Here is a 115,343-nt window from a genome sequence, read left to right as displayed (position 1 = left end):
GGCCTGGCGTTGCGCAACCTGCTGCGGCGGACCAAGACGACGGCCATCATCGGCGCCGTGCACGGCGTGAGTCGCCCCGAGAACGTCCGGATGGCCCACCTGCTCGACATCCAGGTCGAGAAGGTCACGGCCGAGCAGTTCGCCAGCTTCGACCGCGTGGCCACGGTGGACGTGCAACCGCACTACTTCGGTGGGCACCTCCCCCACGTGGACCTGGTGGTGGATCACCACCCCGAGCAACCCGGGTACTCGGCGGTCTTCAAGGACATCCGCGCCGACTACGGCTCGACCAGCACCATCCTCACCGAACACCTCCGGGCCGTCGACATGAACGTGTCCGAGCGCGTCGCCACCGCGATGCTCTACGCGATCAAGTCCGACACGCTGTTCTTCGCGCGCCACACCAACCGGCAGGACCTCGACGCCTTCACGTACCTCTACCCGCTGGCCGATGCGGCGCTGATCCGCAAGATGGAAGGCGCCGACATCACGCTCGAGCGCCTGCAGACGGTGGTCAAGGGCCTGTCGGACAGCGAGCTGCGGGGCGACCTGTTCTTCGCCAGCCTCGGCGCCGTCCCGCGCGAGGACTTCATCACCTACACCGCGGACTTCTTCCTGCAGCTCGAGGAGACCAAGTGGACCTTCGTCACCGGCGTCGTCAACGACGCCCTGGTGCTGTCGGTCCGCAACCTGGGCTACTCACGCAACGCCGGGGAGTTCGTGCGCAAGTACTTCGGCGAGCTGGGCAGCGCCGGCGGCCACCGGGCGATGGCCAAGGCCGTGGTGCCGCTCGAGGCCTTCGCGGCGCGCCACGGCGCACGCACGCCGAAGGAGATCAACCGCGTGATTGCCGGGATGGCCGATCAGTTCATCCACGACACGGCGGCGGCGAAGAAGGACGAGAAGACCAGCACGGCGCTCGTGCCGACCCACTGACCGCAATTTGAAATTCGAAATTTGAAATTCTCGGCGGCTTGGCCTCCGGCCTTCGCCGCGCACGGCGCAGCCGGCGCTCCAGAATTTGGAATTTCAAATTTCAGATTGCCAGGGCCTGATCGACGTCGGCAATCAGGTCGTCGAGCGACTCCAGCCCCACCGACAGCCGCACCATCCCCCGCGTCACGTCGGCGCGCGCCAGCTGCTCGTCGCTCCAGCCGTACTGCGAGGTGAGCACGGGCAGCCCGCACAGGCTCTCCACGCCGCCGAGGCTGGTGGCGCGCTTGAACACCTGCACGCGATCGAAGAACCGCGCCGCCGCCTCGAACCCGCCCGCCAGGTCGATCGTCACCATGCCGCCGAAGCCACGCATCTGCCTGACCGCAACCGCGTGATCGGGATGATCGGGCAGGCCCGGGTAGATGACGCGCGCGATCCCCGGATGCCCCGAGAGCGCCCGCGCCAGGCCCAGCGCGTTCTCGTTGTGTCGCGCCATGCGCACGTCGAGCGTCTTGAGCCCGCGCGCCACGAGGGAGGCCGCTCCCGGATCGAGCATCGCGCCGATCAGCCGGCGCGACGGCACGAGGCGCTCAACCAGTGCCTGCGATCCGATGATCGCGCCGGCCGTCACGTCGGAGTGCCCGTTGAGGTACTTGGTCACGCTGTGCATCACAAGGTCGACGCCGAGCGTCAGCGGCTGCTGGTTGTATGGCGTCCCGAACGTGTTGTCCATCACCGACACGAGCCCCGCCGTGCGACAGGCGGCGGCGACGCGGGCGATGTCCACGCAGCGCAGCGTCGGGTTGATGGGAGACTCGAACCACAGCAGCTTCGTCTTCGGCCCCATCACCGAGGCGGGGTCCTGCAACTGCTCCATGGCGACGAACCGCGCCGTCACGCCGAACCGGGGCAGGAACGAGTTGAGCAGGTGGAACGTGCCGCCGTAGACGGCTGCGCTGCAGATCACCTCGTCGCCCGCCGACAGCAGCCCGAGCAGCGTGCTCGCCACCGCGCCCATCCCCGAGCCGAACACCATCGCGGCCTCGCCCTGCTCCGCCGCGGCGAGCTTGGCTTCGAGAGCGACCAGCGACGGGTTCTCGTAGCGGGAATAGAAGTACTTGCCCGTGCCGCCCTCGATGTAGGCCTGCAGGTCGGCGGTCGAATCGACGATGAAGGTGGTCGTCTCGTAGGTGGGCGTCGTGAGCGGCGCCGCGAGCGGCTGCGCGCCCTCGGCGGTATGGATCAAGCGGGTCGCCAGGCCCTGGCGCGGCGTGGTCATGGTCAGGAGCTCCGGAACTTTAGAATTTCAGAATTTCAGAATTGGAGAATTGCATCACCTTCAGTAGAGCGTCGAGGCCTGAAGTGGTTCTGGCAATTCTGAAATTCCTGAACTTCTGCAATTGACTATGTGAGCGGCAGGTCGTCCACGATGGGAGCGGGCGCCGGCGGCGTCTCGATGGCCTCGGCGCTGCCGCCGACGATCGGCACGATGAACTGCGCGTACGCATCGTCGTAGCCGCGCCGCACCAGTTCCGACAGGGCGGCGCGTCGATCCGAGCGCGCGTCGTGCGCGCCGGCGAGGTCGAAGGGGCCGAGCGGATTGTGCGCCGGCTGCACGTGGTACACGCTCGTGAAGCGATCGAAGAACGCGGTGGCCGCGTCGCGCACGCTCGCGCTCTCGTGGCCCGCGATGGCCTGCCCCAACCAGGCGCGGGGATCGGCACGGCGCGCCGACAGCGCATGCGGCCCCGGCAGGGGCGAGGCCGCGCTCACGAGGATGACCTGCTCGGCACCGGCGGCCGACACTTCCTCGAGCAGGCGAACCAGCGACTCCGGCCGATCGGCCACCAGGTGGGTCTCGCCACGCCAGGCGCCGTCGATCGGAAAGGTCAACGCGTGCGGTTCGGCCGCCAGCGGCACGGCCAGGGCGGCGCGCAGGCCGTCCATCGCGAGGTCGCGACCGGCGCCCAGCAGGTCGATCACCTCGGTCGCGCGCACGCCAGCGGTGTCCTCGGCGAAGAAGCGCCGGCGCCACGAATCCTGCAGCGCGGCGAACACGAGGTCGCGCCGCGTGTCGAGGTCGTGCACGACCAGCAGCAGTTCAGCCGAGCCCGGCTGCCCGAGGCCCTCGCCGATCATCTCGACGTAGCGTCGGCTCAGCGCCCGGGCATCGCGCGCCTGCGCACCGCCGGCGGCCGGGCCCGTCCAGAGCGCCTGCGCGAAGTGGGTGAAGGCCTGCTGGCCGTCGAGCGGCGCCCCGAGGGCCACCCACCATGGCCGCCCCTCGACGCGCCGACGGCCGCGGCTGCGGACTCGGAGCACATATTCGCCCACCAGGAACAACCCGGCAAACAGCAGCGACAGGACGGCCACGCGCGGGATGACGCTGGCAAACAGGGTGTGATCGAAGGTGGCCGCGATGGCGCCGACGAACACGGCGGCGATCCGCCCGTCCCGGTCGAGGCCGCTCAGTTGCACGGCGTACGCCAGCGGGTACAGCAGCGCGGCGACCACCTGCACCAGCACCGGGACTGCCAGCACCAGGAAGCAGAGGGCCAGCGCCCAGCCGACGACGCGCCACGACAGCCGCCACGGATACAACCGCGCGGCGCGCCCCCCACTCCAGGCGCCGGACGGTTGCCACAACCGGGCACCGCCGTCCAGGGCGGCCAGCATGGCGCTGGCGGCGCCCATGCCACGCCCCGCCACCAGGTCGACCTTGACGCCGGCCTCGGCGAGCGCCTGCATGACGCCGGCGTGGTAGGCCCCGGCCGAGCCGGTGCCGGTGAACACCAGTGCAGTACGCAGCCGCGGCGCGTAGGGCGATCCCGGCGCGGAGGCGGCGCCGGGCTCGCTAGTCGTGAATGGTGGCGAGCTTGACGAGCTCGAAGACACGCTGGCCATTGGGGGTGGGCACGGTGACCTCGTCGCCCTCTTGCTTGCCGAGCAGGGCGCGGCCGATCGGCGAGGCCGTCGAGATGAGCCCCTTGGCCCCATCCGCGTCCTCGGGCATGACGAGCTGGTAGGTGATCGTGCCGCCGCCCTCTTCGCGCAGCGTGACCGTCGACCCGAACGCCACCTTCCCGTGCGGGAGACGGTCGAGGTTCATCAACGAGATGTCGGCCATGCGCTTCTTCAGCATGCCGATGCGTGCCTGCAGGAAGGACTGCCGCTCCTTGGCCGCCTGGTACTCGGCGTTCTCCCGAAGGTCGCCGAGCTCGCGCGCACGCTGGATCTCCTTGGGGAGCTCGGTCTTGAGCTCGCGGTCAAGGGCAGAGATCTCGTCCTCGAACTTCCTCAGCAGTTGCGCTTTGACTTCCAGGGCCACGGGCGTTCCAGCGCTGGCACGACGCGGTCCGACGCGAGCACCCGATTGTGCCGGCGTGACCGCGTGTATTGGGCCAACGACCGGGAAATCTTACCATAGGGGTTCTGCGCGGCCGTCCCGCGCGACCATGCCCGATTCCACGATCACCAGCCGTCGCCATCCGCTCGTCGCTCGCTGCCGCGACGCCGCCGACGGCCACGGCGACGACGTCCTGCTCGACGGTCCCCATCTGGTCGGCGAAGCCCTCGCTGGCGGGCTTGCCGTGTCGCTGGTCCTGGTCGCCGAGGGCGCCGAGGCTCGCTCCGAGATCGCGGCCCTGACGCGGCAGGCTGCCGCGCGCGGCGTCGGCGTGCAGCCGGTGACCCCGGCCGTGCTCGACGCGGCGAGTCCCACGCGCACGCCGGCCGGCGTCCTCGCGCTCGCTTCCCTCGTCCTGCGGTCGCCCGGCGAACTCCTCGCCCCGTCGCCGGCACTGGTCACCATGGCAATCGACGTCCAGGATCCGGGCAACCTCGGCGCGCTCGTGCGCAGCAGCGAGGCGGCTGGCGCCACCGGCGTGCTCGCCGCCGGCAGCAGCGCGCACCCGCTCGGATGGAAGGCGTTGCGCGGCTCGATGGGCAGCGCCCTGCGCCTGCCGGTGGCACGCGAGGCCTCGGTGCGGCACGCGGCCGACGCCCTGCGCGCCGCCGGCCTGCGCCTGGTGGCCCTCGACGCGCGCGCCACGCAGGACCTGTACGCCGCCGACCTCACCGGCCCCCTGGCGGTGTGCGCCGGCTCGGAAGGCGCGGGGCTTCCTGCCGATCTGCTCCGCGAGGCCGACCTGCGTCTGCGCATCCCGATGCGCGCCCCCGTCGAGTCGCTCAACGTCGCCGTCGCCACGAGCCTCGTGCTGTTCGAGGTGGCGCGACAACGTCGGGAGTCGGCACTCGGGAATCGGGAATCGCGGATCGGCGCGGGGCAGGCATGAGCGAGCCGTCGCTGTTCGGTCCACCGCCCTCCGACGCCGACGGTGGCACGGCGCCCCGCCCCTCCGGGCACGTCCCGCTGGCCGACCGCATGCGGCCCCGCACGATCGACGAGATCGTCGGCCAGCAATCCCTGCTCGCGCCGGGCCGACCGCTGCGCGAGGCCATCGATCGCGACGTGCTGCAGTCGGTGATCCTCTGGGGCCCGCCGGGCACCGGCAAGACGACGCTCGCACGGGCCATCGCCCAGGCCACCGCGGCGCGCTACGTGGCCTTCAGCGCCGTGCTCTCGGGCGTCAAGGACGTCAAGCAGGTGATGGTCGATGCCGCCGCCGCGCGGCAACGCGACGGCGCCCGCACCGTCGTCTTCATCGACGAGATCCACCGCTTCAACCGCGCCCAGCAGGACGCGTTCCTGCCGCACGTCGAGGCCGGCGACATCGTGCTGATCGGCGCGACAACGGAGAACCCGTCGTTCGAGGTCAACGCCGCGTTGCTGTCGCGGTCCAAGGTGTTCGTCCTGCAGTCGCTCACCCCGGAGGCGGTCGTCACGATTCTCGAGCGGGCCCTGCGCGACACCGATCGCGGCCTCGGCGCCAGCGGCGTCGACGTCGAGGAGGGCGTGCTGCAGGCGATCGCCGTGCACGCCAACGGCGACGCGCGCAGCGCGCTCAACCTGCTCGAGCTCGCCGTCAGCGTCGTCCCCGAGGCGGAGCCACGCGTGCTCACGCGCGAGCACCTGCAGCCGCTCGTCTCACGGCGCACGCTGCGCTACGACAAGTCCGGCGAGGAGCACTTCAACCTCATCTCGGCGTTCCACAAGTCGCTGCGCAACAGCGATCCCGATGCCGCCGTGTACTGGCTGGCGCGGATGCTGGAGTCGGGCGAGGACCTGATGTACGTCGCGCGGCGGCTCGTGCGCTTCGCCTCGGAGGACGTCGGCAACGCCGACCCGCAGGCACTGGTCGTCTCGATCGCCGCGCAACAGGCCGCGCACCTGCTGGGCATGCCCGAGGCCAACACGGCGCTGGCGCAGGCGGCCGTCTACCTGGCGACGGCGCCCAAGAGCAACGCCGTCTACGCCGCGTACAACGAGGCCGCCGAGGCGGCCCGCCGCGACGAAGCCGAGCCGGTCCCGCTGCACCTGCGCAACGCCCCGACGCGCCTGATGAAGCAGCTCGACTACGGCAAGGGGTACCAGTACGCGCACGACGCCGCCGACGCGGTGACGGGCATGGACTGCCTGCCACCGGCCCTCCAGGGGCGGCAGTTCTACAGGCCGACCGATCGCGGCTTCGAGAAGGAGCTCACCCGCCGCCTCGAAGGATGGCGGGAGATCAAGAAGAAGCGCCGCACGCCAGGTGCGTGAGCGTCCCCGGGTAGGGCGCGAGTATGAAGTGGCTGGCCGGGTCAAGGGCAGATCAGTCCCGTCGCGGGGGCGCAGGCCCCCGCGCGGGGGGATACATCGGTCCTGCCTCGGGGGATCGGGCTGCTCCAGTCGAGTATTCGCGCTCAGGGGCGCACTAGGTTGCTGCGGGGCGGGGTCGCACATCGGTTCCTCGTGGTCGCCCGAAGGCGCCAGAACCGCCCTACTCGCGATCACCCGCGCGTGGCAGCCGACCCCAGCAGGGCGGTGCCGCCGTGGCGCGGTTACCCGGCCAGCGGCGCGGCGTTGGTCCGGTGCGGGTCGAAGCGGGTGCCATCCCGCCAGATCGCATACAGGATGCCGGTCAACTTGCGCGCCAAGGCCACGACGGCGACCTGGCGCCCGCGCCGGTGCTGCACGGCGTCGACCCAGTCGCGGAGCGGCCCCGGCTTCAGCGTCCGTTTCGCGCAGTGCGCGGCCTGGACGAGGCACCAGCGCAGGCTGCGGCTCCCCGCTTTGGTAATCCCCAGGTGACGCGTCCGCGCGCCACTCGAGTCCTGGCCGGGCACCAGCCCGACATACGCCTCCACCGCGTGCGCGCCGTCGAAGCGCGTGTGGTCGTCGAGCGCCGCCACAAACCGCACGGCGGTCACCGGGCCGACTCCGGGGACCGTCAGCAAGCGGCGCGCGACCGGGTCGCCCGTGGCCCAGGCCGTCACCTCGCGGTCGGCGTCCGCGATGGCGGCATGCAGGTGCTCCAGCAGCTGCAGCTGCCGGGCCACGTAGCTCGGGAGGGGCTCGCCTACCGCGGCGCGGACGCGCGCCCCGAAGGTGTGCACGCTGCCACTCGCCAGCCGGCGGCCCTGCGTCCGCAGCCAGCCGCGCACGGTATTGAGCAGGAGCGTGCGACTGCGCACCAGCCCGTCGCGCATGCCGCAGAGCGTCTTGGCCGCCCGCGCCTCGGCGCTCGGGATATGCACCGACGGCAGGTCGATGCGGCAGGACACCTCGCTGAGCACCTGCGCATCACGCCGGTCCGTCTTCATCCGGCGCGCCCCCACGCCCAGGGTCGGCGCCAGGGTCGCCGGCACCACCCGCACCTCATGCCCGGCCGCCCGTGCCGCGTCGGCCACCCAGAAGGCCTCACTGCACGTCTCGACAATCACTCGGCTGCCGGGCCGCTCGCCCAGGTACCGCGGCACCTCGTGCGTCCGCAGCCGCCGCTCCTCGACGACGGTCCCGTCGGGCCGCCGCACGCAAATCTGGGATTCCCTTCCGCCGAGATCGATTGCAACATGGTCCATGGCTGGCTCCTCTCACTGTGTGCCTCGAGCACGTGTCAGTGTGAGCGACGGGCCTCCCGTCAGCTCGCGGGGGCCAGCCACTTCATCCAATCTGTGTCCCACCGCGCCGGCGGCCAACGGCGGGGTGAGGACACCCCCGCCCTACCTCCCGGTTCCCGATTCCCGACTCCCGACTCCCGGGCTCTATATCCGCTGGAAGTTCTTCTCGATCTCGCGCCGCGTGAGGCGCAGCAGCACCGGGCGCCCGTGCGGGCACACCGTCGAGTAGGCGGTCGCGTGCAGTTCGTCGAGGATGAACTGCATCTTCTCGAGCGGCAGCGGGTCGTTGGCCTTGACGGCCGCATGGCACGCCATCGTCGCGGCGATGTGCTTGAGCACGTCGTCGACCCGGCCGGCCTTGTCGAAGCCTTCGAGGTCCTGCCCGAGCGCGCGCAGCGTCGGCTCGACGTCGCCCAGGCCGATCAACGCGGGCATCGCGCACACGCGAACCGACTTGCCGCCGAACGGCTCCACCTCGAAGCCGAGGCGCTCGAGGTCGCCCATGTGCGCCTCGATGCCGGCCACCTGCGACGCGTCCATCTCGAAGACCAGCGGCGTGAGCAACCGCTGGCTCTGGAGCGCCCCGCGCGTCAGTCGCTCGTGGATGCGCTCGTACAGCACGCGCTCGTGCGCCACGTGCTGGTCGACGATCGCGATGCCGTCCTGGTCGACCGCGAGGATGTACGTGTGCCGGAACTGGCCGAGCGGCTTCATCGGCCGGATGTCGTCGCCCGCGACCGGCTCGGCGCGGCCGACCGCCGCCGTCGCGCCCTCCAGGCCGGTGATTGCCGCGGTGAACGCGTCGTCGACCCGCCCGTCGGCGCGCGCCGGGACGCCTTGCGGATCGCCGGCGGGCCGCAGCGCGGTGTGTTCCCACGCCGCGAGCGGGTCGGGACGCGTCGCGAGCGCTGGCCCGGTCGTCTCGTCGGTCGCACCATGGCCCGAGGCCCCCTGGCCGGTCGCGACGACCCGCCAGGGGTCCTGGCGGAAGGTCGGGTCCGGGCGCAGGACGCCGGGCAGCATCGGCATCGCCGGCAACTGCGCGGGCGCAATCGGCGTCTGCAGGCGCAACTCCGGCACGGGCCCCGCGCCGAGCGCATCGCCGAGTGCCCGACGGAGCACCTCGTGCACCAGGCCCTGTTCGAGGAAGCGCACCTCGGCCTTGGTCGGATGCACGTTCACGTCGACCCGCTCGGGCGGGATCTCGATGAACAGGTGCACCTCGGGGCTGCGCTCCTTGACCGTCGCGACCGCGTAAGCCGCCTGGATCGCATGCGCGATCGTCTTGTCGCGGACGATGCGGCCGTTGACGTAGATGTTCTGTGGCCCACGCCGTGGCCCCTGCTCGGCGAGCGGCGCGATGTAGCCGTGCACGCGCATGCCGCCGCCCTCGCGGCGGACTTCCACGAGGTCGGGGCGCGCCTGGTAGATCTGGTAGAAGCGCTCGGCCACCTCGCTGGCCGGCGGACAGTCGAGCAGGGTGCGGCCGCCGCTCGTGAGCTGGAAGCCGATGGTCGGCGCGCCGAGCGCGAGTTGCGTCATCAGGCGCGAGACCTGGGCGGCCTCGGCCGATTCCGCCTTCAGGAACTTGCGGCGCGCGGGCAGGTTGTAGAACAGGTCGCGCACCTCGATCGTCGTGCCCTCCGGCGCGCCGATGTCGTGGATGCCGCGCAGATCGCCGCCGTCGATGCGGACCTCCACGCCGGTGAGCGCGCCGCGCGCCCGCGTGCGCAGCGCGAAGTGCGACACCGACGCGATGCTGGGCAGCGCCTCGCCGCGGAAGCCCAGCGTCCGGATGCCGTCGAGGTCGGCCGCCACCCTGATCTTGCTGGTGGCGTGGCGCTGCACGGCGAGCGCCGCGTCTTCCGGCGACATCCCCTCGCCGTCGTCCTCGACGCGGATCAGCGCGCGGCCACCCTGCTCGATGGCGACCGCGACGCGTCGCGCCCCGGCATCGAGCGCGTTCTCGACGAGTTCCTTGACGACCGAGGCCGGGCGCTCGACCACCTCGCCGGCGGCGATCTGGTTGGCCAGCGCGGGCGGCAGGACCGCAATCTTCACGTCAGACCCAGCCCCGGCGCTTGAAATACCAGATCATCCCGCCGCTCATCAGGAACATCACCACGACGACGTCCCAGAACTGGGCCTGCTCGCCGCCGGGCATCATCGGGATGTGCACGTTCATGCCGTACAGGCTGGTGAGCACCGTGAGCGGCATGAAGATCGTCGCGATGAGGGTCAGGACCTTCATCACCTCGTTCATGCGGTTGGACACGAACGAGAGGTGCGCGTCGAGCACGCCGGTGACCCGGTCGTGGAACGTGTTGGCCTCGTCGGCCAGGCGCACCAGGTGGTCGTGCACGTCGCGGAACCGGTAGCTGAGGGGCTCGTCGACGACGGGGAACTCGCGCCGGGCGAGCCGCGCGATGACGTCGCGTTGCGGCAGCACCACGCGGCGCAGCGCGCCGACGTCGCGCTTGATGGCCAGGATCTGGCGGACGATCTCCTGGTTGGTGGCCTCGAACACCGCCTCCTCGACCTCGTCGAGCCGTTCCTCCAGCGCACTGACCTCCGGCCGGTAGTTGTCCACCATCGTGTCGACGATGCGGTGCACGAGGGCCATGGTGCCCTGCGACATGACGAACCCGTGCCGCGGGCAGAGTCCCTGCACCGACGCAATCGACCGCGAGGTGCCGTCGTGGACGGTGACGAGGAAGTTGGGGCCGATGAAGAAGTCGATGTCGTGCGTCGAGAAGCCGCCCTGCTGCGTGGCGTTCCAGTCGATGCCGTGCAGGATGAGGTACAGGTAGCCGTCGTAGGGCTCGACCTTGGGATGATGCGACTCGCCCACCGCGTCCTCCACCGACAGTTCGTGGAAGTGGAAGACGTCGGCCAACAGCCGCCGCGTCACGGCCGAGTCGGCGTTGCCGAGATCGGCCCAGACGATCACCCCCGAATTCGGGGACAGCCACGTCGGGTCGATGGTGTCGGCGGCGCGCGTCTGGCCGTCGGCGTGCACGAAGACCGTGAGCGCGTCGGCGGGGGGCGAGACGATCGGCCCGCCGGCCGGCGCCTCGTCGGTCCTGATGGGAGGGGCTGCAGTCTCCATGGCCATCCTCAGCAGAACAGGGAGGGGCCGGGACAGGCAACAAAAAAAGGCTCAGGCCCAGGGCTCACGGCTCAGAGAGCATTCAGTGACAAGCACCCCAAAGGTCGCTCGCGGGATTCGCGGCGACCGGGACCAGCTCTGAATGGTTTCTGAGTCCTGAGCCTTGAGCCCTGAGCCTTCAGCGGGCCCCGAGTGCGTGCACCCGGGGCCCGTCGGGGCTGCTACTTCTTGCTCGCCGCGATGGCCGCCTGCGCCGCCGCGAGCCGCGCCACCGGGACGCGGAACGGCGAGCAGCTGACGTAGTCGAGGCCGAGGCTGTCGCAGAACTTGACCGAGTCGGGCTCGCCGCCGTGCTCACCGCAGATCCCGAGCTTGATGCCGGGGCGGCTGCTGCGGCCCTTCTCGACGGCGATGCGCATCAGCGCGCCGACGCCGGACTGGTCGATGGTCGCAAACGGGTTCTTCTTGACGATCTCCTCCTCCTCGTAGTGCGGGAGGAAGGAGCCCGAGTCGTCGCGCGACATGCCGAGGGTCGTCTGCGTGAGGTCGTTGGTGCCGAAGGAGAAGAACTCCGCCGTCTGCGCGATCTCGTCGGCGGTGACCGCACCGCGCGGCACCTCGATCATGGTGCCGACGCTGTACTTGATCGTCGTCTTGCGCTCCTTCTGCACCTGCGCGGCCACCTCGTGGACGATCGCCACCTGCAGGTCGAGCTCCTTCTTGAAGCCGACCAGCGGGATCATGATCTCGGGGTGGGCCTTGTAGCCCTTCTTGTTGGCGTCGGCAGCCGCCTCGAACACCGCGCGGGCCTGCATCGCGGTGATCTCGGGGTAGCTGATGCCGAGGCGGCAACCACGGAAGCCGAGCATCGGGTTGAACTCGTGCAGTTCATGCACCCGCTGCTGGATCTTCTCGACCGAGATGCCGAGCTTCTTCGCGAGATCCTTCTGCTGGTCCTCGGTGTTCGGGAGGAACTCGTGCAGCGGCGGATCGAGGAAGCGGATCGTCGCCGGGTACCCCTTCAGCTCCTTGAAGATGCCGAAGAAGTCCTCGCGCTGGTACGGGAGCAGCTTGTCGAGCGCCGCCTTCCGCGCCTCGAGCGTGTCGGCGAGGATCATCTCGCGCATCGCGTCGATGCGGTCGCCCTCGAAGAACATGTGCTCGGTGCGCGTCAGGCCGATGCCGACGGCGCCGAACGCCAGCGCGTTGCGGACCTGCTCCGGCGTGTCGGCGTTGGTGCGCACCGACATGCGCGTCGCCTCGCCGCACCACTTCATCAGCTGCACGAAGTTCTTGTACGTGCGGCCCTTCTTCGCCTCGGCGTCACCGGCCACCAGGCCCGCGATCACCTCGGAGGCGCCGGTCTCGATGTGGCCGGCGTACACCTCGCCCGCCGTGCCGTCGATCGACAGCCAGTCACCCTCGGCGTACGTCGTGCCGCCCACGGTCAGCGTGCGCTTGTCGTAGTCGACCTGCAGCGCCGCGGCGCCGCACACGCACACCTTGCCCATCTGGCGGGCCACCAGCGCGGCGTGCGACGACACGCCACCGCGCGCCGTGAGGATGCCCTCGGCGGCGATCATGCCGCGCAGGTCCTCGGGCGACGTCTCGATGCGGACCAGCAGGACCTTCTTGCCCTTCGCCGCCGCTTCCACGGCGCGATCGGCGTTGAAGTACACCTCGCCGGACGCCGCGCCGGGACCGGCCGGCAGGCCCTTGGCGATCACCGTCGACTTCTTCACCGCGGCACGGTCGAAGATCGGCGCCAGCACCTGGTCGAGCTGGTCGGCCGGCACGCGCATGACGGCGGTCTTCCAGTCGATGAGGCCTTCCTTCACCATCTCGGTCGCGATGCGGACCGCGGCCACGCCGGTGCGCTTGCCGTTGCGCGTCTGCAGCATGTAGACGACGCCGTCCTGGATCGTGAACTCGAAGTCCTGCATGTCCTTGAAGTGCGACTCCAGGACCTTGCGGATGCGCTCGAGCTCCTTGTAGGCCTTCGGCATCTGCTTGGCGAGCTCGGCCACCGGCTCCGGCGTGCGCACGCCGGCCACCACGTCCTCGCCCTGCGCGTTGAGCAGGAACTCGCCGTAGAACACCTTCTCGCCCGTCGCGGGGTCGCGCGTGAACGCCACGCCCGAGCCCGACGCGTCGCCGGTGTTGCCGAACACCATCGCCTGCACGTTGACGGCGGTGCCCCACTCGGCCGGGATGTTGTACTTGCGGCGGTAGACGATGGCGCGGTCGTTCATCCACGAGCCGAACACGGCGCCGACCGCCCCGTGCAGCTGCTGCCACGGATCGGCCGGGAACGCCTTGCCCGTGCGCTCCTTCACCAGCTTCTTGAAGCGGACGATGATCTCCTTGAGGTCGTCGGCCGACAGCTTGGTGTCCTCGAGGTGGCCGTTGCCGTACACCTCGTGCTTGTAGCCCTCGAGCACGGTCTCGAACGGCTCGTGGTCCTCGCCGGCGCGCTTCTGCACGCCGAGCACCACGTCGCCGTACATCTGGATGAAGCGGCGGTAGCAGTCCCACGCGAAGCGCGGGTTGCCGGTGGCGCGCTCGAGCGCGATCACCGTCTCGTCGTTCAGGCCGAGGTTGAGGATCGTGTCCATCATCCCCGGCATCGAGTCACGCGCGCCGGAGCGCACGGCGACCAGCAGCGGGAACTTGCTGGCGTCGCCGAACTTGTAGCCCATGACCTTCTCGATCTTCGCGATCCCGTTGCGGATCTGCGCGTCGAGGGCGGCCGGGTACGTGCGCTTGTTCGCGTAGTAGTACGTGCAGACCTCGGTGGTGATGGTGAAGCCGGCCGGCACGGGCAGGCCGATGCGCGCCATCTCGGCGAGGTTGGCGCCCTTGCCGCCGAGCAGCGGCTTCATCGAGCCGTTGCCGTCGGCCTTGCCGGCGCCCCAGCTGTACACGTACTTGTCGGCCTTCGCGGAAGCGGCCGGGGCGGCCTTGCGGCTCGCGGCCTTGCGGGGAGCGGCCTTGCGGGCGGGGGCGGACTTCCGGGTGGCGGGACGCGCGGCCTTGCCCGAGGGCTTGCTGGCGCGTGCGGCTTTCTTGGCCATGAACGCTATGACTCCTGTTGTGCGTGGGTGAAGGCGGGGCGCATCAGGCCTGGGGCCCCGCGATGGAGGACAGGTCCGCGATGGCCCGCACCGTGTCGCGCAGGACCGCCAGCAACCCCAGGCGGGCCTGCCGCAACGCGGCGTCGTCGGCCATCACGAAGACATCGGTGAAGAACTTGTCCACGGCCGGCCGCAGCGCGGCGACCTCCTGCAGGGCACGCACGTAATCGGCCTGCCCCACTGCCGCCGCGATGCTCGCCCGGCGCGACTCCAGCGCGTCGACGAGGGCCTGCTCGGCGGGTTCCTGCAGCGCCGCCCGGATGCCCGACAGGTCACGCTGCGGGTCGGCCGGCGGCACGTCCTTGACGATGTTGCTGGCGCGCTTGAAGAGGATGGCCAACGGCTCGAAGTCGGCCGACGGCCGCACGGCACGCAGCGCATCGAGCCGCTGCTTGGCCGAGAGGGGCGACAGGCCGGCGAGGCCCTGCCCCTCGGGCAGCACCGCCGCAATCTCGTCGGGCTTGTAGCCGCGCTTCTCGAACAGGAAGCGCAGGCGATCGACGACGAACGCCCCGAGCGCGTCGGCCTTCGCCGTCGGGTCCTTGACGACGCCCTGCGCCGCGTAGCCGGCCTGCGCCTGCGCGACCAGCGCGTCCAGCGCCACCGGGCGCGTCACGCCCCCGACCTCGGGCAGATCGACCAACACCTTGACGAGCCCCTGCGCCGCACGACGGAGCGCGAACGGATCACGCGTGCCGGTGGGCACCTCGCCCGCGGCGAAGAGGCCCACGAGCGTGTCCAGCCGATCGGCCACGGTCACGGCGGCCCAGGTGATCGCGGCCTCGCCGAGGTGCGCGGCGGTCGGCGGCTGCGCCGCCTCGACCCCGAGCGGCTGGTACTGGTGGTAGATCGCCTTCCAGACGGCCTCGCCCAGGCCGTCCTCGCGGGCGTAGATGCCGCCCATCTGGCCCTGCAGCTCGGTGAACTCGCGGACCATGTCGGTGGTCAGGTCCGCCTTGGCGAGCCGCCCCGCGGTGGCCGCCGCGTCGGCCTGCGCCGCCGTGCCGCCGAAGGCCTCGGTGACGATCCAGCGCGCGAGTTGCTCGAGACGCTGCGCCTTGGCGGCGTAGCTGCCGAGCGCCTTGTGGAACAGGAGGGTGTCGAGGCGCGCGAGCTTGGCCTCGAGCGGCGCACGACGGTCGGCATCCCAGAAGAAGCGGGCGTCACGCAGGCGGGCCGTCAGCACGCGCTCGGCGTTGATCGCGATCTTCTGCGGCTGCTCCACCTCGATGTTGGTCACCGCCAGGAAGGCGGGCAACAGCTTCTGCTGCTCGTCCAGCACCGGGAAGTAGTGCTGGTGGTGAATCATCGTCGTCGAGAGCACCTCGTCGGGGAGCGCGAGGAACTCGGGGGGGAACACGCCCGCGACCACCGACGGGTACTCGACCAGGTCGGCGACTTCGTGCAGCAGGGCCGGCTGCGACGCGACACGGCCGCCGAGGCGCCGCGCGTGCGCGTCGAGCTCGCGCACGAGGCGATCGTGCCGCTCGGAGTGCTCGAGCAGGACGAAGTGCTCGCCGAGCCGCTGCTTGTAGTCGCTGACGCTGCGCACCTTGACCGACCGTCCGGGGCGACCGCTCAGGGCCAGGAACCGGTGCCCGTAGGTGAGCGGCCCGGTCCGGATGTCCTGCACCAGGTTGGACTGGGCGCCCGGGTTGCGGCGGATGACGAACGGCACCACGCGGCCCCCGAACAGGAACAGCAGCCAGCGCACCGGGCGGCCGAACGTGAACTCGCCCTTGCCGTCGTCGAGCCAGGCGTCCCAGCGCATCTGCTTGGGGAAGGCCAGGTCGCGCAGCGTCGCCGCCAGGACGTCGGGCAGCACGTCGACGGTCGCCTTGCCCCGCTCGCGTCGCACCACCGAGAGGTACTCGCCCTTCGGGGTGGTGACGCGCTGCAGTTCGCCGACCTCCACGCCGTGCTTGCGCGCGAAGCCGACGGCGGCCGGCGTCGGCGCGCCGTCCGGACCGAAGGCCGCCGAGACGGCCGGGCCGCTGACGTTCTCCTCCAGGTCGCTCTGTCGCTCCGACAGGCGCGTGACATGCGCCGTGAGGCGGCGCGGCGTCGCGCTGCTCTCGACGGGGCCGTCGGTGGTGAGGCGGAAGTCCTTCAGCCGCTGCCCGAGCCGCTGCGCCAGTTGCTCGGTGAGGCCCGGCAGCCACGACGCGGGGAGTTCCTCGCAGCCGATCTCGAGCAGAAGTTCGCGATCCATCCGGTGGTCGAGTCCTCTCGGCTAGGCGCCGGCGACGGGAGCCTCGGCGTCGGCCCCCGCATATGCGCGGGCGATCGCCACGGCCAGTTGGCGGACGCGCAGGATGTAGGCCGTGCGCTCGGTGACCCCAATGCCGCCACTGGCATCGAGCGTGTTGAACAGGTGCGAGCACTTCAGGCAGTGCTCGAGGGCCGGCAGCACCAGGCCGTCGCCGATGAGCCCCTGCGACATCGCGTAGTGCTTGTCGAACAGGTCGCGGTTGAACGCGGCGAACGCCTCGCCGCCCATCCCGACCTGCCCGAACGCGTACTTGCTTTGCTCGACCTCGTCGCGGTGGCGTACGTCGCCGTACTTCACGCCCGGCGCCCACTCGAGGTCGTACACGTTGGTCACCTTCTGCAGGACCATCGCGAGGCGCTCGAGCCCATAGGTCAGCTCAGCGGAGATGGGCGACAACTCGAGGCCACCGGCCTGCTGGAAGTAGGTGAACTGCGTGATCTCCAGGCCGTCGAACAGGACCTGCCAGCCGATGCCCCACGCGCCGAGCGTCGGCGACTCCCAGTTGTCCTCCTCGAACCGGACGTCGTGGGCCCGCGTATCGATGCCGCAGGCCTCGAGGCTCTGGAGGTACAGGTACTGCACCTCGTCGGGCGCCGGCTTCAGGATCACCTGGAACTGGTGGTGCTTGTAGAGGCGATTGGGGTTCTCGCCGAAGCGGCCGTCGGCCGGCCGGCGCGAGGGCTGCACGTAGGCGACGTTCCAGTGCTGCGGCCCGAGCACCCGCAGGAACGTCTCGGGCGACATCGTGCCGGCGCCGACCTCGAGATCGAGGGGCTGCTGGAGCAGGCACCCCTGCGCGGCCCAGTACTGCGAGAGCTTGAAGATGAGGTCCTGAAAGGTCACGGGTTGATCTCACGCAGCACACGAGCCGCGCGCGGCTCGCGATCGAGGTGCCACACCAGCAACAGGCGATGCGCCGCCGCCAGTGGCCCGAGCGCCTCGCCCGGGATGGTCAGGTCGCCGAGCCGACCGGGCGCGACGTGCGCCGCCTCGGCCAGGAACTCCAGCGCCGCGGCCGGCATCGACACGCCCTGGGCATGCGAGGCGCATTGCCGGCACAGGAACCAGTGCGACCGGGGCTCGAGCACCGCCCCGCCGCGCAACGGCGCCCCGCACTGCGGGCACGCCTGAATCGAGGGGTACACCCCCTGCAGCCGCAACAGCCAGTACTCGAAGTACCGCGCCGTCCGGTCGGCCGCCACGCCCGACTCGAGCGCCTCGAGCACCGCCACCCCGAGGCGGTACAACCGCTCCTCCGGGTGATTGTCGGGCGCCCACTCGTCCAGCAACTCCGCGAAGTAGCTCGCGTAGGTGCAGGCCTCGCCGCCAATCGTCATCGGCGACCCGAGCACGTCGGCGTAGTCCAGCCGCACCAGCTCGCGTTGCTCGTGCTCCTGGTAGGCCACCCGCACGTGGGTGAACGGCTCCAGGGCCCCGCCGAACCGCCGGCGCGATCGGACGCCGCCCTTGGCCACCCCGCGCTTCTTCCCACGGTCCCGCGTGAGCAGCACCACGAGCCGGTCGCTCTCCCCGAGCCGGTACGTTCGCAGGACGAGCGCCTCGCCGGTGTGCAGCGGCATGCGGCCAGTCCGGTATTCTACCCCGCCCCGCCGAGATACTTGAGGAAAACGTGCCCCAGGCCGAGGAAGGCGAAGAACCCGAACACGTCGGTGAGGGTCGTGATGAACACCGAGGAGGCCAGCGCCGGGTCGATCTTGAGCGCCCGCAGGCCGAGTGGCACCAGCGTGCCCGCTGTCGCCGCCACGAACATGTTGATGATCATGGCCAGCGCCAGGATCATCCCCAGCCACCCGTCCCCCTGCACCAGCCACGCCGCCCCGGCCGCGACCACGCCGATGCCGACGCCGTTGCCGAGCCCGACCAGCGCTTCCTTGAACAGCGCCTTCTTCGAGTTGACGAACGTCAGCTCGCCGAGCGCGATGCCCCGGACGATGACGGTGAGCGTCTGCGTGCCGGCGTTGCCGCCCATGCCCGCCACGACCGGCATGAACACGGCCAGCGCCGTCGCCTGGCTGATCGTCGCCTCGAACATCTTGACGACCGCCGCCGCCAGGAACGCCGTCGCCAGGTTCACGTACAGCCACGGGAGCCGCTTGCGCAACGAGCTCAGGGCCGGCGAGAAGACGCTGTCGTCCGACGACACGCCCGCCAGGCGGTAGATGTCCTCGGTGGCCTCGTCCTTGATGACGTCGATCACGTCGTCGACCGTGATCACGCCGACAAGCTTGTTCTCGAGGTCGACGACCGGGATGGCCAGCAGGTTGTACGAGGCCACCTGCCGCGCCACTTCTTCCTGATCGGTGTCGACCCGCACGCTCAGGACTTCCCCGCCGGCGATGCGCTTGAGGGGGGTCTCGGGCGCCACCAGGAGCAGGCGCCGCAGGGAGGTGACGCCCACCAGGTGGTTCCGCTCGTCGGTGGTGTACAGGTAGAACACCATCTCGACGTCGCGCGCCGACTGCAGTTCGGTGATCGCCTCGCCCACCGTCAACTCCTCGGAGAGGGCGAAGACGTTGGGGTTCATGATGCGCCCGGCGGTGTACTCCGGGTACTCGAGGAGCTCCTCGACCTCGGTGTCCTGCTTGCCGCGCATCAGGTCGAGCACGCTGCGCGAGAGTTCCTCGGGCAGCGCCTCGATGATGGCCGCCGCGTCGTCGGACTCGAGTTCCTGGACGTACCGGGCGATCTCCTCGGCCGAGCGCCCTTCGAGCAGATGCGCGCCGATCTCGGGCCCGAGCTCGCTCAGGGCCTCCATGGCGTGCCGCGGGCTGCGGTCGAGGAGGACGTCGAAGGCGGTCTGCCGATCGCGGTCGGGCAGCTCGCCGAGCACGCCGGCCAGGTCGGCCGGGTGCTGTTTCTGCAGCAGGTTCAGCAGGTTGGCGCTCGCCCCGACGCGGATCAGCCTCTTGACGGAGGCGAGCACGACGTCGATCTTGCGCTGCGGCATGGAGGGGAGGGCGCGCGCGCCACGGGGCGTCACCACGACGCCCGGGCCCACACTGATCGGGTCAAGGTATCACGGGGGAGGACAACTGACGGCAGTGGGCAGTCGGCAGTCGGCAGTCGGGAAGGCAGTCGGCGGCACATCGTCGGCCCTCGCGTCTGCGCAACGGAGCCACCTCAGCCAACCGCGAGAACGCGTCAGGGCCTCGACGTGACCGTCGTCGGTGCGTTCGTGATGACGACGTTGTCGAGCGCGCCCTCGTCGGGACCGGTGTGATATTCGCCGCGGATTTCGAGGCTGGTCGCACTGGTCAGCACGCTGCGGATCTGCGCCTGAGTGGCCGGTGCGTTCCAGTTCCAGCGCCAGCCGCTGCCGGCCGTGAAGGAGACCGTGAACGTTCGCCAGTCCGTGCCCGGCGACTCCGGGAACCGGTACGAGATCCGGCCCGCCGGTCCGACCACCACCACGTCGTCCTCGAAGTTGCCGACGATGTCGGCCGACTGCTTCAGGTCGTAGCGAAGCGCGCCGTGTTCGGCCGACGCGAGCACCCGCAGGACGTTCTCGGGGGCGCTGAAGTACCACGTCTCCCCCAGCGCTTCATCCACGTGGGAGATGTAGCCGTCGGGGTGGCCGCCCGCCGCGTGCAGTTGCGGTTGGACAGCGCCGGTATCGCCAGACACGGACCAGCCGTGCGTGGTGCCGTCGAACCCATGGGCGACGAGGGTGCTTGCCTGCGAGTGCAGGTGTCCGGCACCGGCGATCACACCGGCGAGGATGCCGGCGAGCAGGCCGGCAACCGGGACAGTCGTTCGAATGGAAGGCATGCGACGGTGCACAAACGAGAAATCCTGAACCGACCCGTGGATCGGTCCAGGATTGATGCCGAAGGCCGAAGGCCGAACGCGGACGGCCGCCGACCTGCCTACGTCCAGCTGAAGCCCTGCGCCTCGAGCGGCAGCGACCGGATGCGCACGCCCGTCGCCGCAAAGATGGCGTTGGTGATCGCGGGAACCGCGGGTGGCATCGTCGGTTCGCCCAAGCCCGTCGGATCGAAGTCGGTCTCGAGGAACTTGACCTCGATGCTGGCCGGGGCGTGCGGCATGCGCGCCGGCTGGTACTCGTCAAGGTTCTTCTGCACCACGCGCCCCTTGTCGATGGTGATCGTCCACGACATCAGGTGGCTCATGCCCTCGATGAACCCGCCGTGCACGAGGTTCTCGGAGTGACTGGGGTTGACGATCTGGCGCCCCACGTCCACCGCGCACCACACGCGATTGACCTTGATGGCCTTCTTCGCGTCGACCGACACCTCGACCACATACGCGACGTAGCCGGCGTGGGCGTACTGGAACGCCACGCCCTTGCCGGTGCCCTTCGGCAGCGAGCCTCGACGGTCCCAGTCCGACATCGCCCGCACGGCTTCGAGCACGCCGCGCGCACGCACCGGGTTGAACCCGCCCGTCGCCCCGGGCCCGACCGGGTTGTTCAGCAGGTCGATGCGGTACTGCAGGGGATCCTTGCCGGCCGCGACGGCGACCTCGTCGATGAAGCCCTGCTTCACGAACGAGATGCCGTTGGTGGGTGGGGCGCGGAGGGCGCCGACGGGAATGCCGAACGGCACCACGTTCTCGGACGTGATCAACACGTTCTCGACGAAGCCGCGCGGGAACTCGTTGGCCGGCACCACGGAGTTCGTGCTGGCCACGAAGTCGCGATAGGCGATCAGCTTGCCGTTGGCATCGAGGCCCGCCTTGAAGAAGTGGTACCCCGTCGGACGGTACTGGTCGTGCGCCATGTCGTCCTCGCGCGACCAGAGCAGCTTGACCGGGACCGTCGGCAGCCCGGCGGCCACCCGCTCCTCGGACACCGTACGGGCGATCCGGGCGACTTCGACGTCGTAGTCGCTGACGAGCCGTCGGCCGAAACCTCCACCCGCACGCACGAGGTGGTACGTGATGTTCTCGGGCGGAATGCCGGCGCCAAGCGCCGGGTTCTGCTTGGACGGAATCTGGCTCGGCGACCAGATCTCGAGCTTCCCGTCGTGGTAGTGCGCCGTGGCGTTCTGCGGCTCGAGCGGCGCGTGCGACAAGAGCGGGAAGAAGTACTCGGCCTCGATGGTCTTGGCCGCGGTGCTGAAGGCCGCGTTGACGTCGCCGATCACGGCGCGCGGCGGGCCGGTCGGACGCTCGCCGGGGGCCGGCGGTGCCACCGGCGCCGGCAGAGGCGCAGTGGCCGCCTTGGCCGCCAGGGCGCGCGCCTGCGCCAGGTAGCCGGCGCTGCTCTGCGTCGCCACCGCGCCTTCGTCCCACACCACCTTCAGCGACGAGCGCGCGTCGTTGGCCAGCCACCAGTGGTCGGCGACGATCGCCACGCCCGAGGCCAGCGAGTTGTTGCCCTGCCCGGCAGGCTCGACGATGAAGGCGTGCCGGATGCCGGGCAGCTTCTTGATCTCGTCGAGATTGGCGCTGACGGCCTTCCCGCCGAAGACGTCGCACTTCACGAACACGGCGTGCAGCATGCCCGGGAACGCGACGTCGATGCTGAACACCGGACGCCCGGTCACGATGTCGAGGTTGTCGTAGCCGGGGATCCGCTTGCCGACGATGGTGAAGTCGCGCGGGTTCTTGAGGGCGGCCTCGATGGAGGCCTTCTCGGGGACGGGCAGCGTGGCCACCACGGACGCCAGCGACGCGTACGTCGCCGTCCGCTTGCTCGCCGCATGCGTCACCACGCCGGCCTTCGCCGTCAGTTCGGCCTGGGGCACGTTCCACTGCTGCGCGGCCGCGGCGAGCATCATCAGGCGGCCGCCGGCCCCCACCAGGCGCATGTTCTGGTAATTGGACGGAATCGCCCGGCTACCGCCCTCGAACTGTGCGCCGTACTTCGGGTCGAGATCGGCCTGCTTCAGCGTCACCTGCGCCCACTCGACGCCGAACTCGTCGGCGATGATCTGCGGCAGTGCGGTCCGGATGCCCTGTCCGGTCTCGGGGTTCTTCGAGATGATCGTGAACGTGTTGTTCGGGTTGACGGTGATGTAGGTGTTCGGCGCGAGTGACTCCGCCGACGCGCCCGGACCGCCCTGGCGTCCCTGCGCGGCGACGCCCGCGCCCGACAGGCCGATCAGAAGGCCGCCGCCGGCCAGCGCCGACACCTGCAGGAACGCACGCCTGTCGAGAGCCTTCGGTGATGGCACCATTACTCCGCCCTCCTGCCAGCCGCGGCCGCCGCCTTGATGGCCTGCTTGATCCGGATGTAGGTGCCGCAGCGACAGAAGTTGCCCTCCATGGCCGCATCGATCTGCGCATCGGTCGGGTTCGGCGTCTCCTTGAGCAGCGCCGAGGCCGCCATGAGCTGGCCGGCCTGGCAGTAGCCGCACTGCGGGACGTCGAGTTCCATCCAGGCGCGCTGGAGCGGATGCGACCCGTCGCGCGGCAGGCTCTCGATGGTCGTCACCGCGGCCGTGCCGACCGAGGAGATGTCCACGATGCACGAACGCATGGGCTGACCGTCGATCAGCACCGTGCAGGCGCCGCACTGGGCCACCCCGCAGCCGAACTTCGTGCCCTTCAGGTCCAGGACATCCCGGAGCACCCACAAGAGCGGCATGCGCTCGGGAACATCGACCGCGCGCGGCTCGCCATTCACGACGAGGGAATACTTCATCAGCGACACTCCTGCATTCGAATACGGGGCTCCACCCGGGCTGCTGGGAACTGCGGATATCTTAGCCCGTCGAGGTGCGGTCCGGACCTCCGACGGGTCGCGCCCCCCCCCTCGCGCTGCATTTCTGCCGGCCAGTTTCCGGATTTCGTGGGTGTCGCGGTTCAGCGGCCACGCGTCAGGCGTCGAGCGTCACTTCTTCCGCTTGGTCTGCGGCAACCCGAGTTCGTCGAGGGTCCTGTCGCTCTCGCGCCAGTCCTCCTTGACCTTCACGTGCAGGTCCAGGTAGACGCGCCGCTCGAAGAACGCCTCGATCTGCTTGCGGGCCGCGGTGCCGATGGCCTTGATCATCTCGCCGCCCTTGCCGACGATGATCGGCTTCTGCGACGGTTCCTCGACGAGGATGCTGCAGTAGATGGCCAGCGGCGCCTCCTCGTCCTCCTCGTCTTCTTCCCAGCGGTCCACGACGACCGCGGTGGTGAACGGGAGTTCGGCGCGCGTGTGCTGCAGCACCTGCTCGCGCACCATCTCGGCCGCCAGCGACCGCGCCGACTGGTCGGTGAGGTAGTCCTCCGGGTACAGCGGCGGCCCCTCGGGCAGGTGCGACAACAGCACGCGTTCGAGCGCCTCGACGTTGTCGCCGGTCGCGGCCGACACCGGCACGACGTCGGCAAACGCGTGCTTGCCGCTGAACCACTCGATCACCGGCAGCAGCTTGTGCTTCTTCAGCCGGTCGATCTTGTTCAGCACCAGCACCACCGGCTGCGCGATCTGCGGCAGCAGCCCGAGCAGGAACTCCGTGCCCCGGCCCACGTCCTCGGAGGCATCCACCACCAGCGCCACGACGTCGGCCTCGCGCGCCGCGCCAATCGCCGCGTCCACCATCCGGACGTTCATGCGGTGCATCGGCCGGTGCACGCCGGGCGTGTCCAGGAACAGGATCTGGCCGTCCGGCAGGTTCTTCGCCCCGAGGATGCGGGTGCGGGTCGTCTGCGGCTTGTCCGAGACGATGGCCAGGTGCGCGCCGACCATCCGGTTCAGCAGCGTCGACTTGCCCGCATTGGGGCGTCCGAGCAACGACACGAATCCGGACCGCATGGCTACGCCTCCCCTTCCGCCGGCAGGCGCCGGACTCGCACCTTCAGCACCCGACGCCGCTCCGCCTCGAGCACCTCGATGTCGAGGCCGTCCTCCACGACGTGCTCGCCGGCCAGCGGCACCCGGCCGAGGCGACTCAGCAGGTACCCGCCGATCGTCTCGAATCCCTCGCGCTCGATGTCGACGCCGAGCCGTTCGGTGAGTTCGTCGATGTCCACCTTGGCGCTGAACACCCAGGTGTCGTCGGGCTCCTCGACGATGGGATCCGCCTCGACGTCGTACTCGTCGCGGATCTCGCCGACCAGCTCCTCGACGAGGTCCTCCACGGTCACCAGCCCCGCCGTCCCGCCGTACTCGTCCACCACCAGCGCGGTCTGCGTGCGCGCCCGCTGCAGGTCCTTCAGGACGTCGTTGGCCCGGCGCGTCTCCGGCACCGCGTGCGCCGGACGCACCAGCGCCTCGAAGGACGCCTCGTCGGCCTGCTCGGCGCCCTTGAGGAAGACGTCCTTCAAGTGCACGAACCCGACCACGTCATCGAGGCTCTCGCGATACACGAGCAGCCGCGAGTACTCCGACTCGCGCAGCCGCGCCCGCAGGTCGCCGAGCGTCGCGTCGGCACGGATGCCGACGATGTCGGGGCGCGGGGTCATGACCTCCCGCACGAGACGGTCCTGGAAACCCACCATCGACCGGAACAGCTCGCGCGCGTCCTCTTCCTCCTCGGCGGCTTCCGGCGCGTCCTCGCCCGGCGTGGCCGCCTGCACCTCCTCGGCCGGCGGCTCGTCACCGTCGGCGCGGCGATCGGCGACGCCGTCGGCGCCCGCCACCAGCGTCGTGAGCGGCGCGAACGCCCGGGCGATGATCGTGAAGGACGGCAGCAGCAGGGTGAGCACCTGCTGGGGGTTCCGGCGGACGATCACCTGCGGCAGCACCAGGAAGCACACCACCACGAACAGGATCATCGACACCAGGAACACCCAGATGCCGTGATCGGTGCGCCCCACGCCCTCGACGTGCGCGAGGAGCACGGCGACGATGACCGTGTCGATGCCGAGCAGCACGCGGGCCGGGAAGAACAACGCCGGGGGGTCCTCGAGGAACGTCGTCAGGACGTCGCCCGATCCGCTCGAGCTCTCGGCCAGCAGCCGCAGCGAGAAGCGCATGATCGCGCTGAAGGCGGCCAGCACGGTGCCGAGGTAGACGGCCAGGCAGGCCAGCAGGAACACGATCAGCGGGATCACGCGCGCGACTCCCGCTCGATGAGGCCGGCGCGCAGGCCGCCCTTGCGGCGCAGCCGTGCCTCGACGCGCCGCATCCGTCCCTGGTCGGTCTCGTGGTCGTAGCCGAGCAGGTGCAGCAGGCCGTGCAGCGCGAGCACCTTCAGCTCGGTGCCGTACGCGTGCCCGGCCTCGCGCGCCTGGCGCCTCGCGACGCCCGTCGCGATGACGATGTCGCCGAGATGCCGCTGCTGCCCGCGCAGGCGCGGCCCGTCGTCGTCGGCCGGGAAGGACAGGACGTCGGTCGCGTAGTCCTTGCCGCGCCAGTCGCGGTTCATGCGGCGCATGGCCGCATCCCCAATCAGCACCAGGGTCACGGTGCCGCGCGCCCGGACCGGGGCCGTCGCGGCGAGCCACCGAGCGAGGCCAGGCGCACGCGCCGGGCGGCCGGCGCGCGTGCACACGGTGATGTCCAGGGTCGGAGGGTCCGCGTCCATGGCGTCAGGCCCGCGGGTTGCCGGGGGCGCCCGGGCCGCCGGCTTCCTGGGCCGCGTAGGCCTGGACGATCAACTGCACGAGCTTGTGCCGCACGACGTCGCGGTCGGTGAAGTGCACGAAGGCGAGGCCCTCGACCTTGTCGAGGATGCGGATCGCGTCGATCAGTCCCGACGGCCGGCCGTACGGCAGGTCGATCTGCGTGATGTCGCCGGTCACCACTGCCTTGCTGCCGAAACCCAGGCGGGTGAGGAACATCTTCATCTGCTCTGAGGTCGTGTTCTGCGCCTCGTCGAGGATCACGAACGCGTCGTTGAGCGTGCGCCCGCGCATGAAGGCCAGCGGCGCGACCTCGATGGTGCCGCGTTCGAGCAGGCGCTCGACCTTGTCGGCCTCGAGCATGTCGTACAGCGCGTCGTAGAGCGGCCGCAGGTACGGGTTGACCTTCTCCTGCAGGTCGCCGGGCAGGAAGCCGAGCTTCTCGCCGGCCTCGACCGCCGGACGCGTGAGCACGATCCGGCTCACCTTCTTGGCCAGCAGGCTGGCCACCGCCTGTGCCATCGCCAGGTACGTCTTGCCGGTGCCGGCCGGGCCGACACCGAAGACGATGTCGTGCTTCTCGATGGCCTCGAGGTAGGTGCGCTGCGTCGGCGTCTTGGGCACGACCTGTCGCTTGGCCGACGCCCGCACGCTGCCCTTCAGGAAGTGATCGCGGAGATCCAGGTCCGGATGCTCGGCGGCCAGGCGCATCGCGTCCTTGACCTCGCCACGCGCGAACCGGTAGCCATCGCGCAGCAGCGCGCCGAACTGCCCGACGAACGCCTCAACGCGGTCGAGGCGCTCGGAGGCGCCGTCCACGACGAGTTCGTGCCCGCTGGTGCGGACGCTCACGCCGAAGAGGTCTTCGAGCAGGCGCAGGTTGTCGTCGTAGGCGCCGAACAGGACGTCGACGCCCTGATCGGGGACCGGAATGGAGCGCGGGGCCGGGATGGCGATACCGATGTTCTCCTGCAAGACGGCCGGGCTCGGAGAGCCGGCTTTACCGTGGCGGCCAGCGCCGCCCCGTGCCTGCCCACCTGTGGCGCGGGGTCGACGCTAGCATGCCGCCTGCGGTCAGGCAAGCGGCTTGAGGTGCAGTTCCTTCCACTGTCGCGCGTCGACCGTGGACGGCGCATCCGACATCAGGTCGACGGCCGCGGCGGTCTTCGGGAACGCAATCACGTCGCGGATCGACGGCTCGCCGGCCAGCAGTGCCACGATGCGATCCAGGCCGAGCGCGATCCCCCCGTGGGGCGGCGTGCCGTACTCGAGCGCGTCGATGAAGAAGCCGAAGCGCAGTTTGGCGTCCTCGTCGCTGATGCCGAGCAGGCGGAACAGCTGCCGCTGGATCTCGGGGTCGTGGATACGGATGCTCCCGCCGCCGATCTCGCTGCCGTTGAGCACCAGGTCGTACGCCTTGGCGACACACTCGCCCGGCGCCTCGGTCATGCGCGGCAGGTCGGCGTCGGACGGCGACGTGAACGGGTGGTGCATCGCCACCCAGCGCTTCTCGTCCTCGTCCCAGTCGAACAACGGGAAGTCGACCACCCACAGGAACTCGAACTTCGCCGGATCCACGAGGTTGAAGCGCTTTGCGAGCGACAGCCGCAGCGCCCCGAGCAGCTTGGAGACCTGCGCCTCGGTGCCGGCCGTCATCAGCAGCAGGCCGTCGGTCCCGGCGCCGGTGGCCTCGAGCGCACGTGTCAGCGCCTCCTCACCCATCGCCTTGGCCGACGTGGCGAGGCCCTTCTCCGTCTGCCGGGCCCACAGCAGGCCGCCCGCCCCCATCTCGATGGCCTCGGCGACGATCTTGTCCACCTCGGCGCGCGAAATCTTCGCGCCGCCGGGCACGACCAGCCCACGCAGCACCCCGCCGCTGGCCAGCGCCTCGCGGACCGGGCCGAACGGCGTGTCGGCAAACAGCGCGCCGAGGTCCTGGATCTCCATGCCGAAGCGGAGGTCCGGCTTGTCGGAGCCGTACTTCGCCATGGCTTCAGCGTACGGCATCGTCCGGAAGGGCGTGTCGATCTGGATGCCGGCGACCGCGAAGATCTCCTTGATCAGCGGCTCGATGAGCGAGAACACCAGCTTCTGCGACGCAAACGAGATCTCGACGTCGACCTGCGTGAACTCGGGCTGCCGGTCGGCGCGCAGATCCTCGTCGCGGAAGCACTTGGTGATCTGGAAGTACCGATCCAGGCCGCTGATCATCAGGATCTGCTTGAAGATCTGCGGCGACTGCGGCAGCGCGAAGAACTCGCCCGGGTGCACGCGGCTCGGCACGAGGTAATCGCGGGCGCCTTCCGGCGTGCTCTTGGTGAGGATCGGCGTCTCGATCTCCAGGAACCCGTTGGCGTCGAAATACCGCCGGATCGCCATCGTCAGCTTGTGCCGCAGGATGATGTTCTTCTGCATCCGCTGGCGACGGAGGTCGAGGTAGCGGTAGCGCAGGCGCGTGTCCTCGGCGACGAACGACTCGTCGGCGATGGAGAACGGCGGGCGCTTGGCGTCGTTGAGCACGCGCAACTCGCCGATCCGGACCTCGACCTGGCCGGTGTCGAGCTTGTCGTTCACCGTCTCTGCCGACCGTGGCGCCACCTGTCCGAGGATGGCCACGACCATCTCGGTCTTGAGCTTCTTGGCCTGCCCGAGGATCGGCTCGGCCTCGGTGACCACCTGCGTCACGCCGTGACGGTCGCGGATGTCGAGGAAGATGACCGCGCCCATGTCGCGGACGCGGTGCACCCAGCCGAGCAACACGACCTCCTGGCCGACGTGCTCGGTCCGCAGTTGGCCGCAGGTGTGGGTTCTGTACAGTTCGCCGAGAAGATCCATTGGTGCAATCGTAGCGGCCGGGTTTGCCCGGCCGGAAGCAGGCGACAGGCCTGCAGGTACAGGTACAGCCTACAGGCTCCCTGAGGAGGCGGGCGTGAGGAGGTCGCGCAGCAGCGGACCGGCATCGGCACGCGGCAGCCGCCGCTGCTCGCCGCTGCGCAGGTCCTTGACCGTCAGCTCACCGGCCGCCTTCTCGTCCTCGCCCTCGATCACGACGAGCGGCACGCCCGTGGACGCCGCGTACTTGAACTGCTTGCCCAGCTTGTCGGCGTCGGGGTAGACCTCGACCCGCAGGCCATGTCGCCGCAAGGCGTGCGCCAGGGCCAGCGCCTCGCCGGCCGAGGACGCATTCCACTGCGCCACGAGCACGTCGGCCGCGGTCGCCGCGATGTGCGCCGGGAACATGCCCCGCTCGCCCATCACCACGAGGATGCGTTCGAGGCCCAGCGAGAACCCGGCGGCCGGCACCTGCTGCCCGAGGAACATCCCCACCAGGTTGTCGTACCGCCCACCGCCGCCGAGGCTGCCCGCCAGGTCGGGCACGGTCATCTCCATGATGCAGCCCGTGTAGTACGAGAGCCCCCGCGCCAGGCTCAGGTCGACGCGCAACTGCCCCGCCGCCGGCGTGTGCGCCGCCAGGGACAGCACCTCGCGCATTGTCGCGATGCCAGCCGTCGCCGCCTCGTGGCCGGCGACGAACGCCTCCACCCGGCTCAAGGCCGCTTCGTTGTCGGCGGCAACGGCCCCGGAGATCGCCGCCGCGCCCAGGATGCCCAGGACCGTGTCGGCGAGGGCCGGTGCGAGGCCGCGCTGCTCGTACTCGGCCTTCACGCCGTCCAGGCCGATCTTGTCGAGCTTGTCGAGCGCGACCAGCGCATCGCCGTGCCTGTCGGCAGGCACCCCCGCCACGTCCAGCACGCCGGCGAGCACCGCCCGATGGTTCAGGCGCAGGACGGCATCGGAGAATCCGAGGGCCTGCATGGCCTCGCAGGCCGCCGCGCACAGTTCGGCCTCGACCACGGGCGAGGTGGAGCCCGTCGCGTCGACGTCGCACTGGTAGAACTCGCGGAAGCGGCCACGGGCCGGCCGATCCGCCCGCCACACCGGCTGGATCTGGAACCGCTTGAAGTACCTGGGGAGCGCGCCGCGATGCTCGGCGACCACTCGGGACAGCGGCACGGTGAGGTCGTACCGCAGGGCGAGATCGGCCTGCCCGGACGCCTCGTGCTCGCCGCGCTTCAGGATCTTGAAGATGAGCTGATTGCCTTCCTCGCCGTACTTGCCGAGGAGCGTCTCGATGTTCTCGACGGCCGGGGTCTCGAGCGGCTCGAAGCCATAGCGCTCGTACACGCCGCGGATGACGCCAATCACGTAGGCGCGGCGACGGACGTCGGCCGGGAGGAAGTCCCGCATGCCGCGGGCAGGCGCTGTGGAAGCCATGCGATACCGCGGATCAGCCGCGGGAGTCCTCTGGGGCCATGTAGTCGAGCCGGTAGCCCACGTAGCGGGCGGCGTAGTCGAGGATGGACGCCACCTCGGCGTCGGTCAGTTCGCGCCGGACCTTGCCCGGGCTGCCCATCACCAGGGAGCGCGGCGGCACGACCGTCCGCTCGGTCACCAGCGTGCCGGCGGCGACGATCGAGTCGGCGCCGATGACCGCACCGTTGAGCACGATGGCGCCCATGCCGATCAGGCAGCGGTCGTCGATCGTGCAGCCGTGAATCAGGCACCCGTGGCCGATCGTCACCTTGTCGCCGATCGTCGTCGGGTGCGTGCCCCGCATCACGTGGACGATGGTGCCGTCCTGGACGTTGGATTGAGCGCCGATGCGGATGTGGTGGACGTCGCCGCGCACCACGCAGTTCATCCAGACGCTCGACTCCGGCCCGATCGTCACGTCGCCGATGACCTGGGCGCTCTGGTCGATGAAGACCGACGCGTCGAGCTGGGGCCATTGGCCACGGTACGGGCGGAGCATGAACGGGTGATTATAGCCGGGCACCGGGCACCGGGCACCGGGCAGCGGGCACCGGGCACCGGGCAGCGGGCAGCGGGCACCGGGCACCGGGCGCCGGGCACCGGGCAGCGGGCGGCGGGCGGCGGGCACCGGCGCCGGGCACCGGCCAGCGAGTAGCGGGTACCGGGTACGGGGTACCGGGAAGAGCGAAGGCCGAAGGCCGAAGGACCAAGGCCGACTGCGAAGCCCGAAGGTCGGAGTCCGCCAGTCCATGCGCGGGCCGCATCCAATAAATGCGGCGCATGATTGCCTAACGAATATAACTTTGACTTACGATGCCCACCCCGGCACCATGGAAGGGCATGGTGGTGGCGTATCAGGGAGAACCGGGAGCGTACAGCGAGGCAGCGGCCCAGAAGCACGCGCCGGACGCGACGCTCCTCCCCTGTCCCAGCTTCGAGGACGTGTTCCGCGCCGTCCAGGGCGGCACGGCCAGCCTCGGAGTCCTGCCCATCGAGAACTCGATCGGCGGCACCATCCACCGCAATTACGACCTGCTCCTCGAGCACCCGCTCCACATCGTCGGCGACGTCGAGCTCCGGGTGGTGCACAGCCTGATCGCGCTGCCGGGCACCACGATGGACCAGATCCGGCAGATCTACTCGCACCCGCAGGCCCTCGCCCAATGCGACCGCTACCTGCGGAACCTGCCCGGTGTGGAGGTGGTGGCCTCGTACGACACGGCCGGGAGCGTGAAGCTGATCAAGGACCGGCAATTGGCCGGCGCGGCGGCGATCGCCTCCGAGCGCGCGGCCGCGGTGTTCGGCCTGCAGGTGCTGCAATCGGGCATCCAGGACTTCGCCGACAACATCACCCGGTTCCTCGTGGTGTCGCCCGCGGCCGTCGACGCCGGCACCCCGACCAACAAGACCACCATCGTCTTCACCCTGTCCAACGAGGCCGGCGCGCTGTTCAAGGCGCTCAGCGTCTTCGCGCTGCGGGGCATCGACCTGACCAAGCTGGAATCGCGCCCGATCCCCGGGCGCCCCTGGGAGTACCTGTTCTACGTCGACCTCGCGGTCGGCGCGCAGGACGCGCGATGCGCGCGTGCCCTCGCCCATCTCGGCGAGTTCGCCCCCATGCTCCGCAACCTCGGGTCGTATCCCTCCACGCTGCTGCCCCGTTCGACGACCGCGCCTGCCCCCGTGGCAGCCGGAGCCCAGGCATGAGCGACCCGAAGAAGCACAAGAGCGCCGCCCTCACGGACGGCCCCAACCGCGCCGCTGCGCGCGCCATGTTGAAGGCCTGCGCCTTCACCGACGAGGACCTCGCCAAGCCGCTGGTCGGCATCGCGAACACGTGGACCGAGATCGGCCCGTGCAACTTCCACCTGCGGCGCCTGGCCGAGCACGTCAAGGACGGCGTGCGCAAGGCCGGCGGCACGCCGATGGAGTTCAACACGATCGCCGTGTCGGACGGCATCACGATGGGCGCCGAGGGCATGCGCGCCTCGCTGGTGAGCCGCGAGGTGATCGCCGACTCGATCGAACTGGTCACCTTCGGGCACCACCTCGACGCGGTCGTCATGCTGTGCGGCTGCGACAAGACGATTCCGGGGACGATCATGGCGCTGGCGCGCCTGAACATCCCGGGCGTGATCCTCTACGGCGGGTCGATCGATCCGGGCACCTGGCAGGGCAAGGACGTCACCATCCAGGACGTGTTCGAGGGCATCGGCGCGCAGGCCGCCGGGCGCATCACCCTGCTCGAACTCAAGGACCTCGAGGACAAGGCCTGCCCCGGCGCGGGCGCGTGCGGCGGCCAGTTCACCGCCAACACGATGGCCATGGTGGCCGAGTTCCTCGGCGTGGCGGCGATGGGCAGCGTGAGCATCCCGGCGACGCACCCGGCCAAGGAAGCGGCAGCCGAGCAGGCCGGTCGGCTGGCGATGGAGAACCTGGCGCGCAACGTCCGGCCGCGCGACCTGATCACGCGCACGTCGGTCGAGAACGCGATCGCCGGCGTCGTCGCGACCGGCGGCTCGACCAACGCGGTGATGCACCTGCTCGCGATCGCGGCCGAGGCCGGCGTGTCCCTGAGCATCGACGACTACAACCCGATCAACGACCGCACGCCGCTGCTCGCCGACCTGAAGCCGGGTGGGCGCTACGTGGCGGCCGACCTGCACAAGGCGGGCGGCACGGGCGTCGTGTGCCAGCGGCTCGTGCAGGCGGGCCTGATCGACGGCAGCGCGCCGACGGTCACCGGCCGGACCATCGGCGAGGAAGCCGCGGCGGTCGTCGAGACGCCCGGCCAGGACGTCGTGCGCCCGTTCGCCACGCCACTCAAGCCGACCGGCGGACTGCTCATCCTCAAGGGCAACATCGCGCCCGAGGGCTGCGTGGTGAAGGTTGCCGGCTCGTCGCTCGCCGGTCACCAGGGCCCGGCCCGGGTGTTCGAGGGCGAGGAAGCGGCCTTCGCGGCCGTGCAGGCCGGCAGCATCCAGGCAGGCGACGTCGTGGTCATCCGCCACGAGGGGCCGAAGGGTGGTCCCGGCATGCGCGAGATGCTCGGCGTGACGGCCGCCATCATGGGCGCCGGCCTCGGCGACAAGGTCGCCCTGCTCACCGACGGCCGCTTCTCGGGCGCGACGCGCGGCCTGATGGCCGGCCACGTCGCTCCCGAAGCCGTCAACGGCGGACCCATCGCGGCCATCCGCGACGGCGACGTCATCACCTTCGACCTCAAGAACCGCCGCCTCGACATGGCGGTGAGCGACGACGAGATCGCGCGGCGGCTCGCGGCGTACGTGCCACCGGCGCCGCGCTACACGACGGGAGTCATGGCCAAGTACGCCAGCCTCGTGTCGTCGGCCTCCGAGGGCGCCATCACGCGCCCGGCGGCCACCCTGGCCAATCCGACTCGGTAACCTCGTAGCCTGCAGCCCGTAGCCTGCAGCCTGCTTTCTGAGCCCTGAGCCTAGAGCCCTGAGCCTGTTATGAAGAAGACCGGAGCACAAATCCTGTGGGAGAGCCTGGTGCGCGAAGGCGTCACCTGCGTGTTCGGCTACCCCGGCGGCGCCATCCTGCCGGCGTACGACGCGATGCTCGACTACCCGATCCGCCACATCCTGGTGCGCCATGAGCAGGGCGCCACGCACATGGCCGACGGCTATGCGCGCGCCACCGGCCAGGTCGGCGTCGCCATCGCCACCAGCGGCCCCGGCGCGACCAACATGGTCACCGGCATCGCCACCGCGATGATGGACTCGGTGCCGATCGTCTGCATCACCGGCCAGGTGGGCAGCAAGGCCATCGGCTCGGATGCCTTCCAGGAGACCGACATCACGGGCATCACGCTGCCCGTGACCAAGCACAACTACCTGGTGACGCGCCCCGAGGACGTGGCGCGTGTCGTGCGCGAGGCGTTCTACGTCGCGCGCTCGGGCCGTCCGGGTCCGGTGCTGATCGACATCACGAAGGACTGCCAGCAGTCGTCGTGCGAGTTCGTGTGGCCCGACGCGCCGAAGCTGCGCGGCTACCGTCCTTCGCACACGCCGAGTTCGCGTGAGGTCGAGCAGGCGCTCGACCTGATCCACTCGGCCAAGCGCCCGATCATCCTCGCCGGCCGCGGCATCCAGCTGTCCAACGCGCGCGAGGCGGTGCTCAAGTTCGCCGAGCAGGCCAACGTGCCGATCGCGACGACGCTGCTCGGGCTGGGCGCGATCCCGGCGAGCCACCCGCTCAACCTCGGCATGATGGGCATGCACGGCGAAGCCTGGGTCAACACCGCGATCCAGGAAGCCGACCTGCTGCTCGCCTTCGGCATGCGCTTCGACGACCGGGTGACCGGCAACGTCAAGACGTACGCGCCCAACGCCAAGAAGATCCACATCGACATCGATCCGGCCGAGCTGAACAAGAACGTGCGCGTCGACGTCGGCCTGATTGGCGACCTGCGCGAGACGCTCGAGGGGTTGCTGCCGCGCATCGAGGCCTGCGACCGCACCGACTGGGTCTCGTACATCTCGATGCTCAAGGGCGACTCCGCCGTCCGCGACATCCAGAACCTCCCCGACAACGGCCACCTCTACGCCGCGCACGTCATCAACGACCTGTGGCGCGAGACCCGCGACCGCGAGACGATCGTCGTCACCGACGTCGGCCAGCACCAGATGTGGGAGGCGCAGTACTACAAGCACGAGGAGCCGCGCTCGCTGATCACGTCGGGCGGCCTCGGCACGATGGGCTTCGCGCTGCCGGCGGCGATCGGCGCCAAGGTGGCGCGGCCGGACGCCGAGGTGTGGGTCGTCGTCGGCGACGGCGGCTTCCAGATGACGATGTGCGAGCTGGCGACGATTGCGCAGGAAGGCATCGACATCAACATCGCCATCATCAACAACGGCTTCCTCGGCATGGTCCGGCAGTGGCAGGAGTTCTTCTACGAGCGCCGCTACGCCGCCACGCCGCTGGTCAACCCGGACTTCTGCAAGCTCACCGAGTCGTTCGGCCTGAAGGCCATGCGCGTCGAGACGCGCGGCGACGTCGTGCCGGCGGTGCGCGAGGCGCGCCGCCACCAGGGCACGGTGCTCATCGACTTCCGCGTCGAGCAGGAAGACTCGGTGTACCCGATGGTGCCGGCCGGCAACGACCTCCACAACATGATCCGGCGCCCGAGCGCCATCGTCGAGACGGGAGCGGACGCATGAACACCTTCGTGGTGCTCGTCGAAGACCATCCTGGCGTCCTGACCCGCGTGAGTGGGCTCATCCGGCGCCGCGGCTTCAACATCGACTCGATCACGGTCGGCCATACCGAGACCGCCGGCGTGTCGCGGATGACGATTGCCGTGGAGGCCGACGAGTTCGGCGCCCGCCGCATCGAAGCCAACCTGTACAAGCTGATCGAGGTGCTGCGCGTCGACAACGTGACGCGCCGCCCGTCGATCTTCCGCGAGCTGTGCATCCTCAAGGTGAAGACCACGCCCGAGACGCGGGCGCAGATCTTCCAGCTCGCGTCGGTGTATCGCGCGCGCATCATCGACGTCTCGCCCGAGTCGCTGGTGATCGAGATCACCGGCAACGAGGACAAGGTCCAGAGCCTGATCGACGTGCTCGATCCGTACGGCATCGTCGAGATGGCCCGCACCGGCCGGCTGGCGATGCTCCGCGGCACCGGCACGGCCAGCAAGCCGCCCGAAGACGAGCAGGACTTCGGCGCTGCCAAGGCCGAGGAAGACCTGATCTCGCACTCGGTGTAGGCTCGTCGGCCGGCTGAGGTCCAGCCGGCCGACACCTCAGCCCCTCCGCTCTTCCCGAAGGCCGACGGCCGAATGCCGATGGCCGCTCTTGCAACGAAGGCCGACGGCCGAACGCCGCCGGTCGCCTTTCCAACGAAGGCCGAAGGCCCATGGCCCAAGGCCGAGACCTCACGATGGCAGCTCACATCTTCTACGACAACGACGCCGACCTCTCCCTCATCCAGGGCAAGAAGGTGGCGATCATCGGCTATGGCTCGCAAGGACACGCGCACGCCCTCAACCTGAAGGACAGCGGCGTGGACGTGCGCATCGGCCTGCGCGCCGGCAGCACGTCGGCCGCCAAGGCCCAGGCTGCCGGCGTCCGCGTCGTGAGCGTCGCCGAGGCGGCCGCCGAAGCCGACGTCATCATGATGCTGGCACCCGACACGGTGCAGCCGGGCGTCTACAAGAAGGACATCGCGCCGCACCTCAAGGCCGGCAAGATGCTGATGTTCGCCCACGGCTTCAACATCCGCTACAACACCATCGTCCCGCCCGCCGACGTCGACGTGACGATGGTGGCGCCCAAGTCGCCGGGCCACCGCGTCCGCGAGGTGTTCGAGGAGGGTGGCGGCGTGCCGGGCCTGATCGCCATCCACCAGGACGCCACCGGCCAGGCGCGCGCGCTCACCATGTCCTACGCCAAGGGCATCGGCGTCACCCGGGCGGGGGTCATCGAGACGACCTTCACCGAGGAGACCGAGACCGACCTGTTCGGCGAGCAGGCCGTGCTGTGCGGCGGCACCGCGGAACTGGTGAAGGCGGGCTTCCAGACGCTCGTCGAGGCCGGGTACCAGCCGGAGATCGCGTACTTCGAGTGCCTGCACGAGCTCAAGCTGATCGTCGACCTGATGTACCGCGGCGGCCTGAACTACATGCGCTACTCGGTGAGTGACACCGCCGAGGCCGGCGACTACTACACCGGGCCGCGCATCGTGACCGACGAGACCCGCAAGGCCATGAAGCAGGTCCTGGCCGAGATCCAGGACGGCACGTTCGCCCGCAAGTGGATCAAGGAGAACGAGGACGGTCGCCCCTGGTTCAACAAGGTGCGCGCCGAGGAGCAGACGCAGACGCTCGAGGAGGTCGGCGCCAAGCTTCGCGCGATGATGCCGTTCCTCAACCCGGTCACGCACAAGCCGCAGGAGCAGAACGCGCCGGTGGCGTAGGCGCTGGCGCGCCTGCGCCAATTTGAAATTCCGGATTTCAAATTGCACGCGCAGTGAACCAGGAACGGTCGGTGGGTACAATGCGTCTCGTCTTCCGAGATGCTCATGCCCACCGGCCGTTTCGTCGTTTCAGGGGCCGCCGCGGCCCTCGTCGCGTTCCTTCTCGCTCCCCTGCCCTCGCGCGCGCAGACTGCCGCCGCGGTGGCGCCGCACGTCCCCACCGTCGACGAACTCGTCGAACTCGGGTCGGTCGCCGCCCCCACCGTCTCGCCTGACGGACGCTGGATCGCGTACGAGGAGACCCTCACCGACTGGGAGAAGGACGCGTTCGTCGCGCAGGTCTTCGTCGCCGACACGAAGACGGGCACCGTGGCGCAGCTGACGCGCGGACGGCAGATCGGCGACCTCGAGTGGTCGCCCGACAGCCGGTGGATCACCTTCCTGAGGAGCGTCGACGACAAGGCGCAGATCCACGCCATCAGGCCTGACGGCGGCGAGGCAATCGTGCTGACCAGGCACGATGCCGGGATCACCAACCACGAGTGGAGCCCTGACGGTCGCACCATCGTGTTCGCTGCCCCCGAGGGAGAGCCGGCCGCCGACAAGGCCCGCAAGGACGCCTACGGGGAGTTCACCGTCGTGCGTCGCGACTACCAGCCGGCGCACCTCTGGACGGTCGACGCGGTCGAGGCCATGAAGGCGCCGGCCAAGGGGCGCCAGCGCACGCGCGGCGCCGGGCGCCATGTGCAGGCCTTCGAGGTGTCGCCCGACGGCACGCGCGTCGCCTTCGGCGCGACGCGGACACCCGACCTGATCGACGGCGCCAGCTCCGACATCCACGTGCTCGACCTCGCCACCGACGCGGTGCGCGCGGTGGTGTCGCAGCCGGGGCCGGACACCAACCCCCGGTGGTCGCCCGACGGCACGCGGCTCGCGTTCGGGTCGGCGATGGGCGCCCCGAAGTACTTCCACGCCAACAGCCGCGTCGCCATCGTCAACGTCGCGGGCGGGCCCGCGACGTCGGTCACCGACGCGCTCGACGAGGATGCGAGCCTGGTGGCGTGGACGCCGACCGGCCTCTACGTGGCTGCCCTCCAGAAGACGGCGTCGCACCTGTTCCGCGTCGACCCGCAGGCGCGCACGGTGACGCGCGTGTCGTCGCCCGACGGCTTGATCATGCAGTCGGGCTCGTTCTCGGCCGATGGCCGGACCCTCGGCCTGATCGCCTCGTCGGGCACGACGCTGCCCGAGGTGTACGTGACCGACATCGCCACCTTCAGCCCTCGCGCGCTCACCACGCGGTCGACCCGCCTGGCCGGCTGGACGCTCGGCACGCGCGAGGTGATCAGCTGGAAGAGCCAGGACGGCGAGACGATCGAGGGCATCCTCGTGAAGCCGCGCGACTTCCAGCCAGGCCGCAAGTACCCGCTGCTCTGCGTCATCCACGGCGGCCCGACCGGTGTCGACCGACCGCAGGCCATCGACGCGCGCTACTACCCGTCGGACCTCTGGGTCGCGCGCGGCGCGCTCGTGCTCAAGGTGAACTACCGCGGCAGCGCCGGCTACGGGCAGCGCTTCCGCCAGTTGAACGTCCGCAACCTGGGCGTCGGCGACGCCTGGGACGTGCTGTCCGGCATCGACAGCCTGATCGCCAAGGGGATGGTGGACCCGAACCGGCTCGGCTGCATGGGCTGGAGCCAGGGCGGCTACATCTCCGCGTTCCTCACCACCTCGACGACGAGGTTCAGGGCAATCTCGGTGGGCGCCGGGATCTCCAACTGGGCGACGTACTACTACAACACCGACATCACGCCGTTCACGATCCAGTACCTCGACGCCGACCCGGCCACCGATCCGGACATCTACAAGAAGACGTCACCGATGTCGTACGTGATGGGCGCGAAGACGCCGACGCTGATCCAGCACGGCGAGTTCGACAAGCGGGTGCCGATCGCCAACGCCTACGAGCTGCGCCAGGGACTCGAGGACCGCGGCGTGCCGGTGGAGATGATCGTCTACAAGGGCTTCGGCCACGGCATCACGAAGCCGAAGTCGATGCGCGCGGTGATCCAGCACAATCTGGGCTGGTTCAACCACCACATCTTCGGCGACCCGCCGCCCGATCTCACGAAGGCGCCTGGGAAGCCTGCTGCGCCGTAGCAACAGGCTGCAGGCAACCCGCGCGTCGAGCTGACGGTTCGTGGGCGTCGACCTTCAGGTCGACGCTCATCGGCGGTTCGGCGCGCGTCGAGCTGAAGCTCGACGCCCAAGGACCTCGGAGGCGGTTCGTGGGCGTCGACCTTCAGGTCGACGCTCACCGCCCCTTCAACTGCGCCTGCAGGTCGCGCGCCGCGTCGGCAGCGGGACCGCCGAGCGCGAGCGCCTCGTCGATGCGCGGCTGCACCAGGTCGGCGTGCCCGGCGTTGGCGTGCGCGACGGCGGCGTTGTAGCGCGCCCACCCCTTCTGGTGCCGATGCTCGACGAGCGCCTTCTCGCGACGCGCGACGAGCGCCGCACGTGCCGTCGCCTCCAGGCGCGCCTCGCGCGCATCGGCGATGCGCTGCTCGAACGTGGGCGTGCGCGCGGCCAGGCACTCGAAGGCCTCGTCGAACCCCGGCGCCGACACCGCCCAGTCGCGGCGAATCAGGTAGACCGCCGCCCGGTCGAAATGCGCCTCGCACAGGCGCGACTCGAGGGCGATCGCCGCGTCGAAGTCCTTCAGGGCGTCGTCCTGGCGCTGCTGCTGGAAAGCGATGGCGCCACCGAGGTATGACAGGTCGGCGTTGACCATCAGGCTGCGCGCCGCGTCCACGGCGGCACGCGCGCCGTCGAGCCGCTTCAGGTTGTACAGGTTCCAGGCCTTCCAGTACTGCGCCTCGCCGACGTACCAGGTGCCGAGCGTGATCATGCGATCGGCGGCGGTCACGGCCTCCTCGTGCCGCCCGAGCCAACCCAGGCTCTTCATGCGTCCGAGCAACGCCTCGCGATGGTCGGGCACGCGCGCCAGCAGCGTGTCGTACGCCGCGAGCGACACCTCGAAGTCCTCCATGCGCTGGCGGACGTCGCCGGTCAGGGCGCGAGCCGGCACGAGGTCCGGCATGGCGGCGAGCGCGCGCGCGAACGCTTCCTCGGCCGACACGAGTCGCCCGCGCCCGAGTTCGGCTTCGCCCACGAGCACGTCCACCTCGTCGAACGTCGGGTGAGCCGCGTGGAAGGCGGTGACCTCCTCGAGCGACGATCGCAACAGTAGCAGCCGCGTGAACGTGAACGACGCGTCGTCGGCGTGACGCGTCGCCCATCGCTCTGGCGCGAGCAGCGGCGGCGTGCCACGCGTGGGAGGCTGCCCCTCGTCGGCGGTGACGATGGGGTTGGTGCCGGCGAGCGCGATCAGCAGCGTTGCGGCCCACGGGTCGGCGTCCGCGATGACCTCCAGGGCCTTGCGTCGCGACCGCCACGCCGCAAGTGTCGCCTGTCCGGGAAACTGCCCGGTGCCAGCCACGAGCGTCCCGCGACGCCAGGGCACGGCCTCGAGCACGTCGGTGGCCGCTGACGCGTCGTCGGCCGTGGCCACCGCCCGCAACCGCTCAGGCGCGTCCCGGTACGCGCCCGGGTACAGCCCGATCACGCGCTCCCGTAGTGCCAGATGCACGGCGGCGCGATACGCCCGTCCACCAAGCACCGCATCCGTGCGCACCGCGAGCGCCTGCTCGTAGGACTGCAGCGCGTCTGCCAGGCAGCGGTAACAACCCTCCGCCGCCCGGACATCTGCGGCAGCGACCTGCGCCGGCCACTGGTCGGGCGCGACCACCGGCGCGCGAGCCGGCCCGCACGCCGCTACCACCAACGCGAGCACGACGATGCCGAGCCAGGAGGCTGGTGCCCTCACGTCTTCCTTCCGTCGCCACCGGCGCGTCGGGCCAGCCCGACGCCTACACCTGAACCTCGTCGCCCCGCGCCCTGAGCCGCCCGCATGCGTACTCTCTGAGCCTTGAACCCTGAGCCTCGAGCCTACTTCTCCAGCGTGAAGCTCACCGTCACCGTCATGATGACCGGCACCGGCTCGCCGTTCAGCAGAGTCGGCTCGTACCGCCACTGGCGCACGGCATCCAGCGCGGCCTGATCGAGCATCGGCACGCCCCGAAGCACGCGAGCGTCCGCCACGGCGCCCTCGGTGTCCACCGTTGCCTCGATGATCACCACGCCACTCACGCCGGCAGCCTTGGCGTCCTCTGGGTAGATCGGGAAGGCGTTCGCGAGCCGCTTCGGCGGGCGCACGGTACCGCCGACGCGCAGCGGCTGCGGCGCCCCGGCTGCGAGCGTCCGCAGGGACTGTTCTGACCGTTCGACGAGCCCCGCGATGCGCGCGTAGTCCCCGACCGGCACATCGACCACGAGCAGCATCGGCGCCGCGACAGGGGCCTCGAACTGCCACTGCCTCACTGCCGACAGCGCTGCGTCGCGTGCCGCGGCGAGATCGGGCAGCACGCTGTCGGGCACGCGCGTGGTTGCCGGTGCTCCCACGAGTCGGGCCTCGGCAACGTGCCCGGCTGCATCGATCACCACGTGCGCGCGGAAGCGATAGGAGACGCCCGGATCGCTCCACGCCGGCTCGACGGCGACCGTCCGCCGCGGCGCCGGCGCGTCCAGCGTGGGCCGTACGGCCACGCGCTCGAGTGGCCCGGCGTCATCGGCCTGCAGGCTGCCCCAGGCCATCGGCGCCGCCGCGCGCAACGGCGCGACGACGGCCATGATGCCGCCGACGCCACCGCACACCACGACGAGCACGCCGCCGGTGATCCACCATCGCATGCGAGACATCTCCCCTCCCCTGCACATGACGGCCACGCGCTGCACCACGGCGTGGCGACGACTGCCGACATGCGTGCTCGGCGACAGCGCCGGCCGCAAGGTGCTGCACCACAGCAGCGCATCGACGTAGGACCGCAGCGTGCCGGTGCGCTCGACGACCACCGCGTCGACCTCGAACTCGCGCGACAGGCGCAGGCGTGCGAGCAGCCACCACACGGCGGGCTGCCACCAGAACAGCGCGCGCCAGACCTCGTCGGCCATCGCGGCGCCGATGTCCGAACGCCCGACGTGCGCCAGTTCATGGAGGTACACGGCGACACGCTCCTCGTCTGGCCGCTCGCGCAAGACCACGGGCACGAGGATCCGCGGCCGCAGTGCCCCGAACGTGCACGGGCCGGCCTGCGCGACGGCGATGACCGGCACGCGGTCGGCCGACAGATGCGGCAGGCGCGGCGCGGGGGCCAGTCGACGCGCCTGGTCGAGTGCGGGATCGTCGATGACGACGTCTCCGCGATCGGCAAGTGAAGACAGCCGGTGATGGCCGAGACGCAACCAGGCCAGCCGCGCCACCACGCCAAGGGCCCACACGCCAAGCAACACCGTGAGCGGCGTCCATCCCGTGGCGACAGGGAGCGCCGGCTCGAACGCCGCGGTCGTCGCGTCGACGAAGGAGGTCACGGGTGTCGGAAGCGGAGCTCGCCTGGGCAGGAAGGCCTGGACGAGCGGCATCAGCACCACGGCGACTGAGTTGCCGAGCCACCATGCCGTCAACATCCGCGGCACCCGGATCCGACAGGCGGCGGGCAGCGCAAGCGCCACCGCGCCGAGGACGGTCGACTGGATCAGCCACGCGGCGACGAAGGCATACGCGGACATCAGTCCTCCTTGTCGAGCAGCTTCCGGATCTCGGCGCGGTCGCTCGCCGAGAGCTTGCGGTCGGCCACCAGGTGGGCGACCAGCGAGTCGGCGGCGCCGTCGAAGACGCGGTCGACGAACTCCCGCACCAGGACACGCATCATCTGCCGTTGCGTTCGCAGGGGACGGTAGCGATGCGCGCGGGAATCGGCGTCGGCATCCTTGCCCAGCATCCCCTTCTGCTCGAGGATGCGCATCATCGTCAGGACGGTCGTGTACGCGAGGTCGTCGCGGCGCTCGCGGCGCAGCACGTCGTGCACCTCGCGCACCGTGGCCGTGCCGAGCCGCCACACGACCTTCATGATGGCCAGTTCCTGCGGGGTCAACGTCGTGGCCGGTGCCATGGCACTACGATCTACTAAGTATTTAGTTGTTCGTCAAGCACGAGCGTGGGACGGAGGCCTGCGTCATTCGGCGCCGGGAGCGCGTCGAGCTGAAGCTCGACGCCTACGCCTGCCTGGGTGAGGCGTTCGCGGCATTCGCGGCATTCCCGGCATTCCCCCCACTACGGCTGGAAGTTCACCGTCACGGTCAGCACGATCGACACCGGCTCGCCGTTGAGCCACGTGGGGGCGTACCGCCACTGCTTGACCGAGTCGATGGCGGCGGCATCGAGGCCGGGCATGCTGCGCACCGGCCGCGCGTCGACGACCGCACCGTCGGGATCGACGGTGATTTCGAGGATGACGACGCCGGAGATGCCAGCGGACAGGGCCTCGGCGGGATAGGTCGGCGGCACGTGACGGATCTTCGTGGGTGGTCCGACCACGCCCCCCACGCGCAGCGGCGGACGCGAACGGCCAGACGGCACCACCACGCCGTCGTCGTCGGACGTGCCGACGTAGGTCGAGAGCAGGAGGGGCGCCGTCGAGGGCGGCTCGAAGCGCCACTGCCTGACGGCCGCGAGCACTGCGGCCACTTCCGACGGGTCGCGCGGCAGGAGCGACGTCGGCGTGGTGACGCGCGCCTCGGCGACGCGCCCCTCGGCATCGATCACGAGGTTGACGCGCAGTCGCACCGCGCCGGTGGTGCCCGGCGGCCAGGCGGGAGCCACGTGCGACACCACACGCGGCAGCGCCACATCGGGCCCTGGTCGGGTCGCCACCTGCTCGAGCGGCCCTGGTCCTGCCTGGGTCGCCTGCGGCTGTGCGCCTGGCGATGCGACCGCCGCGACGCCCGGGAGCGTCACGAGCGCTGCAAGCGCCACGTCGCGGAGAAAGGCCGTCACGCTGGTCACTGCAGCGAGAACCTGCTGGTGACCGTCACGATGACCGGTACGGCAACGCCGTCGATGAGCGTCGGTGTGTATTTCCACTGCCTGACCGCCGCGAGCGCCGCCTCGTCGAGCATCGGCACGCCCTTGACGACCCTGGCGCTGGTCACATCGCCCTCTGGGCTGATCACCGCGTCGATGACGACAGTGCCGGTGATGCGGGCGGCCAACGCGTCCGGGGGATAGACCGGGGGCACGTCGACCAGCTTGCGTGGGGGGGGAATGTCGCCGCCCACCCGGATGGGCTTTCGCGCCGCCGCCTTCGCCGACGCCCCGGGCGATGCGAGCGCGACGTCCTCGGACACGCCGACGTCGGTCACCAGCAGGAGGGGCGCCACCGCGGGAGGCTCGAGCCGCCACTGGCGGACCGCGGCGAGCACCGCGAGGCCCGCACGCGCGTCAGGCGTCGCGGCAAGTGCCGGGACCACGTCGCCCATCGCCCCGACGGGCCTGGCCTTCGGATCGCCCACGAGGGTCTGCACGATGCGTGCGGTGCGAACCTTTCCCGTGTCGTCGACCACGGCCTGGACGCGGAATCGCCAGCGCTGCGTGACGGGCGTGGGCCACACCGGCGCCGGGCAGTCCAGGCAGCGTGGCAGGGTCGCACCGAGTGGCAGCACCTGCGCGTCGTGCTCCCCGGCCGGGATCTCGCTCGCATCGGCCACGAGGGGCACCGCGGCGCGCGGCGCGCTCGGTCGGGGGCGGGCGGTGACGGCGCCACTGGTGGCCGATCGCGGACTCTGCGCCTCGGCGGACGCGGTGACGAGCACGAGCGCGCAGGCCAGTGCCGTGCGCCCGACCAACCAGACGTGGGACATGGGGAGCAACCTCCGCATCGAGGATCGGCTAAACGCAACGCCTGTCAAGCGCGTCAGGCCTCGATGTCCGCGGGCACGTCGGCCTCGGGCGGCACGATGTCGATGTCGATCCACCCGCGCAGGCTGTTGACGAGCCAGACGCGCGTGGCCCGTGCGAGGTCGGCCGCGGTGAGGACGCCCTCCTCGACGCGCCCCTGCGACAGCAGCTCGGCGCGAAACACCCCGGGCAGCAATCCGCTCGCGACCGGCGGCGTGATGCGGCGTCCGTCCCGTTCGACGACGAGGTTACCCACGGTCCCCTCGGTGAGCTCGCCTCGCCCGTTCCACAGGATGACGTCGTCGAGGTCGGGGCGCGTCGCACGCGCCACGTCGTACATCTCGCGGCGGCTGGTCTTGTTGAAGAGCAGCGGGCTGCGTGGGTCCACGGGGGAGGCCGCCAGCCCGACCCGCCAGCGTCGCGGCGCGAGGTCGACTGGCACGGCCTCCGCGCTGGTGGTCCCGGCCCGATCCAGCCAGAGCCTGGCACGCCAGGTCCCGGTGGGATGCGCCGCGCACAACGCGTCGAGGTCGCGCGCCAGGCGCGCCTGGTCACACGGCCAGCCGAACAGGGCTGCAGAGGCGGTGACCCGCGCGACGTGCGCGTCACGCCTGAGAAGTCGTCCCTCCTCGAGCCGCATCGTCTCGAACAGCCGCGCATCGCCAGGCACCGCAGGCGGGCGCACGACGCGGGACTTGGCGAGGCACTCGGCCCACTCCTCCGCCGGGTCGGAGTCGGCCGTGATCCCGGCGCCGACGCCATACGTCATCTCGCCGGTGCCCCGGTCGAGCACGGCCGTGCGAATCGGGACGCTCGCCACCAGGTCACCGCCAGGCCGCAGCAGGGCGATCGCTCCCGTGTAGATGCCGCGTGGCCCGTGTTCCAGGTCGGCGATGAGTTCCATGGTGCGAACCTTCGGCGCGCCTGTCACGGATCCGCACGGGAAGGTGGCCGCGAGCAGGCCGGCCAGCGACGTCCCGGGGCGCAGCGTGGCGTCGATGGTCGACGTGAGCTGCCACACGGTCGGATAGCGCTCCAGCGCGCACAGGTCGCGGACCCGGACCGAGCCGGTCACGGCGACGCGCCCCAGGTCGTTGCGCAGGAGGTCGACGATCATCACGTTCTCGGCGCGAGCCTTGTCGCTCGCGACCAGGTCGGCGGCCAGGCGCGCATCCTCACCGGGCCAGCGTCCGCGGCGCGCGGTGCCCTTCATGGGGCGCGTCCTGATGCGATCCCCGCGCCGCTCGAGGAACAGCTCCGGCGACAGGCTCATGACGACCGCCTCGCCGATGTCGACGTACGCGGCGTAGTCGACGTGGGCCTGCTCGGCGCACGCCGCGAACCAGGACCCCGGGTCGTGCGGAAACGGGGCGGTCAGCGGAAACGTGTAGTTGACCTGATATGTATCGCCGGCGGCGATGTGCGCGTGGATGCGCCGCAGGTCTGCCGTGAACCTGCGCTCGTCGATGGCTGGCGCCCACGACGGAGCGGCCAGTTCGGCAGGAGCCACCTCGCGCACCGGTGCCTCGACGGCCTGGGCGATGTCGAAGGCGGCCGCCCACGCGAGCGGGACGGGCCCCGACGGCGGCTGCGTCACGCACGCGGCGTCGAAAGCGGGCGCGGCTTCGTAGGTCAGCAGCAGCACGACCCACCGACGAGCCCTGGCCTGCGCCTCGGCCCAGGCCACCACCTCAGGCACCTCATCCAGTCTGGTCGCGCGACGCACGTCGCTGGGCTGGTACAGGTCCACGTCCCAGGCAGCGTCGGTTGCGCCGGTTCCGAAGCGGGCCGTCGGGGTGGCTGCCATCGCATCGACGATAGCGCAGCGCCTGGCCGGGCATTCTCGACGGGGGTGGCAAGAGCTGCGCCCTTCCGTGCATCAGGCACGCTCCAGAGTTTGACTGGCATCGGCAGACGCACACTGTTTTACAAAGCGTTATCGCAATATTGAACTGAGAGCATTCATGCGGCTACACTCTCGATTCAACATTCGCGGCTCTGCCGCCTCCGAGGTGCCCCGTGAACGTGCGTGTACTCCCCTTCTTCGTCCTGACAGCTGTCGCGTTGGCGGCTCTCCTGCCCCGGTCGGCGCCGGCGGTTCCGGCCGGCGGACCGTGGCAGCCCGGTGATGTGGCCTGGATGCTCACGGCCACTGGGCTGGTCCTGCTGATGACACCCGGCCTGTCGTTCTTCTACGGCGGCATGGTCCGCTTCAAGAACGTCGTCTCCACCATGCTCCAGAGCTTCGTCGCCCTGGGCGTAATCAGCCTGCTCTGGGTCGTGGTCGGCTTCAGCCTGGCCTTCGGCGACAGCATCGGCGGCCTGATTGGCAACCCCCTGACGTTCTTCATGCTCGACGGCGTCGGTGCCGCCACCCATCCCGACCTCTCCCCGACCATCCCGCTGCTCCTGTTCGCGCTCTTCCAGTTGAAGTTCGCCATCATCACGCCCGCCCTGATCACCGGGGCGTTCGCCGAGCGGGTCCGGTTCTCCAGTTACCTGCTGTTCATGGTCTTGTTCAGCCTCGTCATCTACTCGCCGCTCGCGCACATGACCTGGCACCCGCAGGGCTGGCTGCGCCAGATGGGGGTCCTCGACTTCGCCGGTGGCACGGTGGTCCACATGTCGGCCGGCCTGGCGGCGCTGGCCGGGGCGCTGTCGCTCGGACGTCGCCAGAGCCATGTCGCCAACGAACCGCACGAGCCGGCCAACATCCCCTACGTCCTGCTCGGCACCGGCATGCTCTGGTTCGGGTGGTTCGGCTTCAACGCCGGGTCGGCGCTGGCCGCCAACGACGCCGCCGTGCTCGCCTTCGCCACCACCAACACCGCGTCGGCAGCCGCGATGCTCGGCTGGGTGTTCTTCGACATGGTGCGGGGGCGCAAGCCCTCGGCGATGGGGGCCTGCATCGGGGCCGTCGTCGGCCTGGTCGCCATCACGCCAGCGGCTGGCCTGGTGAGCATCCGCCACAGCATCGCCATCGGGTTGATCGCCAGCATCGTGTCCAACCTCGCCGTCCACTGGAAGTCGCAGAGCACGCTCGACGACACACTGGACGTGTTCCCGTGTCACGGGGTCGGCGGGATGGTCGGCATGCTGCTGACCGGCGTCTTCGCCAAGGACGTCGGCCTCGTCAACGGGCAGTGGCGGACGTTCGGCGTGCACCTGCTCGCCCTGGTGGTCGTCACGGCCTTCGCGTTCCTGGGGTCGTGGCTGCTCTACCGCGTCGTGGACACCCTGTGGCCGATGCGCGTCTCCCCCGACGCCGAGGCCGACGGCCTCGACCTCAGCCAGCACGGCGAAGTCGCCGCGACCTTCGATTCGTTGCCCGAGGAACGTCCCCTCCTCGAACACGTGGCCTGACCCTCCCTCCCAGCCGGGCCACACCTTCCGCTTCCGCGCTGCGCGCCGAAGCCTCGGCCTCCGACCCGCGGGCACCGGGTCGGAGGCCATTTTTCTGCGTTCTGCGATAATCGCCGGGTGATTCTCGATCGGTGGCAGCGCCCGCTCGGCCACCTGCGCATTTCGGTCACCGACCGCTGCAACCTGCGCTGCGCCTACTGCATGCCCGAGCCGGACTACGTCTGGCTCCCGCGCACGACCCTGCTGACCTTCGAGGAGCTGACGCGGGTGACGCGCCTGGTCAGCGCACTCGGCGTCCGCCACGTGCGGCTCACGGGCGGCGAGCCCCTGCTGCGCGCCCAGGTCACCGACCTGACCCGGCAACTGTCGGCGATCGGGTCGCTCGACGACATCGCGATGACGACCAACGGCGTGCTCCTCGCGCCACTGGCGCCCGGGCTTCGCGACGCCGGCCTGCGGCGGATCACCGTGAGCCTCGACACGCTGCGCGCCGACCGCTTCCGGGAACTGACCCGTCGCGATCAGCTCGACGACGTGCTGGCCGGCATCGAGGCCGCCAGCCTGGCATTCGGCCGCATCAAGATCGACACCGTGCTGATGCGCGGCACCAACGACGACGAGATCGAGCCGCTGCTGGCCTACGCCGCGCAACGGGGTGCGGAGATCCGCTTCATCGAATACATGGACGTGCCGGGCGCGACGCACTGGGACGCCGCGAAGGTGGTGTCGCGCGAGGAGATCCTCGCCCGCGTCGGGCGCGCCTTCGGCCCCGTGGAGGCGCTCCCCTCCGACGGCCCGGCGCCGGCGCTCCGCTACCGCCTCGCATCAGGCCAGGTGTTCGGCATCATCGCGTCGACGACGACGCCGTTCTGCGCCACGTGCGACCGCCTGCGCCTGACAGCCGACGGGCACCTGTTCTTCTGTCTGTATGCCACCAGGGGCCTCGACATCCGCACGCCGCTGCGCGACGGGGCCAGTGACGAGGAGCTCACCGCCCTGATCCGCACGGCATGGCAGGCCCGTACCGACCGCGGCGCGGAAGCACGCCTGGCGGCCCCCGATCGCGGCGCGTTCGTCGGCGTGGACGCCCTGCGCAAGTCTCCCCAGCTGGAGATGCACACGCGCGGCGGGTAGGGGTTCGGAAAGGTCCGGAGACCGCGCCCTACCTTCGTGCAATCACGTGTTCGCTGATGACGCTGCCGTCGAGGCGATGCATCCGCGCAACGAGGCGCTGCGTGTCGGCCTCGAGTCGAATCAGCGTCGCCGCCGCCGGCTGCGGACCGCCGCCGGTCAACTGCCCGAACGGGCGCGTCGCGTCGGGCGGAAGCCAGGCATGGCGATGGGTGTGGCCGGTGATCATCAGGTCGACCCGCCCGCGGACCAGCGTGTCGTGCCACTTGTCGCGGGCGTCGGCACCACCGTGGAAGGGCACCGGCTTCTCGCCGTACAGCGGAATGTGCACCACCACGACCCGGAACGGCGCATCGCGGACCTCGGCGCGCGTCAGGGCGTCGGCCAGCCAGGCGGCCTGTCGCGTCCGGTACGCATCGAAGGTCCCCAGTCCCGCATAGACCGGCGCGTCGTCGGGCTTGTCCTCGCCGGTGTCCAGCACGATGAAGGCCACCGGACCCTGGCGCAACGTGAAGAAGTAGTGCCGGTCCGGCGTGTCGAGCACGCGGCCGAGCGCGCGCGCCTCGGCGCCGCGCACGTCGTGATTGCCGCGCGCGAAGCACACCGGCCGCGCCGCGGCGTAGGCCATGCCGGCGGGGTACAGCAACTGCTCGGCGAGTTGCTGCTCGGTGGCGATGTCGTTGAACATGTCGCCGTTCCAGAACAGGAGATCGCCGGGCGCATCGGCAAGTTGCGTGAACAGGCCCTTCAGGGTGTCGGGCTGCTCGTGCGTGTCGTTGATGATGGCGGCCGACACGCGGCCCGCCGCGCCCGCATCCGGCGTCACGAAGCTGTAGGTGCGGCTCTCGTAGGGACGCCCCCGGCGGATGTCGTAGGCGCCGAGGAACGCGATGGGGACGCTCACCGCGCGATAGTGATAGCGGGTCCCCGGGCGCAATCCCTCGATGCGGACGCGCTGCACGCGCGCGTCAAGCGGCCGCAGCCCGTCGGCGTCGCCGCCGGCCATCGATCCCAGGGTCTCCCCCTCGCCGTACTCCACCCACCCCGTGCTCGTGTCGTTGACCGCCCAGGCGATCGACACCGACGTCGGCGTCAGCGCCTGCACGACCGGGGCACCGAGCACCTTGAAGTCCTGCGGCGGACGGACGATGCCGTCGGCGCCCGCCACGGCCGGCACGAACGCGCCCGCGACCGCCACCGAGCCCGAACGCAACCAGTCGCGCCTCGAGACCCCGCTCACGCCCGCTCCTGCAGCGTGATCGCCCGGATGTCGCTCGTCGTCCGCCAGCTCGCGATGCCGATGGGGCGGCAGGGGTTCATCTCGATCCGCACGTCCACCTCGCGGCCGGTGGTCTTCGCCTGGGTGACACGCGTCCCGTCGATGAATCCCTCGAGCAGGTCCGGCGTCACCTCGACCGCGAGGCGGTACCACTGCCCGTCCTTGAAGGTGAAGGTCTGGCTCGACTCGTTCTCCGAGGCGTCCAGGCCGTCGAGGCTCGAGAAGCCCACAACCGTGCCGCCCCAGCCGCCGACCACCAGGCTGCAGTGCGCCTTGCCCACCGGGAAGGTGATCGTGGAGAAGAAGTCCGACCCCTCCACGCGTCGTGCCTCCACCTCGAGCCGGTACCGCGGCCCGGGCACGGCGCCGGTCCACACGATGCCGGTCAGGTCGTAGCCGCGTTCCAGACGAATGGCGCCATCGACGACAGCGACCTGGCCTTCGCCGCCGAACGAAACCGGCTTCCACTGCCCCAGCGACTTGCCGTCGAACAACGCCACCGACGAGAGCGGCGCGACCTGCAGGCCGAACGGCGCGACGGCCAGCAGGCCGAGGGCCTGACGGCGGGTGACCGGCACGCCGCTGTTCAGCAACGGCCGGGGTTTCGTTGACGGTTGGAGAGAGGGCACGATGGCCCAAGCCTACAGGGAGTCCGTCGCGTGAAGAAACTCGTCATCGGATGCGGTCTCGGCCTCATCCTGTTCACCGTGGCCGCCAGCGCCGCGTTCTACTACTTCGTGTACCGCCCGGCGAAGTCCTTCGTCGGATCGTTGGCCGAGATCGGCGAGATCGCCGAGCTCGACGCCAAGGTGACCAACACGAAGGCGTTCAGCCCGCCGGCCGACGACGTCCTCACCGAGGCGCAGGTGCGGCGCTTCGTGTCGGTCCAGGAGGCCCTGCACGCCCGGATGGGCAATCGCGGCACCGAGTTGCAGGCCAAGTACAAGGCCCTCGACGCCAGGAGCACGGACGGCGTGGCGCTGACCGACGTGGTCGGCGTCTACAAGGACCTGTTCGGCACCATCGGCGAGGCCAAGCGGGCCCAGGTCGAGGCCCTCAACGCGCAGGGGTTCTCGGTCGAGGAGTACACATGGGTCAAGTCGCGCTTCTATGAAGCCGCCGGCGTCTCGGTGACGGGCATCGACTTCCGCGAGATGGCCAACGCGGTGAAGGACGGCGACATGAACGCGGTCAAGGAGATGGCCACCAGGGCCAACGAGGCCGCCAAGGCAGCCGGCGGTGCGGCAGCCCGGGCCACCACGCCCGGATCGGCCGACGCCGGGGCGGCCGCTGACACGCCAGCGGCGCCGATTGGTGATACGCCTGGCGTCGGCATCCCCGACGCCAACAAGACGCTCGTCGCGCCCTACAAGGACAAGGTCGCGACCTGGCTCATCTACGGCGCGTTCGGGCTCTGACATCGGCCGCTGGCGGCGGTGGCGTTCGCGGCACCGCGGCCTGGCCGCACGGCGGGTCAGGAGGCGTCGAGCATCGGCGCGACGCCTCGCCTCTCAGTGCATCGGATGCGGCAGGTCGAGGCCGAGCCGCGCCACCAACTGCTCCACCTCGAAACGCAGGAACGCGAACGACGGAATGACGAACAGCGTCGCCTGCATGCGCGAGGGGTCGTAGTCGGTCGCGATGACCTCCTCCGTCTTCCACCGCCGCCGATCCACGTCGTCGGACAGGGCGAACGGGATCTCGCCGGTGGACGAGAGGATACCGGCGCCGAACACCTTGGTCTCTCCGCGCTCCTGGATGAGGCCGAACTCGATGCTGAACCAGCTGAAGCGCTTCAGCGCGAGCACCTGCTCCCCGGAGGTCGCGGCCATCGCCGCCTGGCCGAGCCGCGTCAGCAGCGACGCGTAGTCGTGGTTCATCAGCGGCGGCACGTGCCCGAGACAATCGTGAATCATGTCGGGCTCGGGCGTGAACTCGGGATGCGACCCGTGCCGCAGGAACTGCGTCACCGGGAATCCCGACTCCGCGATGTACCCGTAGAAGGTGCGGTACGGGATCGGCCCCTCGGCCGGCACCAGGTGCATGCCGGTCTCGGCCGCGACGCGGGCGCTGAGATCGCGCAGCTGCGGGATCTCGTCGGCGCCGATGCCGAGCGCCCGCTTGGCATCGAGGTAGATGCGGCTGGCGTGTTGCCGGTGCAGCGCGTCGAGGCGAGGACTGACCTCGCGCCAGATGCGTGTCTCTTCCGCCGTGTAGGTGATCTGCGGCGGGCCGAGGCGTTCGAGCCGGTGGCGGCGACACAGGTCGAACAGTTGCTGGCGTCGTTGCACGTACGCGGCGTCGCCGAGCCCCGGATGCCCGGCCTCGAGGTCGAGGTGATCCGGATCCGGGGGCGCAATCATCAGGTCGGCCGCGATCTCGACCCCGTACTCGACAATGGTGGGCTTGGGCATGGCGGGCATCACTCTGCTGGCGCGACATTAGCGTCGCTAATGTTTTCAGAAGCAATTGCGGCCAGCATACACGCGCCCAACGCGCCGGACAAGTCAGCGGTTCGCCCCCGGTAGGGCGGGATGTCGCCCGCCCACGCAGGTAGGGCGGGGTGTCCCACCCCGCCGTGAGCCCCGTCGGTCGACCAACGGCGCGATGAGGACATCGCGCCCTACCTCACCGCCCCGCACCCTCGCGCTTCTCCCACCCTTCCGCGAACAGGTTGAAGTGCGTGCTGCCGCAGGGATGCGCCGCGCACACCGCCTCGTCGAGCTCGACGCCCAGCCCCGGCGCCGTCGGCAGCGCGAAGTAGCCGTCGACCACCGGCGGGCAGCCGGGGGCGGTGTCCTTCACCCACGGGTCGGCGAAGTCGTTGAAGTATTCCTGGATGCGGAAGTTGGTGGTGCAGGCCGCCAGGTGCAGGTTGGCGGCCGTCGAGATCTGCCCACCGACGTTGTGCGGCGCGCACGTCACGTAGTGCACGTCGGCCTGCGCCGCCAGCTTCTTGCTCTCGAGCAGGCCGCCGATGTGCGTGACGTCGAACTGCACCACGTCGGCTGCGCGCAGTTCGAAGAGCTCCCGGAACTCGTGGCGGGCGTGGATGCGCTCCCCCGTCGCGATGGTGATGCCAGGCAATTGCTCGCGCACACTGCGCAGCGCGGCCAGGTTCTCTGGCGGCACGGGCTCCTCGATCCAGCCGAGGCCGTACGGCTCGAGGAGGCGGGCGATCTGCACCGCCTGCACCGGCGAGAAGCGGCCGTGCATCTCGAGCAGGATCTCTGCGTCGGGGCCGATGGCATCGCGCACCGCCTCGACGAGCGCGACCACGCGGCGACGCTCGGCGACGTCCATCTCGTAGTAGCCGGGGCCGAACGGATCGAACTTCAACGCCGTGTAGCCCTTGGCGACCACGGCCTTCGCCGCCGCATGGAACTGCTCCGGCGTGCGCTCGACGCGATACCAGCCGTTGGCGTACGCGCGGATGCGGTCGCGCACCTGCCCGCCCAGCAGCCGGTACACCGGCTGGCCCAGCGCCTTGCCGACGATGTCCCAGCAGGCCATCTCGAAGAGGGCGATGCCGGAGCTCATGATCTCGCCGGCCCGCGAGTAGTCGTCGCGGCGCATGCGCATCACCAGCGACTCGATGTCGAACGGGTCGCGGCCGATGATGTGACGCGAGGCTGCCTGCGCGTACGCCTCGAGCGCATGCGGGTGATTCGGGATGCGCGACTCGCCGAGACCGGTGAGCCCTTCGTCGGTGTGGACGCGGCAGATCGTGAAGTTGCGCCACTCCGTGCCGACCAGGAGCGTCTCGATGTGCGTGACCTTCATCTCAGTGCGTCTCCGCGGGGATGCCGGGGGCATCGGGGGCGCCGACGGGCGACATGATGAGCGGCGCTGCCGCGCCGTCGGGCACCGGGCTCCTGGCATCGGGCCCCGGAGCGGATGAAGGGGCAGTCCCCGTCTGGCGTGCCAGCAGAGCGAGCCCCAGTTCGGCGCGGCGGACGCGCTCGCGGGCCATGTTGATCGCGACCGTCTCGAGGTGCAGGCCCGAGGGATAGATGTCGGGCGCGTTGCGCAGGCCGAACTTCACGTAGACCGGCGCCACCGACTCGATCAGTTGCGGAATCTCGTAGTGCCGCACGAAGCCGCCGAAGCCGTCGGGCACTTCCACGTACACGTCGAGCGGGATGTCGCAGTGCTGCCGGATGGCCGCCAGCTGCGCCAGCGACAGGTCGGTCGGCACGTTGATCGTCGTCGCGCCCTCGTCGGCGAGGACGGCGACGGCGAGCGGGTTGGCGGCCGCGAGCTGCACGCTGATCTTGATGACCAGGTCCTTCGGCAGGTGCCCTGCCTGCTTGGCGAGATCGAGGATGCGCAGCAGGCCCATGTCGGCCACCAGCACGCTGCGCACGCCCAACTCGGTTGCCCGGATCACGTCGTCCAACCCATGACGCACCTGGTCCTGGCCGCGCAACTGCGCGCCAAGTGTCTTGCCGGCCGGCGACACGATGGTCGCGCCCGTGTCCCACGCGGCGCGCGGACCGACGAACAGCGACAGCTCCATCCGCTCCGCGCGACACATCGCGCACATCTCGAGGATCTCGGCGTCGGTGAGCAGCATGATCCCCGAGCCCTGCGAGACGCGATGGATCGGCACACGACGCGCCTTTGCCTCGTCGAGCACGGCGGCAAGCACGCGCGGACCCTCGACGCTCGGGATCTCGACCCGATACTGCGCGCCGTCGGGGAAGCGATGCGGCGACGCGGGAAGGTCGTGGGCGTCGCCGGTGGGCAGGTCGAGTGCCCGCAGGAGGCGGGCGGCAGCGGATTCGGGAAGCGGCATGGGTCAGGCTCGCGGATCGAGAAGGACCTTGATGGCAGGTTCGGTGCGTGCGTCGAGCATCGCCAGCGCGCCGGCGACCTGCGTGAGCGGCAGGCGATGCGTGACGAGCGGCGACGGGTCGATCCGCCCCTCGTCGATGAGCCGCACGGCACGGCCGAACACGGCGGAGGGATACGCGAACACGGCCTCGAGGCGCGCGTCGCGGAACACCAGGGGATCGAAATTGAACGGCGTGGTGCGGTCGGAGCCCGCGATGCCCAGCACCGTGAGTCGCCCGCCGCGCGCGAGCACGTCGGCCGCGGCGACCTGCGCCAGCGGGTGCCCCGCCGCCTCGATCACGACGTCGGCGCCGCCGTCGAGCACGTCGCGCACCGCGGCGGCCAGGTCGGGCGCGTTGGCGCAGACCGTATCGGTGGCACCCACGGCACGCGCCACGCCGAAGGTCGTGTCGCGCACATCGGCGACGACGAGACGCGCGGGATGGCAGCCCGCCGCGCACGCCACCGCCAGGAGGCCGATGGGGCCCGCGCCGATCACCACCACGCGATCGGCCGGCGTGATCGCGCTCCGCTCCACGGCATGCAGCGCGCACGCCGTGGGCTCGGACAGGGCGGCGAGGGCCGTGTCGACGCGCTGCAGCGGATGGCAGAGGTCGGCGCGCGCGGCGACGTACTCGCGATATCCGCCGTCGCGCGTGAAGCCGTACTCGTCGTAGTTGGCGCACAGATGCGTGCGTCCGGCGCGGCAGGGCGCGCAGTGGCCGCAGAAGTGGTGCCCCTCGACGACGACGGGAGTGCCGGCCGACAGATGCGGATGAGCGGCCGACGTCTCGGCGACGACACCGGCCCACTCGTGGCCCGGCACCACCGGATAGCGCGTGAACGCCGCGTCGCGCGTGCCCTTGACGAGTTCGAGGTCGGACCCGCAGATGCCCACGGCCTCGACCCTCACGAGGACCTCACCGGCGCCAGGCACGGGCATGGCCTGATCCACCAGGCCGGCCGAGCCGGGCCGCTCGACGCGAAAGGCGCGCATGGAGCGGCATTATGTCGCACGGCGCGGCAAGCGCGCGCCGCCCCCTCGCGGGTCGTTCAGTGCGAGGCCAGGGTGGTCGGCGGGCCGAACAGCTGCAGGTTCTGGATCGACCAGGGCGGCGCCGCGTCCGGTGAGGCGGTCTGCGTGATGCGCAGGAACCGCGTGGTCACCGGTGCGAACGTGATGACGGTCGTGAGGCCGCGCCCGCTGCCCTCCGCGATGGCAGGGCTCCAGGTCACCCCGTCAGCCGACGTCTGGACGACGTACTGCCGGGGGTAACCGACGATCGTCACCGGTTGGCCGGTCACGTCGGGAGCAGGAGGGCCTCCGGGACGGGCCGTTGCCCCGGCCGCGCCCGCCGTCGGGGCGGCAGCTGCCCCGGCCCCCGCCGCGGCCGGACTCGCGGCCGGAGGCCGCACGATGGCGACCGAATCGAACTGCAGTTCGCTGACCGGCGTCGGTTCGGGGAACTCGATCTGGAACCACATGCCGGCCGCTTGCGGGACGAGCGACGTCCACGCCCCGCCGGCGGCAGTGAGGGCACGGGCGGCGGTCTCGGACTCATGGCTGGCGAGCGCGACCCACGTCGGCCGTGGGGCAATCAGCTGCGGCACGACCGAGCGCAGTTCCTCGACCGTCCAGTTGCCCTGGCGGCCGCGGCTCGCGGCCCGCACTCGCGCGACGTCGGCCGCGCTGATGAAGGCGGCGCGATTGCCGAAGCTGTTGCGGACGAACGACGTCACGTTGGCAATCCACTCGTCGGACTGGTCGCCCATCGGCGCCATGACGCCGCCGGGGTACGTGGTGCCCTCGATGGGGCCGGTCAGGCCGTGCAGCAGCGTGCGGATCGCGTAGTCGCGGTGACCGAGGAGCCGCGGTGAGCCGGCGAGCGGTGGCGCCATCCGGGTCCCGGCTGGCGCCCCGGCCAGCGGCGCGCCCTTGCCGTCCGTCCCGTGACAGGCGTAGCAGAGCTCGTCGTAGACGGCTTCACCGCGCTGCAGCGCCTCGCGCTGCGTGGCGGTCATGGTGCGGGAGGTGAAGCCGGGCGGCACCGGCGGCCGGAGGATCTGGTCGCCGATCTCGCGGACGCCGCGCGTCGGGCGGGTCGCCTGCGCGGCCTTCACGATCGCGGCGAGGTCGGTCACCTTCCACAGCTTCAGCGTGAGCATCGCCTGGATGACGACCGAGGTGTCCGCATCCTGGGTGAGCGCGCGCACATCCGCCACGAAGGACGTGTCGCCGGCGGTGAACAGCGACTCGCTCGCCCGCATCGCCTGGATGCGCATGTGCGGGCTCGGGTCCTTCATGAGCTCGCGCACGAGATCGGGTTCGAGCGCGCCGAGGCCCTCGAGCGTCCAGAGCGCGTGGAAGCGCGCCACCAGCGCCGTCGCCGTCCTCGCCTTCTCCACCAGCGCAGGCACGACGCGTCGATCCTGCCGGAGGACCAGCAGCCGCTGGGCGGTGTCGCGCCACCACCCGTTGGGGTGGTCGAGGTGCGCGACGAGCGCGTCGACACCCTCGCCAAGCATCCGCGGCCGCGTCGGGTCCGGCTGGTGATCGTCGTGCACGATCCGCCAGATGCGCCCGCGCCGCACGATCTTGTCGAACTGGTACTGCTCGATCTTCTTCCGCAGGTAGGTGCCCGGCTTCGTCCAGTTCGATTCCTGGATGATGCCGTGGTACATGTCGGCCACCAACACCGTGCCGTCCGGGGCCGTGGCGAGGTTCACGGGCCGGAACAGCGGGTCGGTGCTGAGGACGAACTCCGATCCCGGGTACGCATTGCGCAACTGCGTGAGCCCCTCGTTGACGTCGATCTTCGCGCGGCGGATCAGGCGTCCGACGGGCTCGGCAAACAGCAGGTCGCCGCGCAGGTCGGCCGGCAGGCGATGGCCGCGGACGATGTCGGGGCCGCACGTCGCGGTGAAGTGGTTCAGCGTGCCGATGGGTGTCCGCACGCGGGGCATGCCGCCCTGCACGTCCGCATAGCCGAACGCCGCCGGCCACACCTGCTCGAAGCCTTCCTCGAACTGATCGCGGACCGAGAACGAGCCGTAATGGATCGGCACCTGGAAGTTCATGGGGCCGCGCTCGCCACCCGCGTCCACGAACCACATCTTCCCGGCATCGTCCTGCGTGAGCCCCCACTGGCCGCCGTTGCGGCCGGTGGGCTCCTTCCTGATGCCGGACGGCGTCCAGCGGATCCGGAAGGCGTTGTAGGTGCTGTAGATCCAGTTGTCGAGCCCCCACACGAAGCCGCTCTGCTGGTGCTCCAGGTTGCCGCGGCGGCCGACCCCGCTGTAGAAGAGCGTCTTGCTGTCCGCGACGCCATCGCCGTTGGTGTCGCGGTACTCGTACATGTCGTCGCTGTCGGTCTCCATAGTGACGATGCTGCCGTCGAGCGGCAGGACGAACCTGGGCAGGACGAGGTTGTCGATGAAGACCGTGTGGCGGTCGTACTTGCCGTCGCCCTTCGTGCTCTCGTGGAGGCTGATGCGGCTGACCGGCGCATGCTGGTTGGTGCCGTCGGCATCGGGCATGTAGCCGCGCATCTCCGCGACGTACAGCCGCCCGTTGCCGTCGAAGGCCATCGCCACCGGGTTCTCGATCACCGGCTCGGCCAGCACGAGTTCCATGCGGTACCCGGGCGGCAGGATGAACCGGCGAGCCTGTTCCGCCGGGGTCAAGGCCTGCACGGGCGGCTTCGGCGAGAAGTCGGCGCCCGCGTCGTCGGCACGACGCGCGCGGGGCGCCTGCGCCCTGAGGGTCAGGGTCGTGAGCAACGCGACGGCGGCCACGACGACGATGACACGCCCGCCGCGCGAGACCTGCGGCGTCAGGTGCCTGAGAGAAGGCTGTCGCATGTTGCGCCTATCGTAGCGCGGTGGGCAGGTCGTCGCGCCGGTCGGGGCATGTCGACTCGCGCTGACGGCACGCGGGAAGCGGCTGGGTCGGCCTTCGACTTCGCGCAGGCCGCGCCGAGCGAAGTCGAGGGGCGGAGACCCGGCCCTACCTCCGGATCAGCGCGCGGCGTGCGTGGTCGGACCGTCGTAGATCTTCTCGCCGGCGCGGATGGCCACCTTCAGGATGTTCTCCTTCGGCGGCGTCGGGCACGTCGTGTACGGGTTGTACGCGCACGGCGGGTTGTACGCCCTGTTGAAGTCGATGACGTAGCGACCATCGCCGGTCGGCTCGGCGTACACGTAGCGCGTGCCGTACGTCTCGCGCCCCATCGTCGCGTCGCGGAAGATCACCTGCAGGCGGCCCTTGGTGCTCGTGAATGCCAGGACCCGGACCTTCTTGCCATCCCACGGGAACTCGAGTTGCCCCGGCGCCTGGTATGGCTCGGGATCACCGAGGATGTTGCGAACGTCGACGGTCCTGGCCTCCTCGAACGGCCTGAGCGTGGCCACCACGCGTGCCCCCTCCGACACCGGGAACCACTTCGGCCCCTGGAAGCCGATGCGGATCGGCGACTCGGGATCGCGCACGCGCATGGCCAGCCGCGGGCCGCTCTCGTGCAGATGGAACTCCACCTTGCCGACCCGCACCTTGTCGGGCGGCGTCGCGGGCTGCCCCGGCGCGCCGCGCTCAGCCTTCTTCAGCACCACCTCCGCCGGCGCGGGCTGTCCGTTGAGCAGCGCTTCGACACCCGGCTCGAAGCGGAGCGTCGCCACGCCCCCGGCAACCACCACCGTACCCACCTTCGCGGGCGCATGGCCGGTCGGGAGCGGGATGTCGCTCCCCGGCGCACTGCCGATCACGTACGTGCCGTCGGGCAGGAACGTCAGTCCGGCGACGCTGAGCCAGCCGTACTCGTCGCGCAGGGTCTGCTCGTACTGCTGACGCCAGTCGTCGACGCCGGGCGGGTTGCCGGGCGGGAATGCGCCGGCCGCCTCCTGGGCCAGGACCGGCGAGGCAAGCAACAGGGCCGCCAGGGCGGCAACGGAGAACGAACGTGAAAGCGTCATGCGACGGTACCGGCGGCACCGCCCGGCTTGCGAGGCAGCGCCTGAACTCGCAGTCGTGGCCGCGAGGATCGTGTTCAGGGACGACACCGGCGGGGGCCGGTGGGACACAAGGTCAGGGGGATGGGATCAACAACAACACGCGCAGCGCCGGGCGGCACTGGCGACGAGCATCGACGGCACGCGGAGCGAGGGCGTCGAGTCCATGAGTCGACAGTAGCGCGCGGCAGGCCCGGGCACAAGAGGCTATGACGCAGGCTGGGCGAGAATGACACGTGCCCGCGCTCCTCGGCGACCTGCTGCCCCCTCGACGTGATGCCTCCAGCGACGACCTGCTGGACCGGTTCCTGGACTACGTGTCCGGCCGGCGCCTCTCCCTCTATCCCGCGCAGGAAGAAGCCGTGCTGGCGCTGCTCGACGGACAGAACGTCATCCTCAACACGCCGACCGGCTCGGGCAAGTCACTGGTCGCCTCGGCCCTGCTGTTTGCGGCCCTCGCGCGGGGCGAGCGGGCCGTCTACACCTGCCCGATCAAGGCCCTGGTCAACGAGAAGTGGATGGACCTGTGTCGCGAGTTCGGTCCGGAGCACGTCGGCTTGTCGACCGGCGACGCGTCGGTCAACCGCGACGCGCCCATCCTCTGCTGCACCGCCGAGGTGCTGTCCAACATCGCGCTGCGGGAGGGTGGCGACGCCGACATCCAGCACGTCGTGATGGACGAGTTCCACTACTACGCCGATCGCGACCGCGGCGTGGCCTGGCAGGTGCCGTTGCTGACGATGCCGCAGGCGCGCTTCCTGCTGATGTCGGCGACCCTCGGCGACACGGCGCCGTTCGAGACCTCGCTGACCTCGCTCAACGGCCGGGGCTCGGTGACCATCAGGTCGGCGGTCCGCCCCGTGCCTCTGGAGTTCAGTTATTCGGAGGTCCCGCTCCCCCACGCGATCGAGGCGCTGGTCGAGGCGGGCAGGACGCCCGCGTACGTGGTGCACTTCACGCAGGCCGATGCAGCCAGCAGCGCGCAGGACTTCACCAGCCTGAAGATCTGCACGCGCGAGGAGAAGGCTCTGATTGCCGACCGCATCGCCGCGTTCGACTTCTCGAGCCCCTACGGCGGTCACATCCGCAAGTGGCTGCGGCATGGGATCGGCCTGCACCACGCCGGCCTGCTGCCGAAGTACCGCGTGCTCATCGAGCAGCTCGCGCAACAGGGCCTGCTGAAGGTGATCTGCGGCACCGACACGCTCGGCGCCGGCATCAACGTGCCCATCCGCACCGTCGTCTTCACCCGCTTGTGCAAGTTCGACGGCCAGAAGACCGCGCACCTCACCGCCCGCGACTTCCACCAGATCGCCGGCCGCGCCGGTCGCAAGGGGTTCGACGACCAGGGCTTCGTCGTCGTGCAGGCGCCCGAGCACGTGATCGAGAACCTGCGCCTGTCGGAGAAGGCGGCGCGCGACGGCAAGAAGGTGACCAAGCGCAAGCCGCCCGAGCACAACTACGTGCACTGGGACCAGAACACGCTGACGCGCCTGATCGGCGCTCCGCCGGAGCCGCTCGTGTCGCGCTTCCAGGTGACGCACGGCATGTTGCTGAACGTGCTGAGCCGCAAGACCGACGGCGTGGCAGCCATGCGCCAGTTGATCCGCGACTCGCACGAGTCCGACGCCGCCAAGGCCGGCCATCGTCGTCGCGCCTGGCAGTTGTTCCGCAGCCTCGTCTCACGCGGCATCGTCGAGATCGTGCCTCGCACGCCGGAAGGCGCCCGCGTGCGGGTGAACGTCGACCTGCAGGACGACTTCTCGATGAACCAGGCGCTGTCGCTGTACCTGATCGAGACGTTGCCGCTACTCGACCCCGACGAGCCGACGCACGCGCTCGACGTGCTGACGCTGGTCGAGTCGATCCTCGAGAACCCCGAGCTGATCCTCCGCCGGCAACTCGATCGCATCAAGGACCGCGCCGTCGCGCAGATGAAGGCCGACGGGATGGAGTACGAGCAGCGCATGGAGGAACTCGAGAAGCTCGAGTACCCCAAGCCGCTGCGGGACTTCGTGTACGACACGTTCAACGCCTTCGCCGACCGCCACCCCTGGGTCGGGCAGGAGAACATCCGCCCCAAGTCGATCGCGCGCGAGATGTACGAAACGGGCAAGTCGTTCGCCGAGTACGTCATGGAGTACGACCTCGAGCGGTCGGAGGGGCTGCTGCTCCGTCACCTGAACAGCGTCTACAAGGTCCTCAGCCAGACCGTGCCCGACGGCGCCAAGACCGACGACGTGCTCGAGGTGGAGTGGCACTTCAAGGCGCTGGTGCAGGGCGTGGACGCGAGCCTGGCCGACGAATGGGAGCGCATGCGGGATCCCGACTACGTGCCGCTGGCGGCAACCGGCGGCGGTCTCACGCTGCGGCCCGGGCGCCCGGCCGCGTACGACCTCACGGGCGATGCGCGGGCCTTCATGGCCGCGATTCGATCGCGGATCTTCCTGTGGCTGCGGCCGTGGGCTCACGGCGACCACGCCGCAGCCCTCGCGGTCCTCGACTCACCCGTCGCCGGCGACCTCGCGAGCGACACGCCATCGTGGACACCCGAACGACTCGCCGAGTCGCTCGCGGCCTACCTCGATGGGCACCTGGCGGTGCGCTTCGACCCGGAAGGGCGCAACACCAAGCACACGCACGTGGATCGCGACATCGATCCCGAGGCGTGGCGGGTGCAGCAGGTGCTCGTCGATCCCGAGGACCTGAACGACTGGATGGCGGAGTTCGAGGTGGACGTGCCCGCCTCGCGCGCGCGGCAGGCGCCGGTCATGCGCCTGCGCTCGATCGGCCCGATCGCCTGACGGTTCGTGAGCGTCGCCCAAGGGCGACGCCGACACCCGGGCGTCCGGGGGCGTCGGCCACGGGCGACACCTGCACCCGGGAGTCTGGGGCCGTCGGCCACTGGCGACGCCGACACCCGGGCGTCGTAGCCGTCGGCCTTGGCCGACGGTCAGCCATCTTGCCGGGAGTGCCGGCATGCGTTACCTGGTCCGCTGGTACACGCGGACGTAATCGACGAGCATCCGGTACGGCAGCGACGTCTCGTCGATGCCCTTCTCACCGCCCCACGCACCGCCGACGGCGACGTTCAGCAGCAGGTGGAACGGCCCGTCGAACGGCCATTCCGCCTTGCCGGCGCCGGCCGGCTTGTCGTAGCGGAAGTACTCCCGGTCGTCGAGCAGGATACGGACGTGGGACGCGTCCCACTCCACCGAATAGACGTGGAACGCCTCCGACACGTCGGCCACGGTCGTCCGGGCCGTCTTCTGCGTGCCGATGCTGTGGTGGTACGCCTTCGTGTGCACCGAGGCGTGGACGACGCCGTGGTCGAAGCCGACGTGCTCCATCACGTCGATCTCGCCATCGTCGGGCCACTTCATCTTGCCGGGCGTGGTGGCGAGCATCCAGATGGCTGGCCAGGAGCCGCGGCCACGCGGCAACATCGCCCGCACGTCGATGCGGCCGTACGTCCAGTCGCCCTTGCCCTTCGTGACGAGGCGCGCCGAAGTGTACGGCGCGCCCTGCCAGGCTTCCTTGCGCGCCTCGATGACGAGGTGCCCCGCCTCGACGCGCGCGTTCTCGGGGCGTCGCGCCGTGTAGAACTGCGGCTCGCGGTTGCCCCAGCCATGGCCGCCGACGTCGTAGCCCCACCTGGCGGGGTCGGGCAGGCCGTCGCGGTCGAACTCGTCCTGCCACACGAGGGTGTACCCCTGAGGCGTGGGCGGGACGGGCGCCTGGGCGTGAGCGGCGCGTGCCAGCAGGAGGCACGCGCCCAGCGCGATGGAGGAGGTCCGCATGCGCATCCCTACTTCGGCTGCGGTACATAGCGCAAGTACGGCTTCACGGCATGCCAGCCGTTCGGGTAGATCCCCTTGGCTTCCTCGTCGGAGACAGCGGTGCCGATGATCACGTCCTGGCCAGGCTTCCAGTCGGCAGGCGTGGCGACCTTGTGGCGTGCCGAGAGTTGCAGCGAATCGACGATGCGGAGGATCTCGTCGAAGTTGCGGCCGGCCGTCATCGGGTACGAGAGCACCAGCTTGATCTTCTTGTCGGGCCCGATCACGTACACGTTGCGGACGGTCGCGTTGTCGGCAGCCGTGCGGCCGTCGGACGTCTCGCCGGCGTCGGCCGGCAGCATGCCATACAGCTTCGACACGCTGAGGTCCGGGTCGCCGATCATCGGGTAGGTCACCGCCGCACCTTGCGTCTCCTCGATGTCCTTCGCCCACGCCTCGTGGCGATCCACCGGGTCGACGCTCAGCCCGATCACCTTGACGTTGCGCTTCTCGAACTCGGGCACCAGGCGCGCCACCGTGCCGAGCTCGGTCGTGCACACCGGCGTGAAGTCCTTGGGGTGCGAGAACAGGATGCCCCAGCTGTCGCCGAGCCACTCGTGGAAGCGGATGGGACCGTGCGTGGTGGTGGCGGTGAAATCGGGAGCGTTGGTGTTGATGGCGAGCGGACCGGACATCTGCGTCTGACCTCCTCCCGGACTCGTGCGCGCGTGCCGGGGAACGCGTCGGTGATATTCGCGCGACGCTCGGGGCCCGTCAAACGGCAGGGCGTGGCATATGACAGGAAGAGCCGGGAGTCGGGAATCGGGAGTCGGGAATCGGGAGTCGGGAGTCGGGAGTCGGGAATCGGGAAGCGGGAGTCGGGAGGCGGGAGTCGGGAGTCGGGAGCCTATCTGACCACCGGCGCGTGCACGTCGGTCGTGTAGCGGCGAAAGTCGTCGTAGGTGGCCTCGCCCTCGACGTACCGGTCGCGCTCCGGGACGTCGTGCACCCAGTACCACTCCCACATCCGCACCGGGACGCGCACCGGCAGTGCGTCGATCCGGCCGAAGGTGACCTCGAGATGCGCCTTGAGGTCGCCGCCCTGCGGCGTGAGGACGGCCCGGACGATCTCGCCCGTCTCCTCGTCGATGGCCAGCAACGCCTCCAGGGCGACGTCGCGCATGCGATCGCCGCGGATCAGGCGCGGCCGGCCGCGCTCCCGCAGGCGCACCAGGCGCACCCGCGCGCCGTCCTCGTGAAGTTGGCCCCGGTCGCTGGCGCGGAAGCGGTCGGCGTGGCTCGGGTGGACGAGGATCAGGGGGAAGGTCGGGACGTTGATGGTGCGCGTGACGTGACCGAGGTTGTGACGGGCGCTGTCCTCGGTGATGCGTCGCAGCCGATCCCTCGCGTCGACGGCCGGATCGGCAAACAGCTCGGCCAGGCGGGCGTCGCGGTCGCCCACCGGCTGGCCGTCGACGGTCAGCACGTCGCGGTGCAACTGCCACGGCGTGGCGGGATCGTGGACCAGGAGCAGCGAGCCGACCAGGCGGCGCGACTCGAGGATCGGCCCGGCCGCCGCCGGTTCCGGCAGGCGGCCCGTCCAGGGTCGGATGGTCTGGAGGTACTGCTCGCGCGCGACGATGCCCTGCAGTTCGCTGCCGAAGCGTTCGGCGGCCCGGCCGGCCCGCGCGAGCACCTCGCGCAGCGACAACGGCTCCTCCGCCCGCGGCCTGGCAGTCACGCTGGCCGCGAGCACGGCGACGAGGCAGCAGGCGATGCGGGCAGAGACACGTCGGGCGCGAGGAGCCGAAGCTCGTCGCGCCCGTTGTGGCACCGGCAATTTCACGATTTCAGAGTTTCACAATCTCACCACCGCCGCCAGCGGTCGATGCGGAGGCGGTGGTGAAATTGCTGCAATTCTGAAGTGCCTGCAACTCCGTCAGTTGACCGTCGGCTCCGGCTCGGCCTTCGGCTGGGCCGGGGCCTTCTTCAGGCCCTGGATCTGCAGGCCCGTCGCCAGCGCGGGGGCCGGCTCCTTCAGGACGTGCTGACGGTACAGGGCCGCCATGCGCTCGTTCTCGGCCTGCTTCTTGGCTTCCTCACGGGCGCGGAGCTTCTCCTCGCGGGCATTGCGGGCCACGCCGGCCTCGTCGAGGTCGGTCTGGCGGCTCTTGGCCACCGCGTCAGCGTCGAGGATCAGCGAGTGCTCCTTCGAGCTGAGGTTGACCGCCTTGCCGCCGGCGAAGATCTCGTGACGCCCATGCTCCTCGTACCACTTGGTGAGGGTGGCCGTCATGTGCATCTTCTCGATGATCTGGCGCCAGCCGATGCCCGTGTTGTAGGCGCAGAAGCTGATCTCGCCCTGCTGCGTCGCGTACGGGATGATGCAGCGCTCCGTGCGGCGGAAGTCGTAGTTGAACAGGTCCTGGAACCACATGCCGGCGATGAACAGGAAGTTCCAGCGGTCCTGCCGACGCAGCTCGATGTCCTGCAGGGTACGCTGCCCGTCGACGCGGCCGTAGTTCTTGCCGGTGGCGCCGAAGGTCTTGTCGAACTTCTTGATCAGGTCGGTCAGCTTGAAGTGCGTCGGCGACTTGAACGGGTCGTAGTTCTTGGCCAGCGCCAGCGACAGGCCGAGCATCGACAGGCGACGACCACGGGCGGCGTCGTTGACCCGCTGCAGGTCCCGGGCGAGCTGCTTGCCCTCGAGGAACGCCGTGACCGGCACGGCCTCCTTCGTTTCCTTGTCGATCATCACCGCCATGCCGACGCCGCAGTTGGGGTGGCAGCCGCACGAGAGGTTGCCCCACTCCTGCTGCGGCCCCTTCACCAGGTCGGCCCAGTCGGTGAACGTGCCCATGAACGAGATCGGGAACCAGTCGCGGGTCGGCTCGCCGATCTGCATCTGGTTCTTCACGTCGTGCGCCAGGTGCGACAGCGTGTAGCGCTGCGCGGCGCGGCGCTCGTCGGTGACCTCCTCGTCGCGGCCCGTGAACGACACCGGCTGGAACGAGAGGAACGAGATCTTGCGCGGGTTGTCGAGGGCGAACCGGATGATGCGGCCCACCTGCTCGTTGTTCACGCCGTTGACGATCGTCGTGACCGGGACGATGTCGACGCCGTTGGCCCAGAGGTTCTCGATGGCGCGCAGCTTGACGTCGAACAGGTTGCCGACGAGGCGGTGCGAGTTGGCCGCATTGCCGATGCCGTCGAACTGCAGATAGGCGTACCGGAGGCCGGCCTCGGCCGCGGCCTTGGCGAACTCGGGGCTCTTGGCGAACTCGATGCCGTTGGTGGCCGCCTGCACCGAGTTGTAGCCGACCTTCTTGGCGTAGCGGACCGCGTCGAGGAAGTACGGCGACAGCGTCGGCTCACCGCCCGAGAACTGCACCGACATCTGCCGGCGCGGCTTGATGGTGATGGCGTTGTCGAGCAGCGTCTTGATGTCTTCCCAGCTCAGCTCGTGGACGAACCCGACCTGGTTGGCGTCCATGAAGCAGGGGTCGCACATCATGTTGCAGCGGTTGGTGAGGTCGATGGTCAGCACCGATCCGCGGCCGTACTTGATCGTCGAGCTGCCGTGGTTGTGCAGCGTCTCGTCGTTGTGCGCCCGGATGTCGCTGCCCGGGTACGACTCCTCGAGGTGCTTGAAGAACGCCGGGTCGATCGCCATGACGTCCTCGAAGTGCCCGTGCTTGGGGCAATCCTTGACCATCAGGATCTTGCCGTCGCGCTCGAGGATGGTGGCCTTGATCTCGCCCACCTTCTCGTTCAGGAGCACCGACACGTCGCGCTTGCCGTCGAGGATCTCCTGCCGCGCCTCGCGGACGCAGGTCGGGCACAGCGAGTCGGTCTCACGCGGCCAGCCCAGGGGCGGCTTGACCTTCTCCCACGACTTCTGCAACGGCTTGTCCGACCACTTCGGCACGAATCCGGGGGCGCGGTTGATGGAATTGAGCGCATCGAACACCACCCACGCGCCCTTGGCGGCGTAGGTCAACCCCTTTTCGACGTACTTGATCGGCTTGTACGGCATCGTTGTCCTCGGTCCTCATCATGGGGCGCGGCTCGGGCCACTCCGGAGCACGCCTGATGTCAGCGGCGCAATTATGACGAGGGCCTTGTCCATCAGCCGTACTTTTCCCTGAAGCGGCAGTTTCCAGCGGTGAGTGGGCACCGGAACGCCCCAATGGGCACGCCACGGCCCGGTCACTGCCGCTGGGCTTCGTGCTCGCGTGCCCCACGTGCGCTGCGGCCGGACGCGGTCGCCGGTACACTACCCGTGGGCGGTCGCTCCCCGGCCGCCAGTCGCCCATGCAAGACGCTGTCTGGATCGTGCTCGCGCTCCTGCAGGGTCCCGCCCCTGTGGCCGCGGCCCCCCTGCCCCTCGTCGTCGACCCGATCGTCCTGCCGGCAAGTGCCGTGTCGGGCCGGTTGACGGCGCCGCCTGGGCCGCCGGCGCCAGTGGCCCGGGTTTCCGCGGCAAAGCCCGCCGCGCCCCGCAAGCCGGAGTTGGTGAAGGGCAAGGCCGAACTGTCGTACGTGTCCACCGGCGGCACGGCCTCGACCCAGACGATCGGCACCGGCGCCGAAGCGGTGTTCTCGCCCGGCCTCTGGCGGCTGGAGTCGCGGGGCAGCTTCCTGCGCACCCGGACCGATGGCACCGTGCGCGCGCGCCGCCTCACCGGCCAGTTCAAGACCGCCCGGCGGATCGGCGATGCGGCGGAGGTGTTCGCCCGGGCCAACTACCTGCGCAACACGTTCGCGGGCATCGACAACAGCGTCGACGGCGCGGCGGGCGTCACGGCCCTGCTCATCAAGGGCGAACCACAGCGGCTGGCGCTGGACTCGGGCTTCGGCTACATCGGCGAGGACCGGACGCGCGGCCCCGGCCGCTACCTGGCCACCATGGACCTCGGCCTGCGGCACCAGTGGGAGTTCACCCGGCGCAACCGCATCTCCAACGATGCCTCGGTCAAGGCCGACGTCGAGCGCACCAGCGACTGGCGGCTGTCGCACGTGGCCGCCCTGCAGGCCGCCCTCAACGCCGTCCTGGCCCTCAAGCTGTCACACGAGATCACCTACCGGAACGAGCCCGTCCCCGGCTTCACCAAGGCCGACACGGTGGCCGCGGCCGCCATCGTGGCGACCTTCTGACGACGGTACTGCAGGGATGGCCCCTTACTGCCGATAGTCCAGACACGATGGTGGCCCCAGACCCACGCTCCCCGACGCCCCTGACGCGCGAGCGCCTGCTCCGGCAGGCCGACGCGCTCGAGCCGCTCCCGGCCACGGCTACGCGGTTGGTCACGCTCCTCAGCCAGAGCGAGTGGATGATCCGCGACGTCGAGGAAGTGGTCAGGCTCGACCTCGGCCTCACCGCGCGCGTGCTCCGGTTCGCCAACTCCGCCTGGACGGCCCACTTGCCGTCGGTGAGCACGGTGCGCGATGCCCTGATGCGGATCGGCGTGGGCACGGCCCTGTCGCTGGCGATCGCCGAAGGCGTCCGGCCGCGGCTCCTCAAGCCCCTGCCGGCCTTCGACCTGCAGCCGGGCCGCCTCTGGCAGCACGCGGTCGCCGCCGCGCTGGCCACCGAGATCGTCACCCGGCGCGCCCGCACGCCGATCCCACCGGAAACCGTCACCGCGTCGCTGCTCCACGACGTGGGCAAGGTGGTGCTCGACGAGGCGATGGACGAGGCGACGCTGACCGCCCTCCGCACCGCCTGGACCAGCGGCAGCCTGTCGCGCATCGAGGCGGAGCGCCAGGTGCTCGGCATGGATCACGGTGAACTGGGCGGGTACGTGGCGCGCCACTGGGGCCTGCCCGAGCGCGTCGCCGCCGCCATCACGCATCACCACACGCCGGCCGCCGCGCGGAGCACGATCTGCGACGTGGTGCACCTGTCCAACGGCGTCGCCAAGCTGTCCGGCTTCGGCCCGCTCATCGCCGAGATCGACGGCCCGATCGAAGGCGACGTGCTGGCGCGCCTCAACTTCTCGCCCACCGACCTGCACACCTTCTGCTCGGAACTGACCGACCGGATGCGGACCGGGCAGGAGCGCTTCCACTGACGCTGGCAATTTGAAATTCGAAATTTGAAATTCTCGGGCGAGGGCCTTCGGCCCCTCGCCTCGGGTATATCGAGCGGCACGGCCGGAGGCCGGCCGCCCACAATTTCAAATTTCAAAATTCCAATTACCATCACGCGCATGACGGATGCGCGCGTGACGCCCGTGGTGATCGGCATCGCCGGGGGCTCGGGATCAGGCAAGACGACGGTCGTGCGGCGGCTCACCGCCTCGCTCGGCGATGCCCACGTGTCCGTGCTGGAGCACGACCGCTACTACCGCGACCGCAGCGACCTGCGCCTCGAGGAACGCGCCGCCCTCAACTACGACCATCCCGACTCGCTCGAGACCGACCTGCTGGTGGAGCACGTGCGCGCCTTGCGCGCCAGGCAGGCGGTCGAGGCGCCCCAGTACGACTTCGCGCGCCACAATCGCCTCGAGGCCAGCGACGTCATCGCGCCGCGCGCCGCGATCATCGTCGAGGGCATCCTGATCTTCGCCGACAAGGCGCTGCGCGAGCTGATGGACGTGAAGGTGTTCGTCGACGCCGACGACGACACGCGCTTCATCCGGCGCCTGCAGCGCGACATCGCCGAGCGCGGGCGCACCGTGCAGTCGGTCATCGACCAGTACCTGGGCACCGTCAAGCCGATGCACCTCGAGTTCGTGGAGCCGAGCAAGCGGTACGCCGACATCATCGTCCCGCAAGGCGGGCACAACGACGTCGCCATCGAGATGCTGCTGACGCTGGCGCGGGGCCTGGTGGCACGCGGCTGACAATTCGAAATTCGAACTTTGGAATTCTCGGGGGCGCGGCTACGCCGCCGCCCCTCGGGATCCTCGAGCGGCAAGGCCGACAGGCCGGCCGCCGATCAATTCCAGATTTCAAATCTCAAATTGCTAGGGCAGCTTGGTCGCCACCGCATTGGTGCCCGCCGCCCACTGCTGCCCGCCCGCGTCGCTGTACATCGCGCGCTCGACGACGATCGGCACGGCGCTGCTCTCGACGAGCAGGCCGACCCGCTTGCCGAGAGCACTGGGGAAGAATCCCGCGTCGCCCAGGGCGATGTTGAAGCGGCTGTTGGCGCCCACCGTGTAGACCTGCTGCTCGGGCGCGCCGGTCTCCGACACCATCGTCACCGTGATGGTCGCGCTGGTGCCCGACGGGTTGCTCACCAGCACGTAGGTCTTGGTGTTGCGCGCGCCGCCCACTTCCCCCTCGGCCAGAGCCCACCTTAACGCCGGGGCCGTCACGCCGCCGCTGTTGTGCGCCTCGCCCCATGTGCTCGAATCCCCCGGCCACCACATCGACCGCTCCACCAGGATGCCGACGCCGTTGTCGACGATCACGTCGGTCGAGACCGCGGTGTCGGCCAACCGTGCGTAGTCCGGGTTGCGGGCGATCAGGGTCGCATCGCGACCGAGGGCGTCGACCCAGACCGTGCCACGCGCCATCGCCGGCACCATTTCCCGGTGCTCGATGACGGTGCCGTCGCCGAGCAGGAACCGGAGACGCACGTTGGCGTCCTGGCTCGACGGGTTGGCGAGCAGGATGAAGAGGTCGAAGTAGCTGCCCGTGGCGCCCTCGGCGAGCAGCCAGCGCTCGGCCGGCGCCGTCAGGGCGACGCTGTCGTGGCCCGCCGTGAACACCTGGCCGTTGCGATCGAGGTACATGGCCCGCTCGGCGATGATCGGCGCCGAGGCGTCGATCCGCGCCGAGACTTCGGCGGCCTCGAGCGAGTCACCGTCGGACCAGCGCTCCATGTCCACCCAGACCGTCAGGCGGGCCCCCGGCGCCACGGTGTAGGACTTGGTCCGCGGGGCACGACCGGCGCGCAGGTACGTGATCGTCGTCTCGGCGGCTGCCGTACCCGGGTTCAACAGCAGGTAGAACGTGTTGAAGCCGGCCATCGTCGCGCCTTCGGCGAAGTACCAGGTGGTGCGCGGCGCCTCGGTGGCGCTCTCGGCGTGGCTGCCGTAGCCGGTGCCATCCCAGCTGACCGTGCGGTCGGCGACCACCAGCGTGCTCGACTCGATCGTCGTGGCGAACGAGTCGCGCACCCCGGCCACCGTGCCGACGTCCAGCGTCGCCCGCCGGCGCGGCGCGATCGTCACCCAGTGCTCGGTCGTGGTCACCACGCCGTCGGCATCGGGCGGCGTCGCGAAGCGGAGCTGCACGTAGGCCGTCACGGTCGCGCTCGGGTTGACCAGCGCGATGCGCGTCGCGAAGAACGTGTTCTGCACCCCTTCGGCGAGGTACCGCTGGACGACGCCGCGCGGATGCAGGCGACGCTGGTACTCCTGCAGGTTGGTGAGTCCGTCGCCGTCGGGGTCGCCGGTCGCGCCGTCGGCGCCGGTCCCGACCGCAGGATTCAGCCCGGCCTGAATCTCCCAGGCGTCCGGCAGGCCGTCGTTGTCGGTGTCGGTCGGGGCGATCACCGGCGAGGCCTCCTGCTGCACGGTCACGCCCTTGCCGGCGATGGTCACCGCGGCGCCGCGCGCCGTGCCGTTGTTGGCCGCCGCCACGTAACTGATGGTGCCCGGTCCTGTGCGGGTGGCCGGCCCCGACAGCGTGAGCCAGGACGCCGTGCTCGCCACGCTCCACGTGCAGGCGCTGCCGGTGTTGACCGAGAACGGCGTCACCACGCCGCCGCCGTAGCCGATCGACTGGACCGACGGCGTCACGTCGTACGTGCACGACCCGCCGCTGCCACTGTCGACCGGGTAGATGAACTGCAGCCCGGCGAGGTCGTCGGGGCCGATCGCCGGCGGCACCGGCGTCACCGTCTGGCAGCACGAGGGGTACATGATGTTGCTGGTCGCGTTGGCGACCGAGCCATCGGTCGGCGTGTGGCCAAGGCCGATGGCGTGCCCGACCTCGTGCTCGGCAACCCGCGCCAGGAACAGGGACTGACCCAGGGGCGCCATCTCCGCCTTCGTCGTGAAGATCACGAACCCGTAGGTGATCCTGGAGAAGGTGGTGCCGTTGACGATCCTGGTGGGGCTGCCCGAGCACGCGCCGCCGATGGCGATCACGCCGCTCGTGGTGATGTCGTCGTCAGGATCCTCGTAGGTGATCAGGCCGCCGCCGGGGACCGGCGGCGCGCCGCAGTTCAGCGTCGCGTTGGCGGCCACCACCCGCGTGCCGCCGTACACCAGGGTGATCGAAGCGGACGCGGGGTTGGTCCAGGCGGCCATCGCCTGCCCGAGTTCGGCCTCGCTGTTGCCCGAGTCCAGCGGTGGCGCGGTCAGCGTGTTGCGGTACCAGGTCACCGGCAGGCCGCTGTCGGCCTCGTGCCAGCGCATGTTGCCGAGGAGGCGGAAGCCTTCCACGGTCGGCATCACGGCGGCCACCTCGCCGATGGAAGGGGCGACGCCGGGAGAAGACAGCCGCGTCGGCGCCTGCCGGCGCACTGCCCGGACGGCGGCGTCGAAACTGGCCAGCGACCGACGGCCGGGTCCCGGCGTCGCCGCACCGACGAGGGGTTCGTCGGTGTCCTGGCGTACCAGTTCGGTGCCGGCGGCCGACTGGCGCACGCCGAAGATCGAACGCCCCATCGCCGACGGACGCCACCCGCCCGCCTTGCGCTCGACGAGGGCGACGATGTCGTCACCCACGAGGAACCGCGCGGCGCCGGGGACCACCAACGTGGTGTCGCCGACGGTGCCCCCGAGTTCACGGATCTCGATGACCCGATCGGTGCCGCCCGTGTAGTCGTCGACCACGCGGACACGCGCCACCGTCTCGATGGCGCCCGACCCGGCGCGGCGTTCGGTGCGGACCGACTCGACCCGTCCGCGCACGATGCGGTCAGCGGCGGCAATCTCCTCGGCGTCGGTACGTGCCTTGAGGGTGGCGGCAAGCGCAGGTGACGGTGCGCACGCCAGCCATGTGGCGCAGGCCAGCGCAGAGAGGGCAGCGAGCGAGGGACGTGGCGTCCGGGGAAGCGGGGACATGCCAACCCGCGACACTGCAACTCCCCTGCCGTCGAGTTTTCCAATATCGACGCCGTCACGGGGCCGTTTCCGCTCTGGCCCCGCGAGGGAGCAAGGGGCCGTGATTACGAAACTGCACGCGGCCTGACAGAAATGTGGCCGGAACCGACGGCCGTCTGCCCGGCGTCGGCACGGCAGGCTCGAACGGGCCAGGATGCCGCGCGCAAACCCGGGCAAATTCGCCGACCGACGCTTTATTCGAAATCAAATCCGACTGCGGGGATTTTTCTTCTTCTTTCTCCTATAATCCGAGGGTTTGCCGCCGTTCCCGATGGCCGGGTTCCTGCGGCAGCGGAGGCTTCGCATGACCTGGTTCCGTGGCGCCGCTCTGGCGGCCCTCGCCCTCCTGGCCACCGTGCCGCACGCGTTCGCGCAAGGCGCGTCGACGTGGTTCCTGGCCGAGGGCGCCAACAACAGCACCTTCACCGAGGAGATTCTCGTCGGCAACCCGTCCTCGCAGGCGCTCACGGTGACCGTCACCCTGCTGCCGCAGGCCGACGCGCAGGCCCCGACCCTGACCAAGTCGTTCCCGCTCGCGGCCTCGTCGCGGCTCACGGTGCGCCTCGGGTCCGACTTCAACCTCAACGGCAGCGCCTCGGCCCGCGTGACGGCCGTCGTGGCCAACACCACGACCCCGGCCGACATCGTCGTCGAGCGCACGATGTACTTCCAGGGCGCCACGCAGCCCGGCTCGCACAACGCCAGCGGCGTCACCCAGGACGGCCTCTCCGAGACCTGGACCCTGGCCGAGGGCACCGGCGGGGTGTTCGAGACCTTCGTCCTGGTGGCCAACCCGAACGCCACCCCGACCGAGGTGCGCGCCACGTACCTCACCGGTACCGGCCAGTCGTTCACCACCACCCAGACGGCGCCGGCCAACTCGCGCGTCACCTTCTACCCGCGCGGCGAGCACGTCGCCCTCGGATCGGCAGACTTCTCGACGGTGATCGAGTCGCTCACGCCCGGCAGCGAGGTGATCGCCGAGCGCGCGATGTACTTCGACGCCTTCAAGAGCGGCCACGATGCCCTGGGCGTGACCAGCCCGAGCACCACCTGGCTCTTCGCCGAGGGCAACACCGCCGGAAACGGCTCGATCGCCTTCGAGACCTTCCTGCTGCTGGCCAACACCAACAACACGGCCACCATCGCGACGGTGGACTACCTGCTCGACAGCGGCCAGGTGGTGACGATCAACTACCCGCTGCAGCCCCGTCAGCGCACTACCGTGTGGGTGGACCAGGAAGGCCGCGCCGTCGACGCCCGCCTCAAGGCGGCCGCCTTCGGCATGCGCGTCACGGCGACCCAGCCAATCGTGGCCGAGCGCGCGCTGTACTGGGGCACCCCGTTGGCCTCGGACCCGACCTGGGCACCGTTCCCCTGGCGTGAAGGCCATGCGACGGCCGGCGTGACGGCCGCGCAGGCCAAGTGGGCGTTCGCCGAGGGACAGCAGGGCGTCTTCGGCACGAGCGCGACGACGTTCAACACGTTCATGCTGCTGGCCAACCCCAACGGCACGCCGATCAAGGTGCAGGCGACGTTCGTCCGTGAAGACGGCAAGGGCATCGTGCGCTCGCTGTGCGTGCCGGCCAACTCGCGCGCCAACATCTGGACGGCCGACTTCGTGGAGTTGTCGGGCCAGCGCTTCGCCACCTTCCTCGAGTCGATTGCCAGTGCCGATCCCGCCTGCCCGGCGAGCGCTGGCGCGACGTTCGTGGCCGAGCGCGCCGTGTACTCGGGCGACGGCTTCCTGGCCGGTCACGTGAACGTCGGCACGCCGTGGACGGGCACCATCGCCACGCCGCCGGTGGCCCCGGCCTTCGCCATCACCGAGGTGTCGCCGTCGATCGGCCGCATCAGCGGTGGCCAGGCGGTCACGATTCGCGGCGGCGGCTTCCAGCAGGGCGCGAAGGTGTACTTCGACAACGCGGCCTGGACCGCCGATCGGAACGCCAACACGGTGCTCGCCGACGTCGACCAGGGCCAGAGCGTCGTCGTGTCGCAGGACGGCTCGACCATCACTCTGCTCACGCCGGCGCGCGACTTCTACAACGGCTACCAGACGGCCGGCCCGACCACCGTGCGCGTGGTCAACCCCGACGGCAGCAGCACGACGCTGACCAACGGCTTCACGTTCCGGCTGAACCTGCTCGCCTTCGGTGACGAGCACGTGCTCGGCGGCGGCCTCGCGACGCCATGGCCGAAGAGCCTCGAGAACCGGCTCAAGGCGTACCAGAAGGACCTCTACACGACGAGCGGCAGCGCCGCGCAGTCGCCGACCGGCCAGAAGGTGCTGCAGTTCGGCGAGTACGTGAAGGTGACCAACGCCGGCGTCGCCAACGAGTGCACCTCGGCCACCGGTCCCGGCTGCACCGGCACGGCGGGCTCGGCGCGCTTCCCGTCGCTGGCCGACCAGGTGAAGGCCGCCAACCTGTCCGACGAGTTCGATGGCGTCATCTTCGCCACGGGCGTCAACGACGTCGAGGCGGGCATCTCGGTCAACAGCGTGGCCAACGCCCTGCGCAGCATGGTGACCAGCGCCAAGAACCGCAAGATCACCATCTTCATGACCAAGTGGGAAGAGACCGCCATCGGCAGCCTCGACTCGACGTCGGTGAAGGCTCTGGGCGACGCGATCTGGGGCGTGACCACCGACACGTCGCTCGGCGCGGAGATCTATCGGCAGTCGCTGTTCCGGGTGCAGACCTCGGGCGGCACTCCCACGCAGTCGGGCGCCGACCAGGTGTCGAGCGACCTGCTCACCAAGGTCGCCCGCGAGTTCCCGCTGCAGCCCTGCGACCGCCGCAACGACAAGCCGGGCAAGGGCTGCCCGCTGAACCCGTAACGCACGCTCACGCCCTCGGACGCCGCACGCTCGTGCGTCCGAGGGCGCCGCTCGGCCTTGGGCCCTGGGCCCTGGGCCCTGGACCCTGGACCCTGGGCCCTGGGCCTTGGGCCTTGGGCCTTGAGTCTTGGGCCTTGGCGCTCGGGACTCGGAGCTTCTGACCTTTGAGCCGTGAGCCGTGAGCCCTGAGCCGTCAAGCCCTGAGCCCCTGCGCCTTGAGCCCTGAGCCCCAGCTGCCGCGAGCGCGCCGCGCACTCGCGGCCTTCGCCATCTGCCTGCTGCTCTCGGTGATCCACACCTGGCCGCTGGCATCCGCCCCGGCGACGCTGAGTCGCAACGACAACAAGGACACCGTCCTCAACACCTGGGCCATCACCTGGGTGGCGCATGCGTTGGTGACGGCGCCCTCGCGCGTGCTCGCGGGCAACATCTTCCATCCCGAACGCAACACCATCGCGTTCTCCGACCCGGTCATCATTCCGGGTGCGCTCTCGGTGCCGGTGCGCGCCGCGGGCGCCGGGCCGGTGCTGACCTACAACCTCTCGCTGCTGCTCGGATACGCGCTGTCGGCGTGGTCCATGTGGTGGCTGGCCTGGCGATGGACGGGGCGATTCTGGCCGGCCCTGGTCGCCGCCAGCCTGTACGCGTTCAACGCGCACTCCCTGGTGAGCATGGGCCACATCCAGGCCATCCACGCTTACGGGTTGCCGCTGCTCCTGGTGGCACTCGACGCCCTCGGCGACCCGCAGGAACGGCGCTGGTGGCACGGCGCGCTGGCCGGCGTCGCGACGGCGCTGCTGGCCCTGACCTCGGGCTACCTGGCCATCTTCGGCATCGTCTGCGGCCTGATCGTGCTGGTCGTGCGCCTGCGCGGCTGGCTGCAGCCGCCCTGGCGACCCCTCGTCGCCGGCGCCGTCGTCGGCAGCGTGCTCCTGGCGCTCCCCGTCGTGCCGGTGATGCACGCCTACCGCGAGATGCAGGCGACGCACGGCTTCGAGCGATCGCTCGACCTCGTCGCGGCGATGTCGGCCAACGGCGCGGCCTACATGGCCACGCCGGCGCGCGTCCACGAGGCGTGGGCGCGCCACGTGTACCAGACGCGTGAGCCGCGCGATTCCCTCTTCCCCGGAGTGGCCGCCGTGCTGCTGGCACTCGCGGCGTTGGGGTGGCGCAGCCCCCGGGCGATGGACGCGGCTGGCCGGCCGGCCCGCGCGGCCGATGGCACCGACGCCGTCCCGGCGTGGAGACACCCACACGTGCGCATCGCGATGGGCCTCGTTGCCGTCGGTCTCGTGCTGTCGTTCGGGCCAGCCACGCCGGTGTACCGCGCCTTCTACCATCTGGTGCCGTTCGCCAGCGGCGTGCGCGCCGCCTCTCGCTTCGGCGTCCTCCTGCTGACAGGCCTGGCCATCCTCGCGGCCTTCGGGGTCGCGGCGATGGCTCGACGATGGCCGCAGCGCGCCGGGGTCCTGGCAGGGCTTGCGCTGGTGGCGGTGAACGTCGAGGCGTTCCGTGGTCCTGTGCCGTACGTGCCGGCAGCTCCCATCTCGTCGGTGTACGCGGTGCTGGCGACCCGCCCCGACGGGGTCGTGGCCGAGATGCCGTTCTGGTGGCGCGGCATCGACGTGCCCCGCAACGCCAACTACATGCTCGACTCGACCACGCACTGGAAGCCGTTGCTCAACGGCTACAGCGGCTTCACGCCGGAATCGTATCGACGCCGGGCCGACGTCCTCTGGTACTTTCCATTCAGGAGCGCCAGTTTCGACGAACTGGACCGTGCCGGCGTGCGCTACCTCGTCCTCCACCTCGCGGAGTACGGCAGCCAGCGTCGCGAAGCCCGCGACCTGATCGACGCCTCGGGACGCTGGCGTGCGATCGCACGCGACGAGACCACGGTCCTGTACGAGCGCGTCCCGTAAGAGGAATCGTTCCACGTGCCTGCCATGCTTCGAGTCGCCGCGCTGTTCGTCTCCCTGTTGGTCGTGGTCGTGCCGGTGGCAGCCCAGGACGCCTCGCGCTGGTTCCTGGCCGAGGGCGCCAGCAACGCCGTGCTCGAGGAGGAAATCCTCGTCGCCAACCCGACCGCCTTGACGCTGGCCGTCACCGTGCGCCTGCTGCCCGACGCCAGCGCCGTCATCGCGCCGGGCGCCGTGTTGAGCAAGACGTTCCCCCTCGGCCCGACCAGCCGCCTCACGGTGCGGGTGGCGCAGGAGCTTCCGGGTCTGAACGGCGCCGCCTCTGCCGAGGTGTCGGCAACCGTCGCCAACTCGACGACCCCGGCCGACATCGTCGTCGAGCGCTCGATGTACTTCCCCGACGGCACGCGCCTCGGCGCGCACAACGCGAGCGGCGTCACGCAGGCCGAACCCCGCTGGATCCTCGCCGAGGGTGCGAGCGGCGCGTTCAGCACGTTCATCCTCGTGGCCAACCCCAACACCTCGTCGACCACCGTCCGCGTCAGGTATCTCAAGAGCACCGGCGAGGTGATCACGTTCACCCAGGCGCTCCCACCGAGCAGTCGGACGACCTTCTGGCCGCAGAACGACTACCCCACCCAGCTCGGGTCGGCCGAGTTCTCCACGGTGGTCGAGAGCCTCGAGGCCGGCGAGGACATCGTCGCGGAACGCGCGATGTACTTCGATCCGTCGACGACCGGCAGCGGCTTCGCCCGCAGTGGTCACGATGCGCTGGGGGTCCCCGAGGCGAGCAACACCTGGTACTTCGCCGAAGGCTTCACCGGCGGCAACGCGACGACGGCCTTCGAGACGTTCTTGCTGCTGGCCAACCCCAGCGACGCCGCGTCCACGGCCACGGTCACCTACCAGCTGGACTCCGGGCAGACCGTCGCACGCACGTACCCGCTCGGCCCCAACCAGCGACTCACCATCTGGGTGGATCAGGAAGGCCGCGAGGCGGACGCGCGGCTCAAGGCGGCCTCGTTCGGCATGACGGTCACCGCGACCCGGCCGATCGTCGCCGAGCGCGCCATGTACTGGGGCACGCCCTCGGCGGCCGACCCGTCCACGCCGACGTTCCCGTGGCGCGAAGGGCACGCGACGGCCGGATCCACCGTGCTGTCGCCGAAGTGGGCCTTTGCGGAGGGCCGCGACGGCGTCGACGCCGGCAATCGTCCGTACAGCACGTTCTTCCTGCTGTCCAACCCCTCGAACGCCGACGTCACCGTCAAGGCCACCTTCATGGCCGAGGACGGCGGCGGCCTCACGAGCACGGTGGTCGTCCCGGCGCGCGGCCGCGCCAACATCTGGCCGACGGCGGCCCTGCCGGAGTTCGCGGCGCTGGCCAATCGCCGCTTCGCGACGTTCCTCGAGAGCACGGGAGGCGCATCGTTCGTCGCCGAGCGTGCCGTGTACCTCTACGCCGACTTCGCCAGCGGCCACGTCAACATGGGGACGCCGTGGACCGGCGCAATCGTCAGCCCCTCGCGGGCACCGGGCGCGGTCACGGTGACCGGCTACACGCCCAGGGAGATGCGCCTCAGCGGCGGCGAGCTGATCACCATCACCGGCACGGGGTTCGCCGGCACGCCCGAGGTCACTGTGGATGGGCTGGCGGCGACGATCCAGTCGGCGACCGCCACGCAGATCACGGCGCTCGCGCCGCTGCGCACGGCGCTCACCGGCTTCGGCACGCTCGCGGCGAGCACCATCCGCCTGACGACCGCCGGCACGACGCAGACGGTCGGCACGTTCACGCGCCGGTTCCGGGTGCTGGCGATGGGCGACAGCATGACGTACGGCACGATCGTCGAGTACGCCCCGCCCGTGCCGCCGTCCACGACCCCGACCAGACTCCCCGCGTACCAGGCGGCGCTCCCCTACCCGGCGGGCCTGCAGGGCCTGCTCCGCGCCGACGCGCGGTTCGGGAGCGGCGCGACGGTCGACAACGAAGGCTATTCCGGGGAGTGCGTCACTACGGTCGGGTGCTCGAGCAATACCACCCGCGGCGTCGACCGGATCGTCACGCTGGTGGCCGCGAAGAAGTACGACGTCGTCGTGATTCTCGAGGGCTTCAACGACCAGAACGCAACGGTCTTCACCGGCACCACCATCGCCAACGGACTCCGAACGATGGGGCGCGCGGCGCGCGACTCCGGCGCCACCGTGGTGATGGGCCGCATCCACGTCATGCGCAGTGACCTCTGGTCTGCCATCGCCACAATGGCCACCGAGGAGAAGTTCCTGCGCGTGGACTTCGACACCCGCGTCGAGATCGGCGAGGACGGCGTGCACCCGACCCAGAACGGCTACGACCAGATGGCCAGCTTCGTCTACGGGGCCATCAAGGCGGCCATCAAGTAGGGCGGGTGCCGGATACCGGGCGCCGGGCAGCCGGCAGCGGGGCAACTGGTATGAGCACCGGCACGGCGGGCAGCGGCGGGGGCGGCAGCGTCTCGCCTTGCGGCCGAGATGGCGCCGGGCTACCCTGAAACCCCGGTCGTACCGATTTTCTCCAGATGAATTCGCCGTCAGCCTGGCCCCGGTTCGTGCTCGCGCTCCTCCTGTGCGTGGCGATGGCGGACCGGGCGGAGGCCCAGGGGTCCAGCACGTGGTTCCTGGCCGAGGGCGCCAGCAACGGCACGTTCGACGAGGACATCCTGGTCGGCAATCCGTCGGCAAGTGCGTTGACCGTCACGGTCAAGCTGCTCCCGGCCCCCGATGCCCTGATCACGCCTCCCGGCAGCCCGCTGGAGAAGACCTTCACCCTGCCGGCGACCGGTCGCCTCACGGTCAACATCAAGAAGGAGTTCGCGGCACTCAATGGCGCGGCCTCGGCCCAGGTCTCCGCAGTGGTGAAGGACACCAGCACGCCGGCCGACATCGTCGTCGAGCGGTCGATGTTCTTCCCGCTCAGCGGCACCCCCTACGCCGGTGGCACCGGCGCCAGCGGCGTGACCGCGCCGGCCACGCGCTGGATCCTTGCCGAGGGCGCCTCGGGCGTCTTCAGCACGTTCATCCTCATCGCCAACCCCGGCAGTCGAGCCGCGAGGGTCACGGCGCGCTACCTCAAGGGCGACGGGACCAGCGTCTCCGAGGCGATCACGGTGGAGGCGGGCAATCGCGCCACGCTCTGGCCCAGCGCCAATCCGAGGCTCGCCGACCAGGGCTTCTCGACCGTCGTGGAGTCGGACCAGCCGGTCGTCGCCGAGCGGGCGATGTACTTCGACGACTTCCGCAGCGGCCACGACGCGCTCGGCGTCACCGAGGGACGCCGCAGCTGGTACTTCGCAGAAGGGTTCACGGGCGGAAGCGCGACGACCGCGTTCGAGACGTTCCTGCTCATCGGCAACGACAACGCGCAGCCGGCGACGGTGACGGCCACCTACTTCCGCGACAGCGGCGCGCCGGTGACGCGCACCTACACCGTCCTGGCGCGGAGTCGCTTCAACATCTGGACCGACCAGGAGCGGGCCGACGACGGGACGCTGCTGTTGCCGTCGACGGCATTCTCGGTGCGCATCGACAGCTCGATCCCGATCGTCGCCGAACGCGCCGTCTACTGGGGCGCGCCCGCCGCCGACGATCCCACGACGCCGACGTTCCCGTGGAAGGAAGGGCACGTCGTGGCCGGCATCGCGCGGCCCGAGGTCAAGTGGGCCTTCGCCGAGGGCCGACAGGGTGACGATCCCGGCGGCGTCAGCTTCGACAGCTTCTTCCTGCTGGTGAACCCGAACGCGAGCGACATCGACGTGAAGGCGACGTTCGCCACCGAGGACGGCAGCGGCGTCACCGCGACGGTGAAGGTCCCGGCCAACACGCGCACCAACATCTGGCCGGCCGTGACCGGCAACCCCGAGACCGACCAGAAGTTCGCGCTGCTGCAGGGCCGGCGCTTCGCCGTCTTCCTGGAGAGCGTCGGCGCGGCGCCGCAGCCGTTCGTCGCCGAGCGCGCGATGTACTGGAGCGGCTTCGTCGGCGGCCACGCCAACGCCGGGACGCCGTGGACCGGCCCCATCAGCGAGCCGGCGGCCGCCCCGGCCGACGTGCAGGTGACCGGGATGACGCCGACGTCAGGGCGACTGACCGGCGGCACCCTCGTCACCATCACGGGGCAGAACTTCGGCCCCGCGCCGCAGGTCTCCTTCGGCGGACAGGCGGTGGCGGCGACCGTGAATCCGGCCGGCACCGAGATCTCGTTCACCGTGCCCGTGCGCACCGCGACGACCGGCTACGGCACGGCGGGCCCGACGGCGGTGACGCTGGCCAGTCAGGGCCGCTTCGTGAGGGCGCCATCGTTCACGCGCTACCTGACGATCCTCGCCTTCGGCGACAGCCTCACGTGGGGGCAGTACACCAACTACGTGCCTGGCACGACGCAGAAGATCTCGGGACAGGTCGCCCGGCCCTATCCGCGCGAGCTGAAGAACCTGCTGGCCGCCAACCCGCAGTTCGGCCCGTATGCGCTGGTGACCAATGCCGGGTGGCCGGGCGAGTACGTCACCACCAGCGGCGGCAACAGCAGCCCGGGCGGCGCCGTGCGCGCAGCCCGGTGCACGGCCGGCCAGCAGAACTGCTTCTACCCGACCAATCCCGACCCGCGCGACTACTTCGCGCCCTTCGACGTGGCGTTGTTCCTCGAGGGCGTCAACGACCTCAACGCCAACACGCCGACGTCACTGGTCGTCTCCTACATGAGGAACATGGTGATCGACGCCAAGGCGAAGGGCGCGCAGGTGGTGCTGGAGCTGTTCCAGTCCTACGGCAACGACATCTTCGGCAACCCGTCCACGACGCCGTCGCAGGTCACCGACTACAACAACCGGCTGGAGGCGCTGGCCGCGGAACAGCAGGTATTGCGCGAGCGCTATCCCGGGATCGACATGGGCCCCGACGGGCTGCACCCGAACCAGGCCGGCTACGACGAGATGGCGGCGATTGCCTACAACAAGGTGATCGACATCTTCCGTCGCTGCGGCGCGGCCGGGTGTTCGTAGGGATCGGGAATCGGGAATCGGGAATCGGGAGTCGGGAATCGGGAGTCGGGAATCGGCGCCGGCAGCGCTTATCGCACCCAGTACACGACGCGGACGGCCATGAGCACGGCGAGCACCGCGCCGTAGGCCATCGGCTCGCTCAGGTCCTTCCCCTTGACGATCCACAACAGGTGCACGACGCCGCAGACCGCCGCGAGGTAGGCCAGGCGGTGCAACGCCTGCCATCGCCGCCCGAGCCGCCGGATCCATCCTGTGGTGGAGGTGATCGCCAGTGGCAGCAGCGTGAGGAAGCCGGCGACCCCCACCGTGATGTACCGCCGCTTGGCGACGTCGGCGAAGATGGCCGCGGGATCGAAGAACTGGTCGAGCACCACGTACGTGGCCAGGTGCAGGCACACGTAGAAGAACGCGAACAGCCCCAGCAGGCGGCGCCACTGGATGACGCCGTTCCACCCGGTGAGGCGACGAACGGGCGTCACCGCCAGGCTGACCAGGAGCAGACGCAGCGCCCACTCCCCCGTCTCGTCGGTGATGTCGTCGATCGGGTTGGGGCTGAGCCCCCCGAACACGGCGCGATACACCAGCCACGCGAGCGGCGCGAGGCAGAGTATCCAGATGAGGGGCTTGGCTTGACGGGGAGTCACGTGGCGGGCTGGGGGGACGAACGGGACCGTCGCCCAAGGGCGACGGCTACGCGGTGGTTTCGGCGTTCGGCGTCAAACGTCAAACGTCAAACGTCAAACGTTAAACGTTAAACGTCAGTAATTCCTCTTCAGATCCATCCCCTTGTACAGCCCTGCCACCTGATCGGCGTAGCCGTTGAACATCAGGGTCTCGCGCCGGAAGAACTCGCCGATGCGGCGCTCCCGCGCCTGGCTCCAGCGCGGATGATCGACCTGCGGATTCACGTTGGAGTAGAAGCCGTATTCCTGCGGCGCGGACAGGTTCCAGGCCGTCTGCGGCTGGTTGGCCGTGAAGCGGATGCGGACGATCGACTTGGCGCTCTTGAAGCCGTACTTCCACGGCACCACGAGGCGCATCGGCGCGCCGTTCTGGTTCAGCAGTGTCTTGCCGTACAGCCCGACGGCCATGATCGTCAGCGGGTGCAGGGCCTCGTCGAGCCGCAGCCCCTCGCGGTACGGCCAATCGAGCACCGGCGAGCGCAGCCCGGGCATCTCCGCTGGACGCTGCACCGTGGTGAACTCGACGTAGCGGGCCTTGGCGGTCGGCTCCAGGCGCTTGATCAGGTCGCCGAGCGGGAAGCCCACCCACGGGATTACCATCGACCACGCCTCGACGCACCGCAGCCGGTAGACGCGCTCCTCGAGCGGAAACCACTTGAGGAAGTCCTCGAGGGCGTAGTCGCCGGGCTTGCCGACCTCGCCGTCGACCTTGACGGTCCAGGGCGACGGCTTGAACTTCCCGCTGTAGGCCTTCGGGTCGCTCTTGTCGGTGCCGAACTCGTAGAAGTTGTTGTAGCTGGTGATGTCCTCGAACGAGTTGAGCGTCTCGCCCGTGGTGCTGAGCGGACTCTTCCGGACGTTGGGCAGGGTCGTCTGCGCGGCGGCCTCGTCCACCGGCAACAAGGCGCCGGCGATCCCGCCCGCGGCGGCGCCGGCGGAGGCCCGCAGGAACGCGCGCCTGTCGAGGTACAGCCGTTCGTCGGTGATCTCGCGCGTCGGAATCTGCGGCGTGGTGCGAATCAGCATCGGTCCGTTCCGTCTTCTCCGGCGCCCTCGTGGGGCGCCCTGCCTGCATATGTGCCGACGAGGCGCTCCGGTGGCACCCCACACAGGTAGCGGCCCATCGTCCACCAGTTGCGCAGCGTCCGGCGCGCCCAGCCGTCGCGTTCCCATCGGCGTGCCGACGTCAGGGCCGGCACCCGCGACCGCCACGGCGGCCCCAGCCGCGCCAGGGCCCGCGCCAGGGCCACGTCTTCCATCAGCGGCAGGGGCGGGACGCCGCCCACCTGCTCGAGCGTGGTCCGCCGCACGAAGATCGCCTGATCCCCGTACGGCAACCGAAACAACCGCACGCGCGCCCGCACCATCGCCTCGATGGCCCGGGCCTGCCACGCCGGGGCATCCAGCCGCAACCGGAAGCAGCCCCAGTGATAGGACGCGCCCGGCGCCGCGGCGGTCACCTCGGCGCGCCAGCCCCGGCCGAGCCGCGTGTCGGCGTGCAACAGGAGGACCACGTCTCCGCGAGCCTCGGCAACCCCTGCGGCGAGCTGACGGCCACGCCCCGGCGCGGTGTCCAGCCAGGTGACGTCGCCGTGCGCACGTCGCAGCTCGTCGAGCGACCGGTCGGCCGCGTCGCCGTTGACCACGATCCACTGCTCGCCGGCCGCGCGCGCCTGGGCCAGCAGGCCGGCCAGGGCGTCGGTGTCGTGCCACACGGGCACCACGACCGTGAGGGTGGGCGGCACCGGACCGTCGGACATGGGCGCCCCGCATCGTGGCACACTGCGGGCGCACTCGTGCCACACGCTCCCGTCACCCTCGTCTTCGTCACGTGGAACGCCAGGCCGCACCTGGCACACGCGCTGCCACCGGCGCTGGCGACCGGCTGGCCCGTCGTTGTCGTGGACAATGCCTCCCTCGACGGCACGAACGAGTACGTGCGGCTGAGGGCGCCGCAGGTCGGCCTGGTGGCCGCCGACCGCAACCTCGGCTTCGCGGGGGGGGTCAACGCCGGCGTGCACGAGACCGACACGCCGTGGGTCCTGATCCTCAATCCCGACATCCTCGTGTCGCGGGAGGCGATCGAGCGCCTGCTCGCCGCAGGGGAAAGCGCTGACGACGTGGGGGCGGTCGGGGCGCAGCTGATCGGCCCCGACGGCATCCCGCAGGACTCCTACAGCCTGCGCCGGTTCCCGACCCTCGGCTCCATGGCCGCAGAACTCCTCCTGTGGCATCAGGTGTGGCGCGGCAACCCGGCTACCGCCCGCTACCTCGGCGCCGACCTGGACCGCCGCCAGGATCAGGACGCCGAGCAGCCCGCCGCGGCCTGCCTGCTGATCCGCAGGCGCGCCTTCGACGCGGTGCACGGCTTCGACACGGGCTTCCATCCGGCGTGGTTCGAGGACGTCGACTTCTGCCAGCGGCTGCGCGCCCAGGGATGGCGCATCCGTTACGTGGCCGACGCACACGTGCGGCACGAAGGCGGGGTCGCCATGCGCTCGCTTGGGCTCGGCTCGTTCTCGGCCATCTGGTATCGCAACCTGTTGCGCTACGTCGGCAAGCACGGCACGACGGCCATGCGGATGCTGATCCGCCCCCTGCTCGTTGTCGGGATGCTCCTCCGCGCCGTGATCAGCGTCCTGCGCGCCCGGCCCGCCGATGCCCGCGCCTACCTGCGCGTGATCCCGCTCGCCTTCAAGTCGGCCTGAGGCTCAGGGCTCAGGGGCCGCGGCAGAGGCTCACGGGACCGGCTGCCGATTCGCGATCCTGCGATCCGCCCTCCCCGGCGCCCGGTGCCCGGTGCCCGTCTGTATACTTTCCCCGTCTTCGATGCGTCTGGCCGCGCTGCTCCTCGCAATCCTCGTCATGCCCGCCGTTCACGGGCGACCGACGCTCGACGCGCAGGACCGGGCGGCCTTCCTCGGCTGGTTCACGTTGCTGGCCGACGCGCAGTTCTATCGCCCGACGCCCGACGTCACCGACTGCGCAGGGCTGGTCCGCCACGCGGCGCGTGAGGCGCTGCGGGAGCACACCCCCGAGTGGCTCCGACGCCTGGCGATTCCCGGCGGCCAGGTGCGCGCCGACGTGCGCGCGCGACTGGCCGCCACCGGCGACAGCCTGCCCCTTTTCCGGGTGTCGGGCGACACGCCGCCGCGCTACGCCGAGTTCGCCGACGCGCGCACCATCCTCCGGTTCAACGCCACGCTCGTCGGCCGCGACGCCGCGGCGGCGCGGCCTGGCGACCTGCTGGCCTTCCAGCAGGACACGCGTCGGATGCCCGAGCACCTGATGGTGTTCGTCGGGCAGTCGGCGTACGAGCCCGGCCGCCGCGATTGGGTGGTCTACCATACCGGCCCCGACACCGCGACGGGGACGCCCGGTGAGATGCGCAAGGCCACGCTGGCCGACCTGCGGCGCCACCCGGCGCCGCGCTGGCGTCCGGTGGCCGACAACCCCGCCTTCCTCGGGGTCTATCGACTGAGGGTGCCATGAGGATCCCCGGCCTCGCACGAGGCGTCGCCATGCTGTTCCGAACCCCGTCGCTTCGCGCCGCCCTGCTGGCGCCGCTGGCCGTGACCGCGCTGACCACGTCGCTGCTCGCCCAGGGCGACGAGGCCCGGCCCGCCGATCGCCCGGCCTTCTCGCTGTCGAGCAGCGAGATCTTCCGCAGCGCGGCTGCCCCGTACGTCACGCTCACGTTCGAGCGCCTCGACTCGCTCGACTTCCGGATCTACAAGGTCGACGACCCGGTCGCCTTCTTCGCGGGCCTCGAGGATCCGCACATGCTCGGCAGCGAGGAGTACGTGGTGCCGACCGAGCAGACCTGGCTCGAGCGGATTGCCGCGTGGAAGGCCGATCGCCGCGGCGACCTGCAGCGGTTCCTGCGCCGCCAGACCAGCCATGAGTACCGCGCCCACCGCCGCGCCGGCGCCGACAAGGCCACCGTGCAGCGCCGCGTGCAGCTCGGGCTGAAGGCCTACGCGCAGGTCCCGCTGCTCAACGACAAGCAGATCGTCGCGTCGTGGCGCGAGATGCTGCCGAAGCTGGCCGACGCCGACGTCCGGCGCATCCCCATCGAGGTCAAGGCGCCCGGCATCTACCTGGTCGAGGCCGTGCACGGCACGCAACTCGCCTACACGATCCTGATGGTCTCCGACGTCGCGCTCGTGACCAAGGTGGCGCCCGGCACCGTGCTCGCCTACCTGGTCGATCGCGTCAAGGGCCAGCCCGTCGCCGGCTGCGAGGTCACCGCCCTGGCCGACAAGGCGCGGTTGGGTACGGGCACCACCGACGCCCGTGGCCTGCTCGCGCTGCCCATCGCCGAGGCGCGGCCGGAGGACCTGATCACCGTCGCCCGCTGCGGCCAGCAGATGGTCGCGAGCACGCCGTCCACGTACGGCCTGGAGGCGCCGGCCCGCGAGCTGGTGGCCCACGTCTTCACCGACCGCCCCGTGTATCGCCCCGGTCACGTGGTGAAGGCCAAGGCCATCCTGCGCTGGCGCAACGGCACGGGCCTGCTGCCCTTCGACCAGCCGTCGGTGGAGATGAGCATCACCGACCGCACGGGCAAGGTGATCCAGCGGGTGCGCAAGGACGTCGACGCCTATGGTGCGGTCGACACGGAGGTGACGCTGCCGGAGGCCGCGCCCCTCGGTCATTACACCGTCGAGGTCGCCTCGGGCGAGCAGAAGGCCAGCGCCAGCTTCGAGGTGCAGGAGTACCGGAAGCCCGAATACGAGGTCAGCGTCACGCCGGCCGTGAAGATGGCCCGCCAGGGCCAGACGGTCACCGTGACCGTGAACGCGCGCTACTACTTCGGCCAGCCGGTGCGCGAGGCCGACGTGAAGCTGGCGGTGTTCCTCGGCCCGTACTACTCGCCGTTGCGGTGGGTCGACTCCGACGGCGAGGAGTCGGAGGGCAACAGCTATTTCTACGGTGACGAGATCGACACGCTCGAGGGGCGCCTCGACGCGAGCGGGCAGGCCACCTTCAAGGTCGACCTGCCCGTCCAGGACGAGAACCACGAGGACGTGCAGGTGCGCTTCGAGGCACGCGTCACCGACGCGAGCGACCTGGAAGTGAGCGGCAGTGGCCGCCTGGTAGCCACCTACGGCGATTTCCTGATCGCGACGCGCGCGACGCCGAGCGTGGCCCGTCCCGGCACGCCCGTCACGCTGCGGCTCCGCGCCGTGGACTACCGCGGCGGAGGCGTTGCCGCGGTGCCGGTCACCATCGACCTGGTGCGCACCTGGTGGGACGAGAACTCCGGCGAGCAGAAGCGCGAGGTGATCACCACCGGCACGGTCACCACCGGTGCCGACGGACGCGCCAGCTGGGAGACGAAGGCGCCGGCGGCAGGCGGCAGCTATCGCCTCGAGGCACGCGCGATGTCGGGCGACCGCCAGGTGACCGACGACAGCTTCGTGTGGGTGCCCGGCGCGACCGAGGAAGCGTACGAGAGCGACAGCGAATCGATCGAACTGGTCACCGACAAGGGCTCGTACGCGCCGGGCGAGACCGCTCGCGTCGCCGTGCGGGGCACCGCGCCGACGGTGCCCGTGCTGCTCACCAAGGAGGCGCGCAGCCTCACCTGGTACGACCTGCGCCAGCCGACCCGCGACGGCGTCTTCGACGTCGCCGTCACCGACGCGGACCTCGGCGACACCTGGGTGAACCTGCTCTACGTCAAGGACGACAAGGTCTACTACGCCGAGAAGAAGCTGCGCGTGCCGACCACCTCGCGGGCCCTCGCGCTCGAGATCACGGCCGACAAGGCGGTGTACCGCCCGGGCGAGCCGGGCACCTTCCGCGTGCGCGCCCTCGACGCCGCCGGCGCGCCCGTCCAGGCGCAGGTCGCCATCGGCGTCGTCGACGAGGCGCTCTACGGCGTGCGTCCCGACACCACCGAGGACCCGTTGCGCGTCTTCTACCGCACCGAGTACAGCCGCGTGTCCACCGACTACTCGCGGCAGTACTACTTCATGGGCTACTCCGGGACGCTCCGCCTGAAGCTGGCCGAGCGGCGCCGGCCGCTCTCGCTGGCCGACTTCAAGGGCGACACGCCCGGCCGTCCCCGGGTCCGCAAGCTCTTCCCGGATGCGATCTTCTGGAGCCCGTCGGTGGTCACCGGCCCGGACGGCACGGCGACCGTCAAGGTCGACTACCCCGATTCGCTCACGACGTGGCGCCTCACGGCGCGGGCGGTCACCCAGCAGACGCAGGCCGGCATGGGCGTGGCGCGCACGGTGACGACGCGCGACCTGCTGCTCCGCCTGGTGCCGCCGCGCTTCCTCACCGAGCGCGACGAGGTGCGCGTGCCGGTCATCGTGCACAACTACCAGGAGGGCGCTCCGGCGCCCGTGGAAGTCACGGCGAGCGCCACCGGGCTGGAGGCACGCTCGACCGGGCCTCAGGTGGTGACGGTGCCCAACGGCGGCGAGGCGCGCACCGAATGGGCCTTCGCCGCGAGCAGCGTCGGCACGGCGACGATCACCGCCGCCGCATCGGCGCCCGCCGCCAGCGATGCGATGGAGCTGTCGCTGCCGGTCAAGCCGTTCGGCGCCAGACGCGAGGCTGGTACGTCGGGCTCGACGCCGGCCGGCGCGACGCGCACCGTGGAGCTCGCCATTCCCGAGCAGTCAAATCCAGCCGCCCGCGCCGTGGTGGTGAGCGTGATGCCGTCGATGGCCGGTTCGCTGCTCGGCGCGCTGGACGATCTCGTCAACTACCCGTACGGCTGCACCGAGCAGACGGTGTCGAGCTTCGTGCCCAACCTGCTGGTGATGCGCACGCTCGACCAGTTGAAGCTGGCGCCGACCGAGCGGATGGGCATGCTCGATCGCGTCTCGCGCAGCGGCCTCGACAAGCTGCTGCGCCTGCAGCACGAGAACGGCGCGTGGGGCTGGTGGAAGACCGACGACGACCACCCGTTCATGACGGCTTACGCGCTGTACGGCCTGCTCGAGGCCAGGGCCGCCAGGCTCGAGGTGCCCTACGATGCGCTCCACAAGGGCGCCAACGCGCTCGCGCAGCAGCTGCAGCAGGCGCCGACCATGGTGCCGGAGCTGAAGGCGTATGCGGCCTACGTGCTCGCCCGGGCGGCCAAGGCCGACACGCGGCCCTCGGTGGACGGCTTCGAGCTGGCCGGCCTGGTCAACGAGCTGTGGGGTCGGCGCAGCGACATCACGCCATATGGCCAGGCGTGGCTCCTCCTGGCGCTGCACGCGCAGGGCGACGCGCGCGCTGGCGAACTGGCGGGCATGCTCTCGACGCGGGCGCAGACCCAGGGGGATCTCGCCTGGTGGCCCGCCGAGAACGACCCGCTGCTGGGCGACTGGGGCGACGCCACGGCCGACGCGACGGCGGCGGTCGTGCAGGCGCTCGCGGCCGTGCGCCCCACCGATCCGTTGATCGACCCGGCCGTGCGCTGGCTGCTCGCCAATCGCCAGAGCGGCTACACGTGGAACAGCACCAAGCAGACGGCGATGGTGCTCTACGGCCTGCTCGGCGCGATGCAGGGCCGCAAGGAGGCGCCGGCGGCAACCACGGTCACCATCACCGTGAACGGCCAGTCGCAGAGCGTGAGCTTCGCGCCCGAGGACTGGACGCGCCCCTTCCCGGCCGTCGTCACGCTCCCGGCATCGGCCGGCAAGAGCAGCGTGACGATCACCACCAACGGTGGGCCCGCCTACTGGACGGCGACCGCGCGCTATTACGACACTGCCGCCGGCCTCGAGCGCAGCGGGTCGCGCAAGCTGGCCCTGAGCCGCAAGTACTTCGCGCTGGCGCCGGTGCGCCGCGACGGCCGCGTCGTGTACGAGGAGCGCGCCTTCTCCGGCAGTGCTGCTCCGGGCGAGCTGATCCTCGTCCGCCTCGTCGTCGCCGGCGCCGACGACTGGCGGTACCTGATGATCGAGGACCCGATTCCCGCCGGCACCGAGGCCGTGACGCGCCCCGATCAGCTCGAACTCGCCAGGCCCCCCGACTGGACGTACGGCAGCCACCGCGAGTATCGCGACGACCGTGTCGCGCTGTTCCTCGATGCCCTGCCCGGCCGCGCCGAGTTCACCTACCTGCTGCGCGTCACCACCCCGGGACAGTTCCGGGCGATGCCGGCGCAGGTGGTCCCCATGTACGTGCCTGGCGTGCACGCGTCGAGCGCCGCGATGACGCTGACGGTGCCGAGCCCGCAGGAGTCGCCGCGATGATGGCCACCGTGCTCAGGACCGCCCTCTGGATCGGCGCGGTGGACGCGCTGGGGGGTGCGGCGTTGCTCGGCTTCCTGCACACGCCGGAAGCCAACGTCCTCATGCTGGCGGCCTCGGTGCTGCTCGTGGCGCTGGCCGCCGCCCTCCTCGTGCTGTCGTCGGCCTCGGCGGCACACGGGGTGGTGCATCACCGTGCGCCCTGGGCCAGCCTCGGCGCAGCGGTGCGCCACCTGCCGCTCATCCTGTTCACGATCGTCCTGCTCGGCATGGTCTGCGGCGGGGCCGGCTGGTTCGAGCGCTGGTGGATGGCCAACGCAGGCCAGGTGGATGCGGCCGCCATCGCTGCCGGCGACATCACGCGGACCGGTTGGCTGCACACCGCCGTGCACTGGATCGTCGTGCTGATCCAGTGGGTGCTCGTCCCGGCCTGGCTGGCCACCGCCCTGGCCTGGGCCGCCGGATACGAGCGACGCGACGTGCTGACGCTGAAGTGGCTGACCGCTGGCCTGCACTGGCGCCTCGTGCTCGTCACCCTGGCCGGCGTGGTGCTGTTGGTGTGGCTGCCGTGGCGCTGGGTCTACTGGCGACCGAAGGGCCTGCCGGCCACGACGGTGGAACTGGTGTTCACGGCGACCAAGCTCGTCGTCATCTATGCCCTGTCGCAGGTAGCCTGGGCGCTGTCGATCGTCACCGCTGCGCGTGCCGTGCCGCCTCCCGCCGGCGTGGTCGCGCCGCCGGCCTCCTCGGGCACACCTCCGCCACCGCCGCCACCGGCCACCACGGGCACTCGCCTCGACGAGCACGCCTGATGACGATGCTGCTTCCCCTGATGCTCCTTGCCGCGCCGGGCGCGACCGCCGTGGCCCAGGTCGCGCCACGGGTCGTCACGTGCCGCAGCATCGGGCTGGACCCTCTACGGATCTGGCGGCTGCAGCGGGCCGGTGACACGTGGCGGCTCGCCCACTGGCGGGGCCGCGTGGACGAGGGCGCAGCCGTGCGCGTCGCCCTTCCGGCCAGCGCGGACGTCCGCGTGTCCTCGGAGGCACTCGCCGTCCGCGGCAAGAGCAGCAACGGCGGAATCGACGTGACGTTGACGGGCACGCCGGCGGCTGCCACGCTCGACGTGTACATCAGTTACGAGCTCGAGGTGAACGTCGACGCCTCGCTCACGCCGAGGATCGACGAGATCGCCACGGACGGACCGATCGGCGTCCGATGCGAGGTCACACAGGACTAGGGACGTAGCCGTCGGCCCTGGCCGACGGTCTCCACGACACGAGAGAGGCACGATGATCGGACGACGGGAACTGATGGCGACGATGGCGGCCAGCGCGCTCGCGGGCGCGACGTCGCCGGCAATCGCGACACAGACGGGTGCGACGCGCGGGCTGCGCATCGGACAGGGGGCGCGATGGGTCTGCATCGGCGACTCGATCACCGACACCGGCCGCGCCAAGCCGATTGGCGAGGCGCCCAATGGGCTCGGCACGGGCTACGTGCTCCAGCTCGACGCGCTGCTGCAGGCGTGGTATCCGGCGCGCCGCATCCGCATGTTCAACGTCGGGACGAGCGGCCACAACGTGCGCGATCTCGCCGCCCGATGGCAGACCGACGTGTTCGACCTGAAGCCTGACTGGCTGTCGGTGATGATCGGCGCCAACGACGTGTGGCGGCAGTTCGATCGCGTCACGCAGCCTGAACGGTCGGTGCTGCCCGACGAGTACGAGCGCGTCTACGACGAGTTGCTCGCCAGGACGGTGCCGACGCTGAAGGGCGGGCTGATCCTGATCACGCCGTTCTTCCTGGAACTCCGCACCAACGACCCGATGCGTGCGCGCATGGACGAGTACGGCGCGATCGTCAAGAAGCTCGCCGCCAAGCACAAGGCGGTGCTCGTGGACAGCCAGGCCGCCTTCGACGTCGTGTTGAAGGACCTGCCGTCGCACATGATCAACTGGGACCGCGTGCACCTGAACCACATCGGCGCCGCCGTCCTGTCGCGCGCCATCCTCAACGCCGTCGGCTTCGAGTGGGTCTGAGGGGGTAGGGCGCGGTCTCCGACCGCGCCGTCCGCTACTTCGGACCCTTGGGTCCCTTCGGCCCCTTCGTGTCGCCCAGTTCGAGATCCGGCACGCCGAACTTGCCCTGCAGCGCCTGCAACTGCGCCAGGTCGATGGAGCCGACGATGTTGACCACGGTCACCTCGCGCGGCTCCACGCTCAGCACGGCGAGCCCGCCGGGACGATCGCCGTTGCGCCAGAGGTACACCGCCATGTCGCTGCCGTCCTTGGACGACTTGGCCGACATGAGGCGCGACCACTGGCCCGTCGCCAGTTGCCGGCGCACCGGCTCCAGCAAGGACGGGTCGAACGCCCCGTCCTTGGCAAACGTGAAGCTCTTCACGTAAATCCCCTTCAGCGACGACACAAGCGACTTCACCTGAGCGTCGTCAGGGCCGTTGCCCATGAAGGCGGCGGCCATGCCGAGCAGCGCCTGATCGACCGACACGTCGACCACGTCGGTGGCGCTGGCGCTGAGGCGCGACAGATCCGGCAGTTGCAGTTGCTGGCCACGGGCCGGGACGGCGACGAGCAGCCCGGACAGCACGACACACATCACGATCACTCGACGCATCACGGGCGTCCTTCCTTTTCTGGAGCCCCGGCAGCGGTCGCCGCCAGGGCGGGGGACACGGGGCGCACCACCTTGCGGTGCGCCGAGTTCAACTCACGGCTCGCGATCTGCAGCGCGAGCAGGACCTGGGCACGGGCCGCCAGGGCCTCGCGCCGGGTTTCGTACTCGTGCCACGCGAGGGGCCCGGCCAGCACCGCGAGCACGGTGGCGGCAATCGCCAGCAGGCGCGTGACGCGGTTGCGCGGCGCCGGCGTCGGCTGGATCTCGCGCTCGACGCGGGCGCGGACGCGCTGGGCGAAGCCGTCGGGCGGGTCGACGGGGGCGAGCGCTCGCCCGATCCGGGCATCGGGATTCATCGCAGGACCTCCCGCTGCAGGCGCGCCCGCAGCACACTCATGCCGCGGCGCAGGTGACTCTTGACGGTGTTCAGGGACATGTCGAGGGTCTCGGCGATCTCGGTCGGCGCGAGGTCGTCCATGTAGCGCAGCATCACCACCAGGCGCGGACGCGGCGCGAGCCGCTGCAGCGCACGGTGCACCAGGCGCGTCGCGAGCGGGTCACCCGCCGCGTGGCCCACCTGCGGCTCGGCGACCTCGTCGAGCGGCCGGGCCGGCTTGCGCACCCGCAGCGTGTCGATGATCCGGTGGGTCGTCGTCCGCCGCAGCCAGGCGCCCAGGTGGGCGGCCGACTCGATGCGCGCCAGGCTCGCGTGCAACTGCATGAAGACGTCCTGCGCGATTTCCTCGGCCAGCATCTGGTCCCGCACGGCGTGCCAGGCCAGCGTGTACACCCGCCGCTGGTGCCGCCGCACGAGCGCCTCGAAGGCGTCGAGGTCGCCTTGCCGGGCGCTGGCCAGGAGGCGCTGGTCGCGGTCGGCCAGGCCGGAGGAGGTGAGGAAGGTCGCTGGGGCGTTCATCGGCGCTCACCAGCCATATACGTAGGGAGGGCCCCCCGGGGGTGCATTGGGGATCGCGGACCGGGGATGGGGCCCGCCCCCTTCAGCGGAGGGCCCGCCAGGAGGCGAGGCCGTCCGGCAGGGCGCGCGCCACGCAGCCCGCCGCCCGGCCGTAGACCTCCTGCATGCGCTCGAGGCTGCCGGGGCGACGGATCTCGTCGTCGGTCGGGCATGGGCCGTCCTGCCGGGGCGCCAGCGCCCCTCGCGCGACGCCGTGCGCGAGCCCTTCGGCGAGCCAGGCGGGGCCGCTGGCGAGCAGGGGCCACGTGAGCACGTGCACGAACTCGTGAGCCAGGGTCGCTTCGATGGCGGTGATCGAGGGCTGTCCGGGCATCGGCGCCACATCGATACGGTATCGCTTGCCCCCGAGGGCGCGGGTACTCGCGCCGGTCCACCAGGCCCGCCCCGTTGCACGCTGGTACGCCTCGCGGGTCGGGTGGATCTCCACCCGCACGTCGCGGCCGTCCACGACCCCGAGCGCGTGACGCTCCAAGGCGAGCTGGCGCCGGGCGCGAGCCAGCAGTGTCGCGGCCTGCGGCTCCCACGCCGACGGCACCCGCAGCGCGACGATGTCCTGCCTGGCCTGGAGGGACGCGCCGGGCACGTAGGTGTCGAGAACCTCGGCCAGCGAGTCGCCGCGCGCGGCGAGCACCGTGGCGCCGCGCAGGCAGAGGCCGGCACCGTGTCCCTTGCCGAGGCCCGTGAAGCGATACCCGCGGCCCGTGCGCGTCACCTCGAACGTGTGGCTCTTGAGGACGTCCCAGCCGATGGCCCGCCCGACGACGTGCCGGAAGGTCGTGGCGTCGATGGAGGCCGGGGCGAGGCCGTCGAGCGCCAGCCGCGTCGGCATTCCGCCGGCGGCACGTGCCTCGATCCGGACGTCGCGCAGCACGTCGCCACGGTGTCCGGCCGACTGCAGCGCGGAGAGCAGCCGCGCGACCGGCACTTCGCTGGACCACTCCCCCACCTGGTGGCCCGCCGGGTCCGGGCCAGTCCGCGTCACGCGCTCATCGGGTCCGGCCCACAGGTCCGACGGCGAGACGAGGCGCCCGCCGCAGGAGGCCGAGTACGGCACGGCCACCACGCGCCCGCGGCGCGCCAGCAACAGTCCGGAGGTCCGCGCCGCCGCGGCCCGACTCCAGGAGGTCGCCGCGCCGAGCACCTGGCAGTGCGTCGTGTCGCAGAGGTCGTAGCCGTCGCGCGCGTGCCGCGTCGAGGGCGCGAGGGCGTAGCTGCGAACCGCCACGGCCAGCGCGTCGAGCGCCGCCGGTGGCATCGAGGACTCCCCCTCCGCCGCGACGACTCCCGCGACGTAGGTCTCGAGCGGCACCCGATCGACGCGAGGGGGGCCGGCGCCAGCCTCGCGCTCGCGGCCGACGCGCACGCGGGGCTGATCGGCCGCATCCGCGGCGTCCCACACGGCCCGTGCGAGGCGAGCGGCATCACGCCCGGGGACACCGGCGGCGCGAACCACGACGGCCTCGCCGGTTTCCGGACGCCACGCCACGACGCGGCCATCCTGCACACCCTCGCCGAGCAGGGTGGTGCCGGTCTTGGCACGCACCTCGTGCTGACCGTCACGCAGCGCGATTGCCGTGCCTTCGCGCGCTGCGCCACGCACGCCGCGGACGATCAGGTCGGCCCCGGCGCCGGCCGACGCGTCGACGTCCATCGCCGCCAGTACGATCCCGGCCCAGGCTCGCAAGCCGAGCCGAGGCCCCTCGAGGCCGAGCCCCACGAGGCCGATCGGGGCTGCGCCGAGCGGCGGCGCGCTGACACCGGCCGTTGCCGCCAACGCGCGGAACGTCTGCTCGAGGCTTCGCCGATCGAGTCGCTCCGCAAGGCGAACGAAGAAGTGATTGCAGGAGTGCGCGAGCGCGTCGTCGAGGGCGAGCGGTCGGCCGAGGTCGGGGTGGACACAGTCGACCTCGCGGCCCGCGACGCGCACGCGACGAGGACAGGCGAGGCGCAGGTCGGGGGTCACGAGCCCCTGCGCCACCGCGGCACGGGCGACCACCAGCTTGAACAGCGACCCCGCGTGGACCTCGTCGTCGAGGCGCTCGGCGAGGTTGGAGCCGAGCACCTGCCTGCCGGGCCAGGTGAGGCGCATCCACGCGACGCGCGCGAGGAGCGAGTCGCCCCCCGTCAGGCCGGTGCCATCGTCAGGTGAGACGTCGCTGCGGCCCGCCGACGACGACCTGGAAGAGACGTGGGGGCGCCCCGCGGGGGCCGGCGGATCTGCGGGAGCGCCGCAACCGGCGAGTAGCAGCGCGGCGAGTGCCGCGAGGCCGCGGGTCAGCAGCCGAGGAACGTGCGAGTCTCGTGCCACATCTGGTCGAGGTGCCCGAGCAACTGGTGGCCATCCTGCAGCAGGCGGAGCGACACGTTGGGCCGCCCCTGGCAGAACTCGATGACGCCCTGCGGCTTGACGACCTCGTCCTGCATGCCCTGGAAGATGAGCGTCGGCTGGTGCACCACGGCCTGATCCGCGTGGTAGGTCATCGCATCGCGGTAGAACTCGAAGTGCAGGTGGCGCGGCCGGTTCTCGCCGTAGTGGAAGAACTCGCGCGTGCCGGCGCGCTCCCACTCGTCGACCACGCCGGGACCGAAGTCGTCGCGCCGATCGTGCCCGAACAGCACGGCAGGCGCGAGCAACACGAGCTTCGCGATGGGATGGTGCGGCAGGACGGGCGCGAGCCGCGCGGCGGCGTTCCAGGCCACGAAGCCGCCCATGCTCGATCCCATCAACACGACCGGGCCCGGCGGTCCCTGGGCGATCACGCTCCCCACTTCGTCGAGCATGCGCGTGACCGTCAGGGTGCCGAAGTCGGGCGCGTTCAGGTCGGGCGTGACGACCGGGATGCCCACCTCGGCGAACCGCTCGGTGAAGAACTGCCCCTTGCCCGACTGCGGCGACGAGGCGAAGCCATGGAGGTACAGGACGCGGGTGATCAACGCATTACCAGCGACGTGGGCTAAATCTGGCCCTTGCAGCCCGGACGGCACTTGCACGGGATCTCGGCGGTGCCGCCCGTGTAGTAGTCGTACGAGAGTTCCTCGCCTGCCTCGATGGTGCGGCCGGCGCGGATCCAGATGATGCCGTCGATGATGTGGCTGTAGCAGTTCGGCTTGCAGGCGTGGTTGATGAAGCGCGCGACGTTGCCGCCGTACATCGCGTCGACGGCCCAGCGGGTGCTCAGCTCGAAGCACCAGATGCAGCCCTTCTCGAGGTACGCGACCTCGCGGTCGTGGCTTTCCTTGGCGCCCACCAACTGGCCCGCGTAGTAGATGATCCGCTTGTTCTTCGGGATGCGCTCGAGCGCGAACACGCCCCAGCCGTGCACGCCACTCCTGCGCCGCTCGATCGCCGGCAACGGGTAATCGTCGGGGAGCTTGACCACCTGGCCCGCGACGCGGGACTTCAGCTTGACCTTGGTGCCCTCGATGACGAGGGGAGCGTACTCGAAGCGGCGGGCCGATCCGTTCTTCTTGCTGCTGCCCTTGCGGGCCGTGACGCGCTGTGCCAACCAGTTGCCTCCGTGCGATCGCGGCATTGTAGCAGGAGGCGTCGTGCCCTCTCCGCGCCAGGACGGCTCAGATCACGCCGCGCGTTCGCAGGTCGGCGAGGGCGGCATCGTCGAGGCCCAGCAGCCCGCCGTAGATCTCGCGGTTGTGTGCGCCGAGGGGTGGGCCTGGCCACGTGGTGCGCCCCGGCGTCGACGAGAGTTGCGGCGCGATCGCGGGAATGGCCACGTCCTCGCCGGTGTCGACGGTGACGTGCTCGATGAGGCCGCGCGCGGCGAAGTGCGGGTCGGTCATCTGATCGGCCACCGAGTAGATCGGACCGCAGGGCACGTCGGCGGCATCGAGCAGCGCGAACGCCGTGTCGTACGGGTGCGTCGACGTCCACGCGCCGATGGCCTCGTCGATCTCGGCGGCATGCGGCACCCGGCCGTCGTTGGTCTGCAGGCGCGGGTCGTCGGCGAGATCGACGCGGCCGATGGTGCGCATCAAGCGCCGGAAGATGCTGTCGGCGTTGCCCCCGATGATGATGTAGCGGCCGTCGGCGCAGGGATACACGTTGGTCGGCACGATGCCGCTCACCGTCGAGCCGTGTCGTTCGCGCACCACGCCCGCGGTGGCGTACTCGGGCAGGGTCGACTCCATCAGGTTGAAGATCGACTCGTACAGCGCAACGTCCACGACCTGCCCCTCGCCGGTCCCCTTGCCGTCGCGATGATGCAGCGCGAGCAGCAGTCCGAGCACCGCGTGCAGGCCGCCGATCGTGTCGCCGAGACTGAGGTTGGCGCGGGCCGGTGGACGGTCGGGAAAGCCGTTGACGTAGCGCAGGCCGCCCATCCCCTCGGCGACCGCCGCAAACCCGGGACGCCGCGCGTACGGGCCCGTCTGCCCGAAGCCGGAGATGCGGACCATGATGAGCCGCGGGTTGATGGCCTTGAGCGCCTCGTAGCCGAGGCCCCAGGCCTCGAGGCGGCCCGGACGGAAGTTCTCGACCACCACGTCGCAGTGCTCGACGAGGCGACGCACCAGCGCCCTCGCCTCCTCCTGCCGCAGGTCGGCCGTGATGCAGCGCTTGTTACGGCCCATGGCGTACCACCACAGGGCCGTCCCGTTGTGCACGTGGCGCCAGGTGCGCAGCGGATCGCCACCGTCCGGGGGCTCCACCTTGATGACGTCTGCCCCGAAATACGCGAGCAGCATCGTCGAGAACGGCCCGGCGATCAGCTGGCCGAGTTCGAGGACGCGAAGGCCTTCCAGCGGCGCGGTCACGGGCCCATTCTAGCGGCCTTCGTCATGCGGCCTTCGGCCTTCGAGCCGCCACTCGATTCTGACGGGTTCCGGACGTAGCCGTCGACCTTGGTCGACGGACAGGGGACGTCAGGGGAGGACTCCGGCGCGCAGCGTCGCATTCCGGCATCGCGGCATTTCTGTGTACTATCCCTCTCTTATGGCTGCGAGCGCGAGCTTCGACATCACGTCCACCGTGGACCTGCAGGAAGTGGACAACGCCGTCAATCAGGCCCAGAAGGAGATCGGCCAGCGCTACGACTTCAAGGGCGCCAAGATCGAGATCGACTTCGACAAGGCCAAGAGCACCATCACGCTGCTCGCCGACGACGACTACAAGCTGTCGTCGGTGTGGGAGGTGCTCCAGAGCAAGATGTTCAAGCGTGGCGTGCCGATCAAGAACATGAAGCTGGGCGACAAGGAGTCGGCCGCCGGCAGCGCCGTGCGCCGCGTCGTCTCGCTGCAGCAGGGCATCCCCACCGAGGCCGCCAAGGCCATCGTCAAGTTCCTCAAGGACGAGGGGATGAAGAAGGTGCAGGCGACGATCATGGCCGAGCAGGTGCGCGTCAGCTCCAACTCGAAGGACGAACTGCAGGAGGCCATGAAGCGCCTCCGCGGTCACGACTTCGGCATCGAGCTGATGTTCGGGAACTATCGGTCGTAGGGAGCGCGGTTCGGGGATCGGGGATCGCGGATCGGGTAGGGCGGATCGGAGATCGCGGATCGGGTAGGGCGCGGTCTCCGACCGCGCCGTGAGTCGTAGCTGTCGACCTTCAAGACTCGCCGATATGCGCCTGCGGCGCGCGGCGAGTTCAGGTCGACAGTCAGCGCGGTGCGTCTTTCGGAAGCAGCGGCAGGCCGTACTGCACGACCCGCGTCTGCTCGAGGCGTGTCCGGGCCTGGGCCACCCCATCCTCGATCGACAGGCCGGCAGGTCTGGACGGCGATCCCAGGCGCTTGAGTTCGTTGATGGCCGCGAAGAAGTGGTGCGGCCCCTGGCCCTGGCTCGAGTACGGCGTCCGCGCGAACGCCAACGCCACCCGCTCGATGAGCAACGGCAACTGGTCGGCGCTCACGGGATCCGGAAACGCATCGAACGCCTCCTTCAGTGCGTCCAGGGCGACACGGAACCCGCGCGCCGAGGCTCGGGTCTCCTCAATCGTCTCCGGCTTGCCCACCGCCGTCCCATCGTCGAAGAAGGCGAACAGCGGCACGAGCACGGTGCCGTCATCAGGGCGCCAGCCGCTCACCGACGTCCGGCGCTCCTCGCCGGGCCGCCACGGAGCCACCGACCCTTGCCCGCTGCTGCCGGCAAACTCCCAGGAGCCGTCACGCCCCTGCCGGTATACCGCGATCTGGAACATGTGGATGTCGCGCGTCGCGGTGTTGACGAGCACGGCCGTCGGAGCGGGCCCCTGGCTCGTCACCGCGCGGATCTCGATGGGCACCCCGAACGACGGCGGTGCCGCGGCCCCTTGTGCCGCGGCCCCCTGGGCGTCACACGAGATGGCGCCGACCAGCATCGCAACCGAAAGTGCATACCTTCGCATGGAGACTCCTTTCGCAGGCCGGGGACTCGTGCCTGATGTTGCCGTGCTCAGGGTTGCGCGTCGCGATCTGGTCCGAACTGCCCCAGCAGCCCGCGCATCTCGCGATCTCGAGCCGGGGTTGCCCCACCAGGCGACATCAGCGAGCCGACCAGCACGACGCTCGACGACGGTATCCAGAGACGCATCACATCAGCCCCTGAACGCCGCGGTCGCGACGAACGGGTAGCGCTCCACCTGCCCGAGCGCGCGATCGACGCGGATGCGCGCGATGACGATAGCTTCCTCGTAGGTGCGGTCGCCGCGGAGCCGCTCGTCGAGCACCCGTGCGATCGTGTCGAGCCCCGCCTCGTACTGCTGCCGGGCACGCGGGGCCGCGGCACGCGCCAGGCCTTGCGAGAAGCGGTCGGCCAGCCTCACGAGGGCGGCGCGATCGGGCCGCTCCGGCACCGCCGCGAGCGCCTGCCCCATGTCGCGCGCGGCCACGTACTCCTCGCGCATCGCCGCGACCTCGGCGCGCGCTTGTTCGGCGTCGCCGGCCCAGGTCCCGTCCTCGTACAGGACGAACGTGGCGAGAACCTCGTACTCCGGAGCGAGTCCGTCGACGCGGATGGGCGCCGATCCGCCGAATCCCGGCCGCATGGGGTCGCGCGGCCGCACGACCACACGACGCAGCGGCCGCAGTCGGGCATGGCGGTCGCGCTGCAGCACCTGCACGCCGTAGGCAACCACGACCTTGTCGCTGTGATTGGTGACCCAGACGACCAACGGGGTACCGTGCGGGACGACGCGGATACCGCGTTCGGCGATCGAGAACTGCAGGGGCTCACCCGGACGGTGATCCTGCTGCGCCTCCGCCGCCGGCACTGCGGCGAGCAGCGCCGCGAGCCCCCACGCCGCGATCGATCCGAGCCGCTTGCGCATGTCCGGTGTCCGCTGTTCTGGTCCAGGCAAGGCTAGCGCCGGGCGCGCGCACGTTCAAGCTCGGCCGATCTCAGGGCTGCGGCACGGGTCCGCGGACGATCAGGATGGCGCCGCCAGGATCGCTGACGCCGGCAATCCGGCCGGCTGACGGCACGGTGTGCGCGAAGTGGGCGCAGCCTCCGAGCGACGCCGCCTCGCGCCACGCTGCATCGGCATCAGCCACGGCAACGATGGTGTTCCAGCGCGGTGGCACATCCCAGTCGGGATCGATGGGCAACACCCCACCTTCCTGATGCCCGCTGCGTTCGAGCACGACGTAGCTGTCGAAGGGCGCGAAGGCCGTCGTCCGGGCCTGCCAGCCGAAGAGACGGCTGTAGAACTGCACGGCGCGCGCCGGGTCACGCGTCAGCACCTCGATCCACCAGAGGCTGCCGACCACGTCGGTGACGGCAACGCCGAGGTCCGGCGAGGGCTGCCACAGCCCGAAGGTCGCCCCTTCGAGGTCGCGCAGACGAGCGATGCGGGCGACGCCGGCGATGTCGTCGCGGTCCACGATCGTGGCCCCGATGGTCGTCGCCGTCACCAGCGACGCCTCGAGGTCGGCGACCCGCACCATCGGCACCCACTCGTCGCCGTCTCCCTCGACGACGCGCGCGTGCGCCACCGCCTGGTCACCCATCCTGATGGTGATGTGACGCGGGTCGTCGGTAGCTGTGTCGAACGACCACGCCGGCAGCCATCGATCGTAGAAGGTGCGACTGCGTTCGAGATCGCGCGTGTACAGCATCGACGTGCAGCACGAACCGAAGCGAGGCTGCGCATTGGACATGTGTCGCCCTCGAACCTGACCGTCGACATGAATGTCGACGGCTACGTCCGGAGAACTCGGTTCCCTGCGACGGCGCCTCCTCCCCTGACGTGCCCTGAGCGTCGACCAAGGTCGACGCCTACGTCCGGAGAAGCCCGATCGTCGATTCAGGTTCGACTACCGGCACCCGGAACCCCGTACCCGGCACCCGGTTCAGATGCGCTTGATCACCATCAGCGTGATGTCGTCGAACTGCGGGGCGCCCTCGACGAACTCGTCGATGGCGTCGAGCAGGGCGGTGGTGATCGCCGTGGCCGGCCGGTGCCGTTCGCGCTCGACGATGTCGGCAAGGCGCTCGGAACCGAACTCGTCGAAGCTCTCGGTCTGGGCCTCGCTCACGCCGTCGGAGTACAACACCAGCACGTCGCCCTCGCGCAGGGTCAGGGCGACCTCCTCCCACACCATGCCCGGGAAGAGGCCGAGCGGCACGCCGGTGGCGCCGAGCCACACGCGCTGGCCATCGGCGCGGAGCAGCAGCGACTCGGTGTGCCCGCCACTCACGTAGCGACACTCCCCCGTATGCGGGTGCGCCAGCACCAGGGCGGCCGTGGCGTATTTGCTGCCGGGCGTGGTGGCGAACAGGAGCTCGTTGGCACGGCACGCGAGCTCGGCCAGCGAGGCTTCGCGCCCGAGCAGGGCCCGGAGCGTCGCCTGGATGGTGCTCATCAGGAGCGACGCCGCCAGGCCCTTGCCCGATACGTCGGCAACGCAGAACAGGCAGGCCTCGTCGTCGCCATCGGTGAGCGTGAGCACGTCGTAGTAGTCGCCGCCGACTTGCTGGGCGGGGCGGTTCATGGCCGCGACGTCGAAGCCGCTGAGCGACGGCAGGGCGGCGGGAAACAGGCCCTGCTGGATGCTGGCCGCCACCGCCAGCTCCTTCTCGTACTGCTTCTTGTCGAGGACCTCGCGGAAGTACCAGCAGTTGTCGAAGGCGACCACCGCCTGCGCCGCCATGCCCGCGCCGAGCTCGAGATCGGCCGGCGTGTACGACTGGCCGCCGGGACGCGGCCCGAGGGCCGCGAATCCGCAGACCTGCTCGCCGCTGCGCAGCGAGAACACCGCGCACAGCTTGTGGGCCTCGAACAGCGCGCGCAGCTCGGAGTCCTCGAGATCGGCCACCAGCGCCGCGTCCGGCAGGCGGTGCATCGCCTCCTGGTAGGTCGCCAGCGGCGGCAGTTTCACGCCCTGCTGACGCGAGACCGTTCCGAGGCCGTCGCGGCACACGGTGATGGCGTAGCGGGTCACCATCCACTGCCCGGCGACGGTGAGGCCGAAGATGCGCGCGACCTCCTCGACCTCGTTGACGCGCGAGAACGCGCGCCCGAGCTCCATCAGCGTGCGGAGCTCCTGGATCTTGCGATCGAGATCGCGATTGAGGCGGGTCGCCTGCGCATGGGCATTGGCATTGCTGATGCCGGTGGCGGCGATGCCGAGCAGGGCCTCGAGGAAGGCGCGTTCCTCCTCGTCGACGGTCGGCCGGGCCGGCGACGCTGTGGCGAGCAGGCCGACGGCGGGCACGCCGATCGGCAGGTGGTGGCGCAGGCCGAGCGCCGTGGCGCGCGCCTCGTCGAAGGGCTGCCCCAGCGTCGCCTCCGCCACGCCGCGCGACATCGCGACGCGCGGGCCGTCGCCGGCGTCGATGGCGATCACGGCGCGCGTGACGAGCAGGCGGCCCATCACCGTGCGCAGCAGGTGCTTGAGGAGGTTGTCGAGATCGAGAGAGGCGTGCAGCAGCTGCGCCGATTCCAGGAGGGACTCGAGGCGGCTGACCGAGACGTGCGCCACGAGCGGCCTATTTCTGGATGCGCTTGAGGAGACGGAGGCGATTGCGGTCGCCCGGGAGGATCTCGTAGGAGACCTCGTCCATGAGCGACTTCATCACCCGCAGGCCGAGGCCGCCGGTGCGGCGGTCGTGCACCATCTGCTCGACCGGCGTGGACGGGACCGCGGTCGGGTCGAAGCCCTCGCCTTCGTCGACGACCTCGATGCGGAGGGTCGCGGTGTCGAAGGTGGCCCGGACGGTCACTTCCTTGTTGGCGTCGTGGCCGTGGGCGTGCTCGATCACGTTGGCGCAGGCCTCGTCCACCGCGAGCTCGAGCTTGGCGACATCGTCATCGCCCAGACCCGCCTGCGAGCCGACGTTGGCGACGAACTCCCGGATCAGCGCCAGGTGCTCGGTGGCCGACGGCACTGTCAGGGTCAACGTCCGCTCGAGGGAGGTCATGGCGCTATGCCTCCCGGGTGGGGCTGGTCACGAAGCGCTGCACCGCGTCGGGCACGCTGTCGACCATGTCGTAGATCGCCTGGAAGCCCAGGATCTCGAAGATCTGCCGGACCTTCGGGGTGAGACCGCAGATCTTCAGGTCGCCGCCCTGCTCGCGAATCTGCTCGATGAAGCCCATGAAGACGCCGAGGCCGGCCGACGAGATGTAGGTCAGCTTCTCGCCGTCGACGACGATCCGCGAGCGGCTGGCGTCGAGCTCGGCCTGGATGGCCTGCTCGAAGGCCGGCGCCGTGTGTGCGTCGAGAAAGCCTTCGAGATGCAGCACCGAGACGTCGCCTTCAGCGGTCCGGTGCACCTTGAACGGGTGAGGCATCAGTATTCCTCGTCCGGATGGCCGCTAGTGTAGACGCAAAGCTCGAGCTCAGCCACCCTGCCACCGCTTATCATACGGCCGCCCATGTCCGTTCTCTCTGTCCTCTCCGGTCCGGCGCTCGTCATGGCGCCGATGACCAAGGGAGGCAACCTACCCTATCGACGCCTCTGCCAGGCATTCGGCGCCACGGTGACCATGAGCGAGATGGCCGTGGTCCGCAGCCTGCAACAGCGCCGACGCGCCGAATTCGCCCTTATCCAGCGTGCCCCCGACGAGCGCTGCTTCGGCGTGCAGCTCGCCGGCCGCTCCCCCGACGAGCTCCGGTGGGGCGCCGCCCTGGTCGCCGAACGCGGCGCCGATTTCGTCGACCTCAACCTCGGCTGCCCCATCGACGAGTTCACCCGTCGCGGGCTCGGCTCCGCGTTGCTCCGGCAGCCCCGTCGCATCGAGCGGCTCGTGGCGGCCATGAAGGAGGGCGCCGGCACCCTGCCGGTGACCGTCAAGATTCGACTCGGCTGGAATGAAGACGAGCGAAACGCGGTAGATGTTGCACGGGCGGCGGAAGCCGGTGGGGCCGATGCCCTGACGGTCCACGGACGGACCCGCTCGGCGCGGTACCGGTACCAGGCCGACTGGGTGGCCATCGGCGAGGTGGCGCAGGCCGTCCGCATCCCGGTGGTGGGCAACGGCGACATCCTGTTTCCCGAGGACATCGAGCGCAGCCGGGCGATTGCCGGCGTGCAGGCCGTGATGATCGCCCGCGGGGCGCTCATCAAGCCCTGGATCTTCGCCGAGGCGCTGGGGCGCCCGGTGGACGACTCGGCCGAGGGTCGGCTGGCCATCTACCGCGAGTACGTCCGCCTGGGGCGCGAGCACTTCGGCGACGACGAGCGCGGGTATACCCGCTTCCGGCCGTTCCTCGTATGGCACCTCGGCCTGTGGTGCCGCCATGTGCCGAGGGCCGAGGACGGCTCCTACGTGCCGATGCAGGAGCGCGCCGTGTTCGACAACCCACGCTCGCCGCTCGAGGCGCTGCTGGCGCGGCCGGAACCCGAAGTGCACGGCTGGATTGCCGACCGCCTGCTGGCCGGCGACGAGCTGCGCGCCGAGGATCTGCCCGCCGACATCGTCCCCGAAGCGCCCGCCGACCCGCGGGACCGGCGGGCGCCGGCAGAGACGCCGGCGGCAGGCTGATGGTGGCAATTCGAGATTGGAAATTTGAAATTCCTGGCGCTCGGCCTCCGGCCTTCGACGCGCCCGGCAACGCCGGCGCTCGAGCATTTCAAATGTCAGATTCTCCAATTGCCACCATCCGCGTCCCCACACGCATCGCCGATCTCGGCGGGTGGACGGACACGTGGTTCGCGGGGCATGGCGTCGTGTGCCATCTGGCCGTCTGGCCCGGGGTGGACGTGGTGCTTCAGGCGGTCGATGGGCCGCCAGGGGTGGACGTGCGGCTCGGCAACTTCGGGCGGACGTGGCGATGGACTCCGGGACTCGACGCACAAGCGACGCCTGATCCCCTGGTCGCCGCGTGCCTCGACGAGGCAGGTGTCCCCGAGGGGGGCTGGGTGCTGGACGTCGGGTCGGCCGTGCCGCCCGGGGCGTCGATGGGCACCTCGGCCAGCGTGTGCGTCGCGGTGCTGTCGGCGCTCCAGCGGCTCGCCGGGCGTTCGCCCGAGGCGGCAGACCTCGCGCGGCGCGCGCATGCCGTGGAAACCGACAGGCTCGGCCAGCAGAGCGGCATCCAGGATCAGTGGGCTGCGGCAGCCGGCGGCATCAACCTGATCACGATGGACGCCTACCCGCACGCGACGCGCGAGGCGCTCGTGGTGACGCCAGCGACGGTCGAGGCCCTGAACGCCCGGTTGCTCGTGGTGCTGCTGGCGCGCGGGCACGACTCCTCGGCGGTGCACCGCCTCGTCGTCAAGCAGTTGACCGATGCTGGCGCCGACGACCCGCGACTGGAAGCGCTGCGGCAGTGCGCGCGGGACGGCGCGGAGGCGCTGCGGGCCGGCGACCTGCGCTCGTACGGCGCGGTCCTCACCCGCAACACCGAGGCGCAGGCGGCGCTGCATCCGTCGCTGGTCAACGACGAGGCGCACGCGATCATCGGCGCCGTGACGGGGCCAGAGACCTTCGGCGTCAAGGTGAACGGCGCCGGCGGCGCCGGCGGCTCGCTCACGGTGCTGGCCGCCTCTCCCGAGGCGCGCGCACGACTGGCGGCGCGGGTGACCGCGAGCTGCCCCGGCGCGCGCGTGCTCGACGTGACGCTGGCCGAAGGGATGGCTCGGGACTGAGGGGGCGCGTCGAACACCGATCGCGCGCCGCCCGTACACTGCTGTGGTGGCTGCCCGCCCGGGCCCTGCTCGGGCGCGGCGCCTGCGGTGTCGCGGCGGTCGGCCGCCGCGACCATTCCCGGAGGACCGACATGAGGTGGATGACGATCAGTGCCCTGCTGGCGTGCCTGTGTGGCGTGACCCCGGCGATGGCCCAGGACGACGCTGAAGGCTGCAAGGATCACCCGCTGTTCACGCGCATGCCGGGCATGTACCTCGCCAGCTGCTCCGCCAGCCAGTTCGACATGCGGGCCTTCCCCGTCGGGGCGCCCGACAACGACGGGATGGTCAAGGGCGTCCAGGTCGAGGGTCCGGTGCAGTTCCTCAGCTATGCCATGAAGGAAGGGGTCACCCCGGCCAGCGGCCTGCAGTTGATGCGCAACTTCGAGAACGCCGCGAAGAAGGCCGGCGGGACCATCGAAGGACAGTGGCCGGGATGGTGCAAGGCCAAGTACGACGACGAGCACATGCCCGAGATGGGCAACGGGTGCATGAGCTACGGGCTGACGATGAAGTTCGTCAAGGGCGGCAAGGAGACCTGGGCGTTCTTCATGGCCAGCCAGGACGAGGGCACCTATGCGCTCACGGTCACGCAGCGCGAAGCCATGAAGCAGGAGGTCAGCGTCACCGAGATGGCCGACCAGTTGACGCGCGACGGTTTCATCACGCTCTACGTCACCTTCGACACCGGCAAGGCGACGCTCACGACCGACTCCGCCCAGACACTCGACGCCGCCGCCGCGGCGCTGAAGGCGGCCGCCGACCTGAAGATCGAGGTCGGTGGGCACACCGACAACGTCGGCACGCCCGAGGCGAACCTGAAGCTCTCCGACGAACGTGCGAAGGCCGTGATGGCCGCCTTGATCGAGCGCGGCGTGCCGGCCGCGCGGCTCACGGCAAAGGGCTATGGCCAGACCACGCCCGTCGCCGACAACCGCACGGAAGACGGCCGCGCCAAGAACCGGCGTGTGGAGTTGGTGAAGAAGTAGGCCCGGCGGCCCCTTCAGCCCTGGAGTCCTGCTCCAGACAGCAAGGCCGCAGTCTGGATGAGTGCCGCCTCGTCGCCGAAACCGCCGGCCTTGGTGACGACAGGCAGGCCGGGATGCCTGCCGCCGATCAGCGTGGCCATGGCGATGCCGGGCTGCAGTTCCCCGGTCAGCCATATGCTTCGCGCTCCGAGTGCGGCACAGACGGCGGCTGCGGTATCGCCACCGGTGAGTACCAGACCGGCAACCCGCCCGCGCTCGCACGCGCTGGCCACAATCGACGCGAGCCGCGCCGCCAGGGCGCGGCCATCGATCGGCATGTCGGGCACCCCGGAGGTCGTGAGCACGACGACCTGAGCGGCCGAAAGCGCGTCGACTACGCTCGCCGCGGTGGATGCAGCGCCCGACGCGTCGCCATCCTCGAGCAGCGAGCGTTCGGGATTGACGACGACGGCGCCGTCGCGCTGCAGGGCGCCGACTTGCGCGGCGGTCGCCGGGTGCCGACTGCCGGCGACGACGAGGACGGGGTGACGGCCTTGGGCCCGGGGCCTTGGGCCTTCGGGCGCGGTCAAGAGCACAGCGCCCAGTTCCTGACTGACGATGTGGGCGATGGCCCGTGCGAGACCCGCCGAGCCGCAGAGCACGCGCAGGGGCGAGGCGAACGCCGCAGCCGCCAGACGTGCGAGGTCGTCATCGTCTTCCGCGTCGGCGAGCCACACGCGGTTGTCGCTCGGTTCGGCAAGGCGACCGGCCACGTGCTCGACGCCGTGCTGCAGGTCGTCGCGCGACAGGCTGGCGATGGCGCCGCGAGCGGCGGGTGCGAAGAGCACGGCGAGATCGGAGGTGCCGACCTCGTTGCCGAACGTCGAGTCCTCCAGCGGCACGCCGTGCACGAATTGACGGCCGTGCACGGTCGTCCGGCCCTGGCTCGGGAAGGCGGGCGCGACGAGAGCGCGCCGCTCGCCCAGCGTCTCCAGCACCACCGCCAGGTCGTCCCCTGGATGCCCGCGCATCGTCGAGTCGACCTTCACGTACACGGGGACCGATGAGTCGCCGCGACGCCAGTCGGCGATGCGGACCGCGCAGCGTCGGATTGCCTCGGCGGCGTCTGCGCGCGACGAGGCTCGCGATTCGCTGCTGAGCACGAGGACGTCCGCGTCTGCGGGAATCGGCGCGTCTGGCGACAGCAGCACCACGGTGCGCAGGCCCACGGCCGCGAAGGCCGCGCCCGTGTCGGCCGCGCCCGTGAGGTCGTCGGCCAGGATCGCCAGCCGCTCGGTCACGCGCGGGAAGCTGCGGCGGCGCGCGCCCGCACCATCTGCAGCGCCACGTCGATGGCTGCGATCAGACTCTCGTCGCGTGCCTGGCCGGTGCCGGCGATGTCGAACGCCGTTCCGTGGTCCACCGACGTGCGGATGATGGGCAGGCCGAGGCTCACGTTGACGCCCTCGTCGAAGGCCAGCAGCTTCATCGGGATGTGCCCCTGGTCGTGGTACATCGCGACGACGATGTCGTAGGCGCCACGGACGGCGCGCAGGAACACGGTGTCGGGAGGCTGGGGGTCGGACACGTTCAATCCCCGTGCACGCGCCTCCTCGATGGCCGGCACGATCTCCCGTGCCTCCTGGCTGCCGAACAGGCCGCCCTCTCCCGCATGCGGGTTGAGGCCGGCGACGGCGATGCGCGGCGCGTCGATGCCGAGCGCGCGGCACGCCTGCGCGGCCAGGTCGATCACCTCCCCGACGCGCTGCCGCGTGACCCGCCCGATCGCCTCCTCGAGCGCGACGTGCGTGCTCACGTGCACGACGCGCAGCTTCGGTCCCACGAGCAGCATGCTGACCTTGTCGGCCTTCGTGCGGTCAGCCAGCAACTCCGTGTGGCCCGCGTAGGCATGTCCACCGAGGTTCATCGCGGCCTTGTTGATGGGGCCGGTGACGATGGCGTCGACCCGGTGCTGCAACGCCAGGTCGCAGGCGGCAAAGACGTACTCGACCGACGCGCGGCCGCTCGCGGCGCTCACCTGGCCGACGGGACAGTCGTCGGGCGGCGCGTTGGCGAGGTCGAGCACCGTGATGTGGCCGTCGAGGAAGCGGGCGTCACCCGGTGACCGCACGACCTCGTAGCGCGGCGCCGCTCCCGGAACGACGATGCTCGCTGCGCGCTCCAGGATGCGCACGTCGCCGACGACGATCGGCCGGCATCGCTCGTGGATCTCGTGTCGCGCCAGCGTCTTGATGGCGACCTCCGGACCAACGCCGGCCGGGTCGCCCATGGTGATCGCCAGCAGCGGCCGGGAGGGAGGCATGGGGGGATTGTCTTACAAGAAGGCTCAGGGCTCAGGGCTCAAGGCTCAGAGAGCACGGCTCACGGCTTACGGAGCTTGGGGCTGGGAGCTTGGGGCTGGGGCTGGGAGATTGGAGGCACATCGGGTAGGGCCGGCTCTCCGAGCCGGCCGTTGGCGGTGTCGCAGGGCGTACGCCGTTCGTAGGCGTCGACATTCATGTCGACGCGCGGCTTCGGCGGTCGTCAGGGCTCGTCCCTTCGACCTACCTGAAGTCGTGCGACGGCGTGCGCTGCTGGTCGCCGCCGAGGCCATCACGCGCGCGGCGCACGAATAGAGCGGAACAGCGTCATTTTGCGACGAGATGACATCTGACCGAAATGTTCAACTCATTGCTGACGACCTTCATGTTCTGGCAATTCTGGCCAAGGGTAACGGTTCGTTCGTTCTCCCACCGAGCTTTGAGCTCAGAAAGTGAGTAGGCGTCGGGTGGACCTGCGACTGAGGTACCGGCACCAACTGGCTGAGAAGCGCTCCTGACGGACAGTCTCGTGACATCGGCTGTCGTCGCAGGTCCTGCGAGAACGGTGATGTCAAGTACGAGCTGGCCGTTTGGAGAGGGCAAGCTTCCGGCCGCCCGACTACAGGATGGTCCAAAGGTCGCGGCCAAGATCAACAGAGCTCTGGCTATTCGAGTGCGCATGATCCGCGATCCTGGGCGAACGGGTGTCCGACGCTCAAATAGGCCTTTCTGGTCTTCAGCGAGCAATACCCGTTCATAGATCGTGCTCGGCACAAGGCGACAACCGGTCACTCGGTCGCTCAACAACAACCTCGACACTCTGTCTGACACGAATACTTCAAAAGAGTCCTCGAACACACACACGTCGCTGCCATCGTATCTGTCCGCATCTATTGCAATGCCCGTGGCCACTGAGTCCACCCCATGGCTCTTGACGGAGCCTGGCCTGATGCCAAACTTACCAGCTCGACCGCTCACGCATAGGCCGCTGTAGCCCCACTCCTGTCGCACCAACGAGCTCGCCCGACGTTCTGACCCTGGGTGAGACAAGTGGCAGGGCCACCAGACCAGACCACAGGAAGTCGGCAAGCTTCGGCTTGCCCATGTACTGCCTCACGCTGGGTCGCCAGGCCCGATCCGCTTTTCCCCGCTGAACGGATCGCCATTTCCCGGCTCCTCTGTGTCCCAGCGAAAAGCGCCCCTTGTCAAAGGGTCCACAAGCGCCCACAAGAGAACGCCGTCAGGACTGTCTACTCGTTCTGCGCCTTTCATAAACCCTGGTTGAAGACATGTCTGGTGTCCCTGTTCGTGGGGCCTCTGTAGTGCAGCTTGTCTCGGCGCCACAGATACACGTCTGGTCAGCGCTGGAGGAGGCAGTGAGCCGCCCGACCTCGCGTCCTGAGCCTACCTGAAGTCGTGCGACGGCGTGCGCACCTGGTCGCCGCCGAAAGCCATCACCCGCTCGGCGCGCACCGAAGTGACGCCCTCGAGTTGCTGCAGCACGCCCTCGACGACCAGGAAGGGCGCGCGCATGACGAGCGCGCGCTGGCGCTCGAAGACGTCGGGCCGCACGATGATGTTGGCCAGGCCCGCCTCGTCCTCGAGAGTGAGGAACACCATCCCCTTGGCCGTGCCCGGGCGCTGGCGCGTGATCACCGCGCCGGCGACGCGCACGCGACGCCCACCGCGCGTGCGCGCGAGTTCGTCGGACCGCAGCACGCCGCGCAACCGCAGGTCGGCGCGCCGCAGCGTCATCGGATGCGGCCCGATCGTCACGCCGCTGCCCTGGTAGTCGGCGACGATGCGCTCCATGGGAGTCATGGGGGGGAGCGGGCTTCCGCCTTCCGCCTTCGCCTGCTCACTGTCGCTGTGGCTTCGGCGGGACACGTCGGCCTTGGGCCCTGGGCCTTGGGCCTTCGCACGATTGCCATCGGCGTCGGCAGTCGGCAGTGGGCGGTCCACCTTCGCCCTCCGGGCTTCGGCGGACAGGTCGGCAGTCAGTTCACCGTCGGCCTTCGGCATTCGGCCGTCCGCCTTCGCCACGGCTTCGGCGGACAGGTCGGCCGTCGGAACAGCGTCCGCCTTCGCCTCCCGATCATCGTCGAGGCTTCGGCGGGACAAGTCGGGAGTCGGGAGACGGGAGTCGGGAGTCGCCGAGCCCTCCGTCGACACCATGGGCCCGCCCTCTTTCTGAGCC

89 protein-coding genes (2 of these 89 only partly in view) are annotated in these 115,343 nt (G+C 70.3%); 30 read left to right on the top strand and 59 right to left on the bottom strand.

What is annotated here, in order from left to right; genetic code table 11:
* Window positions 1-936: the 3' portion of a bifunctional oligoribonuclease/PAP phosphatase NrnA gene (locus TBR22_RS11330; RefSeq protein WP_239493095.1), read on the top strand. The gene continues 471 nt to the left of window position 1, outside the view; 936 of the gene's 1,407 nt are visible here — the last part of the coding sequence; its start codon lies off the left edge, out of view; it ends in the stop codon at window positions 934-936.
* A 100-nt stretch (window positions 937-1,036) separates the two neighbouring features.
* Here the strand turns inward: TBR22_RS11330 and TBR22_RS11325 are convergent, their stop codons facing one another.
* The 3 genes from TBR22_RS11325 to TBR22_RS11315 all read right to left on the bottom strand — a co-directional run bounded on the left by TBR22_RS11325 (window position 1,037) and on the right by TBR22_RS11315 (window position 4,264).
* The gene (locus tag TBR22_RS11325) at window positions 1,037-2,215 is read right to left on the bottom strand and encodes a PLP-dependent aspartate aminotransferase family protein (RefSeq protein ID WP_239493094.1); all 1,179 of its coding nucleotides are present in this window, start codon (window positions 2,213-2,215) and stop codon (window positions 1,037-1,039) included.
* A 125-nt stretch (window positions 2,216-2,340) separates the two neighbouring features.
* Window positions 2,341-3,729 (bottom strand): hypothetical protein, encoded by a 1,389-nt coding sequence (locus TBR22_RS11320; RefSeq protein WP_239493093.1) that lies wholly within the window; start codon window positions 3,727-3,729, stop codon window positions 2,341-2,343.
* 61 nt (window positions 3,730-3,790) lie between these two features.
* Entirely contained in the window at window positions 3,791-4,264 is a 474-nt protein-coding gene (locus TBR22_RS11315) for a transcription elongation factor GreA (RefSeq protein ID WP_239493092.1), read from the bottom strand.
* A gap of 127 nt (window positions 4,265-4,391) precedes the next feature.
* Here TBR22_RS11315 and TBR22_RS11310 point away from each other — a divergent pair, with 127 nt between their 5' ends.
* Entirely contained in the window at window positions 4,392-5,231 is an 840-nt protein-coding gene (locus tag TBR22_RS11310) for an RNA methyltransferase (RefSeq protein WP_239493091.1), read from the top strand.
* Between the two features lie 89 nt (window positions 5,232-5,320).
* Complete coding sequence (locus tag TBR22_RS11305) at window positions 5,321-6,598, top strand: replication-associated recombination protein A (protein ID WP_370651514.1); 1,278 nt, start codon at window positions 5,321-5,323, stop codon at window positions 6,596-6,598.
* A gap of 281 nt (window positions 6,599-6,879) precedes the next feature.
* Here TBR22_RS11305 and TBR22_RS11300 read toward each other — a convergent pair whose 3' ends face one another.
* The 18 genes from TBR22_RS11300 to TBR22_RS11215 form a co-directional block, all read right to left on the bottom strand.
* Window positions 6,880-7,899 carry an IS110 family transposase gene (locus TBR22_RS11300; protein WP_239491126.1) on the bottom strand — a complete coding sequence of 340 codons (1,020 nt, stop codon included), beginning with the start codon at window positions 7,897-7,899 and terminating at the stop codon, window positions 6,880-6,882.
* 183 nt (window positions 7,900-8,082) lie between these two features.
* Window positions 8,083-9,999: a DNA mismatch repair endonuclease MutL gene (gene mutL, locus TBR22_RS11295; RefSeq protein WP_239493089.1), complete on the bottom strand. Its 1,917-nt coding sequence runs from the start codon at window positions 9,997-9,999 to the stop codon at window positions 8,083-8,085.
* Window position 10,000: 1 nt separating this feature from the next.
* Complete coding sequence (gene corA / locus TBR22_RS11290) at window positions 10,001-11,047, bottom strand: magnesium/cobalt transporter CorA (RefSeq protein ID WP_239493088.1); 1,047 nt, start codon at window positions 11,045-11,047, stop codon at window positions 10,001-10,003.
* Between the two features lie 221 nt (window positions 11,048-11,268).
* Entirely contained in the window at window positions 11,269-14,121 is a 2,853-nt protein-coding gene (gene ppdK, locus TBR22_RS11285) for a pyruvate, phosphate dikinase (RefSeq protein ID WP_239493087.1), read from the bottom strand.
* 43 nt (window positions 14,122-14,164) lie between these two features.
* Entirely contained in the window at window positions 14,165-16,393 is a 2,229-nt protein-coding gene (gene glyS, locus TBR22_RS11280; RefSeq protein WP_239493086.1) for a glycine--tRNA ligase subunit beta, read from the bottom strand.
* Between the two features lie 21 nt (window positions 16,394-16,414).
* Window positions 16,415-17,296, bottom strand: a complete 882-nt coding sequence (locus TBR22_RS11275; RefSeq protein WP_239493085.1) for a glycine--tRNA ligase subunit alpha — start codon at window positions 17,294-17,296, stop codon at window positions 16,415-16,417.
* Entirely contained in the window at window positions 17,293-18,033 is a 741-nt protein-coding gene (gene recO, locus TBR22_RS11270) for a DNA repair protein RecO (RefSeq protein WP_239493084.1), read from the bottom strand. The genes TBR22_RS11275 and recO overlap by 4 nt, the downstream gene beginning before the upstream one ends.
* A gap of 17 nt (window positions 18,034-18,050) precedes the next feature.
* Window positions 18,051-19,421, bottom strand: coding sequence for a magnesium transporter (gene mgtE, locus TBR22_RS11265; protein ID WP_239493083.1), 1,371 nt, complete (start codon window positions 19,419-19,421; stop codon window positions 18,051-18,053).
* Between the two features lie 194 nt (window positions 19,422-19,615).
* Window positions 19,616-20,242 (bottom strand): laminin B domain-containing protein, encoded by a 627-nt coding sequence (locus TBR22_RS11260; RefSeq protein ID WP_239493082.1) that lies wholly within the window; start codon window positions 20,240-20,242, stop codon window positions 19,616-19,618.
* Between the two features lie 98 nt (window positions 20,243-20,340).
* Entirely contained in the window at window positions 20,341-22,614 is a 2,274-nt protein-coding gene (locus tag TBR22_RS11255) for a molybdopterin cofactor-binding domain-containing protein (protein ID WP_239493081.1), read from the bottom strand.
* A complete protein-coding gene (locus TBR22_RS11250; protein ID WP_370651513.1) occupies window positions 22,614-23,084 on the bottom strand; it encodes a (2Fe-2S)-binding protein in 471 nt (156 codons plus the stop codon). The genes TBR22_RS11255 and TBR22_RS11250 overlap by 1 nt, the downstream gene beginning before the upstream one ends.
* A gap of 186 nt (window positions 23,085-23,270) precedes the next feature.
* Window positions 23,271-24,176 (bottom strand): GTPase Era, encoded by a 906-nt coding sequence (gene era, locus TBR22_RS11245; RefSeq protein ID WP_239493079.1) that lies wholly within the window; start codon window positions 24,174-24,176, stop codon window positions 23,271-23,273.
* Window positions 24,177-24,178: 2 nt separating this feature from the next.
* Window positions 24,179-25,417 (bottom strand): hemolysin family protein, encoded by a 1,239-nt coding sequence (locus tag TBR22_RS11240; protein ID WP_239493078.1) that lies wholly within the window; start codon window positions 25,415-25,417, stop codon window positions 24,179-24,181.
* Window positions 25,414-25,890 (bottom strand): rRNA maturation RNase YbeY, encoded by a 477-nt coding sequence (gene ybeY / locus TBR22_RS11235; protein ID WP_239493077.1) that lies wholly within the window; start codon window positions 25,888-25,890, stop codon window positions 25,414-25,416. Before ybeY ends, TBR22_RS11240 begins: the two co-directional genes overlap by 4 nt.
* Before the next feature lie 4 nt (window positions 25,891-25,894).
* Window positions 25,895-26,902 carry a PhoH family protein gene (locus tag TBR22_RS11230; RefSeq protein ID WP_239493076.1) on the bottom strand — a complete coding sequence of 336 codons (1,008 nt, stop codon included), beginning with the start codon at window positions 26,900-26,902 and terminating at the stop codon, window positions 25,895-25,897.
* 99 nt (window positions 26,903-27,001) lie between these two features.
* Window positions 27,002-28,762 (bottom strand): aspartate--tRNA ligase, encoded by a 1,761-nt coding sequence (aspS, locus tag TBR22_RS11225; RefSeq protein ID WP_239493075.1) that lies wholly within the window; start codon window positions 28,760-28,762, stop codon window positions 27,002-27,004.
* Between the two features lie 69 nt (window positions 28,763-28,831).
* Window positions 28,832-30,202 carry a histidine--tRNA ligase gene (hisS, locus tag TBR22_RS11220; protein WP_239493074.1) on the bottom strand — a complete coding sequence of 457 codons (1,371 nt, stop codon included), beginning with the start codon at window positions 30,200-30,202 and terminating at the stop codon, window positions 28,832-28,834.
* Between the two features lie 13 nt (window positions 30,203-30,215).
* A complete protein-coding gene (locus tag TBR22_RS11215) occupies window positions 30,216-30,740 on the bottom strand; it encodes a gamma carbonic anhydrase family protein (RefSeq protein ID WP_239493073.1) in 525 nt (174 codons plus the stop codon).
* A gap of 314 nt (window positions 30,741-31,054) precedes the next feature.
* Here TBR22_RS11215 and pheA point away from each other — a divergent pair, with 314 nt between their 5' ends.
* From pheA to TBR22_RS11185, 6 genes are all read left to right on the top strand, one after another.
* Complete coding sequence (pheA, locus tag TBR22_RS11210; RefSeq protein WP_239493072.1) at window positions 31,055-31,948, top strand: prephenate dehydratase; 894 nt, start codon at window positions 31,055-31,057, stop codon at window positions 31,946-31,948.
* Window positions 31,945-33,648 carry a dihydroxy-acid dehydratase gene (gene ilvD, locus TBR22_RS11205; RefSeq protein ID WP_239493071.1) on the top strand — a complete coding sequence of 568 codons (1,704 nt, stop codon included), beginning with the start codon at window positions 31,945-31,947 and terminating at the stop codon, window positions 33,646-33,648. Before pheA ends, ilvD begins: the two co-directional genes overlap by 4 nt.
* A 69-nt stretch (window positions 33,649-33,717) precedes the next feature.
* Entirely contained in the window at window positions 33,718-35,427 is a 1,710-nt protein-coding gene (gene ilvB, locus TBR22_RS11200; protein ID WP_239493070.1) for a biosynthetic-type acetolactate synthase large subunit, read from the top strand.
* Window positions 35,424-35,978, top strand: a complete 555-nt coding sequence (ilvN, locus tag TBR22_RS11195; protein WP_239493069.1) for an acetolactate synthase small subunit — start codon at window positions 35,424-35,426, stop codon at window positions 35,976-35,978. Before ilvB ends, ilvN begins: the two co-directional genes overlap by 4 nt.
* Before the next feature lie 173 nt (window positions 35,979-36,151).
* Window positions 36,152-37,186 carry a ketol-acid reductoisomerase gene (gene ilvC / locus TBR22_RS11190; RefSeq protein WP_239493068.1) on the top strand — a complete coding sequence of 345 codons (1,035 nt, stop codon included), beginning with the start codon at window positions 36,152-36,154 and terminating at the stop codon, window positions 37,184-37,186.
* A gap of 105 nt (window positions 37,187-37,291) precedes the next feature.
* A complete protein-coding gene (locus tag TBR22_RS11185; protein ID WP_239493067.1) occupies window positions 37,292-39,346 on the top strand; it encodes a S9 family peptidase in 2,055 nt (684 codons plus the stop codon).
* 154 nt (window positions 39,347-39,500) lie between these two features.
* Here TBR22_RS11185 and TBR22_RS11180 read toward each other — a convergent pair whose 3' ends face one another.
* The 6 genes from TBR22_RS11180 to pabB form a co-directional block, all read right to left on the bottom strand.
* Window positions 39,501-41,072: a tetratricopeptide repeat protein gene (locus TBR22_RS11180; protein ID WP_239493066.1), complete on the bottom strand. Its 1,572-nt coding sequence runs from the start codon at window positions 41,070-41,072 to the stop codon at window positions 39,501-39,503.
* Between the two features lie 122 nt (window positions 41,073-41,194).
* Complete coding sequence (locus TBR22_RS11175; protein WP_239493065.1) at window positions 41,195-42,871, bottom strand: M56 family metallopeptidase; 1,677 nt, start codon at window positions 42,869-42,871, stop codon at window positions 41,195-41,197.
* Window positions 42,871-43,254: a BlaI/MecI/CopY family transcriptional regulator gene (locus tag TBR22_RS11170; RefSeq protein WP_239493064.1), complete on the bottom strand. Its 384-nt coding sequence runs from the start codon at window positions 43,252-43,254 to the stop codon at window positions 42,871-42,873. The genes TBR22_RS11175 and TBR22_RS11170 overlap by 1 nt, the downstream gene beginning before the upstream one ends.
* 161 nt (window positions 43,255-43,415) lie before the next feature.
* Window positions 43,416-44,138: an energy transducer TonB gene (locus tag TBR22_RS11165; RefSeq protein ID WP_239493063.1), complete on the bottom strand. Its 723-nt coding sequence runs from the start codon at window positions 44,136-44,138 to the stop codon at window positions 43,416-43,418.
* A gap of 5 nt (window positions 44,139-44,143) precedes the next feature.
* Window positions 44,144-45,001: an energy transducer TonB gene (locus TBR22_RS11160; RefSeq protein ID WP_239493062.1), complete on the bottom strand. Its 858-nt coding sequence runs from the start codon at window positions 44,999-45,001 to the stop codon at window positions 44,144-44,146.
* A gap of 53 nt (window positions 45,002-45,054) precedes the next feature.
* Window positions 45,055-46,845, bottom strand: a complete 1,791-nt coding sequence (pabB, locus tag TBR22_RS11155) for an aminodeoxychorismate synthase component I (protein ID WP_239493061.1) — start codon at window positions 46,843-46,845, stop codon at window positions 45,055-45,057.
* Window positions 46,846-47,063: 218 nt separating this feature from the next.
* Here pabB and TBR22_RS11150 point away from each other — a divergent pair, with 218 nt between their 5' ends.
* Together TBR22_RS11150 and moaA are read left to right on the top strand one after the other, a co-directional pair.
* A complete protein-coding gene (locus tag TBR22_RS11150) occupies window positions 47,064-48,401 on the top strand; it encodes an ammonium transporter (protein ID WP_370651511.1) in 1,338 nt (445 codons plus the stop codon).
* A gap of 117 nt (window positions 48,402-48,518) precedes the next feature.
* Window positions 48,519-49,535: a GTP 3',8-cyclase MoaA gene (moaA, locus tag TBR22_RS11145; RefSeq protein ID WP_239493059.1), complete on the top strand. Its 1,017-nt coding sequence runs from the start codon at window positions 48,519-48,521 to the stop codon at window positions 49,533-49,535.
* A gap of 28 nt (window positions 49,536-49,563) precedes the next feature.
* Here the strand turns inward: moaA and TBR22_RS11140 are convergent, their stop codons facing one another.
* The gene (locus TBR22_RS11140; protein ID WP_239493058.1) at window positions 49,564-50,772 is read right to left on the bottom strand and encodes an FN3 domain-containing metallophosphoesterase family protein; all 1,209 of its coding nucleotides are present in this window, start codon (window positions 50,770-50,772) and stop codon (window positions 49,564-49,566) included.
* Window positions 50,769-51,389, bottom strand: coding sequence for a DUF1080 domain-containing protein (locus TBR22_RS11135; RefSeq protein ID WP_239493057.1), 621 nt, complete (start codon window positions 51,387-51,389; stop codon window positions 50,769-50,771). Before TBR22_RS11135 ends, TBR22_RS11140 begins: the two co-directional genes overlap by 4 nt.
* Before the next feature lie 81 nt (window positions 51,390-51,470).
* On the opposite strand from TBR22_RS11135, the gene TBR22_RS11130 reads away from it, so the two are divergent.
* Entirely contained in the window at window positions 51,471-52,229 is a 759-nt protein-coding gene (locus tag TBR22_RS11130) for a hypothetical protein (RefSeq protein WP_239493056.1), read from the top strand.
* Window positions 52,230-52,322: 93 nt separating this feature from the next.
* Here TBR22_RS11130 and TBR22_RS11125 read toward each other — a convergent pair whose 3' ends face one another.
* The 6 genes from TBR22_RS11125 to TBR22_RS11100 form a co-directional block, all read right to left on the bottom strand.
* Complete coding sequence (locus TBR22_RS11125) at window positions 52,323-53,225, bottom strand: hypothetical protein (protein ID WP_239493055.1); 903 nt, start codon at window positions 53,223-53,225, stop codon at window positions 52,323-52,325.
* A gap of 214 nt (window positions 53,226-53,439) precedes the next feature.
* Window positions 53,440-54,594, bottom strand: a complete 1,155-nt coding sequence (locus tag TBR22_RS11120) for a mandelate racemase/muconate lactonizing enzyme family protein (protein WP_239493054.1) — start codon at window positions 54,592-54,594, stop codon at window positions 53,440-53,442.
* Between the two features lies 1 nt (window position 54,595).
* Window positions 54,596-55,609, bottom strand: a complete 1,014-nt coding sequence (locus TBR22_RS11115; RefSeq protein WP_239493053.1) for a U32 family peptidase — start codon at window positions 55,607-55,609, stop codon at window positions 54,596-54,598.
* A gap of 3 nt (window positions 55,610-55,612) precedes the next feature.
* Window positions 55,613-56,644 carry a zinc-binding dehydrogenase gene (locus TBR22_RS11110; RefSeq protein WP_239493052.1) on the bottom strand — a complete coding sequence of 344 codons (1,032 nt, stop codon included), beginning with the start codon at window positions 56,642-56,644 and terminating at the stop codon, window positions 55,613-55,615.
* Window positions 56,645-56,700: 56 nt separating this feature from the next.
* A complete protein-coding gene (locus tag TBR22_RS11105; RefSeq protein WP_239493051.1) occupies window positions 56,701-59,508 on the bottom strand; it encodes a c-type cytochrome in 2,808 nt (935 codons plus the stop codon).
* A gap of 156 nt (window positions 59,509-59,664) precedes the next feature.
* Window positions 59,665-60,615 carry a DUF1684 domain-containing protein gene (locus TBR22_RS11100; protein ID WP_239493050.1) on the bottom strand — a complete coding sequence of 317 codons (951 nt, stop codon included), beginning with the start codon at window positions 60,613-60,615 and terminating at the stop codon, window positions 59,665-59,667.
* A 272-nt stretch (window positions 60,616-60,887) separates the two neighbouring features.
* On the opposite strand from TBR22_RS11100, the gene TBR22_RS11095 reads away from it, so the two are divergent.
* Window positions 60,888-63,455, top strand: coding sequence for an RNA helicase (locus TBR22_RS11095; RefSeq protein WP_239493049.1), 2,568 nt, complete (start codon window positions 60,888-60,890; stop codon window positions 63,453-63,455).
* A gap of 180 nt (window positions 63,456-63,635) precedes the next feature.
* On the opposite strand, the gene TBR22_RS11090 is transcribed toward TBR22_RS11095, so the two are convergent.
* From TBR22_RS11090 to TBR22_RS11075, 4 genes are all read right to left on the bottom strand, one after another.
* Entirely contained in the window at window positions 63,636-64,451 is an 816-nt protein-coding gene (locus TBR22_RS11090) for a family 16 glycosylhydrolase (protein WP_239493048.1), read from the bottom strand.
* Window positions 64,452-64,459: 8 nt separating this feature from the next.
* Entirely contained in the window at window positions 64,460-65,125 is a 666-nt protein-coding gene (locus TBR22_RS11085) for a peroxiredoxin (protein ID WP_239493047.1), read from the bottom strand.
* A 212-nt stretch (window positions 65,126-65,337) separates the two neighbouring features.
* Window positions 65,338-66,171, bottom strand: a complete 834-nt coding sequence (locus TBR22_RS11080; protein ID WP_239493046.1) for a hypothetical protein — start codon at window positions 66,169-66,171, stop codon at window positions 65,338-65,340.
* 198 nt (window positions 66,172-66,369) lie between these two features.
* The gene (locus tag TBR22_RS11075; protein ID WP_239493045.1) at window positions 66,370-68,466 is read right to left on the bottom strand and encodes a radical SAM protein; all 2,097 of its coding nucleotides are present in this window, start codon (window positions 68,464-68,466) and stop codon (window positions 66,370-66,372) included.
* Between the two features lie 278 nt (window positions 68,467-68,744).
* On the opposite strand from TBR22_RS11075, the gene TBR22_RS11070 reads away from it, so the two are divergent.
* From TBR22_RS11070 to udk, 3 genes are all read left to right on the top strand, one after another.
* A complete protein-coding gene (locus TBR22_RS11070) occupies window positions 68,745-69,587 on the top strand; it encodes a DUF481 domain-containing protein (RefSeq protein ID WP_239493044.1) in 843 nt (280 codons plus the stop codon).
* Window positions 69,588-69,634: 47 nt separating this feature from the next.
* Window positions 69,635-70,504, top strand: a complete 870-nt coding sequence (locus TBR22_RS11065; RefSeq protein WP_239493043.1) for an HDOD domain-containing protein — start codon at window positions 69,635-69,637, stop codon at window positions 70,502-70,504.
* Between the two features lie 138 nt (window positions 70,505-70,642).
* Window positions 70,643-71,278, top strand: a complete 636-nt coding sequence (gene udk / locus TBR22_RS11060) for a uridine kinase (RefSeq protein ID WP_239493042.1) — start codon at window positions 70,643-70,645, stop codon at window positions 71,276-71,278.
* A gap of 123 nt (window positions 71,279-71,401) precedes the next feature.
* On the opposite strand, the gene TBR22_RS11055 is transcribed toward udk, so the two are convergent.
* On the bottom strand, window positions 71,402-74,458 hold the full coding sequence (locus TBR22_RS11055) for a BACON domain-containing carbohydrate-binding protein (protein ID WP_239493041.1): 3,057 nt from the start codon (window positions 74,456-74,458) through the stop codon (window positions 71,402-71,404).
* Window positions 74,459-74,801: 343 nt separating this feature from the next.
* Here TBR22_RS11055 and TBR22_RS11050 point away from each other — a divergent pair, with 343 nt between their 5' ends.
* From TBR22_RS11050 to TBR22_RS11035, 4 genes are all read left to right on the top strand, one after another.
* Entirely contained in the window at window positions 74,802-77,339 is a 2,538-nt protein-coding gene (locus tag TBR22_RS11050; protein WP_239493040.1) for an IPT/TIG domain-containing protein, read from the top strand.
* A gap of 215 nt (window positions 77,340-77,554) precedes the next feature.
* Entirely contained in the window at window positions 77,555-79,261 is a 1,707-nt protein-coding gene (locus TBR22_RS11045) for a hypothetical protein (protein ID WP_239493039.1), read from the top strand.
* A 24-nt stretch (window positions 79,262-79,285) separates the two neighbouring features.
* A complete protein-coding gene (locus TBR22_RS11040; protein ID WP_239493038.1) occupies window positions 79,286-81,661 on the top strand; it encodes a GDSL-type esterase/lipase family protein in 2,376 nt (791 codons plus the stop codon).
* Between the two features lie 155 nt (window positions 81,662-81,816).
* Window positions 81,817-84,294: a GDSL-type esterase/lipase family protein gene (locus tag TBR22_RS11035; RefSeq protein ID WP_239493037.1), complete on the top strand. Its 2,478-nt coding sequence runs from the start codon at window positions 81,817-81,819 to the stop codon at window positions 84,292-84,294.
* Between the two features lie 68 nt (window positions 84,295-84,362).
* Here the strand turns inward: TBR22_RS11035 and TBR22_RS11030 are convergent, their stop codons facing one another.
* From TBR22_RS11030 to TBR22_RS11020, 3 genes are all read right to left on the bottom strand, one after another.
* Window positions 84,363-84,938 carry a sulfite oxidase heme-binding subunit YedZ gene (locus tag TBR22_RS11030; RefSeq protein WP_239493036.1) on the bottom strand — a complete coding sequence of 192 codons (576 nt, stop codon included), beginning with the start codon at window positions 84,936-84,938 and terminating at the stop codon, window positions 84,363-84,365.
* Between the two features lie 114 nt (window positions 84,939-85,052).
* A complete protein-coding gene (gene msrP, locus TBR22_RS11025) occupies window positions 85,053-86,003 on the bottom strand; it encodes a protein-methionine-sulfoxide reductase catalytic subunit MsrP (RefSeq protein ID WP_239493035.1) in 951 nt (316 codons plus the stop codon).
* Window positions 85,997-86,737, bottom strand: coding sequence for a TIGR04283 family arsenosugar biosynthesis glycosyltransferase (locus tag TBR22_RS11020; protein WP_239493034.1), 741 nt, complete (start codon window positions 86,735-86,737; stop codon window positions 85,997-85,999). The genes msrP and TBR22_RS11020 overlap by 7 nt, the downstream gene beginning before the upstream one ends.
* 36 nt (window positions 86,738-86,773) lie before the next feature.
* Here TBR22_RS11020 and TBR22_RS11015 point away from each other — a divergent pair, with 36 nt between their 5' ends.
* The 6 genes from TBR22_RS11015 (at window position 86,774) to TBR22_RS10990 (ending at window position 95,223) form a co-directional block, all read left to right on the top strand.
* Window positions 86,774-87,685 carry a glycosyltransferase family 2 protein gene (locus TBR22_RS11015; RefSeq protein WP_239493033.1) on the top strand — a complete coding sequence of 304 codons (912 nt, stop codon included), beginning with the start codon at window positions 86,774-86,776 and terminating at the stop codon, window positions 87,683-87,685.
* 157 nt (window positions 87,686-87,842) lie between these two features.
* The gene (locus tag TBR22_RS11010) at window positions 87,843-88,469 is read left to right on the top strand and encodes a DUF1175 family protein (RefSeq protein ID WP_239493032.1); all 627 of its coding nucleotides are present in this window, start codon (window positions 87,843-87,845) and stop codon (window positions 88,467-88,469) included.
* Window positions 88,470-88,498: 29 nt separating this feature from the next.
* Window positions 88,499-93,184, top strand: coding sequence for an alpha-2-macroglobulin (locus TBR22_RS11005; protein WP_239493031.1), 4,686 nt, complete (start codon window positions 88,499-88,501; stop codon window positions 93,182-93,184).
* Window positions 93,184-93,993 carry a hypothetical protein gene (locus TBR22_RS11000; RefSeq protein ID WP_239493030.1) on the top strand — a complete coding sequence of 270 codons (810 nt, stop codon included), beginning with the start codon at window positions 93,184-93,186 and terminating at the stop codon, window positions 93,991-93,993. The genes TBR22_RS11005 and TBR22_RS11000 overlap by 1 nt, the downstream gene beginning before the upstream one ends.
* On the top strand, window positions 93,993-94,421 hold the full coding sequence (locus tag TBR22_RS10995; RefSeq protein ID WP_239493029.1) for a hypothetical protein: 429 nt from the start codon (window positions 93,993-93,995) through the stop codon (window positions 94,419-94,421). Before TBR22_RS11000 ends, TBR22_RS10995 begins: the two co-directional genes overlap by 1 nt.
* A 52-nt stretch (window positions 94,422-94,473) precedes the next feature.
* Window positions 94,474-95,223, top strand: a complete 750-nt coding sequence (locus TBR22_RS10990; protein WP_239493028.1) for an SGNH/GDSL hydrolase family protein — start codon at window positions 94,474-94,476, stop codon at window positions 95,221-95,223.
* 34 nt (window positions 95,224-95,257) lie between these two features.
* Here TBR22_RS10990 and TBR22_RS10985 read toward each other — a convergent pair whose 3' ends face one another.
* The 7 genes from TBR22_RS10985 to TBR22_RS10955 all read right to left on the bottom strand — a co-directional run bounded on the left by TBR22_RS10985 (window position 95,258) and on the right by TBR22_RS10955 (window position 101,564).
* A complete protein-coding gene (locus tag TBR22_RS10985; protein WP_239493027.1) occupies window positions 95,258-95,818 on the bottom strand; it encodes a DUF4252 domain-containing protein in 561 nt (186 codons plus the stop codon).
* Entirely contained in the window at window positions 95,818-96,174 is a 357-nt protein-coding gene (locus tag TBR22_RS10980; RefSeq protein WP_239493026.1) for a hypothetical protein, read from the bottom strand. Before TBR22_RS10980 ends, TBR22_RS10985 begins: the two co-directional genes overlap by 1 nt.
* The gene (locus tag TBR22_RS10975) at window positions 96,171-96,734 is read right to left on the bottom strand and encodes an RNA polymerase sigma factor (RefSeq protein ID WP_239493025.1); all 564 of its coding nucleotides are present in this window, start codon (window positions 96,732-96,734) and stop codon (window positions 96,171-96,173) included. The genes TBR22_RS10980 and TBR22_RS10975 overlap by 4 nt, the downstream gene beginning before the upstream one ends.
* An 82-nt stretch (window positions 96,735-96,816) precedes the next feature.
* Window positions 96,817-98,883, bottom strand: a complete 2,067-nt coding sequence (locus tag TBR22_RS10970; protein ID WP_239493024.1) for a SpoIID/LytB domain-containing protein — start codon at window positions 98,881-98,883, stop codon at window positions 96,817-96,819.
* A 185-nt stretch (window positions 98,884-99,068) separates the two neighbouring features.
* Window positions 99,069-99,728, bottom strand: coding sequence for a YqiA/YcfP family alpha/beta fold hydrolase (locus tag TBR22_RS10965; RefSeq protein WP_239493023.1), 660 nt, complete (start codon window positions 99,726-99,728; stop codon window positions 99,069-99,071).
* A gap of 20 nt (window positions 99,729-99,748) precedes the next feature.
* Window positions 99,749-100,300: an SET domain-containing protein gene (locus tag TBR22_RS10960; RefSeq protein ID WP_239493022.1), complete on the bottom strand. Its 552-nt coding sequence runs from the start codon at window positions 100,298-100,300 to the stop codon at window positions 99,749-99,751.
* A 67-nt stretch (window positions 100,301-100,367) separates the two neighbouring features.
* A complete protein-coding gene (locus tag TBR22_RS10955) occupies window positions 100,368-101,564 on the bottom strand; it encodes a CaiB/BaiF CoA-transferase family protein (protein ID WP_239493021.1) in 1,197 nt (398 codons plus the stop codon).
* Between the two features lie 178 nt (window positions 101,565-101,742).
* Here TBR22_RS10955 and TBR22_RS10950 point away from each other — a divergent pair, with 178 nt between their 5' ends.
* Window positions 101,743-102,246 (top strand): YajQ family cyclic di-GMP-binding protein, encoded by a 504-nt coding sequence (locus TBR22_RS10950; protein WP_239493020.1) that lies wholly within the window; start codon window positions 101,743-101,745, stop codon window positions 102,244-102,246.
* Between the two features lie 160 nt (window positions 102,247-102,406).
* Here the strand turns inward: TBR22_RS10950 and TBR22_RS10945 are convergent, their stop codons facing one another.
* The 6 genes from TBR22_RS10945 to TBR22_RS10920 form a co-directional block, all read right to left on the bottom strand.
* Window positions 102,407-103,132 carry a hypothetical protein gene (locus TBR22_RS10945; RefSeq protein WP_239493019.1) on the bottom strand — a complete coding sequence of 242 codons (726 nt, stop codon included), beginning with the start codon at window positions 103,130-103,132 and terminating at the stop codon, window positions 102,407-102,409.
* A gap of 189 nt (window positions 103,133-103,321) precedes the next feature.
* Window positions 103,322-104,053, bottom strand: a complete 732-nt coding sequence (locus TBR22_RS10940; RefSeq protein ID WP_239493018.1) for a hypothetical protein — start codon at window positions 104,051-104,053, stop codon at window positions 103,322-103,324.
* A 70-nt stretch (window positions 104,054-104,123) separates the two neighbouring features.
* Entirely contained in the window at window positions 104,124-104,882 is a 759-nt protein-coding gene (locus TBR22_RS10935; protein WP_239493017.1) for a VOC family protein, read from the bottom strand.
* A 192-nt stretch (window positions 104,883-105,074) separates the two neighbouring features.
* Window positions 105,075-106,706, bottom strand: coding sequence for a PP2C family protein-serine/threonine phosphatase (locus TBR22_RS10930; RefSeq protein ID WP_239493016.1), 1,632 nt, complete (start codon window positions 106,704-106,706; stop codon window positions 105,075-105,077).
* A gap of 7 nt (window positions 106,707-106,713) precedes the next feature.
* The gene (locus TBR22_RS10925; protein ID WP_239493015.1) at window positions 106,714-107,145 is read right to left on the bottom strand and encodes an ATP-binding protein; all 432 of its coding nucleotides are present in this window, start codon (window positions 107,143-107,145) and stop codon (window positions 106,714-106,716) included.
* 4 nt (window positions 107,146-107,149) lie between these two features.
* On the bottom strand, window positions 107,150-107,518 hold the full coding sequence (locus TBR22_RS10920; protein WP_239493014.1) for an STAS domain-containing protein: 369 nt from the start codon (window positions 107,516-107,518) through the stop codon (window positions 107,150-107,152).
* Between the two features lie 84 nt (window positions 107,519-107,602).
* On the opposite strand from TBR22_RS10920, the gene TBR22_RS10915 reads away from it, so the two are divergent.
* From TBR22_RS10915 to TBR22_RS10905, 3 genes are all read left to right on the top strand, one after another.
* On the top strand, window positions 107,603-108,712 hold the full coding sequence (locus TBR22_RS10915; protein ID WP_239493013.1) for a tRNA-dihydrouridine synthase: 1,110 nt from the start codon (window positions 107,603-107,605) through the stop codon (window positions 108,710-108,712).
* A gap of 92 nt (window positions 108,713-108,804) precedes the next feature.
* Window positions 108,805-109,818 carry a hypothetical protein gene (locus tag TBR22_RS10910; protein WP_239493012.1) on the top strand — a complete coding sequence of 338 codons (1,014 nt, stop codon included), beginning with the start codon at window positions 108,805-108,807 and terminating at the stop codon, window positions 109,816-109,818.
* A 131-nt stretch (window positions 109,819-109,949) separates the two neighbouring features.
* Complete coding sequence (locus TBR22_RS10905) at window positions 109,950-110,846, top strand: OmpA family protein (protein ID WP_239493011.1); 897 nt, start codon at window positions 109,950-109,952, stop codon at window positions 110,844-110,846.
* A gap of 14 nt (window positions 110,847-110,860) precedes the next feature.
* Here TBR22_RS10905 and TBR22_RS10900 read toward each other — a convergent pair whose 3' ends face one another.
* The 3 genes from TBR22_RS10900 to TBR22_RS10890 all read right to left on the bottom strand — a co-directional run.
* Window positions 110,861-112,126: a four-carbon acid sugar kinase family protein gene (locus tag TBR22_RS10900; RefSeq protein WP_239493010.1), complete on the bottom strand. Its 1,266-nt coding sequence runs from the start codon at window positions 112,124-112,126 to the stop codon at window positions 110,861-110,863.
* Window positions 112,123-113,148 carry a 4-hydroxythreonine-4-phosphate dehydrogenase PdxA gene (pdxA, locus tag TBR22_RS10895; protein WP_239493009.1) on the bottom strand — a complete coding sequence of 342 codons (1,026 nt, stop codon included), beginning with the start codon at window positions 113,146-113,148 and terminating at the stop codon, window positions 112,123-112,125. Before pdxA ends, TBR22_RS10900 begins: the two co-directional genes overlap by 4 nt.
* Window positions 113,149-114,550: 1,402 nt before the next feature.
* Window positions 114,551-115,343: the 3' end of a DNA polymerase III subunit alpha gene (locus TBR22_RS10890; protein WP_239493008.1), read on the bottom strand. Its footprint extends 3,188 nt past the window's final position; 793 of the gene's 3,981 nt are visible here — the last part of the coding sequence; the start codon falls outside the window, past its right edge; its stop codon occupies window positions 114,551-114,553.

The sequence above is a fragment of the Luteitalea sp. TBR-22 genome, from assembly GCF_016865485.1.
In the GTDB taxonomy this organism is placed as follows: domain Bacteria; phylum Acidobacteriota; class Vicinamibacteria; order Vicinamibacterales; family Vicinamibacteraceae; genus Luteitalea.
The sequence above is the reverse complement of the archived record's forward strand: the minus strand, read 5'-3'. Positions and strand labels throughout refer to the sequence as shown.

Coding starts and splice junctions, on each gene's coding strand:
- TBR22_RS11325 (WP_239493094.1), bottom strand. CDS start 2,215: ATGACCACGCCGCGCCAGGGCCTGGCGACCCGCTTGATCCATACCGCC.
- TBR22_RS11310 (WP_239493091.1), top strand. CDS start 4,392: ATGCCCGATTCCACGATCACCAGCCGTCGCCATCCGCTCGTCGCTCGC.
- TBR22_RS11305 (WP_370651514.1), top strand. CDS start 5,321: ATGCGGCCCCGCACGATCGACGAGATCGTCGGCCAGCAATCCCTGCTC.
- TBR22_RS11300 (WP_239491126.1), bottom strand. CDS start 7,899: ATGGACCATGTTGCAATCGATCTCGGCGGAAGGGAATCCCAGATTTGC.
- corA (WP_239493088.1), bottom strand. CDS start 11,047: ATGGAGACTGCAGCCCCTCCCATCAGGACCGACGAGGCGCCGGCCGGC.
- ppdK (WP_239493087.1), bottom strand. CDS start 14,121: ATGGCCAAGAAAGCCGCACGCGCCAGCAAGCCCTCGGGCAAGGCCGCG.
- glyS (WP_239493086.1), bottom strand. CDS start 16,393: ATGGATCGCGAACTTCTGCTCGAGATCGGCTGCGAGGAACTCCCCGCG.
- recO (WP_239493084.1), bottom strand. CDS start 18,033: ATGCCGCTGCACACCGGCGAGGCGCTCGTCCTGCGAACGTACCGGCTC.
- mgtE (WP_239493083.1), bottom strand. CDS start 19,421: ATGCCGCAGCGCAAGATCGACGTCGTGCTCGCCTCCGTCAAGAGGCTG.
- TBR22_RS11260 (WP_239493082.1), bottom strand. CDS start 20,242: ATGCCTTCCATTCGAACGACTGTCCCGGTTGCCGGCCTGCTCGCCGGC.
- TBR22_RS11255 (WP_239493081.1), bottom strand. CDS start 22,614: ATGGTGCCATCACCGAAGGCTCTCGACAGGCGTGCGTTCCTGCAGGTG.
- era (WP_239493079.1), bottom strand. CDS start 24,176: ATGCGGTCCGGATTCGTGTCGTTGCTCGGACGCCCCAATGCGGGCAAG.
- ybeY (WP_239493077.1), bottom strand. CDS start 25,890: ATGGACGCGGACCCTCCGACCCTGGACATCACCGTGTGCACGCGCGCC.
- aspS (WP_239493075.1), bottom strand. CDS start 28,762: ATGGATCTTCTCGGCGAACTGTACAGAACCCACACCTGCGGCCAACTG.
- hisS (WP_239493074.1), bottom strand. CDS start 30,202: ATGGCTTCCACAGCGCCTGCCCGCGGCATGCGGGACTTCCTCCCGGCC.
- TBR22_RS11215 (WP_239493073.1), bottom strand. CDS start 30,740: ATGCTCCGCCCGTACCGTGGCCAATGGCCCCAGCTCGACGCGTCGGTC.
- pheA (WP_239493072.1), top strand. CDS start 31,055: ATGCCCACCCCGGCACCATGGAAGGGCATGGTGGTGGCGTATCAGGGA.
- ilvD (WP_239493071.1), top strand. CDS start 31,945: ATGAGCGACCCGAAGAAGCACAAGAGCGCCGCCCTCACGGACGGCCCC.
- ilvB (WP_239493070.1), top strand. CDS start 33,718: ATGAAGAAGACCGGAGCACAAATCCTGTGGGAGAGCCTGGTGCGCGAA.
- ilvN (WP_239493069.1), top strand. CDS start 35,424: ATGAACACCTTCGTGGTGCTCGTCGAAGACCATCCTGGCGTCCTGACC.
- ilvC (WP_239493068.1), top strand. CDS start 36,152: ATGGCAGCTCACATCTTCTACGACAACGACGCCGACCTCTCCCTCATC.
- TBR22_RS11185 (WP_239493067.1), top strand. CDS start 37,292: ATGCCCACCGGCCGTTTCGTCGTTTCAGGGGCCGCCGCGGCCCTCGTC.
- TBR22_RS11175 (WP_239493065.1), bottom strand. CDS start 42,871: ATGTCCGCGTATGCCTTCGTCGCCGCGTGGCTGATCCAGTCGACCGTC.
- TBR22_RS11170 (WP_239493064.1), bottom strand. CDS start 43,254: ATGGCACCGGCCACGACGTTGACCCCGCAGGAACTGGCCATCATGAAG.
- TBR22_RS11160 (WP_239493062.1), bottom strand. CDS start 45,001: ATGTCCCACGTCTGGTTGGTCGGGCGCACGGCACTGGCCTGCGCGCTC.
- pabB (WP_239493061.1), bottom strand. CDS start 46,845: ATGGCAGCCACCCCGACGGCCCGCTTCGGAACCGGCGCAACCGACGCT.
- TBR22_RS11125 (WP_239493055.1), bottom strand. CDS start 53,225: ATGCCCAAGCCCACCATTGTCGAGTACGGGGTCGAGATCGCGGCCGAC.
- TBR22_RS11120 (WP_239493054.1), bottom strand. CDS start 54,594: ATGAAGGTCACGCACATCGAGACGCTCCTGGTCGGCACGGAGTGGCGC.
- TBR22_RS11115 (WP_239493053.1), bottom strand. CDS start 55,609: ATGCCGCTTCCCGAATCCGCTGCCGCCCGCCTCCTGCGGGCACTCGAC.
- TBR22_RS11110 (WP_239493052.1), bottom strand. CDS start 56,644: ATGCGCGCCTTTCGCGTCGAGCGGCCCGGCTCGGCCGGCCTGGTGGAT.
- TBR22_RS11105 (WP_239493051.1), bottom strand. CDS start 59,508: ATGCGACAGCCTTCTCTCAGGCACCTGACGCCGCAGGTCTCGCGCGGC.
- TBR22_RS11100 (WP_239493050.1), bottom strand. CDS start 60,615: ATGACGCTTTCACGTTCGTTCTCCGTTGCCGCCCTGGCGGCCCTGTTG.
- TBR22_RS11090 (WP_239493048.1), bottom strand. CDS start 64,451: ATGCGGACCTCCTCCATCGCGCTGGGCGCGTGCCTCCTGCTGGCACGC.
- TBR22_RS11085 (WP_239493047.1), bottom strand. CDS start 65,125: ATGTCCGGTCCGCTCGCCATCAACACCAACGCTCCCGATTTCACCGCC.
- TBR22_RS11075 (WP_239493045.1), bottom strand. CDS start 68,466: ATGCCGTACAAGCCGATCAAGTACGTCGAAAAGGGGTTGACCTACGCC.
- TBR22_RS11070 (WP_239493044.1), top strand. CDS start 68,745: ATGCAAGACGCTGTCTGGATCGTGCTCGCGCTCCTGCAGGGTCCCGCC.
- TBR22_RS11065 (WP_239493043.1), top strand. CDS start 69,635: ATGGTGGCCCCAGACCCACGCTCCCCGACGCCCCTGACGCGCGAGCGC.
- udk (WP_239493042.1), top strand. CDS start 70,643: ATGACGGATGCGCGCGTGACGCCCGTGGTGATCGGCATCGCCGGGGGC.
- TBR22_RS11055 (WP_239493041.1), bottom strand. CDS start 74,458: ATGTCCCCGCTTCCCCGGACGCCACGTCCCTCGCTCGCTGCCCTCTCT.
- TBR22_RS11050 (WP_239493040.1), top strand. CDS start 74,802: ATGACCTGGTTCCGTGGCGCCGCTCTGGCGGCCCTCGCCCTCCTGGCC.
- TBR22_RS11040 (WP_239493038.1), top strand. CDS start 79,286: ATGCTTCGAGTCGCCGCGCTGTTCGTCTCCCTGTTGGTCGTGGTCGTG.
- TBR22_RS11035 (WP_239493037.1), top strand. CDS start 81,817: ATGAATTCGCCGTCAGCCTGGCCCCGGTTCGTGCTCGCGCTCCTCCTG.
- msrP (WP_239493035.1), bottom strand. CDS start 86,003: ATGCTGATTCGCACCACGCCGCAGATTCCGACGCGCGAGATCACCGAC.
- TBR22_RS11020 (WP_239493034.1), bottom strand. CDS start 86,737: ATGTCCGACGGTCCGGTGCCGCCCACCCTCACGGTCGTGGTGCCCGTG.
- TBR22_RS11010 (WP_239493032.1), top strand. CDS start 87,843: ATGCCCGCCGTTCACGGGCGACCGACGCTCGACGCGCAGGACCGGGCG.
- TBR22_RS11005 (WP_239493031.1), top strand. CDS start 88,499: ATGCTGTTCCGAACCCCGTCGCTTCGCGCCGCCCTGCTGGCGCCGCTG.
- TBR22_RS11000 (WP_239493030.1), top strand. CDS start 93,184: ATGGCCACCGTGCTCAGGACCGCCCTCTGGATCGGCGCGGTGGACGCG.
- TBR22_RS10995 (WP_239493029.1), top strand. CDS start 93,993: ATGACGATGCTGCTTCCCCTGATGCTCCTTGCCGCGCCGGGCGCGACC.
- TBR22_RS10990 (WP_239493028.1), top strand. CDS start 94,474: ATGATCGGACGACGGGAACTGATGGCGACGATGGCGGCCAGCGCGCTC.
- TBR22_RS10985 (WP_239493027.1), bottom strand. CDS start 95,818: ATGCGTCGAGTGATCGTGATGTGTGTCGTGCTGTCCGGGCTGCTCGTC.
- TBR22_RS10980 (WP_239493026.1), bottom strand. CDS start 96,174: ATGAATCCCGATGCCCGGATCGGGCGAGCGCTCGCCCCCGTCGACCCG.
- TBR22_RS10975 (WP_239493025.1), bottom strand. CDS start 96,734: ATGAACGCCCCAGCGACCTTCCTCACCTCCTCCGGCCTGGCCGACCGC.
- TBR22_RS10970 (WP_239493024.1), bottom strand. CDS start 98,883: ATGCGCCTCACCTGGCCCGGCAGGCAGGTGCTCGGCTCCAACCTCGCC.
- TBR22_RS10950 (WP_239493020.1), top strand. CDS start 101,743: ATGGCTGCGAGCGCGAGCTTCGACATCACGTCCACCGTGGACCTGCAG.
- TBR22_RS10945 (WP_239493019.1), bottom strand. CDS start 103,132: ATGCGAAGGTATGCACTTTCGGTTGCGATGCTGGTCGGCGCCATCTCG.
- TBR22_RS10940 (WP_239493018.1), bottom strand. CDS start 104,053: ATGCGCAAGCGGCTCGGATCGATCGCGGCGTGGGGGCTCGCGGCGCTG.
- TBR22_RS10935 (WP_239493017.1), bottom strand. CDS start 104,882: ATGTCCAATGCGCAGCCTCGCTTCGGTTCGTGCTGCACGTCGATGCTG.
- TBR22_RS10925 (WP_239493015.1), bottom strand. CDS start 107,145: ATGACCTCCCTCGAGCGGACGTTGACCCTGACAGTGCCGTCGGCCACC.
- TBR22_RS10920 (WP_239493014.1), bottom strand. CDS start 107,518: ATGCCTCACCCGTTCAAGGTGCACCGGACCGCTGAAGGCGACGTCTCG.
- TBR22_RS10915 (WP_239493013.1), top strand. CDS start 107,603: ATGTCCGTTCTCTCTGTCCTCTCCGGTCCGGCGCTCGTCATGGCGCCG.
- TBR22_RS10910 (WP_239493012.1), top strand. CDS start 108,805: ATGTCAGATTCTCCAATTGCCACCATCCGCGTCCCCACACGCATCGCC.
- TBR22_RS10905 (WP_239493011.1), top strand. CDS start 109,950: ATGAGGTGGATGACGATCAGTGCCCTGCTGGCGTGCCTGTGTGGCGTG.
- pdxA (WP_239493009.1), bottom strand. CDS start 113,148: ATGCCTCCCTCCCGGCCGCTGCTGGCGATCACCATGGGCGACCCGGCC.